Source organism: Amedibacillus sp. YH-ame10, assembly GCF_053848885.1.
In genome coordinates, this window is sequence record NZ_JBSPFA010000007.1 from 1 (window position 1) to 108,181 (window position 108,181).

105 protein-coding genes and 1 pseudogene are annotated in these 108,181 nt (G+C 34.5%); 30 read left to right on the plus strand and 76 right to left on the minus strand.

Translation table 11 applies throughout. The features are described 5' to 3' along the window. Nucleotides 1-678 (minus strand): annotated as a pseudogene (locus ACWG42_RS04030) (ISNCY family transposase); the annotation flags it as partial. Between the two features lie 197 nt (nt 679-875). On the opposite strand from ACWG42_RS04030, the gene hflX reads away from it, so the two are divergent. Beyond that, nucleotides 876-2,129, plus strand: a complete 1,254-nt coding sequence (gene hflX / locus ACWG42_RS04035; RefSeq protein WP_455790234.1) for a GTPase HflX — start codon at nt 876-878, stop codon at nt 2,127-2,129. Nucleotides 2,130-2,185: 56 nt separating this feature from the next. On the opposite strand, the gene ACWG42_RS04040 is transcribed toward hflX, so the two are convergent. The 5 genes from ACWG42_RS04040 to ACWG42_RS04060 all read right to left on the minus strand — a co-directional run bounded on the left by ACWG42_RS04040 (nt 2,186) and on the right by ACWG42_RS04060 (nt 6,060). After that, the gene (locus ACWG42_RS04040; protein ID WP_455790235.1) at nt 2,186-2,794 is read right to left on the minus strand and encodes a hypothetical protein; all 609 of its coding nucleotides are present in this window, start codon (nt 2,792-2,794) and stop codon (nt 2,186-2,188) included. After that, on the minus strand, nt 2,791-3,282 hold the full coding sequence (locus ACWG42_RS04045; RefSeq protein WP_455790237.1) for a hypothetical protein: 492 nt from the start codon (nt 3,280-3,282) through the stop codon (nt 2,791-2,793). Before ACWG42_RS04045 ends, ACWG42_RS04040 begins: the two co-directional genes overlap by 4 nt. A gap of 23 nt (nt 3,283-3,305) precedes the next feature. Then, nucleotides 3,306-3,788: a hypothetical protein gene (locus tag ACWG42_RS04050; protein ID WP_455790239.1), complete on the minus strand. Its 483-nt coding sequence runs from the start codon at nt 3,786-3,788 to the stop codon at nt 3,306-3,308. Between the two features lie 64 nt (nt 3,789-3,852). Beyond that, nucleotides 3,853-4,521, minus strand: a complete 669-nt coding sequence (locus tag ACWG42_RS04055) for a suppressor of fused domain protein (RefSeq protein WP_455790241.1) — start codon at nt 4,519-4,521, stop codon at nt 3,853-3,855. A 15-nt stretch (nt 4,522-4,536) separates the two neighbouring features. Then, the gene (locus tag ACWG42_RS04060) at nt 4,537-6,060 is read right to left on the minus strand and encodes an NAD(P)H-hydrate dehydratase (protein WP_455790243.1); all 1,524 of its coding nucleotides are present in this window, start codon (nt 6,058-6,060) and stop codon (nt 4,537-4,539) included. 180 nt (nt 6,061-6,240) lie between these two features. Between ACWG42_RS04060 and coaBC the strand changes: the two genes are divergently transcribed. The 3 genes from coaBC (at nt 6,241) to ACWG42_RS04075 (ending at nt 9,029) form a co-directional block, all read left to right on the plus strand. Next, on the plus strand, nt 6,241-7,452 hold the full coding sequence (coaBC, locus tag ACWG42_RS04065) for a bifunctional phosphopantothenoylcysteine decarboxylase/phosphopantothenate--cysteine ligase CoaBC (protein ID WP_455790244.1): 1,212 nt from the start codon (nt 6,241-6,243) through the stop codon (nt 7,450-7,452). Beyond that, nucleotides 7,446-8,231 (plus strand): type III pantothenate kinase, encoded by a 786-nt coding sequence (locus tag ACWG42_RS04070; RefSeq protein ID WP_455790246.1) that lies wholly within the window; start codon nt 7,446-7,448, stop codon nt 8,229-8,231. The genes coaBC and ACWG42_RS04070 overlap by 7 nt, the downstream gene beginning before the upstream one ends. Nucleotides 8,232-8,342: 111 nt before the next feature. Next, nucleotides 8,343-9,029 carry a hypothetical protein gene (locus ACWG42_RS04075; RefSeq protein ID WP_455790247.1) on the plus strand — a complete coding sequence of 229 codons (687 nt, stop codon included), beginning with the start codon at nt 8,343-8,345 and terminating at the stop codon, nt 9,027-9,029. A gap of 25 nt (nt 9,030-9,054) precedes the next feature. On the opposite strand, the gene ACWG42_RS04080 is transcribed toward ACWG42_RS04075, so the two are convergent. The 4 genes from ACWG42_RS04080 to ACWG42_RS04095 all read right to left on the minus strand — a co-directional run bounded on the left by ACWG42_RS04080 (nt 9,055) and on the right by ACWG42_RS04095 (nt 11,605). Next, nucleotides 9,055-9,921 (minus strand): YitT family protein, encoded by an 867-nt coding sequence (locus ACWG42_RS04080; protein ID WP_455790248.1) that lies wholly within the window; start codon nt 9,919-9,921, stop codon nt 9,055-9,057. Between the two features lie 75 nt (nt 9,922-9,996). After that, nucleotides 9,997-10,638: a polymer-forming cytoskeletal protein gene (locus ACWG42_RS04085; protein WP_455790250.1), complete on the minus strand. Its 642-nt coding sequence runs from the start codon at nt 10,636-10,638 to the stop codon at nt 9,997-9,999. Continuing rightward, nucleotides 10,607-10,972, minus strand: a complete 366-nt coding sequence (locus ACWG42_RS04090) for a LiaF transmembrane domain-containing protein (RefSeq protein ID WP_455790252.1) — start codon at nt 10,970-10,972, stop codon at nt 10,607-10,609. Before ACWG42_RS04090 ends, ACWG42_RS04085 begins: the two co-directional genes overlap by 32 nt. Before the next feature lie 12 nt (nt 10,973-10,984). Further along, on the minus strand, nt 10,985-11,605 hold the full coding sequence (locus tag ACWG42_RS04095) for a DUF4004 family protein (protein ID WP_455790254.1): 621 nt from the start codon (nt 11,603-11,605) through the stop codon (nt 10,985-10,987). A 227-nt stretch (nt 11,606-11,832) separates the two neighbouring features. Here ACWG42_RS04095 and ACWG42_RS04100 point away from each other — a divergent pair, with 227 nt between their 5' ends. Genes ACWG42_RS04100 through ACWG42_RS04110 form a run of 3 tightly spaced genes read left to right on the plus strand, consistent with a single transcriptional unit; the run spans nt 11,833 to nt 16,650 of the window. Beyond that, nucleotides 11,833-12,426, plus strand: a complete 594-nt coding sequence (locus ACWG42_RS04100; protein ID WP_455790256.1) for a TetR/AcrR family transcriptional regulator — start codon at nt 11,833-11,835, stop codon at nt 12,424-12,426. After that, complete coding sequence (locus tag ACWG42_RS04105) at nt 12,416-15,355, plus strand: acyl-CoA dehydratase activase-related protein (RefSeq protein WP_455790258.1); 2,940 nt, start codon at nt 12,416-12,418, stop codon at nt 15,353-15,355. The genes ACWG42_RS04100 and ACWG42_RS04105 overlap by 11 nt, the downstream gene beginning before the upstream one ends. Beyond that, complete coding sequence (locus ACWG42_RS04110) at nt 15,352-16,650, plus strand: 2-hydroxyglutaryl-CoA dehydratase (RefSeq protein ID WP_455790259.1); 1,299 nt, start codon at nt 15,352-15,354, stop codon at nt 16,648-16,650. Before ACWG42_RS04105 ends, ACWG42_RS04110 begins: the two co-directional genes overlap by 4 nt. A 53-nt stretch (nt 16,651-16,703) precedes the next feature. On the opposite strand, the gene ACWG42_RS04115 is transcribed toward ACWG42_RS04110, so the two are convergent. Further along, nucleotides 16,704-17,579: a helix-turn-helix domain-containing protein gene (locus ACWG42_RS04115; RefSeq protein WP_455790261.1), complete on the minus strand. Its 876-nt coding sequence runs from the start codon at nt 17,577-17,579 to the stop codon at nt 16,704-16,706. 460 nt (nt 17,580-18,039) lie between these two features. Here ACWG42_RS04115 and ACWG42_RS04120 point away from each other — a divergent pair, with 460 nt between their 5' ends. After that, entirely contained in the window at nt 18,040-19,236 is a 1,197-nt protein-coding gene (locus ACWG42_RS04120; protein ID WP_455790263.1) for an MFS transporter, read from the plus strand. Between the two features lie 37 nt (nt 19,237-19,273). On the opposite strand, the gene ACWG42_RS04125 is transcribed toward ACWG42_RS04120, so the two are convergent. Then, nucleotides 19,274-19,942: a uracil-DNA glycosylase gene (locus ACWG42_RS04125; RefSeq protein ID WP_455790265.1), complete on the minus strand. Its 669-nt coding sequence runs from the start codon at nt 19,940-19,942 to the stop codon at nt 19,274-19,276. Between the two features lie 100 nt (nt 19,943-20,042). Here ACWG42_RS04125 and ACWG42_RS04130 point away from each other — a divergent pair, with 100 nt between their 5' ends. Further along, entirely contained in the window at nt 20,043-20,327 is a 285-nt protein-coding gene (locus tag ACWG42_RS04130; protein ID WP_455790266.1) for a hypothetical protein, read from the plus strand. Nucleotides 20,328-20,349: 22 nt separating this feature from the next. On the opposite strand, the gene ACWG42_RS04135 is transcribed toward ACWG42_RS04130, so the two are convergent. From ACWG42_RS04135 to ACWG42_RS04150, 4 genes are all read right to left on the minus strand, one after another. Then, nucleotides 20,350-22,104 carry an ABC-F family ATP-binding cassette domain-containing protein gene (locus ACWG42_RS04135; RefSeq protein ID WP_455790268.1) on the minus strand — a complete coding sequence of 585 codons (1,755 nt, stop codon included), beginning with the start codon at nt 22,102-22,104 and terminating at the stop codon, nt 20,350-20,352. Between the two features lie 58 nt (nt 22,105-22,162). Beyond that, nucleotides 22,163-23,497 (minus strand): RsmF rRNA methyltransferase first C-terminal domain-containing protein, encoded by a 1,335-nt coding sequence (locus ACWG42_RS04140; RefSeq protein ID WP_455790270.1) that lies wholly within the window; start codon nt 23,495-23,497, stop codon nt 22,163-22,165. A gap of 21 nt (nt 23,498-23,518) precedes the next feature. Further along, the gene (locus ACWG42_RS04145; protein WP_455790271.1) at nt 23,519-25,966 is read right to left on the minus strand and encodes a hypothetical protein; all 2,448 of its coding nucleotides are present in this window, start codon (nt 25,964-25,966) and stop codon (nt 23,519-23,521) included. Nucleotides 25,967-26,205: 239 nt separating this feature from the next. Continuing rightward, on the minus strand, nt 26,206-26,919 hold the full coding sequence (locus ACWG42_RS04150; protein WP_455790272.1) for a TMEM164 family acyltransferase: 714 nt from the start codon (nt 26,917-26,919) through the stop codon (nt 26,206-26,208). A gap of 167 nt (nt 26,920-27,086) precedes the next feature. On the opposite strand from ACWG42_RS04150, the gene ACWG42_RS04155 reads away from it, so the two are divergent. After that, a complete protein-coding gene (locus tag ACWG42_RS04155) occupies nt 27,087-27,365 on the plus strand; it encodes a hypothetical protein (RefSeq protein ID WP_455790273.1) in 279 nt (92 codons plus the stop codon). On the opposite strand, the gene ACWG42_RS04160 is transcribed toward ACWG42_RS04155, so the two are convergent. The 5 genes from ACWG42_RS04160 to ACWG42_RS04180 form a co-directional block, all read right to left on the minus strand. Continuing rightward, complete coding sequence (locus ACWG42_RS04160; RefSeq protein ID WP_455790274.1) at nt 27,362-28,135, minus strand: ABC transporter permease; 774 nt, start codon at nt 28,133-28,135, stop codon at nt 27,362-27,364. The genes ACWG42_RS04155 and ACWG42_RS04160 overlap by 4 nt on opposite strands. Then, the gene (locus tag ACWG42_RS04165) at nt 28,132-28,755 is read right to left on the minus strand and encodes an ABC transporter ATP-binding protein (protein ID WP_455790276.1); all 624 of its coding nucleotides are present in this window, start codon (nt 28,753-28,755) and stop codon (nt 28,132-28,134) included. Before ACWG42_RS04165 ends, ACWG42_RS04160 begins: the two co-directional genes overlap by 4 nt. Before the next feature lie 64 nt (nt 28,756-28,819). Then, the gene (locus ACWG42_RS04170; protein ID WP_455790277.1) at nt 28,820-29,374 is read right to left on the minus strand and encodes a DUF1836 domain-containing protein; all 555 of its coding nucleotides are present in this window, start codon (nt 29,372-29,374) and stop codon (nt 28,820-28,822) included. A gap of 104 nt (nt 29,375-29,478) precedes the next feature. Further along, entirely contained in the window at nt 29,479-30,102 is a 624-nt protein-coding gene (locus ACWG42_RS04175) for an ECF transporter S component (protein ID WP_455790278.1), read from the minus strand. A gap of 191 nt (nt 30,103-30,293) precedes the next feature. After that, nucleotides 30,294-31,259 carry a P1 family peptidase gene (locus ACWG42_RS04180; RefSeq protein WP_455790279.1) on the minus strand — a complete coding sequence of 322 codons (966 nt, stop codon included), beginning with the start codon at nt 31,257-31,259 and terminating at the stop codon, nt 30,294-30,296. Nucleotides 31,260-31,368: 109 nt separating this feature from the next. Between ACWG42_RS04180 and ACWG42_RS04185 the strand changes: the two genes are divergently transcribed. Then, nucleotides 31,369-32,169: a hypothetical protein gene (locus tag ACWG42_RS04185; RefSeq protein WP_455790281.1), complete on the plus strand. Its 801-nt coding sequence runs from the start codon at nt 31,369-31,371 to the stop codon at nt 32,167-32,169. A gap of 47 nt (nt 32,170-32,216) precedes the next feature. Here the strand turns inward: ACWG42_RS04185 and ACWG42_RS04190 are convergent, their stop codons facing one another. The 4 genes from ACWG42_RS04190 to ACWG42_RS04205 form a co-directional block, all read right to left on the minus strand. Further along, the gene (locus ACWG42_RS04190) at nt 32,217-35,735 is read right to left on the minus strand and encodes a diguanylate cyclase domain-containing protein (RefSeq protein ID WP_455790282.1); all 3,519 of its coding nucleotides are present in this window, start codon (nt 35,733-35,735) and stop codon (nt 32,217-32,219) included. A gap of 164 nt (nt 35,736-35,899) precedes the next feature. Then, nucleotides 35,900-37,276, minus strand: a complete 1,377-nt coding sequence (gene zwf, locus ACWG42_RS04195) for a glucose-6-phosphate dehydrogenase (RefSeq protein ID WP_455790284.1) — start codon at nt 37,274-37,276, stop codon at nt 35,900-35,902. After that, complete coding sequence (gndA, locus tag ACWG42_RS04200; protein WP_455790285.1) at nt 37,269-38,684, minus strand: NADP-dependent phosphogluconate dehydrogenase; 1,416 nt, start codon at nt 38,682-38,684, stop codon at nt 37,269-37,271. Before gndA ends, zwf begins: the two co-directional genes overlap by 8 nt. Then, nucleotides 38,671-39,654: a beta-propeller fold lactonase family protein gene (locus ACWG42_RS04205; protein ID WP_455790287.1), complete on the minus strand. Its 984-nt coding sequence runs from the start codon at nt 39,652-39,654 to the stop codon at nt 38,671-38,673. The genes gndA and ACWG42_RS04205 overlap by 14 nt, the downstream gene beginning before the upstream one ends. Before the next feature lie 328 nt (nt 39,655-39,982). Here ACWG42_RS04205 and ACWG42_RS04210 point away from each other — a divergent pair, with 328 nt between their 5' ends. The 3 genes from ACWG42_RS04210 to ACWG42_RS04220 all read left to right on the plus strand — a co-directional run bounded on the left by ACWG42_RS04210 (nt 39,983) and on the right by ACWG42_RS04220 (nt 42,125). Next, entirely contained in the window at nt 39,983-40,594 is a 612-nt protein-coding gene (locus tag ACWG42_RS04210) for an LPXTG cell wall anchor domain-containing protein (RefSeq protein ID WP_455790289.1), read from the plus strand. A gap of 129 nt (nt 40,595-40,723) precedes the next feature. Then, nucleotides 40,724-41,269 carry a class D sortase gene (locus tag ACWG42_RS04215; RefSeq protein ID WP_455790290.1) on the plus strand — a complete coding sequence of 182 codons (546 nt, stop codon included), beginning with the start codon at nt 40,724-40,726 and terminating at the stop codon, nt 41,267-41,269. 70 nt (nt 41,270-41,339) lie between these two features. After that, nucleotides 41,340-42,125: a hypothetical protein gene (locus tag ACWG42_RS04220; RefSeq protein ID WP_455790292.1), complete on the plus strand. Its 786-nt coding sequence runs from the start codon at nt 41,340-41,342 to the stop codon at nt 42,123-42,125. A 20-nt stretch (nt 42,126-42,145) separates the two neighbouring features. On the opposite strand, the gene ACWG42_RS04225 is transcribed toward ACWG42_RS04220, so the two are convergent. The 8 genes from ACWG42_RS04225 to speD all read right to left on the minus strand — a co-directional run bounded on the left by ACWG42_RS04225 (nt 42,146) and on the right by speD (nt 51,536). Continuing rightward, the gene (locus ACWG42_RS04225; RefSeq protein ID WP_455790294.1) at nt 42,146-44,236 is read right to left on the minus strand and encodes an elongation factor G; all 2,091 of its coding nucleotides are present in this window, start codon (nt 44,234-44,236) and stop codon (nt 42,146-42,148) included. Between the two features lie 12 nt (nt 44,237-44,248). Continuing rightward, a complete protein-coding gene (locus ACWG42_RS04230; RefSeq protein WP_455790296.1) occupies nt 44,249-44,920 on the minus strand; it encodes an ankyrin repeat domain-containing protein in 672 nt (223 codons plus the stop codon). 371 nt (nt 44,921-45,291) lie between these two features. Beyond that, entirely contained in the window at nt 45,292-46,443 is a 1,152-nt protein-coding gene (nspC, locus tag ACWG42_RS04235; RefSeq protein ID WP_455790298.1) for a carboxynorspermidine decarboxylase, read from the minus strand. Next, nucleotides 46,397-47,614, minus strand: coding sequence for a saccharopine dehydrogenase C-terminal domain-containing protein (locus ACWG42_RS04240; RefSeq protein ID WP_455790299.1), 1,218 nt, complete (start codon nt 47,612-47,614; stop codon nt 46,397-46,399). The genes nspC and ACWG42_RS04240 overlap by 47 nt, the downstream gene beginning before the upstream one ends. Continuing rightward, nucleotides 47,607-48,467 carry an agmatinase gene (speB, locus tag ACWG42_RS04245; protein ID WP_455790301.1) on the minus strand — a complete coding sequence of 287 codons (861 nt, stop codon included), beginning with the start codon at nt 48,465-48,467 and terminating at the stop codon, nt 47,607-47,609. Before speB ends, ACWG42_RS04240 begins: the two co-directional genes overlap by 8 nt. After that, nucleotides 48,467-49,312 (minus strand): polyamine aminopropyltransferase, encoded by an 846-nt coding sequence (gene speE / locus ACWG42_RS04250; RefSeq protein WP_455790303.1) that lies wholly within the window; start codon nt 49,310-49,312, stop codon nt 48,467-48,469. The genes speB and speE overlap by 1 nt, the downstream gene beginning before the upstream one ends. After that, nucleotides 49,309-50,754, minus strand: a complete 1,446-nt coding sequence (locus tag ACWG42_RS04255) for an aminotransferase class I/II-fold pyridoxal phosphate-dependent enzyme (RefSeq protein ID WP_455790305.1) — start codon at nt 50,752-50,754, stop codon at nt 49,309-49,311. The genes speE and ACWG42_RS04255 overlap by 4 nt, the downstream gene beginning before the upstream one ends. Beyond that, on the minus strand, nt 50,754-51,536 hold the full coding sequence (gene speD / locus ACWG42_RS04260) for an adenosylmethionine decarboxylase (RefSeq protein ID WP_455790306.1): 783 nt from the start codon (nt 51,534-51,536) through the stop codon (nt 50,754-50,756). The genes ACWG42_RS04255 and speD overlap by 1 nt, the downstream gene beginning before the upstream one ends. 582 nt (nt 51,537-52,118) lie before the next feature. Here speD and ACWG42_RS04265 point away from each other — a divergent pair. From ACWG42_RS04265 to ytvI, 3 genes are read left to right on the plus strand one after another with little or no spacing between them, the layout of a single operon-like run. Continuing rightward, a complete protein-coding gene (locus ACWG42_RS04265) occupies nt 52,119-52,754 on the plus strand; it encodes an HAD family hydrolase (protein ID WP_455790308.1) in 636 nt (211 codons plus the stop codon). Nucleotides 52,755-52,789: 35 nt separating this feature from the next. Next, entirely contained in the window at nt 52,790-53,332 is a 543-nt protein-coding gene (locus ACWG42_RS04270; RefSeq protein ID WP_455790309.1) for a CDP-alcohol phosphatidyltransferase family protein, read from the plus strand. Nucleotides 53,333-53,351: 19 nt separating this feature from the next. Beyond that, on the plus strand, nt 53,352-54,407 hold the full coding sequence (gene ytvI / locus ACWG42_RS04275) for a sporulation integral membrane protein YtvI (protein WP_455790311.1): 1,056 nt from the start codon (nt 53,352-53,354) through the stop codon (nt 54,405-54,407). Nucleotides 54,408-54,434: 27 nt separating this feature from the next. Here the strand turns inward: ytvI and ACWG42_RS04280 are convergent, their stop codons facing one another. From ACWG42_RS04280 to ACWG42_RS04290, 3 genes are all read right to left on the minus strand, one after another. Beyond that, the gene (locus tag ACWG42_RS04280; RefSeq protein WP_455790313.1) at nt 54,435-54,998 is read right to left on the minus strand and encodes a helix-turn-helix transcriptional regulator; all 564 of its coding nucleotides are present in this window, start codon (nt 54,996-54,998) and stop codon (nt 54,435-54,437) included. Between the two features lie 169 nt (nt 54,999-55,167). Beyond that, nucleotides 55,168-55,692 carry a PepSY domain-containing protein gene (locus ACWG42_RS04285; RefSeq protein ID WP_455790314.1) on the minus strand — a complete coding sequence of 175 codons (525 nt, stop codon included), beginning with the start codon at nt 55,690-55,692 and terminating at the stop codon, nt 55,168-55,170. 18 nt (nt 55,693-55,710) lie between these two features. Beyond that, nucleotides 55,711-56,343: a flavin reductase gene (locus ACWG42_RS04290; protein ID WP_455790316.1), complete on the minus strand. Its 633-nt coding sequence runs from the start codon at nt 56,341-56,343 to the stop codon at nt 55,711-55,713. A 151-nt stretch (nt 56,344-56,494) separates the two neighbouring features. On the opposite strand from ACWG42_RS04290, the gene ACWG42_RS04295 reads away from it, so the two are divergent. Beyond that, nucleotides 56,495-56,995 carry a nitroreductase family protein gene (locus ACWG42_RS04295; protein ID WP_455790317.1) on the plus strand — a complete coding sequence of 167 codons (501 nt, stop codon included), beginning with the start codon at nt 56,495-56,497 and terminating at the stop codon, nt 56,993-56,995. Between the two features lie 12 nt (nt 56,996-57,007). Here the strand turns inward: ACWG42_RS04295 and ACWG42_RS04300 are convergent, their stop codons facing one another. The 7 genes from ACWG42_RS04300 to ACWG42_RS04330 form a co-directional block, all read right to left on the minus strand. Continuing rightward, on the minus strand, nt 57,008-57,964 hold the full coding sequence (locus ACWG42_RS04300) for an L-lactate dehydrogenase (RefSeq protein WP_455790319.1): 957 nt from the start codon (nt 57,962-57,964) through the stop codon (nt 57,008-57,010). Between the two features lie 178 nt (nt 57,965-58,142). Next, on the minus strand, nt 58,143-59,084 hold the full coding sequence (locus ACWG42_RS04305; RefSeq protein ID WP_455790320.1) for an Rpn family recombination-promoting nuclease/putative transposase: 942 nt from the start codon (nt 59,082-59,084) through the stop codon (nt 58,143-58,145). A gap of 134 nt (nt 59,085-59,218) precedes the next feature. Next, on the minus strand, nt 59,219-60,004 hold the full coding sequence (locus tag ACWG42_RS04310; protein ID WP_455790321.1) for an ABC transporter permease subunit: 786 nt from the start codon (nt 60,002-60,004) through the stop codon (nt 59,219-59,221). After that, nucleotides 59,997-60,896 carry an ABC transporter ATP-binding protein gene (locus ACWG42_RS04315; protein ID WP_455790322.1) on the minus strand — a complete coding sequence of 300 codons (900 nt, stop codon included), beginning with the start codon at nt 60,894-60,896 and terminating at the stop codon, nt 59,997-59,999. Before ACWG42_RS04315 ends, ACWG42_RS04310 begins: the two co-directional genes overlap by 8 nt. Nucleotides 60,897-60,921: 25 nt before the next feature. After that, nucleotides 60,922-61,179, minus strand: a complete 258-nt coding sequence (locus ACWG42_RS04320; protein WP_455790323.1) for a TfoX/Sxy family protein — start codon at nt 61,177-61,179, stop codon at nt 60,922-60,924. Between the two features lie 179 nt (nt 61,180-61,358). Next, a complete protein-coding gene (locus ACWG42_RS04325; RefSeq protein ID WP_455790324.1) occupies nt 61,359-62,405 on the minus strand; it encodes a ribonucleotide-diphosphate reductase subunit beta in 1,047 nt (348 codons plus the stop codon). A gap of 11 nt (nt 62,406-62,416) precedes the next feature. Beyond that, nucleotides 62,417-64,933, minus strand: coding sequence for a ribonucleoside-diphosphate reductase subunit alpha (locus ACWG42_RS04330; RefSeq protein WP_455790325.1), 2,517 nt, complete (start codon nt 64,931-64,933; stop codon nt 62,417-62,419). A gap of 208 nt (nt 64,934-65,141) precedes the next feature. Here ACWG42_RS04330 and ACWG42_RS04335 point away from each other — a divergent pair, with 208 nt between their 5' ends. Next, nucleotides 65,142-66,083 (plus strand): Gfo/Idh/MocA family protein, encoded by a 942-nt coding sequence (locus ACWG42_RS04335; protein WP_455790327.1) that lies wholly within the window; start codon nt 65,142-65,144, stop codon nt 66,081-66,083. A 63-nt stretch (nt 66,084-66,146) separates the two neighbouring features. Here ACWG42_RS04335 and ACWG42_RS04340 read toward each other — a convergent pair whose 3' ends face one another. From ACWG42_RS04340 to ACWG42_RS04390, 11 genes are all read right to left on the minus strand, one after another. Then, a complete protein-coding gene (locus ACWG42_RS04340; RefSeq protein ID WP_455790329.1) occupies nt 66,147-66,386 on the minus strand; it encodes a hypothetical protein in 240 nt (79 codons plus the stop codon). 15 nt (nt 66,387-66,401) lie between these two features. Beyond that, nucleotides 66,402-66,758 carry a YkvA family protein gene (locus ACWG42_RS04345; RefSeq protein WP_455790331.1) on the minus strand — a complete coding sequence of 119 codons (357 nt, stop codon included), beginning with the start codon at nt 66,756-66,758 and terminating at the stop codon, nt 66,402-66,404. 66 nt (nt 66,759-66,824) lie between these two features. Further along, nucleotides 66,825-67,445 carry a hypothetical protein gene (locus ACWG42_RS04350; RefSeq protein ID WP_455790333.1) on the minus strand — a complete coding sequence of 207 codons (621 nt, stop codon included), beginning with the start codon at nt 67,443-67,445 and terminating at the stop codon, nt 66,825-66,827. Nucleotide 67,446: 1 nt separating this feature from the next. Further along, entirely contained in the window at nt 67,447-68,025 is a 579-nt protein-coding gene (locus tag ACWG42_RS04355; protein ID WP_455790335.1) for an HD domain-containing protein, read from the minus strand. A gap of 27 nt (nt 68,026-68,052) precedes the next feature. Beyond that, complete coding sequence (locus ACWG42_RS04360) at nt 68,053-68,613, minus strand: YdeI/OmpD-associated family protein (protein ID WP_455790337.1); 561 nt, start codon at nt 68,611-68,613, stop codon at nt 68,053-68,055. 28 nt (nt 68,614-68,641) lie between these two features. Then, nucleotides 68,642-69,187, minus strand: coding sequence for a membrane lipoprotein lipid attachment site-containing protein (locus tag ACWG42_RS04365; RefSeq protein WP_455790339.1), 546 nt, complete (start codon nt 69,185-69,187; stop codon nt 68,642-68,644). A gap of 63 nt (nt 69,188-69,250) precedes the next feature. Continuing rightward, the gene (locus ACWG42_RS04370) at nt 69,251-69,709 is read right to left on the minus strand and encodes an N-acetyltransferase family protein (protein ID WP_455790341.1); all 459 of its coding nucleotides are present in this window, start codon (nt 69,707-69,709) and stop codon (nt 69,251-69,253) included. Between the two features lie 32 nt (nt 69,710-69,741). Beyond that, nucleotides 69,742-70,110 (minus strand): TIGR04076 family protein, encoded by a 369-nt coding sequence (locus tag ACWG42_RS04375; RefSeq protein WP_455790343.1) that lies wholly within the window; start codon nt 70,108-70,110, stop codon nt 69,742-69,744. 118 nt (nt 70,111-70,228) lie between these two features. Next, nucleotides 70,229-70,870 (minus strand): hypothetical protein, encoded by a 642-nt coding sequence (locus tag ACWG42_RS04380; RefSeq protein ID WP_455790344.1) that lies wholly within the window; start codon nt 70,868-70,870, stop codon nt 70,229-70,231. Nucleotides 70,871-70,944: 74 nt separating this feature from the next. Next, nucleotides 70,945-73,578: a heavy metal translocating P-type ATPase gene (locus tag ACWG42_RS04385; protein WP_455790346.1), complete on the minus strand. Its 2,634-nt coding sequence runs from the start codon at nt 73,576-73,578 to the stop codon at nt 70,945-70,947. Between the two features lie 9 nt (nt 73,579-73,587). Then, on the minus strand, nt 73,588-73,851 hold the full coding sequence (locus tag ACWG42_RS04390; RefSeq protein WP_455790348.1) for a metal-sensing transcriptional repressor: 264 nt from the start codon (nt 73,849-73,851) through the stop codon (nt 73,588-73,590). Nucleotides 73,852-74,047: 196 nt separating this feature from the next. On the opposite strand from ACWG42_RS04390, the gene ACWG42_RS04395 reads away from it, so the two are divergent. Beyond that, complete coding sequence (locus ACWG42_RS04395; RefSeq protein ID WP_455790350.1) at nt 74,048-76,867, plus strand: glucosaminidase domain-containing protein; 2,820 nt, start codon at nt 74,048-74,050, stop codon at nt 76,865-76,867. A gap of 50 nt (nt 76,868-76,917) precedes the next feature. Then, entirely contained in the window at nt 76,918-78,675 is a 1,758-nt protein-coding gene (pepF, locus tag ACWG42_RS04400; RefSeq protein WP_455790352.1) for an oligoendopeptidase F, read from the plus strand. An 88-nt stretch (nt 78,676-78,763) separates the two neighbouring features. Here pepF and ACWG42_RS04405 read toward each other — a convergent pair whose 3' ends face one another. Continuing rightward, nucleotides 78,764-80,209 carry a leucine-rich repeat domain-containing protein gene (locus ACWG42_RS04405; RefSeq protein ID WP_455790353.1) on the minus strand — a complete coding sequence of 482 codons (1,446 nt, stop codon included), beginning with the start codon at nt 80,207-80,209 and terminating at the stop codon, nt 78,764-78,766. Between the two features lie 283 nt (nt 80,210-80,492). Here ACWG42_RS04405 and ACWG42_RS04410 point away from each other — a divergent pair, with 283 nt between their 5' ends. From ACWG42_RS04410 to ACWG42_RS04425, 4 genes are all read left to right on the plus strand, one after another. Then, nucleotides 80,493-80,693, plus strand: coding sequence for a cold-shock protein (locus tag ACWG42_RS04410; RefSeq protein WP_455790355.1), 201 nt, complete (start codon nt 80,493-80,495; stop codon nt 80,691-80,693). A 260-nt stretch (nt 80,694-80,953) separates the two neighbouring features. Beyond that, nucleotides 80,954-81,601 (plus strand): hypothetical protein, encoded by a 648-nt coding sequence (locus ACWG42_RS04415; RefSeq protein WP_455790356.1) that lies wholly within the window; start codon nt 80,954-80,956, stop codon nt 81,599-81,601. 241 nt (nt 81,602-81,842) lie between these two features. Beyond that, nucleotides 81,843-82,328 carry an IS200/IS605 family accessory protein TnpB-related protein gene (locus ACWG42_RS04420; protein ID WP_455790358.1) on the plus strand — a complete coding sequence of 162 codons (486 nt, stop codon included), beginning with the start codon at nt 81,843-81,845 and terminating at the stop codon, nt 82,326-82,328. Between the two features lie 296 nt (nt 82,329-82,624). Then, on the plus strand, nt 82,625-83,110 hold the full coding sequence (locus ACWG42_RS04425) for an HD domain-containing protein (RefSeq protein WP_455790359.1): 486 nt from the start codon (nt 82,625-82,627) through the stop codon (nt 83,108-83,110). Nucleotides 83,111-83,123: 13 nt separating this feature from the next. Here ACWG42_RS04425 and ACWG42_RS04430 read toward each other — a convergent pair whose 3' ends face one another. The 11 genes from ACWG42_RS04430 to ACWG42_RS04480 all read right to left on the minus strand — a co-directional run bounded on the left by ACWG42_RS04430 (nt 83,124) and on the right by ACWG42_RS04480 (nt 93,894). Beyond that, nucleotides 83,124-83,327, minus strand: coding sequence for a YwbE family protein (locus tag ACWG42_RS04430; RefSeq protein WP_455790360.1), 204 nt, complete (start codon nt 83,325-83,327; stop codon nt 83,124-83,126). A gap of 18 nt (nt 83,328-83,345) precedes the next feature. Beyond that, a complete protein-coding gene (locus ACWG42_RS04435) occupies nt 83,346-84,707 on the minus strand; it encodes a DEAD/DEAH box helicase (protein WP_455790361.1) in 1,362 nt (453 codons plus the stop codon). Between the two features lie 188 nt (nt 84,708-84,895). Beyond that, the gene (locus ACWG42_RS04440) at nt 84,896-85,549 is read right to left on the minus strand and encodes an SAM-dependent methyltransferase (protein ID WP_455790362.1); all 654 of its coding nucleotides are present in this window, start codon (nt 85,547-85,549) and stop codon (nt 84,896-84,898) included. A 150-nt stretch (nt 85,550-85,699) separates the two neighbouring features. Next, complete coding sequence (locus ACWG42_RS04445) at nt 85,700-86,443, minus strand: copper homeostasis protein CutC (RefSeq protein WP_455790364.1); 744 nt, start codon at nt 86,441-86,443, stop codon at nt 85,700-85,702. A 12-nt stretch (nt 86,444-86,455) separates the two neighbouring features. Continuing rightward, nucleotides 86,456-87,877, minus strand: a complete 1,422-nt coding sequence (locus ACWG42_RS04450) for an aspartate ammonia-lyase (protein ID WP_455790366.1) — start codon at nt 87,875-87,877, stop codon at nt 86,456-86,458. 15 nt (nt 87,878-87,892) lie between these two features. Then, a complete protein-coding gene (locus ACWG42_RS04455; RefSeq protein ID WP_455790367.1) occupies nt 87,893-89,002 on the minus strand; it encodes a Sapep family Mn(2+)-dependent dipeptidase in 1,110 nt (369 codons plus the stop codon). 1 nt (nt 89,003) lies between these two features. Continuing rightward, a complete protein-coding gene (locus tag ACWG42_RS04460) occupies nt 89,004-89,960 on the minus strand; it encodes a N(4)-(beta-N-acetylglucosaminyl)-L-asparaginase (protein ID WP_455790369.1) in 957 nt (318 codons plus the stop codon). A gap of 475 nt (nt 89,961-90,435) precedes the next feature. Then, nucleotides 90,436-91,662 (minus strand): helix-turn-helix domain-containing protein, encoded by a 1,227-nt coding sequence (locus ACWG42_RS04465; RefSeq protein WP_455790371.1) that lies wholly within the window; start codon nt 91,660-91,662, stop codon nt 90,436-90,438. Between the two features lie 588 nt (nt 91,663-92,250). After that, a complete protein-coding gene (locus ACWG42_RS04470) occupies nt 92,251-92,874 on the minus strand; it encodes an ATP-binding cassette domain-containing protein (protein WP_455790373.1) in 624 nt (207 codons plus the stop codon). Between the two features lie 14 nt (nt 92,875-92,888). Next, nucleotides 92,889-93,404 (minus strand): hypothetical protein, encoded by a 516-nt coding sequence (locus ACWG42_RS04475; RefSeq protein ID WP_455790375.1) that lies wholly within the window; start codon nt 93,402-93,404, stop codon nt 92,889-92,891. Next, on the minus strand, nt 93,397-93,894 hold the full coding sequence (locus tag ACWG42_RS04480; RefSeq protein WP_455790376.1) for a hypothetical protein: 498 nt from the start codon (nt 93,892-93,894) through the stop codon (nt 93,397-93,399). Before ACWG42_RS04480 ends, ACWG42_RS04475 begins: the two co-directional genes overlap by 8 nt. Nucleotides 93,895-94,472: 578 nt before the next feature. On the opposite strand from ACWG42_RS04480, the gene ACWG42_RS04485 reads away from it, so the two are divergent. Further along, nucleotides 94,473-94,883 (plus strand): hypothetical protein, encoded by a 411-nt coding sequence (locus ACWG42_RS04485; protein ID WP_455790377.1) that lies wholly within the window; start codon nt 94,473-94,475, stop codon nt 94,881-94,883. A 60-nt stretch (nt 94,884-94,943) separates the two neighbouring features. Here ACWG42_RS04485 and ACWG42_RS04490 read toward each other — a convergent pair whose 3' ends face one another. The 9 genes from ACWG42_RS04490 to ACWG42_RS04530 all read right to left on the minus strand — a co-directional run bounded on the left by ACWG42_RS04490 (nt 94,944) and on the right by ACWG42_RS04530 (nt 102,309). Beyond that, a complete protein-coding gene (locus tag ACWG42_RS04490) occupies nt 94,944-96,038 on the minus strand; it encodes a DUF871 domain-containing protein (protein WP_455790378.1) in 1,095 nt (364 codons plus the stop codon). Nucleotides 96,039-96,152: 114 nt separating this feature from the next. Continuing rightward, nucleotides 96,153-96,674, minus strand: a complete 522-nt coding sequence (locus tag ACWG42_RS04495) for a GrdB-related putative oxidoreductase (RefSeq protein ID WP_455790380.1) — start codon at nt 96,672-96,674, stop codon at nt 96,153-96,155. Between the two features lie 23 nt (nt 96,675-96,697). After that, nucleotides 96,698-98,080, minus strand: a complete 1,383-nt coding sequence (locus ACWG42_RS04500) for a PTS sugar transporter subunit IIC (protein ID WP_455790381.1) — start codon at nt 98,078-98,080, stop codon at nt 96,698-96,700. Nucleotides 98,081-98,107: 27 nt separating this feature from the next. Continuing rightward, nucleotides 98,108-98,443, minus strand: a complete 336-nt coding sequence (locus ACWG42_RS04505; protein WP_455790382.1) for a PTS sugar transporter subunit IIB — start codon at nt 98,441-98,443, stop codon at nt 98,108-98,110. An 83-nt stretch (nt 98,444-98,526) separates the two neighbouring features. Further along, nucleotides 98,527-98,856: a PTS lactose/cellobiose transporter subunit IIA gene (locus ACWG42_RS04510; RefSeq protein WP_455790384.1), complete on the minus strand. Its 330-nt coding sequence runs from the start codon at nt 98,854-98,856 to the stop codon at nt 98,527-98,529. A gap of 92 nt (nt 98,857-98,948) precedes the next feature. Further along, nucleotides 98,949-99,572: an RDD family protein gene (locus tag ACWG42_RS04515; protein ID WP_455790386.1), complete on the minus strand. Its 624-nt coding sequence runs from the start codon at nt 99,570-99,572 to the stop codon at nt 98,949-98,951. A gap of 12 nt (nt 99,573-99,584) precedes the next feature. Further along, complete coding sequence (locus tag ACWG42_RS04520; protein ID WP_455790388.1) at nt 99,585-101,504, minus strand: BglG family transcription antiterminator; 1,920 nt, start codon at nt 101,502-101,504, stop codon at nt 99,585-99,587. 137 nt (nt 101,505-101,641) lie between these two features. Next, complete coding sequence (locus ACWG42_RS04525) at nt 101,642-101,962, minus strand: PTS sugar transporter subunit IIB (protein WP_455790390.1); 321 nt, start codon at nt 101,960-101,962, stop codon at nt 101,642-101,644. Nucleotides 101,963-101,979: 17 nt separating this feature from the next. Continuing rightward, complete coding sequence (locus ACWG42_RS04530; RefSeq protein WP_455790391.1) at nt 101,980-102,309, minus strand: PTS lactose/cellobiose transporter subunit IIA; 330 nt, start codon at nt 102,307-102,309, stop codon at nt 101,980-101,982. Nucleotides 102,310-102,516: 207 nt separating this feature from the next. Here ACWG42_RS04530 and ACWG42_RS04535 point away from each other — a divergent pair, with 207 nt between their 5' ends. The 4 genes from ACWG42_RS04535 (at nt 102,517) to ACWG42_RS04550 (ending at nt 107,502) form a co-directional block, all read left to right on the plus strand. Beyond that, nucleotides 102,517-104,280 carry a M3 family oligoendopeptidase gene (locus ACWG42_RS04535; protein ID WP_455790393.1) on the plus strand — a complete coding sequence of 588 codons (1,764 nt, stop codon included), beginning with the start codon at nt 102,517-102,519 and terminating at the stop codon, nt 104,278-104,280. A 1-nt stretch (nt 104,281) separates the two neighbouring features. Next, on the plus strand, nt 104,282-105,211 hold the full coding sequence (locus ACWG42_RS04540) for a dipeptidase (RefSeq protein WP_455790395.1): 930 nt from the start codon (nt 104,282-104,284) through the stop codon (nt 105,209-105,211). Nucleotides 105,212-105,215: 4 nt separating this feature from the next. Next, nucleotides 105,216-106,679 carry a M81 family metallopeptidase gene (locus ACWG42_RS04545; protein WP_455790397.1) on the plus strand — a complete coding sequence of 488 codons (1,464 nt, stop codon included), beginning with the start codon at nt 105,216-105,218 and terminating at the stop codon, nt 106,677-106,679. 250 nt (nt 106,680-106,929) lie between these two features. Further along, entirely contained in the window at nt 106,930-107,502 is a 573-nt protein-coding gene (locus ACWG42_RS04550) for a DUF3800 domain-containing protein (RefSeq protein WP_455790398.1), read from the plus strand. A gap of 94 nt (nt 107,503-107,596) precedes the next feature. Here the strand turns inward: ACWG42_RS04550 and ACWG42_RS04555 are convergent. After that, a partial coding sequence (locus ACWG42_RS04555; RefSeq protein WP_455790399.1) for a UPF0236 family transposase-like protein occupies nt 107,597-108,181 on the minus strand: 585 nt, incomplete at its 5' end.

Genomic DNA, 108,181 nt, shown 5'->3' on the forward strand with positions numbered 1-108,181 from the left:
CCTATGAAAGACATGGTAATACCCGTTTAATGTCTCTTGTGTATCAAAATAGGCTCCTACAACCGTTCCTGTTGAATCATCAACAGCTAAATGCAAATGCCATACTTCATTAGGGATCCAATGAAATGATGACGCATCCATTTGAATCATTTCACCCATGTATTTGGATCTTGATCTAGTAGGATGAGCATCTTTAGAATCAATCACAGCTATCGCTTCTTTTATTTCGTTTTTAACTTTCTCTGACTTGGTTACATCTAATTTTGTTTTTAATAATTTTTTCATAAATTTCTTAGTTTTTCTTTTGGCTTTAGGTGAAATGATACCTTCATCCCTTAGCCATCTATTAAGAGTTGTATCACTTATTTTATGACCAAGTTCTTCATTAACTATTTCGCAGAAGTGAGTAAAATTAGCATCACCATAGCCGTCGATATATAAATCGATAATTCTTTGCCTGATAGAGTTGTGGATTGTAGTCGAAGGATTTTTACCTCTATTACCATGTAGGAAACCTGCTTTACCTTCCAGTTTGTATTTTGTCAGTAATCGATTAACTGTACGTATAGTACATTTCAACTTGATAGCAACAGCTTTCTTATTCCCATTTGTATCTGATAAGTTTTTTATAATCTCATATTTATATTCTTCATTCATTCTTAATTCAACCTTTCTCATAATGACCTCCCTTAAGGAGATATTATATACTTTTATTAAATTACATTGGGACATTTTCAATATTGATACATTGAGACATTATCATTTTCGAATGAGATTTACATTTTCACACATGATTTATTTCTCTTCTGTTCTCCTTCATTTTCCTATATAATTAAGAAAGAACTTGCCATAATAAGAAAGTAAGGATGTGTCTTATGGAAAAAATTATTGTTGTATTTGCCGATTATGAAATTAAGGAAGAAGAAACAAATGAATTTTTGGAACTCGTAGCAGCTTGTGATATGGAAGTTGATGCGACTTTTACACAGCTTTTAAAACAGATTCATTTAAGAACTTTAATAGGAAAAGGAAAATGTGAAGAAATACTTGAATATTTACAAGAACATGAAATTAACATTGTACTTTTCCATAGAAACTTAAGCCCGATGCAAATACGAAATTTAGAAGAATATTGGAATGTAACCGTTATGGATCGTAGTGACTTGATTCTAGGAATATTCTCTAGACGTGCAATGTCTCCAACTGCTCGATTACAAATTGAAAGTGCACAATTAAAAAAACAACTGCCTAGGTTAGTCGGTGCAAACACTCAACTTGGTAGACAAAGTGCAAGTGGTAAAAACAAAGGTGCTGGAGAAAAACAATTAGAACTTGATCGAAGAAGAATCAAATCACGTATAGCACAAACTACACGTGATTTAAAAGAGTTGAAAGCACAACGAGGGACACAACGTAAAGCACGGCAGAAATCTCAACTTCCTTTGGTTTCCCTTGTTGGTTATACAAACGCTGGGAAATCGACAATTATGAATGCCTTGCTTTCTTATACGAGTCAAGATGATGAAAAAAAAGTATTAGAAAAAGATATGCTGTTTGCAACTTTAGATACTTCCATTCGTAGAATTGACCTTCCTCATGGGCGTTCCTTTTTGATAAGTGATACGGTAGGATTCGTTCGTGATTTACCACATGAACTTATTGAAGCCTTCCATTCTACATTAGAAGAGGTTACCTTTGCGGATTTACTTTTACAGATTGTTGATGTTTCGAGTGAGGATGTGACAAAGCAAATGGAAGTTACCAAAGCTACACTTGAGCGCATCCATGCTAGTAGCATAGAAATGATTACGGTATACAATCAATGCGATAAAGTAGATATTGCGTACCCATATGCAGATGAACACTCAGTTCACATCAGTGCGAAAGATGATAAAAGCATTGAAATACTAATAGAGACTATCTGCCATCATATCTTCCCTCAAACAACAAAAGTCTCCTTATGTATCCCCTACGAAAAAAGTGGTATGTATTCTCACCTACAAGAAAATGCATATATTATAAATAGAGAAGATCAAGAAGATGGCATGCATATTGAAGTGGAACTTGATGAAACCCTTCTTAAAACATATGAAAATTATGTCTTTCATCCTAATGAAAGAGAGTCCTAAATTCGACTCTCTTTTTCTCATATTTGATGTAGAATACTTCCTCATTCAATAATCGATTATAATTTTCTCTTAATATCTTTTGGTTTTAATCCATTTGATCGTATTTGTTTTTTCCAGTTATAATGCGCTGCCATCTTGTAAAGGAACTTTGGGAAATTAGGTTCCACATATTGATCTATTACGGATTGTTTTTCACATATGTGTTTCGTTAGTTCTTGCATCGCTTTTCCTAAGTTTTTTTCTGGTCCATGTCCTAGTGGTGCGAAACGAACCATTTCGCCCCCACCAACACCAATCGCATATCCTTTTTGAAACCCACATGTTTTACACCAGTTCCATACCATAGAGATTGCCACATGATTTTGTTTAGCTTCATAAAATCCATTGTTCACAATCGCATATACTTTTAGTTTTGTATTGTGTATACCTGTACTTTTTATAACATTCAACAGATCGATGAGGGATGCTGGCATAGAATCCACATAAAGTGGGAAAGCAAGCACAAGGACATCGAGCTCTTTTAAACAATCACACAGTGAAGGTAAGGTTGCTTTTGTAAATATGGTAGCGTCTTGATGTTGAAGAGATTTAGAAAGTTCTTCTAATAGGTAATAAGAAGTACTATTCTTACAACGAGGACTTCCATTCAATAATGCAATTTTCATAAAAGCACCTCGTATACATCATTTACATCGTTATAAAAATGAACATGATGCTCTCTTGTATTCAAATTTAATGCATTCGCATCCACTAACTGTTTCGCAACTTCTTTTTCATCCTGTTCACACGGTCCATAAAAATACACATGCATAGCAAATTGTTTATCATAGCGCATTTGATGATGTGTTTCTTTATGGAATGTTCGAAAGTATGGCAATAAATAACCGATAGAACGATCAAGTACTGCTTTTATGTTTCTGGAATATCCGCCATATGTAATTGGTGAAATAATGATAAGCTTATCGATGGAGGATAGTTCTTTCGTAAAGTCGTTACAACGATCCTTAATACAACAGCTTCCTGGAGTTTTTATCCAACAAGAAAAACATCCAACACAATCCTTTACCGTTGGCAGTGCATGAAATAGTAAACTTTCTTGTTTCATCATTGGAAAGACATCCTCTCCAATATCATATAATATCATTTGTTTCATGTAATGAGTTCCTCTCGTCGTGACTACCTTTTTGTTTTGTCACCTTGTTCTTCATGAATATACATCCATTCTTGTACTTGTTTTATCGCTTTTTTTCGATCTTTATATATAAGAGGAGCCATGGACTCACTATATGTACGAGTCCCCCCTTCTAAGGCTTCTAATAATATATTGCACAATTGTGGTTTATAGCGTGCTATATGAACCGCATGTTGTATGCACGTTCTTGATGTAATAGCTTTTTCATCTTCCATGTGCGTAATATAGGCACCAATATATCGATCTACATAATTCCTTGTATCCCACTTTGCATGGAGGGCTAGTAATATAATCCCTCTTGTTCGAACATAAGAGTTTTCATGTTCCATCATTTCATAGAAGGTTTCCATATAAGCATACGCAAGATTGGATTGTTCCACTACCTGTAATAATCGTTTCAAAGATGCATATGCACTGTTTGCGTCTTTATTGTATAAATTTGCAATATCCTTTTCGATAGAATCCATATCTCATCACTCCTATCTTATGTATACATATGCTAGATATGAAAAGTTCTTCTTATATTAGTTCTTAGAGAATAGACTTGCGATGATAATTGGTGATATCACTTCCAAGTCTTTCAAACAATTCTTTTACTGTGATTTCTTTATTTTTAACTGCAGTAATTTCTTCGTTTGTTACACCGATGAATTGTATGAAATCAACACGACCAAAAGGTGTATCGATACCTTCTACCTCTTGATCAGGCACACTTATAAAGCCAGTGATATTGGATTTCATCTCACTATCAATGCCCTGTGTTTGCCCTGTATACAGATATTCATAAGGTTGAAATAGTTCCCCGTTTTGAAAAGTAACTCTCGCAATGGATTGTAAAATACCACAAATACAACGGATTTCTCCTTCTTCATCGCTATACGTATCTTTCTTTAACTTGAATGTAAATTCCATACCATATCCACTATATTCTAAGTTCTCACTCTCTTTTTCATAAAGTTCGCTTAACCCAAACGTAACGAAGTGCCAATACTCTTTTGATTCATAAATACTAATACCATCTAGTGGATCTTTTCCACCCAAACGCCATTTGATTAAAGTAGCATAATGCTTGGGATTTATTTGTTCTGGATATGTTTTAAGGAATGCTTTCTCGATAGCGTCCCAACCGACATGTGATTCCTCTTTTTGTTCTTCTACAACTTCACTTTGTTTCTTTTTTAATTTATCCAATAATCCCATATAGGTTTCCTTTCTTTATCGTATCGATTGATAAACACTTGATAATTCATCTATTAAATCAGATGGTAAAATACTATTTCCATCTTCCCGTTTCAACAATTCATCTGCACATTTTGCATGTACATATACGCCACAGGCACAAGCAGGAAGTGCTTGTTTCGATTGGGCAAAAAGACCCGCAATGATGCCACATAAGACATCTCCACTTCCACCTTTTGCCAAACTATGATTTCCTGCCGTATTTACATAAAGTTCTTTTCCATCACTGATATAGGTGTATTGATCCTTTAATGCTACTACCGCATGGTATTCATTGGCAAATTGTTTCACAATGGTGAATGGATCTTTTACAATATCTTGTACGACCAAGTTTGTTAAGTAGCTCATCTCTTTGGGATGTGGCGTTAAGATCGTTGGTGCACTTCTTTGTTTGAGTAAATCTAAATGTTTTGCACATTCATAGATAGCATCTCCATCTATTACACATGGTAGTTCTTGTTGTAGAACATAGGAAACTAAGGATTCTACATTCTTTCCTCTTCCCATACCATTTCCTATCACAATCATATCATAATCCTGTATACATTCTTTTAATCTATCAATGGCATTAGGCGCAAAGAATCCATCGTTGGATGGTACAGATACAAGCATACATTCTTCTATTTTCTGTGATAAAACAGGAACAATAACATCTGGAAGAAATAATGTCAATATGCCAACGCCACTTCGTAACATACTTTTTGCACACAAAGTCAATGCTCCATGCATGGAAACACTTCCCCCAATTAACAATACTTTTCCATAACTACCTTTATGAGAATGAGCTTTACGTATTGGTAACATTTCTTTTGCTAGGCTATCCTCCAAAATGGAATAGGTTGTGATTTTTTGTAAAGCTTGTGAAGGTATCCCAATCGATTTAATATACATAGTACCACAATGTTGAGAACCAGGATAAATAAATTGACCAAGTGTTGCGCATGCAAAGGTAATGGTTGTGGTTGCTTTTATTGCACACCCCATCACTTCACCTGTATCTGAATGAATACCACTTGGAATATCTACTGATAACACAGCAACTCCACTTTCTGTAATTGCTTGTATCATCGTGGCATCCTTACCTTGGATTGGACGCGAAAGACCCGTTCCATATAGGGCATCTACAATTAAATCTTGACGAGCTAGTAAAGAACATAGGTGCTCTATTTCCATTTCTTTTTCTATCGTATTCCCTGTTTCTCTCCAACGTTGGGCATACACCATTGCGTCTTGTGACAAGGATGTTTCTTCTACATTGCATAACACACGTATATGAGCATAGCCATCTTCTTGTAATATGCTTGCTAAAGCAAATCCATCTCCTCCGTTATTCCCAGGTCCACATACAATACAAATACAATCTTCCTTATGATAGTTTTCATCAATATATGTTTTTAAAGTACATGCTGCTTGTTTCATCAATTGTAAAGACGGAATAAGATAGTCTGAAATAGCAATTTGATCTAATGCACGCATATCCTTCGTAGACACAATAAACATACTCATTCCTCATTTCTATATTCTTATTATAATACGCTTTTCATGATTTTGAAAAAGAAGTTTTTTCATCGTAATTTATTTGCTTGTGAAATATTTAACATTTTCTTTTCTTCAACTTGTCAAGGCAGTACAGTTGCGTTATAATAAGATAGCTAAAAGCATTCCTTATGGGAGGTTATTATGAAAAAAACAATTGTATTGGGAGTCAGTGGTGGAATCGCCGCTTTCAAAGCTGCACAGTTGACCAGTGATTTAATCAAAAAGGGGTATGATGTTGAAGTCATAATGACGCAGAATGCAACTGAGTTCATTTCCCCATTAACATTTGAATCTCTTACCAAACATAATGTTATGGTTTCTACCTTTGAAAAGGTAGCAGATCGTAGCGTAAAACATATATCCATTGCACAACGTGCAGATCTCTTTGTCATTGTACCAGCGAGTGCGAATGTCATTGCGAAAGTTGTTCATGGAATAGCGGATGATATGTTAACAACAACTTTTCTAGCTGCTTCTTGTAAGAAAATGATTTGCCCTGCAATGAATACCAATATGTATGAAAATCCGGTTACGCAAAGTAATCTAGCAGCCTGCTTATCTTTAGGATATGAGTTAATCGAACCTGCTACTGGTTTGTTAGCGTGTGGAGATGTTGGCAAAGGAAAACTAGCGGATCTTGAAAACATTATGGAACATATTGAACATGCCTTAGATACAAGTGATATTTTACAAGGAAAACGTGTTCTAGTAACGGCCGGTCCTACACAAGAAGCATTGGATCCTGTGCGTTTTATTTCCAATCATTCCTCTGGAAAGATGGGGTATGAAATTGCGCGTGCCGCAAGAAATATGGGAGCGGAAGTAACGCTTATTTCTGGACCTTGTAATTTACAACCTCCCCTTGATATCAATGTAATACATATTAAAAGTGCGATGGATATGATGGAAGCCGTACAAGATTTATATGCGACTCAAGACTTTATCATCAAAGCTGCAGCGGTTGGTGATTATCGTGCCCAAAGCATCGCAGATAATAAAATAAAAAAACAAGGCGATACCTTAAACATCGAATTTATAAAAAATCCTGATATCCTTGCCTACCTTGGAGAACATAAAAAAAATCATCAACTGTTATGTGGGTTTGCGATGGAAACACAAGATTTATTACAAAACGCCAAAGCAAAATTAGAAAAGAAACATTGCGATATGATCATTGCGAACAATCTATTAGTAGAAGGAGCTGGTTTCCAGCATGATACCAATGTAGTGACGATGATTGAAAAAGAAAAACATACAGACTTTACACGTATGAGTAAATATGACATTGGAGTAGCTATATTGCACCGTCTATTAGAAATTCACAATGAGAAAGAAGGAAAAGGTTCATGCTAGTTGTTATCGATATAGGAAATACAAATATAACGGTTGGTATTTATAAAGAAGATCGTTTGATAGGAAACTATCGTTTGACTACAAAATTGAAGAGAACAAGTGATGAATATGGATTTATGATTATGAACTTCTTATCTGCTTCAAAAGTAGAAATAAAAGATATTCAAGATGTCATTATTAGTAGTGTTGTCCCTATGATCATGCACTCTTTTATCAATAGTATTCGTAAATATATGAACAAAGAACCAATCATTGTAGGACCTGGTATCAAAACTGGTATTTCTGTAAATGCAGAAAATCCAAAAGCAGTAGGATCTGATCGAATCGTAGATGCTGCTGGTGCTTATCATGAATATGGTGGTCCTTGTCTTGTTGTAGATTTTGGAACAGCAACTACCTATGACTACGTAGATGAACGTGGAAACTTTGAATTTGGTGTCATTACGTTAGGACTAGAAACAAGTGCGCAAGCCATGTGGACACAAGCCGCAAAACTTCCTGAAATTGAAATCAAGAAACCAAAATCCATTTTGAATAAAACAACAACTACAAGTATGCAAGCTGGGCTTATCTATGGTTATATTGGACAAAGTGAATACATCATTAAGAAATTCAAAGAGGCTATTGGAAGTAATATGAAAGTTATTGCGACTGGAGGTCTTGGAAAGATTATTTATAAGAACACGGATGAAATTGATGTATATGATCGTGATTTGACATTTAAAGGATTAAAATGTATTTATGAGAAGTATACTGCAGATAAAGTAAATCGTAAGTAATAAAGGCATGAACACTCATGTCTTTTTCTTCATGCTTTGATGCTCAAAGCTATAAAAACATTGTGAAATTTGTTATAATCTATAATATAGATAAAGAAAGGGGCTGGGAGTATGCGAAAAATTTGGAAAGAATTGATTAGTATTTTATGTTTTATTAGTATTTATGGAATTTTGATATATGAACACGAAAAACATATGGGGAATGTTGTCGTGAAAGAGATTCCATATATATTAATACTTTTATTCTCTGTTGTGGTTATTTTATGGAGTATTGATAAAATGAAGGTGTACCAACAGAAATCTAAATTGAATCGAAAAATGCAAGATTTATGTGATCAATATGATTTTGAATACGATGAAAATGAACATACGTTAAGCAACTGTGAAAGTTTATTGGATCAATTCAATCAACAACTAAAACAAGATGAATTAAATTTGGATACCTTTGAATATCGTTATCGAAAAATTGCGGATATTACTGGATTGATTATCTTTGAGTATAACTTTGCAAATGATACGATTTGTGATTCATTGAATTGGCATGCAGTTGGAAATGCCCACCAATTTGTTGAAGAATCAATTCAACATGAAATTGTACATCCTGAGGATGCAGAGCTCTTTCGCAATTACTTTACCAATCCACCTATTGTTGGTGCGATTAGTGAAATCCATATTCGATTACGTACAAAGAATGATCCTACCTACTACATAACGGATATACGTGGAATTGTATTAGAAGGACTTAATGGAGAAGCAGAGAAGATTATAGGAAGTCGAATTCAAAGAGGAAAAGCATAAAAAAATACAGCTAAACTGTATTTTTTTATAACCTCTTTTCAAAGTTACCACTAATACTCATACCTTCATTAAAGATAATAAACGCATTAGGATCAATTGATAAGATAATTTTTTTCAATTGTGATACTTCATATTTATTGATGACAGTCATCAATACAAAGGTATCCGTTTTGGTATAGGCACCAGCGCCTTTCCAATAGGTAACCCCTCTTCTTGTCTCTTTCAAAATAGATTCTTGAACTTTATCATTCTTTGTAAAGATCATTGCGGTCATATTGATGTTTTGATAATGAATCTTATCCACCATCATATACATACATGCCGTATAGATAATAGAATATATAGCAGTGGATATAGTAAATAATAATGCACAACACACATAAATCAAAGCATTTACAACAATGGATAATTTCCCAACAGAGAAATTCGATTTCTTAGCGAAGTATACACCAAGGATATCCAATCCTCCTCCACTTCCCCCACTTCTAAGTGCCAACCCAATACCAAAACCACCAATCAATCCACCAATTAAACAAGCTGCTAGTACATCATCAATAATAGGTTTAGATGGAATCATCACGACAGTGAATGCAAGTGTTTGAGCAAGTACACATAATAACGTCTTTATAAAGAAACGTCTTGAGATACTACGATATGCCATAATAAAGAGCGGTACATTCATCGCAAAGTTAATAATACCCGCAATATCAAAACCACCAAAATCTAAATGCGCATATTGAGATAAAACAGAACGAATGATTTGCGCAATACCAATCACTCCTCCTGTATATAAATTAAGAGGTACAATAAATAGGTTTACACCAGCTGCAAATATAAATCCTCCAAAAATTACGTACGCATACTTTATATATTCTTCATTCTTTGTATTCATAAATATTCTCCCTGTATTAAACGCTAAAATTATAACATAAAAGTCGACCAGTGCAAGCACTCATCGACTTTCTTTTTATTTCCCTTGTTGGATACAATCCCCTTCAATATGTTTGATTCTACAAGTACTATCATAGCGTAAGGTTCCATTACAATAAATAGTATCTACAACACAGTGGCTACTCAAGACAATGTCTGTTGCGCTAATAGAATGACATGTTAAATTCTGTGCAGTTAGCTTACTACATTCAATGTTGTTCGCACGATTCATTTTTTCAAACAACTTATTATGTCCAAAATGAAAGAGGCCTCTAACTCCCATATACCCATAGTCTATTGTAATCTCATCACCGAATAAATCATTGATACTTGCACATCCTTCAATGATTACTCGATCAGCATTCACTTCTCCACTATTTTTCAACATTCCTTCTACACGAATTTCATTCGCATAGATTTTACGATCTTCTGTTCTCAACATACCTTCGATGTTAAGTTGTTTTACGCGTATATCCCCTTTTACTTTGAACATACCTTCGATATTTAAAAGACCACCCTTTAAATTTTGATCCGCATTACACGTACCTTCTATTTCCATAGTTTCAAATTCTACATTCCCTCTGATTTTCCCAACACCCTCTACTTTTATACGACCATAACTTCCTTCACTGATCGTCCCTAATCCCTCAATCTTTATATCCATCTGCTGTGTAGTCATACCATTTCACTCTCTTTCTAAATAATAAGCGTATTCCAATACATATACATCCGATTGCCACGAAAATCGGAAAACTCAATTTATAATCAATCCATCCATTCGCATTTGCTAAGAAGTAACATCCAAATAATAACATACCCATATTTGCGATATAGAATCCATAATCAATTATACCGATAATCGCAGGTATGATCAAAAACATAGTCCACCAACCTGGAAAGAAAATTGTAAACTCCCACCATTTCATTTGGTCTCCCAAATATCCAACACCGATTCCAATAAAGATCAAACCAATCAATATTTGTTTGGTGCGAAAACTTAAACGTCCTATCATTCTTTTATCCTCCTAAAATGTACTTTGATACTTTAGCTTGATAGCGCTACTGATATCTTGTAAACTTATTTCTTTCATTACTTGTATACGTTTATCCAAGAACTGTGTATTTTTATCTTGTACGAGTATCATATAGTAGTCTTCCTTCACTTTGATAAGCAATAAGGTATAATCAATACTGTTCAATCCTTGTAAATTCATTGTCATATACGTTATTAAATCTTTAATCGTTGTTTCATCCAATGTATATTCTTCCACACATTTGCTATAGGCAACCATTAAAATCACTTCACTATAACTAAATTCATCTTTTTGTAAACTATCCATGAATCCAGCGACAACTTGATCATCCAATTCTTTGATTTGTTCTAATGCCTCTTCATCGAATGTTTCACTACTGTGTGTAGGATTTAACATCTTCGATAATTCATCTAACGAGTATACATCTTTCAATTGTTGAATCATTTCAATTCTCTTTAAAATCTCTTCCCTAGGAAAATATGTTTCCTGTCCTGTGTAGGAAGAACGTTTTTCAAACCATTCCTCTGGAATCAAACCTTCGCGTTTCCAACGATATAGTTGTCCATAAGAGATTTTCGTTTCTTCCAATAAATCTTTCTTTGATATCTCCATAAGTCACCTTCTAACGTAACAATGTTTTGTTACACTCATATATTAGCATAACATTGTTACATTGTAAATAGATTTGTATAATTTTTTTATTTTATACGAAACCGTTTTCACTTATCGGATAATAAAAGCATTCGAAAAAAGCTAGGTAAAAATTACCACAAAGTTATTGACCGGTGGTCATTTTAGGTTTAAACTAATACAATGTAATGATTAAGGAGGTACTTTTTATGGAGACACTAGATAAATCCGCACGTATCCAACAAGCTGCGATTGCCCTCTTCAAGGAACAAGGCGTAGAGTCTACTTCTGTTAATGAAATCGTAAAAAGAGCCAATGTTGCAAAAGGAACATTCTATTTGTATTACAAAGATAAGAGTGCTTTGATTTCGCAAATTCTAACGAAACAACATGGGACCTTAATCAATGAGATAGTCAATAGATCGTATGAGAAATCAAAGAAACAAGGATCTTGTTGGAAACAAACCTTTGTAGAAGAATTGATTCAAAATCATCGTTGTAACCCTTTATTATTAAAGACCATTCAAAAAAATATGCCCTACATATTAGATACAGAAGAACATAGAAGTATTGTCTTTAAAGAAGTAGAACGCCTTGAAGAATTCTTGAGTCTGTGGAAACGTGAAGGTGAAGAAGATCGTATGACATTGAATCGTATGATGTTGTTAATGGAAATTGTAAGTGTTATTTGTTACAATGCCCTATCCTTTGATCACCCAGATATATTAGAAAATTTATTACCTGAAGTAAAACGTGTAGCAAAATGCATTATGGATAGTGAGGTGGATATTCGTGAGTTATAAATTAGGAATTGATGTTGGATCTACAACATTAAAAGCTGTGGTCTTAAATGATCATGATGATATCATATACAAAAGCTATGAGCGTCATAAATCCAAAGTAAGAGAAATGAGTGTTACAAAGATTCAAGAGTTAAGAGAGTTACTTGAAGGACAAGAAATCACCTTAGCTATTACAGGGAGTGCTGGATTGGGTATCGCAAATGATGCCAACTTCCCTTTTGTACAAGAAGTGTTTGCTAGTGCACAAGCTGTAAAGAAATATTATCCACAAACTGATGTCGTAATTGAACTAGGTGGAGAAGATGCCAAAATCATCTTTTTAAGAGGTGCTTTAGAAGAACGTATGAATTCTACTTGTGCTGGTGGAACAGGAGCGTTTATCGACCAGATGGCTACCTTGTTGAATGTTGATTTAGAAACTATGGATACACTATCTTTACAACATACAACCTTGTATCCAATTGCTTCTCGTTGTGGAGTATTTGCGAAAAGTGATGTACAACCCTTAATCAATCAAGGGTGTGAAAAAAGTAATTTAGCCGCAAGTATTTTTCAAGCCGTAGTGGATCAAAGCATTGCGGGTTTGGCCCAAGGACGTAACATTGAAGGAAATGTTTTATTTTTAGGTGGACCCCTTCATTTTATGAAGGGACTACAAGAGCGTTTCATGGAAACTTTACATCTAGATGATACACAAGCAAACTTTCCTGAATTATCCCCTTATTTCGTTGCTTTAGGAAGTGCTGTGTATGCAGGAAGTGAATCCAAGACATACCGTTATGATGAAATTTTAAAACGTATGCAAGAAATGTCTGTTAAGAAAGTAGAAACTGCTGGATTACCTACCCTATTTGAAAACGATGAAGAATACCTTGATTTTATAAATCGCCATCATCATGCGAAAGTAAAAAAAGCAGATATTCATACCTATATAGGAAATGCTTATCTTGGAATTGATGCAGGAAGTACAACTACAAAGCTTGTTTTGATTGATGAAGATTGTAAAATTTTATATGAAAGTTATACAAGCAACCAAGGAAATCCTGTAGATGTTATAAAACAAGAACTCTTAAACATCTATGAACAAATAGAAGATCGTATCAAGATTACACAAAGTGCTGTGACTGGATATGGAGAAGAACTAATCAAACGTGCTTTTCATTTAGATATCGGTATCGTGGAAACCATTGCACACTATACGGCTGCTAAACATTTTAATCCAAATGTTGATTTCATTATCGATATCGGTGGACAAGATATGAAGTGCTTTCGAATCAAAGATAATTCCATCGATGATATTTTACTAAACGAAGCTTGTTCGAGTGGTTGTGGAAGTTTCATTGAAACCTTTGCGAAAAGCATGGGGCATGATATTCAAGCTTTTGCACAAATGGGGCTTATGGGAAAACACCCTGTTGATTTAGGAACACGTTGTACTGTATTTATGAATTCTTCTGTAAAACAAGCACAGAAAAATGGTGCTTCTATGGAAGATATATCCGCTGGTCTATGCATGAGTGTCGTAAAGAACGCCCTATATAAAGTCATCCGCGCCAAGAGTGCAGATGATATTGGAAAAGAAATTGTTGTACAAGGTGGAACGTTCCTAAATGATACTGTACTACGAAGTTTTGAGATTGAATTAGGTAGACAAGTGATACGTCCTAGCATTGCCCATTTAATGGGAGCTTATGGAGCTGCCTTACTTGCGAAAGAAAAACACAAAGAAACAAGTACAATCCTTTCTCATGAAGACATCAAAAACTTTACACACACTTCCAAAGCCATTCATTGTGGTTTGTGTACCAATCGTTGTAATTTAACAGTGAACACGTTCTATGATGGTTCTAAACACATTGCAGGAAATAAGTGTGAACGTCCAATTACAGGAAAAGGAAACAGTGAAAAGCTTCCAAACTTATATGAATTTAAATATGAAGAGCTTATGAAATTAAAAGGCTATCCTGGAGTTCGTGGAAAGATTGGCATCCCGATGGTACTCAATATGTATGACAACTTACCATTCTGGCATTCTTTCTTTACCAATCTTGGATATGAAGTCGTATTAAGTGATCGCTCAAGTAAGGCCTTATATGCTATGGGACAACACACGATATCTTCCGATACCATTTGTTATCCTGCAAAACTAGTACATGGACATATCCAATCCCTAATCAATAAAGGTATCTCTACAATCTTCTATCCTTGTATGAGTTATAACGTAAACGAAGGTATGGGTGATAATCACTATAATTGCCCTGTCGTTGCCTATTATCCAGAAGTAATCGAAGGAAATATGGATTTACAAACTACAAACTTCCTATATCCATATGTATACATGGACGATAAATCCACATTTGATAAAAAACTGTTTGCTTACTTCCAACAAAAACAAATGGGAATATCCTATCAAGAAGTACGTGCAGCTAGCACCCACGCCTATCTTGCCTATGATGCATATAAAGATAAAGTAAAAGAAGAAGGAAAACGTGCTATGCAGTATGCAAAAGAGCATGGTAGAGATATGATTCTATTAGCAGGAAGACCTTACCATATTGATCCACAAGTCAATCATGGAATTCATCGCTTATTAAGTGATCTTGGATGTGTTATCCTAAGTGAAGATTGTATCGAAAAACAACCAACCATGCCAAAACTACATACGTTGAATCAATGGACCTTCCACTCTCGCATGTATAACGCAGCACAATTTGTCACAACCCAAGAGAATATGGAACTCATTCAACTCGTTAGCTTTGGGTGTGGAATTGATTCCATTACATCAGATGAAGTCAAAGATTTATTAAGAGACAACAACAAATTATATACCCAAATAAAAATAGATGAAGTAGATAATTTAGGAGCTGTAAAGATCCGTTGTCGTTCCCTATTAGCCGCAATGGATGAAAGGAAGGGTGATGAAAAATGAATCGTGTAGAATTTACAAAAGAAATGAAAAAAACACATACTATTTTGGTTCCCATGATGTTACCTATTCATTTTGCATTCCTACAAAACATCTTACAAAAAGATGGTTATAAAGTAGAAATACTAAAAACAGAAGGACAACAAATCATTGATGAAGGTTTAAAAAATGTTCATAATGATACATGTTACCCTGCTTTATTGGTCATTGGTCAAATGATTGATGCGCTAAAAAGTGGAGCATATGATGTGGATCATGTAGCCCTTGCAATTACACAAACAGGTGGAGGATGCCGTGCATCAAATTACATCCACCTTCTTCGTAAAGCATTGATACAAGCTGGCTTTGCACACGTGCCAGTTATCTCCGTTAACTTTTCCAATCTAGAAAAGAACAGTGGATTTAAACTAACTCCAAAAATTTTATTACGCATCATATATGCCTTTTTATATTCTGATATGTTGATGTGGATTAAAAACCAATGTAAACCTTATGAGGTTATCAAAGGAAGTGCAGATGCGCTTGTTACAACATGGGTGGAAACAATCACTGCGCAATTTGATACCTTTCAGTTTCTGCGTTTGAAGAAAAATTATAGAGAAATGCTTCATGATTTCGCTTCCATTGAACGTAGTACAAAACCAAAGATTCAAGTTGGCATTGTTGGTGAAATCTATATGAAATACGCTCCACTTGGAAATGGAGACTTAGAAGATTTCCTTATCAAAGAAGGATGTGAACCTGTCCTTTCTGGAGTCATGGATTTTGCATTATACTGTTTAGAAAATTCCTGCATTGACCATGAATACTACAACCACCATAAATGGAGTCATATGTTCATACGATTAGCAAATACGTATATTCAACATTTACAAAGTTCTGCCAATATCACCATCAAAGAACAAGGAGTTTTTCGTGAACCAGATACCTTCAAAGAAGTCATTGCTTGTAGTGAAGGTATTATAAATCGTGGAAATAAGATGGGAGAAGGTTGGCTATTAACAAGTGAAATGGTTGCGCTTATCAAACAAGGAATCAATAATATTGTATGTTGTCAACCATTTGGCTGTCTACCGAATCATATTGTCGCTAAAGGAATGACAAGAAAACTAAAAACAATTTATCCAAATGCAAACATCGTTGCGGTTGATTATGATCCAAGCGCCACCAAGGTGAATCAAGAAAACCGTTTAAAGCTTATGTTATCTAACGCACGTTTGAATGAACAATTTTATGGAAGTGATGAAGTAAACCTAGAACATGATAATGCACATGCGTATGCATATGAATCAAGATAAAACAAAACAGACACCATTTCGATTATGAGATGGTGTCTATTTCTTTTCTTAATTTATTCCTCTTTTGATAATACAATACTTGCAATACCACATAACAACCCAGCAATTGGGAAGACTAGCCAAGAACGATCCCAACTATCCCCCATAAAACTCCATGTAAGATACACAATCACTGCGCCAATCATAATGCACCCACACCATTTTCCAACCTTGCTTTCCCTCTTTGCCTTCGCAAGTTCTTCTTCACTTTTAGGAATGGTATCTGTAAACTTTGACTTCATCATACCGAAGTATACAAAGTTCACAACCGCAATATCAATCATGAACATCCAAACCCCATTTGCGATATTTTCTGCTATCATTAAATCCAACAGTATTTGAACAGCAAAGGATATTAAGATAATACCAACCCCTACAACCATAGAGATGCGATACTTACGCTCATTTTCTTCAATCTCTTCTTCTGTATAAATATTCTGTGGCTTCTTTGGATATTTTTTTTGGAAAGCATCGGATTGCATACCATAATAAATAAACACCAATACCCCAATCGCAACACATACAAAGAAAGTAATTCCTAATATATCTTCCTGTTCACCTACAAAATATGGTTCTAAAAATGCCCCAGACACAATCCCCAACAATACCATGAAAACTCCAAAAGAGATTGCCTTTGCCATACGATTACAATGCAAATCATACTTTTGTATGCCTACCATATATCTCTCTCGCACATCCCCTTTTAATAACTCATCCAAACTTGTACGAAACAAATCACATAAAGCCATCAGTTTATCCAATTCTGGATACCCACTTCCATTCTCCCACTTGCTAACAGCTTGTCTAGATACGTTTAGTTTATCCGCTAACTCTTCTTGTGAATAGCCATTCTGTTTTCTTAATTCTTTTAAATTTTCCTCAAATTTCATCTTTTTCACCTCACCAATATCGTACCTATTTTACCCTTTAATCACTACCAACCTACGTTTGCACTTATGTAATTTTATGTCAACTTTGCGTTGCATATGCCTTATTTATCGCTGTATGCACTATATTTTATCATATTTTTAATAGTTCTAACAGATTGACTTCAATTTTCCAATATGATAGGATTGTTTTGTAATAAAAGGAGATTTTGATTATGAATACCATCATCCTTGATAAAATGAGAAGACGAAGCTGCTCTATGCATTTGGTAACGATGAAACATTGTATAGAGCAAAATAGATTCTAACTTCATCGAAACGAGCATACTTCATCCTATTATAGTAGGATATCTTTTTGCTTGTTTTGTGTAGGATGTTTCTTTTAGGCTGTGTACAGTGTGTACTACAGCTTTTATTTTGTATTATAAATACGTCAACTTATATTTGAAAGGAACTATATATTATGAATACAACCCATTGGAAATCTTCCATTATTAAATTTTTAAGTGCTCAAACTATATCCCTTTTTGGATCTTCCATTGTACAATATGCAATTGTTTGGCACATCACTCTAACCACATCCTCAGGTACAATGCTTATGCTATCCACCTTATGTGGGTTTCTACCTCAGATAGTAATATCTTTATTTGCTGGTGTTTGGATTGATACGTATAATCGAAAAACATTGATACAATTATCAGATAGTATCATTGCCCTATCTACTCTTTTATTGGCTCTACTTTTCTTAGCAGGATATCAAAACATGTATCTATTACTCACTGTACTTATGATACGCTCTGCGGGTACTGGAATACAAACACCTGCAGTAAATGCATTTATTCCTCAAATCGTTCCCCAGGAACACCTCATGAGAGTTCAAGGAATACAATCTACACTCTCTTCTATGATGATGTTTCTATCTCCTGCTATTGCGGGTGCCATTCTTTCTGTAACCTCATTAGAAGTCACCTTACTCATTGATGTGGTTACTGCGTGTATTGCGGTAGGGATCACCATCACAATCAAATACACACCCTACAAAAAACAAACGGAAACAAAGAATACGTATATCGAAGATATCAAGAATGGCTTCTTATATCTAAAAACAAATCGTTTCATAAAAAGATTACTTCTTTTTCAAATCATCATTTTAATCCTGATTAGTCCCTCTGCCTTTTTAACACCACTTATGGTAAGTAGAAGCTTTGGTAGTGAATTGTGGAGATTAACCGCAAGTGAAATGACATATAGTTTAGGAATGATTTTAGGAGGTGTTTTGATAGCCTCTTGGGGTGGTTTTAAACAAAAACTAAAAACAACCCTTCTTGCGGGAGGTATGTATGGAGCTTTCATGATTGGATTAGGTGGTTCTAGCATCTTTCTAATGTACCTTGTATGCAATACCCTCATTGGAATAACATCCCCTTGCTATAACGCACCGATTAGTGTAACAATACAACAGGAAGTCGAACCCCAAATGCAAGGAAGAATCTTTTCCTTTATGCAAATTGCGACCTCTTGTGCACTTCCCTTTGGTATGATGATATTTGGTCCTTTAGGTGATCAAATATCCATTCCTCTTATTCTAATTGTAACAGGAAGCATGGTTGTTTTACTATCCATATGTGCATGGAAGTTTCAATATTTAACACAACACTGAAAGAATGACTGGTTAGCGTACTGCATAACCAGTCATTTTATTCTATTTGCCAATCTATTACCTTATTTCCATGATCCTTCAAAAAAGCATTTGCTTTTGAGAAATGACGACATCCAAAGAACCCATACTCTACACTATAAGGACTAGGATGTGAAGACATTAATATTAGGTGATTCTTATTCGTAATCAAATCTGCTTTCGCTTTTGCTTGTTTTCCCCATAACATAAAAACAATAGGGTCTTTTCGCTCATTCAATTTTCGAATGATTTCATCCGTTAGTATTTCCCATCCCTTGCCGGCATGCGAATTCGCAACACCCCTTCGCACCGTTAGAACCGTATTGAGTAAAAGTACGCCTTCCTTTGCCCATTTAATCAATTCCCCATGCCTTGGAATATTACACCCTACATCATGCTGTAACTCCTGATAAATATTAAGCAAAGAAGGTGGAATAGACACATCCTTCTTTACAGAAAAGCACAAGCCATGAGCTTGCCCTTCTCCATGATATGGATCTTGTCCTAAGATAACTACTTTTACATCTTGAAACGCAGTATACTTTAAAGCATTAAAAATATCATACATATTTGGATAGATGCTTTGTGTCTTATATTCATAAGCTAGAAAATTTCGCAACTTCAAATAATACTCTTTTTGAAATTCATCTTTTAATATGATGTCCCAATCATTTCCAATCTGTACCATAAGCATCCTCCCTTTTTACTTTCTTTCATCATATCACAAACTTATTTTTTTCCCTACAAAAAATAATCCATGTTATACTTTCTTTATTATGAGGTGAATTATGAAAAAACTATTACTACGATACACTTTCATGCTAATACTATGTACTGTGTTCTTTTGTACAGGTTGTACAAAACAAGCCATTAGCCAAGACAAAGCTCTAAGACTCCTTCAAGAGCATTTGAATTTAAAGGAATCAGACAGCTTAAGTTATTATATTACTGACAATGATGAAGCCTATTTCATTAAAATTGTGATAAAAGATTATCGTGCACTTGGAGGAAGTGGTAGTGCTGGAACATATCATATATGGAAAAAGAGCGGTAAAGTACAAGAAGATATATGAAAAAAATGGTCTCCACCATTTTTTAAGATTGCCCCTTTGCGAGTTCTATTTCTTGTTTCTTTTCAGTCAAAAACATCCATCTTTCCATCATTTCTTCCAATGATTCTTCAAGCTGTATCCGTTGTTCACTAAGATTTTGTAACCTCACAAAATCATCTCCACATTGTGCCATCTCTACATCGATTTCATCGATGTTTTGTTGTACTTTCTCGATATTGCTTTCCATATGTTCCAATTCTTGTTTTTCTTTTGTTGACATACGAACACTTATATTACTACGTGGTTTTTCTTCTTTCTTTACAGTCGTTGTGTTTGATTGATCCAACTCAATGTACGTACTATATCCACCGATGAACTGTTTAATATTTCCTCCTTGAAACACAAAGAGTTTATCACAAATACGATCCAAGAAATAACGATCATGGGAAACCACAATGATAGCTCCATTAAAGTCATCCAAGTAATCTTCTAAGATTTGTAATGTCGCAATATCTAAATCATTAGTAGGTTCATCTAAGAATAAGATATTAGGAGCTTGCATTAGAACCTTTAATAAATAAAGTCTTCTTCTTTCTCCTCCAGATAATCTTCCGATAGGAGTATATTGCATTTTCTTTGGGAAAAGAAATCGTTCTAACATTTGAGAAGCGCTATAAGTTCCCTCTGCAGTTTTCACTTCATTGCTCGTATCACGAATATAATCAATCACATTCTCAGACATATCCATGTCTTCATGTCCTTGTTTAAAATATGCTAAACGCACGGTTTCTCCATGTACCACTTCCCCTTCATCGGGTTGTAGTTCTTTGGAAAGAATGTGTAACAAAGTGCTTTTTCCACACCCATTCACACCCAATATTCCTATACGATCATTTCGAGTCATCTGATACGAAAAGTCATGGAATAAGGTACGTTCACCATAACATTTACTAACTCCTTCTATTTCGATTGTTTTCTTTCCTAATCTAGAAGTAATGGTATCCAGTGTTACATTCTTTTGATCTTGTATCTTTCCCATATCATTCAGTTTATGGAAGCGATCAATACGCTCTTTACTCTTTGTACCTCTTGCCTGTACACCCGCTCTCATCCAAGCCAATTCTTTACGTAAAATATTCTGACGTTTCTTTTCACTTGATAAAGCCATTTCTTCTCGTTGTGCCTTTAATTCAAGAAAGGTTGAATAGTTGGCTTCATAGGTATATAGTTTCGTTTGATCAATTTCTACAATCTTATCGCATATACGTTCTAAGAAGTATCGATCATGCGTTACCATCAACAATGCACGATTTGATTTTATCAAATATTTCTCTAACCATTCAATCATCTCATTATCTAGATGATTGGTTGGCTCATCTAAGATGAGCAAATCACACGGATTCAATAAAGCCCTTGCCAAAGCAACGCGTTTCTTTTGTCCGCCTGACAATTCTTCAATCTTAGCTTCCATTGTTTGCATACCCAATTTATTTAAGATTGCCTTTGCCTCAAATTCTTGTATCTCTTTATCTAATACTAAAATTTGATGTAAGATATCTAATCCTTTTTCAAATACAGGAGCTTGAGGAAGATATGAAATACGAAGACCATTCTTTTTGATAATCGTACCAGTTTCATATGTTTCTTCACCCGCTATAATTCTTAGCAAGGTTGTTTTTCCAGTACCATTGACTCCAATCAGCGCTATTTTATCATGATCTTCAATCGCAAGATCGATATCATCTACAATGCATTTTACATTCTGATGCTTTGTTATGTGTTCCATTGATATTAACATGTATTCATCCTCGATTTCTGTGTTCTATTTTATCATAGCGGACAAGAAAGAAAAAGAATTAGATTCCTTTTACTCTCATACCCTTTGGATATTTATTCTTTAATACTACACCATCACCCTTTGCATAAGCAATCGGATGGTGTTTCCAAGTCAAACAAGTATATCCTTTATACCCAGGAACTTGTAGCAAGTTTCCTTTTACGTAAGATAAACATTCTTCTTCTGACATATCATACACATTTTGATAGGCTTCTTCATAAACAGAAGAAGTATAAAAGTGTTGATGTGGTTCTATGCGGTTTTTTACTAATTCTCCCACTAGAGTACCTTGTCTAAGGATTTTTGTTTTCTTCAAAAGAACAAAGGGACTTTGTTTGATATACAATTTATCCCGTAATTGTATTTGATATGGAGGAATGTTGGTAAGTTGTGTTTGTAGGAATTCTTTTACATATGGTGGAAGAATGTCGTTGGAGGCAACTTGTAATTTTGTGGATTCACTTTTGCCTTTCTTTTTTAGTTTGGCAACAAAATGACCTTCCCCTTTATCCATTGGTAAGATTCGAATCAATTTTTTTGTGTCTAAATCTTCATATGCTAACCCTGATCTTCCAAAGGAAACCTCTGGATCTATAAGTTGCATATCTGGATAGTTCTTTAAAAACTGTGCAATGACTTCTTCATTTTCTTCCATTGCATAGGTACAAGTGGAGTACACCAAAATGCCATCTTCCTTGAGTGCCATATATGCACTATCTAAAATATGTAACTGACGCATGGCACATGCATGCACATGTTCAACGCTCCAATCTTCCATCGCTTTACTATGTTTTTTGAACATGCCTTCACCACTACATGGTGCATCTACCAAAACACGATCAAAACAGCCTTTCATCTCTTTACACAATACCTCAGGATGAGCATTGGTAATCATGCATTCGCTAAATCCTAGGCGTTCCATATTACTCAACAATATCTGCGCTCTTTTTGGTTCAATTTCATTACTTACTAAGAATCCACTATGATTTAATAGAGTCGCAATTTGTGTGCTCTTCCCACCAGGGGCAGCACACAAGTCCAATACCCAATCTCCTTTTTGGACATTCAATACTTCCACAGCAGAGCTTGCGCTAGGTTCTTGTAAGTAACAAAGACCCGCAAGGTGTGCTGGATGATTTCCAAGCGCACGTGTATTCGATGGTATATAGAACGATTGCGCACAGATTGAAGAGGGAGATAGTTCACATACATCCAACGATTGAAAATCTTCAATGCTTATTTTGGATGTATTTACTCGCAACCCTCGATATACTTCTTTATCAAGACTTTGTACATAGGCTTCATATTCCTCATGCAAATATTCTTTCATTCTGTTTAAAAATTGTTCCTTCATACCATTTCCTCTTTCCAATCACTATTCCACATCCATAAATTCCTCTTCAATTACATTGCTTTTCTTAATCGTTCTATGAAATGCTAATTTTAACACCATGACAACTACCAACAACAATAACAGAGGTAAAGCTAACGCATACAAAATCGTTGAGGATGCCGCCAACGACAAATATATAATCAAAATAAAGGTACCTAATGCTAAGGTTCCACATAACCATCCAAACAATGCTCGCATCCATAAGATGGAAGTGAAATATTGAATCATCATTTTCTTAAGAGTTGATTTTCTCTCTCCAAAAAGATAATAAATCGTACATTCATTGCGCATAAACCCAATGCTTGATTTTAATAAGAACACAAAAATACCTATGAAGACAAGAAGTGATATTCCTCCCATAGCAAACAACAATGCATCTAAATTCTTTAAGTCCACAACGAAGAATTTTAACAATGTTGAGTTATACAAGAATGCATTATACGATGGTTCCTTATTCAAATAAGAGAGTGCTTTTTTCATCGTTGTTTCATCATCCGTATGGAAAAACACTTCTTTGACATACACGTTATCACTATCGTATGATTCGATTGCTTTAGGATTCACATAGGCAGTTCCCATTTGGCGATTATTCGCATATTCCTCTACATAATCATAACTCACTGGAATTACAAAGCCCTTGATTTTTTTATTAACACTCATAATATTGGTGCTAATGGGATTATTGTTTACTGTGTATGCTTGCATATTTATCTTTTTTCCGATCCATTCATTCGCAAAGGTTTGAAATCCTTGTACCTTCTCTTCAAATGTTACATTCTCCTGGGAGAGTAAGTATAAATATTGACTGCGATATCCCATATCTAAAGCCATATCAAAATCCAATATAACTTCATCTTCACCAACATCATGATTATTTACAACTTCCTTACCATCATAATAATACATATCATGTTCCACGGTTAGGATATGTTGAAATTCACTTAATTCACGATTACCATAAATCAAACGCTTATATGATTTTTGAAATACCTGATCTTGAAGGATACGATAATTGGAAATGAATCCCTTTTTCACATAAAAACTATCTTGCATCATAGTTCCTGTTTCTATCTCTCCATTATATCCTTTCATATCCAATTCCATATTCATATTATCTTCATGTTGTGAAGGAAATATGCCTGTGATATCCATTGTATTGCCATACCAAGAAACGCTATATTGTAACATCTCTTCCATTTGTTCTTCACTATTTTGGAAAGATGTTCCTAGATAATCTTTTAATATGGTATACGCTTGTGAAGAGGATAAGGCAATCTCGTTATAGTTTTCTGGATAACGACCTACAATTTTCTTTAACCCAATATCGGAGGGACTATCTGCCTCTATGATGGTATACTCATCTAAAATATTTTTAACACTTGTATCAATGGTGGTACCATAGGCAAAAAACATAGATGCTTTAGGATCCACTGGATAATAGCCAAGAACCAATTGATCTCCTAATTTTTCTTTTAAGACTGATATATCGTCTTGATTCAAAGTCGCATAAAAATTATTCTTTATAATATTATCGTTGGATTTTGCGACTTTTTCCACTGCCACAATACTAGAACCTTTTTCTTTCATTAGTCGTGTTTGAATATCAATGATATTTAATGTAGTAGAAAAGATTGCGGTAGAAAGACAAATAAAAGCTACAATTCCCAACACGGATACACAACGAAGTTTCCAACGAATAAAGGTATGCATACGTTCTTGTAAATCTGTAATATTTGAACGGGTTAATTGAAATATATCCCGATTATGATTGATTTGTATAAAATCCTCTTCCTTAGCAATAGAATCAGAAAGAATATAACCATGTTCTATTTCTATAATACGATTACTAAAAGGATAACAACGCTGATCTCCAATCACAATGACAAGCATTTGACTTCTTACTTCTTCAAGTAATGGATAAAAGGATTCTAATTCCTGAGATGACAAAGGACAACTCTGTGTATCAAACACCAACATCATAGGTTGTCGAAGAACACATCGAAGCAACACCATTTTCCATTGTTCTTTGGTTGTTAAATCTTCCGCAAGGATATTTTGTTTATCATACAGTCCCCAGTTTATAAGTTCTTGTTCCATCTTATCACTAGGATATTCTAACCCCATTGTTACATTATAATAAACACTTTTGTCTTTTAATATTTGAAAATTATGAAAGAGTGAACTTACAAAAGTGGAGCGATAAACACTTCTTTCTTCTTCACTGAAGGTTTGCATAGATTGATTGTTATAGTGAAGTGTACCTCCTTCAGGTTGTTGAATGCCAGATAATACTTGTGCCAATGCATGGTGCAAGGAAGTTGAGTCTGTATGGATACATACGATACCTTGATTTGGTAGCGAAAAAGACGCACCTTTCAACAGCATACGTTGTTTTTCATCCTGAATGTACAAACCTTCTACCTTAAGCATAGCAACACTCCTTACCATAAGGCTAATCTTAATGATTATCTTTGTCAATCCAATCTACGTGATCGTAAGAAAGATGTTAGAAATCTACTTGCTTATTTTATCATGTTTCCAAGTGTTGTAGAAGATAAACCCTATCAAAGCTATATATTTTTCATTCTTGTATGAGAAAGTTCTATATGGATTATTTGTATAAGATCGAACAAAATCGTTTACTCAACAAAAAAAGCTTTTCTAATACCCTATGTGGATACTCGATAAAGCTTTCGGAGTATAAAAAGTACGATAAACTGTAATAGCACTAACACAATTAAGACAACGGGTAGAAATAATACAATTCCTGTCACTTTGTATAAAGCATAAATAAAACTGATTTTCGGAGGAGCACCAATAAACATAAATTGGGTTTTTAAGCCAATATTTACAAAGAATGCAATGGTAAACATACTACATATAAGAATTGTATTCTTTTTTAAATGTACGTAGGATAAAAGTTTTTGATCCTTTAATTGTATAAGCGCAAATAAAACAAAGGAGCCATGTAAACAATAGAAATTGATTACTCTATAAGAGAATGCAGGATATAAACCTGAAATATTCGCAGGATATAACATCGCAACACACCCCGCTATCAAACCGACCACACCACCAAAAAAGCGTAAGGATTCCTTATGTGTGAATACCGCAAGTGCATTCATGTATGCGCATAAAGAACACAATTCAAGTGGTAAAATCTGAATCCATATATCATGGGTGCAATTTAACACTAACCATATTGTATATATTGCTTCCTCAATCAAAAAATAACATGCCATATACGTTAAGAATTTATGCTTTTTCTCGTCATTTTGATGATTATAAAAGCGATATAAAAAAACTATTATGGCTACAACCAATCCTAAATATAGAACATGATAAAGTGAGAATGATAAAAATGCATTCTTCAATTCCTTCATGTTTTCGTAAAATGTAAAAAAATCCTTCATGCCATCACCACAATTAGTTTACCATATTTTTACATAATATGCTTTTTATTTCTTGAACTCTATATTTTGATATAACTTGAGCTATGTCCTTTTAATCTGTTATAATTAGACAAGCATTAGGAAAAAGAGGTATCTTTATGAGAATTGATCATATCAGAATGGATGAAATCACATATAAAAAGCAAGAGTATTCTCCTGCTTTGTTGGAAAGTTTAAAACGGATTGGATTGAATTTTCCAATTCGTGTACGAATGCGCCAAGATGGCTATGAATGCAGTGATGGTAACAAACGTTTATCTGCGATTGAAGATATCTTAAATCAAGATCCTGACTGTCCTCGTTTTCAAACTATCAATGTCATCATAGAGGAGTATGCTCGTACTGCTGCCCCTCATAGCTTACATAATCATCACTAAATCTCTATTTGTTCATCCTTATTAAACATCGTTTTATGTCCATAATATAAGGAACAAAACACGGATAAACAAACAACTGTACATATCGCAATCATAATTGCAATTTGATATAGAATGGCTGTTGTAGGAAGTGTTCCTGATAGTATTTGACCAGTCATCATACCTGGTAAAGAAACAATCCCCATACCAATCATAGAATTAAGTGTAGGTAAAAGTGCAGTTTCTAAGGCTTGTGCGACAAAAGGTTGCATAATTGCTTGAGGTCTTGCGCCAAAATTCAATAAAGTTTCCACTTGTTTTGTATTTGCCTTTAGCGACTCGCTAAAGGTTTTTAAACCTAAATTTAGACCTGTCATGACATTACCGAAGATCATTCCACTCAATGGGATTGCATATTGAGGATCCCATAAATTTTCTTGTATAATACAAGTAATAAAAAATATGACAACACCCAATCCTGAACATGCCAAAGATAGTGCAATAATAATTTTAAAACGCTTGTTCAATTGTGGATTTCTTGATAGTACGCGATGTATCGCGAACCCTACCATCACCACAATGTATAAAAATGTAAATATAGGATGATCGTGTTCGAATATATACATCAAAACAAAACCCGCAAGCATCAACTGTATAGTCATGCGTATACTACCCAACAGTAACAATTTACTTTGTTGGATTTTACACTTCTTCATAATACATAACACGATAAGCAATAAGGCATAAATTAAGAAGAAGTTTGCGATATTGATCTGCGCTGCCGTTCTCATTTACATGCCCTCAATTCTATATGATTTTGCGCAAAGGTTTTGATTAAGGACGCATCATGACTGATTACCACCAATGTCATGTTATGTTCTTGTACGTAGTGTACAATATTGTGCATGACTTCTCTTGATAACTCTGCTTGTAAAGCAGAAGTAGGTTCATCCAACAATAATACCTTTGGATTTAAACTTAAGGCAATGCTTTGAAATACACGTTGACGTTCTCCTCCAGACATCGTATCACAACAGGTGTCTAAGGTTCCTTTGAAACAACAAATCGCTAAGTATTTCTTGATTTCTTCTTCCATAGGACATTCACTTTCATGATAGTCGTGGAATCGTTTAAAGTTATCTACAATCGTACCTGAAAATAAGTACGGTACTTGAGAAACCATAAGTACATCTCTTCTCAACTGTATCTTGTCCATAGTATGTAAGTTTTTATCACGATAATAAATATCTCCACTGCTTTGTTTCACTGTCGCATTCAACAATTTAAATAACGTTGTCTTTCCACAACCACTATCTCCACTTATAAAAGTTATTTCATGTTCTTGAATGCGTACATCTGGATATTCGATTTGACCAGCGAACTTCACTTGTTGCGTTCGTAAAATTTCCATTTCTCTTCTCCTAAAAATACGAACTCATGATATCATCACAAGAACGTATATACAAGGTTTACTTTTATTTCTCTTCTTTTTGGTGGTAACAATTTTGTAAATGCACCATTTTTTCCGCAACCAATTTTCCCGCAAATGACATGGTAGCCATTTTAATTGCCGTATTTTGTAATGTGATTCCCTCTAACATAAGAGTTCCTTCTCCATTTTTCAAATGTATCGCCACTGCTTTTATCGCTGCTTCTTGTTCCTCACAAAACAAATTAAAAGCTTCCTTCAATCCATTGATATTGGATTGATATTCGATACCTTCTTTTACTTCTGTGATCGTCAATACTTGTTTTAATAAGGTAATCGCAATCAAATACGCAAGATGTATTTTATTATAACGTTTCTTTTCTGCTTTTGGTATCAGCTTTAACTTAACGTAATTATTGATCATAGCACTCGTTAAAATCGTATCTTCTTTATCATCAAATAAGCTATGTACATATCCTTCTATCAACGTGATTACCTGATCTAGATACAAATCAAAGCTTGGTAATTCTTCCCATCGTGGTAAATGAAATTCAAGGAGTGTATCACTCCATATCTCAAGATCCTTCTTTAAACTCGTCATGTTCTCAACTTCTTTCGGTTTCTAATATTAGTATATAATATTATGAAGATTACCTCAAGGAAATTCACACATACAACAAGTACAAAAAAAGACTGCGAACAGTCTTATTGTTTATATTTTTTCATGAATGGTTTCAATGCATTGCAAACAAGTAAAGCAGATAAAGCCCCTAGTATTGCTTCGGCAATTCCATTAGTAGTAACAACTCCCAATAATACACCTACTAAAGCCGTGTAAGAAATCCCTACCGCTTGTGCATAGGGTGCCCCAAAGAACACATAGATTCCTAATAATACAAGCACCGTATTGGTAATTGCGCCTGTTAATGCTCCTGCTACTACACTTACATGATCGTTAACTTTTTTCTTTTGTAATATTTCAAACATCCATCCTGCTAGAAAGCCTAATAGAATTCTAGGGACAAATGCGATTAATAAGCTTGTCCAATTTCCACTCATAGTTCCAACGGTTATAAATGGTGAGAATACAAAGGATGTAATTCCAGGACGTAATGTTGCGTTAATAACACTGGTTAATCCAAATACAAAACCAAGTTGTGCTCCAGCTTTCTTACCAAATAAGATTGCCGCAATGATGACGGGAATGTGCATCGTTGTTAAACTCAATGGTCCAATTGCTAGATAGCCAAGTGGTGTTACCACCAATACTACCTGTATGGCTAAAAAAAGTGCCATAAAAGACATGTACTGCGTTTTCTTTGTTTTCATTTTTCCTCCACTATCGCTCACTTAGGATGCGATGTCTTTCTTGGTGTCTACCGTAAGCGTCCCGTTTTTATAAGCGTCGTTCGATCACTTCAAAACATCTTCTTCTTACTTGGACGGTATTATTATATTACAGTTTTTTCCTAATGAATATATTTTTTGAGTAAAAAAACAAAGTAAGCGATTTCATTCGCTTACTCATGTAAATCTTGATACGATAATAATCCATACGCTCCCGTTGTTTCTTTTACTGCACGATTAACAGCCTTTGCCATTACATCACATGCCATCACACCAATTGCATCAAGATTTGCCTCTACTTCTCCTGTACTAACTACAAAGATAGTATCTCCATCACTCATCGTATGTACAGGATGAATCGAACGTGCATATCCATTATGCGCAATTCCAGCAATCTTTGTACATTGTGCTTTATTAAGTATGGCATTTGTCACGATTACACCTATGGTAGTATTGGTATTTGTGATAGATGCCATTTGTTCAATTTGTGCATAAATAACTTCTTCTGCAGGGAGAATCTGTTTATTAGTTGTGTCATAAATCCCAGCCAATTGTTCATTACTTTGATAATCCACAACATTACCACATGCATTTACCGCAACAAGTGCTGCAACTTGTACATTTCCAACTTGTATTCCACAACTGCCTTGTCCACTTTTCATCGCATGATCAAATCCCATGACTTTTCCAACACTTGCACCAGTTCCTGCTCCATAATTTCCTTCTTGTACAATGTTTTGTTCACTATTCACACAAGCTTGATACCCCATAGCTTTATCGGGGCGACACTTTGGATCTCCTACAGAAAGATCGAATAAAGACGCTCCACATACAATAGGAATATATGCTACTTTCATATCAAACCCACATTTATGCTCCTCTAAATATTGCATAGCACCACTTGCCGCATCTAACCCAAAAGCACTTCCTCCAGACAACATCACCGCATGGATCTTCTCTACCATATTAATAGGATTCAATAGATCCGTTTCTCTTGTTGCCGGACCGCCCCCTCTTACATCCACACCTGCAACAGCACCATCTTTACATAACACAACACTGCAGCCACTTCCCCCAATGCTATCTTGCGCTTGTCCAATCTGTATTCCCTTTATATCTGTAATCTTTATATCTTTCACAACGATCACCTCTTCTCTTATTGTATCGTAAACAATACACAAAATACAGAGAAAACGTACCAGGACATACAAATCTGTTATACTATACATACACAGGAGGAATACATATATGCTAGAAGAAAAAGCAACCAATCCAAATCGTTTCCTTGGCATACTAATTGGTGGGTGGTGTATCCTTTGTATGGTTGGATTTATAGGAGGTATCCTATCTTTATTTCCTGGGGATAAAATGGGAGAACATGGGTATCGAATGGTCATTAGTTTGGCAGTTATCTTATTTTCTGTATGCGCATTGATACTTCCTTTTTTATGCTTTATCACCATTATGGACTTCCCTTTTTTTAACAAAAACAAGAAACTTAGTAAGCGTAATAAGAAAAAACAAAGACAATGGTTATTTCGTGTACTACTACATTGCATTGTACATATAATCGTGTTTTATTTAGCACTTTTTGGACTAGCATTCATAGTGATGGAGGAAAGAAGTGCATTTACAGTATTACTGGGTATTTGTATTTGGGTAGGAATTTTCTTCCTAATGCGTAAGTTTTATACATATTGTCGTACTCATAAAGTAAAGATAGCTGACTGCTACAGCATACTTATGTTAGGCGCTTGGATTCTCACGTTGGCACTTGGATGGGGAGGGATTTATAATTCCTATCGCGCAATTATGGATTCTCAATATTTGAAACATCCTAGAGAACTTACACTTACATCCTATAAAATATATAGAGGAAATTCTTTCCGTTCTAAATTTTATTATAATTTAGATGGAATTGATACAAATGGTAATGAAGTTTCCTTCAAACTTGATTATGAACCTGCGCACCCTTTTGTAGAGAACAAACCTAAACTAATTCGTGTGTATTATTTACCATACACGAACGTTGTCATGTATATAAAATAGTGAAAAAGAATGGAAAACGCACATCTGTGCTATCCATTCCTTTTTTACTATGCATTGAAGGTTTTATTGCGAAATACAAATACATCCAACAACATAACAACATTACGCAAAGCTTCCATTTCTGCTTGATCTGGAATATGTTGACACTTATAATTATCGAATCCTATAAAGGCAGTCATTACACCATCCTTTTTCAAAGCATACTGTATGAATGACTTTAAGTTAATATCCTTTACAGCCTCATATAATTCAGTGTCTAAATCCTTCATATCGCTCATCATAAAGACACCACTTTCATCATAAAAGCTTTCAAAGTATCCTTGTGTTGAAAAATGTAACTTTTGGAAGTTATCTTTTTGTGCTGGTATACCAATTTCACACCATTCAAACGTATTTACCCAATCATCGTGTTCTTTATCATGTTCAAATACATATCCTCTACTATAACCAAATTGTCTAGAAAGTAATTCTAAAACTGCATTGATGACCTTTTCCGGTTCTTTCGCTTCATATAATATACGTAATACAAACTCTCCTATATTCTCTGATAGTTGTTTACCATAATTAGAGTCGATGTTTCTTGGATGCAATTGAGAACCAATTTGTGGAAGTTCTTCACGGAAAGCACAATAGGTATCCTTTCCACCATTCTTCGCAGAGTATAATGCAATATCTGCGTTTTTATATAATGTTTCAAAATCCTCTCCATCGTTTGGCGCAAATGCAATTCCAATAGAACCCGATACCTTATAGTTCTTTGCCCCTGTATAAGAAGACTTAAACATTTGGCAAATAGAAGCTGCCTTATCCAATGCTTCTTGCACAACACCTAGTTTTCGTAGATATACAATAAATTCATCTCCACCTACACGACCGATGATATCATCTTTTCTAAACAATTCTTTTAGATGACCCGAAACTTCAGATAACACTGCATCTCCAAAGGCATGCCCTAAACTATCATTGATTCGTTTAAAATCATCCAAATCAATAATCATTAAAGCACACAAACCGTCTTCTTGTTTCATCAAGGAATCTTTAATCATATTCTCTGTTGTAATCTTATTATAGACTCCTGTCAATAAATCAATTTGTGCTTGTTCCTTTAAATAAAGTTCTAATTTTTTTGCCTCATCTATATCTTTGATATATCCGATTACTAATACATGATCACTTTCTTCATCTTTTAAAATATAAACTGAACAATGTACCCAACCAAGATTATGCTCTCCTCCCAATACACGTTGATATTCGAAGTCAATCTTTGTCACACCTTTTTCATAAGCATCTGATATAGAGTCCCATGTAATATGTTGACGTACCAATTCTTGATCAGCGCTATAAACCAAATGTTTCAACATCAGTTCTACAATGGTATCAAAATCATCCGTTGGTTTAGGTGAGTATGCTTTTACGAGTGCCTCATGTCCTCTAAGAAATTTTCTCGACGTCAAATCCGCTTCATAATACAAAGCAGCGTCTTCTGTTGTAATCTTACGATATTGTGCTTCTCGCTTATAATTTTGTAGGGCTTTCTTTTCATCATTAATATCGTGTAAAATACCAATTGCACGCACCGCATTTCCATTGCCATCAAAAATCGTTGTAAAGGTGATGCGCACCCATAAATCGCGATCATCTTTTGCATGTGTTAATACTTCATAGCTTGATTTATCAACGCCTTTATGTAACTCATCAAACATATTCGCAAATTCTTCTACACTCTCTTGTGCAATAATACCTGATTTTACAATATTTTCCTTCGGATGTTCGACCATCGTAGGTACTCCATAAACGTCCATAACTCTATCACTATGCATCATGATATCTTTTTCGAGATCATAATCGATGATAATATCTTCTGTATTTTCAAGCGCAATACGATAACGCTGTTCATTGATTAAGGTTTCTAATTCTGCTTTTTTTCGTTCATCAATGTTCACAATTAACCAGATACCCACAGGTTGATTTTGTAGCTTCGTCGTTTTCCCACGCACAGAAATCCAAATCTTATCTTTTTTATCATTTTGTAGCATATGTTCTAAACGAACCACTCCATCTTCTTGTAGTTGTTTGAATATGGAACTTTCTACACTTGATGCTTCTTCGTTTAACAACCACTTTGTCGCAGGTTGTCCTATAACTTCATTTTCTTGTGCACCAATCAAATCCAAATATCCTTGATTACATTGAATAACAGGGAACCCCTCTTCAAGTGTCGTGGTTAAGATTCCACACATTAGATTTTCGGAAATAGCTTCAAGTTCTAACGTTCGTTCTTCTAAAGCATTTTGTATGTCCATGAGTTCAGTGATATCCTGCATGACTTCGATATATCCGTATGCTTTTTGGTATTTATCTAATAAGAAAGTTGAGGATACTTGATACTTACGTTCTCCAACATTCATAAAGCTTTCACTCTGTCCAGCAAGTAGACGCTTAATTACGCAATTCTCTGTATTACATATACTTGTATGCAAGTTCTTACATGGTTGATGTAACAATTCCTCTTTTGTCTTTTGAAATACTTCACAAGCCGCTTGGTTAACTTGACGTATGGTTTTATCCTTTCCAATCACAAACATTGGCATTGGTAAATTCCCTAAAATCCTCTCCATACTCTCATAGGCATTTTGAAGTTGTTGTTTGCTTTTTCGATTCTGTCTTAAGATAATCAATAATAAAATTACGAACACAATTCCTACCGTTATCATAAGTATAATTGCCATAAAATTGATACGATTAGTCAAAGCAGTTATCGAAGATGCTGGTACTGCAGACATGATATACCAATCCCCTACCTGTGAAGGCATACAGAAAACAACACGTTCCTTATTATCTAATGTGTAACGCATAAGAAAGTTTTCCTTTGTCCGCATGGATTCTCGCATTTTTTCTAATGAAAATCCTTCTTTGAAATCTGCATCTTTCAACACTTCAAATGCATTATTTCCGTGATATAAATCTTGTAAAGTATCCGTTTCATATAAAAATTCGCCATGAATATTCACAACACTGAAATAATTATCTTCTCCAAATGTATTTGTATTCATAACATCGATTACAGATTCTGATTTATAAATACCACGTATTGCGCCAACGATTTCACCTTTTTCATAAATAGGTACCGTAATTCCAACACTATTTTCATCATATAAGCTAGAAACTTGAAGTTCTCCCGTTGTAATAATCGTTTGAATCGCTTCATCCGCAACAAATGCAACGCTGGCATTATCACTCAAAATTTTTCCATCTTTGGAATATATGACAAGATGATCGAAGTTCGTTAGTTCACGACTCCTTTTCAATAAATTTATTAACTTTTCTTCATCTTCCCTATCTTGTTTTTGTAGTTCTATCCAACGTGCAATTCCTTTTAATAGCTTACCGTCATTTTTCACAAGCGTTGTCATACTCTTGGAATTGTTCACAGATGTTTGTTGGATAAAGTTCTCCATTGCATGATTGCTAAGTTCATTGATATAACTAGAGAACACGTAAAAGGAACTACTCATGATAAGTAGTAAAATAACTACACCGATTACCCCCTTACTTATTCTCTTCATAAGAGTCCTCCAATTGTATATGGATAGAATGATGGATGCTGCATATCATCTTTCTATTGTAGAATTTAAATTTTATTATAGATTCGTTCTAGCACGCATCTCTTTCTTTTATTATACCGCAAAGTTATGAGGATTGTAAAAAAAACATGCCATTTTGACATGTTTTATCTCAAATCAAGAAGTTTATCTGCAGATTTTGGTCCTTCACTTAATTCTTCATACGTATATAAAGGAAGTTGTTCTTCTTTATACCGTTGTTTCAACTGCTCTACATAATTCCAACTAGTTTCAATCTGATCCCATTTTGAAAACCAAGAAGCATCTTCCTGTATCGCCGCCAACAACAATCGTTCATATGCTTCTGGTGTATTGATGCGATTGGTATCAGAACAATTTTGACAGAAATCCATTTGTGTGAGTTCTATATCATCACTATCTCCTGGTTTCTTAATATTGAATTGAAAGTATACACCTTCCGTAGGTTGAATCTTAATAGTTAATACGTTGGCATATGCATCCTTATGAATTCTTTTAAAGGTAATGGCCACTTCCATTTCTCTTCGATTTAATTTCTTTCCAGTTCGAATGATAAAAGGAACATTTTCCCAACGAGCATTATCTATAAATAAACGTAGAGCCGCATATGTTTCCGTCATCGAACCATTGGCTACACGATCTTCTCTTTGATAATTAAAGTATTGACCAAGAACCATGCTTTCTTTTAAATCTAATTGTTCCACTGGTCGAAGTGCTTGAAGTACTTCTAATTGTTTCTTATGCATATCTTCTTTAAAAAACGCATCTGGTTGTTCCATAGCTACAATACTTAGTAACTGAAACAAATGATTTTGTACCATATCTTTTAAAGCTCCACTTTGATCATAATAATCCCCTCTAGTTTCCACACCAACCATTTCAAATGCATGAATATCCACTTGTTCAATATATTGTGCATTCCATGCATCCTGAAAAATAGGATTCATAAAACGAATGATTTGCATATTACGCACCATTTCTTTTCCTAAATAATGATCAATATGAAAGATATGCTCCTTTTCAAAGAAGTTTTCTAGATTACGATTTAATTCACGTGCAGACTCTAAATTTTCACCAAACGGTTTTTCTATAATAACTTTACCATCTTTTGCATGTTCTACATGATGTAATCCTTTCGCAATTTTCTCAAAAAAGTTTGGGGACACTGCAAAATAGAAAATATGATTTTGTAATCCTTGTTTTTGATATAGTTCATTTAAGGTAAGATACGCATCTTCCTTCGTAAAATCCATCTGATGATATTGAATTTGTGACATGAAACGAGCAAACATATCCTCACGATAAGGTAAACGTGCAAATTGTTGTACCCAAGCTTTTGCCTCCTCACTATACGTGCTATGATCATAAGCTCTTCTTCCAATAATGACAACATGTGCGCTTTCATCTAGCTTTTCATCTGCGAATAAGTTATATAAGGCTGGCAACAGTTTACGAAAGGTTAAATCTCCAGTTCCTCCAAAAATTGTAAAGGTAACATTATGCATGGTGTTTCCCCCATTCGTGATGGAAAGATCCCTCTCTATCCACTCGCTTGAACGTATGTGCGCCAAAATAATCACGTTGCGCTTGTATTAAATTTGCCCCCACATGCGCACTAGCTAACATATCCAAATACGTGATTGCACTACTTAAAGAAGGAATTGGAAGACCTTGTAGAATTGCATTTGCACACAAACTACGAAGGCTATTCTTATCTTGTTGAATGTACTTAGAGAAATATGCATGAAACAACAAATGGGATAATGTTGGTTCTTCCTTATAAGCATTCATAATTTCTTCTAAAAAGCTTGCGCGAATGATACATCCTGCACGAAAGATAGATGCAATTTCATCAAAAGATAATTTCCAATGATAATATTCAGCCGCATGTTTCAACAAATCAAACCCTTGTGCATACGCAATAATTTTAGCGGCATACATCCCTTCTTCAACTTGTTTTATCAATGCTTCTTTATTTACATTTCCATCCTTCATAGAAGTCGCAAATAAAGTATGTGCTTTCTCTTTGTTCTCATCATTTGACATTACCCTTGCCAAATAGGAAGAGGTAATCATAGACACATCGACACCTAAATGCATGGCTTCTTCACTTGTCCATTTCCCAGTTCCTTTTTGACTTGATGCATCTTGAATCAAATCAATAAGATGAATATGTGTATCTTCCTCTATTTCTTCAAAGATATTTGCCGTAATTTCGATCAAGAAACTATTCAATCTTCCTTCATTATACCCTTTAAATATACGAGCTAATTCTCTATTACTAAAATGTCCAATATGCTTCAATATCAAATATGCTTCACTTATAATCTGCATATCCGCATACTCGATTCCATTGTGAACCATCTTTACATAATGACCCGCACCATTCTCTCCTATATATGCACAACAATCCTTTCCATCTTCACTCTTCGCACTGATACGTTCTAAGATAGGACGAATAAGTTGATATGCTTCTTGGTCTCCGCCAGGCATGATACTAGGCCCAAAGCGAGCTCCTTCTTCTCCTCCAGATACGCCTATTCCAAAGAACAAAATACCTTTTTCTTTCAAATAACGCTCTCTTCTAATCGTATCTTGAAAATAGGAATTTCCGCCATCCATAATGATGTCTCCTTCTACTAAGAAAGGAAGTAATTGTTCGATAATGCTATCCACTGTATCTCCGGCCTTTACCATCAACATAAGTTTTCTAGGTGAACTTAAAGAATCTACCAATTCTTTTATGGTTTCATACCCTCGAAAATTTTTGTTAGGTTCTTCCTGTAGTAATCGTTTCGTAACTTCATAAGAACGATTGTATCCACCTACATGAAATCCATGATCTGCCATATTGAGCGCAAGGCTTCTTCCCATGACAGCTAATCCAATAATTCCTATATCATTTTTTTGCATGTTCTTTCCCTCCACTTTCAAATACAATTGCCACACCTTCTGGGATATCACCCAAACGATCTACAAACGTTAATATTCCACTCACTGTATTTCTATGAAACGCAGTTACATCATTGGTATTACGATTCACACAAAATACATATGCGTCATCCTTTGAAATATTCATATCTCGAGGATGATCTCCTCCACAATCTACGGATTGTACAACACTCCACTTTACGATATCAATTACACAGAGCTTGTTGATTTCTCGTAGCGATACATATAAAAATCTCTCATCCTGACTCATGCGTATCGCCGCAGCAGATGCATGTTGTTCTTTATCTAACATACATAAACTCTTTACGATTCGATCATGATCCTTTAGGTTTATTGAAAACACTTCACAACTAAGTTCACTCAACAAATAAAGCGTTCCTTCATCTTGACTAAGCACTCCATGTCGCGGACCTGTTCCCTCTTTAAATTCTATGCTTCTTTTCAGTTCTAAAGAAGTTCGTTCATATACCAAAATATTGTCCAGTAAACAATTGGGCACAATCACTTCATCCTGTGTCAACAACACTTGATGTGTACCAGCTTTCTCTTGGATGAAAATCACTTTATCTAAGGTGATTTCATTTGTACCTTTATGATAACGTACGACTATACCATCATGATAATTCGCAGTATAAATATAATGCTCATCTTGGGTGATGTAACAAGCAACATGGGTTTCTGTACCATTACAATGCATAAGATTTTTTTTATTTGTCATCACACAAGGTTTATCTAAATTGCATGGAAATGCTAATGTTTCATAATCATAAGACACATATTTCGCCTCTTTAACCTGTAAATATAAATCATGATGTACAAATTTTCCACTACTTGTATCAAAAGAGAATTCATAAATTCCCTTATCACTATAGGTTCCAATAAATCCATGAATATTCTTCATACATGCCACCACTTTCTTTTGTTGTATCATACACTTGTTTGCCTCATCTAACAACTGAATTGCTCACATACTGTTAGTATACTCTTCTTTCAAAAGAACCTACACTTTTCTTGTTCTTTTTCAAAGTTCAAATAAAATACAACATGTTAATGCCTAATACAAATCTAGTAATTTCTACATCAAATCACAAAAAAAGGTCCAAACGCTCCTATTTTTCACATATTTATGTGATACGTTTATGATAAATAATGTAAATTAGCTAGAATTATGGCTTGATTATAACAAGTAAATATTATATCATTAAGATATAGTAAAAAAATATATACTATATTCATAAGGAAGAAAGAAGAGGGAAATTATGAAAAAGTTATTAGGACTTGCCGCTGGAGTGGCATTGGCATTGGCTTGTGTGGCTACACCTATTCAAGCTGCGGCTGGAGGAGCAATCAATCCAGATGAACAAAGATTATTGGATTATGTAAAAACTGGAGTTACAATTGATGGAGAAACACTTGCTTATCCTGTAGGATCTGAAGAATATGAAATGTTGTATGATATTTTATCTGCAAACGGTGTAGAGCTTACAGCAACTGATGTAAATACTGTCAGAGATTCTGCAAAAGCGACTGTTACATATTTATCAGGTATTGATGGTATCCCAACTGTTGATCAATTAATGGAGCTTATTGATTTAGCAAATCCAGGATTAGATGTATTAGGAATCAAAGCAACTTATGATGCTACTGACGACATCTTATACATTTTAACAGCAGATGGCGACTATATCAGTTCTGTAGGTGATGTATTAGGAAGTGGAATTGAAGGAATAGCACCTGGACCAGGTGGCGACAAAAAATTAGAAAACACAGGTGAAAACTTCACAAGTACATATGCTCTTATTGGAGGACTTGCTGTTGTTTTAGCTGGAGCAGGAATTTATACTTTCAGAAAAAAAGAATCTTTAAACTAATTAATGACGAACAAAGTTAAAAAAATAATGGCATACATTTGTCTGCCATTATTTTTTCTTATTATTGGGTATATGATACTATTCCTGCTCATACAACCATATATTCGTCCAATATCCTCTATTTATTCTATGTTTTCAAAAAATCAAACTCCTGATTTTTCAAATGAAATTAAAAACTTATATGATGCGAATGCACAACTTCCTACTAGTGGTGAAATTGATGCATCCACCATTCGAAAAGTAAACATAAAAGAGCAGTATGGGAACATATCTATCCCTGCCGTTTCCATAGATGTGCCATTAATATATGGTGCTACGGATGAATGTTTGTACATTGGTGCTGGTCAACGTGTACAATCCGCAATGATTGGCTATGGTAAACCAACCATGATTGGTGGACATACAATTCCGTTCTTTAAAAACTTAGGGAATATTAAAGAAAATGATGAAATTACCGTGCGTACTTTTTATGGAATCTTTACATACCGTGTAACGCATTCTCGTGTCATACAAGCAACAGATTCTAGTGCTTATGACCTTTCTCAAAACAACGAACAATTGATTCTATTCACATGCTATCCTCTTGATGGTGTGGGTGAAAAAGAACAAAGATTGTTAGTATATGCAGATAAAGTATCTGGTCCAATAGTGGTAGGTGACGCAAATGAAAAGTAAAACTATATTAGGCTGTATATTTTCATTTTTCTTATCCTTCGCTTTATTTCTTTTCGTTTATATATTTTGTATGCAAGTAACTATTCAAAAATCATCATACTTGCTTTCTGTATTAGATCAAGTGAATTATTATGAGAAGATTGCAAATGAATTTAACAAAGATCTGATGGAAGGAGCTGGAGCAGCAGGTTTTGAACCCTCCATTTATGAAAAGTTTGTAAGTGAAAAAGAAGCAAAAAACATTTCTAAAGCGTATATTCTTGAATATTTTGATAAAGGTAATGCAAAGATTTCTAGTGATGATTTCCGTTCGAAATTAATAACCCATTTGAAACAAAGTGCCATCAAACAAAATATTGAAATTGATGAATCTGACCCGGCCTTTTTAAATTATGTTAATAAAATTGTAAATTCTTATGGACGTTTCTTTGCCTTCCCATTTCTTCAATATGCGGTTATGGCAATTGACTTGCTAGATAAAATCACACCTATACTATTTCCTGTGTGTATTGTGTTTATGGTATCTTCCTACTTCTTTTTAGTCAAATTGAAACTACAACGTGAACAATTTGTACAATTTGTTGTAAGTTCTTTGATAGGAGGAGGATTGATGTGTGTTGTGATTCCTAGCGTTATACACTTGATCAAACTAATCGAACGGGTGTCCTTATCACCTCAATGTTTCTATGATTTCTTTAATCGTTATATATATGGATATCTAGATTTAGTACTTTTATCCGGATGTGCATTGATCATTCTTGCTGTATTGGTCTATCTCATACATTTAAAAAAAGCAAAAGGTTTAAAACAAGTTAAATCAAATGAAAAGCAAGCAACAATAGATAATCATCTATGAGTTACTTGCTTTTTTAATCCTTACTCCTCTTCTTCTAATTCTTTTTTATGTTGTGCAACAATTCCATCTGTAATATTTTGAGGCACACTATCATAACGTTCAAATTCTTGCATATAAGAACCACGACCTTGTGTCATAGCACGTAATTCAATTGGATACTTCTGGATTTCTGCTAATGGTACTTGTGCATTGATAATCTGATAGCCATCTACCATATCCATACCCATAATAGCACCTCTACGTTTATTGAAGTCACCAATAATTGTACCTGTAAAATCATCTGGCACACGAACAGTAACATTCATGATCGGTTCTAAAAGAATCGGTTTGGCATCTACCATACCCGCTTTATATGATAAACGAGCAGCTAATTTAAATGCCATTTCACTAGAGTCTACATCATGATATTTACCATCCATTAAGGTAGCCTTTACATTCACAACTCGATATCCTGCTAAAACACCATGGTGCATACATTCGCGTAAACCTACTTCTACTGCAGGGAAATATTGACGTGGTACTGCACCTCCAAATACTTTTTCTTCAAATACCATTTCTTCTACATCTGGATTTGGCGCAAACTCTACAAATACATGCCCAAATTGTCCATGTCCACCAGATTGTTTCTTATGACGCCCTTCCGCAATCACTGTCTTACGGATTGTTTCGTGATAAGGCACTTTTGGAGTTTCAAGACGTACTTCTACTTTATATTTCGTACGAAGTTTAGCTAAAATAACTTCAATATGTTGATCACCAACTCCATATAAAATCGTTTGTTTTGTTTCAGGATGATTCTCTAATCGTAATGTTGGATCTTCTTCACACATTCTAGCAAGTGCGTTACTCATTTTATCTTCATCATTCTTAGAATTAGGGAATACTGCCATACCAAGCATTGGTGTAGAGAATGGAACTGGCTCTACCATATAGTGCTTTGTTTTTTCACATAGAACATCATTGGTCTGTGTATACTGCAATTTCACGATTGCACCAATATCTCCTGTAAACAATTTACCAACGGCTGTTTGATGCTTTCCTTTGATAATAAAGATACTAGATATTTTTTCTGTTTTCTCTTTATTTGTATTATAAACAACAGAATCACTGCTCATAACACCTGCTAATATTTTTACATAGGATATGCGTCCCACAAATGGATCCACAACTGTTTTGAACACTTGTGCACATAAATTTTCTTTCTCGTTTGTTTCCAAGATAACATCTTCATTCTTTTCAACGTCACGAACGCTAACACTTCCACTTTCTCCATACGTTGGGAAATATTTAATAATCAAATCCATCAAACGTTCAATACCAATCGTATGCGTGGCACTTCCAGAAAATACTGGACGAATGTCTCCACTACGCACACCCAAACGTACTCCTCTTGTTAATTCAGCTTCACTAAACTCTTCACCACTGAAGAATTTTTCCATCAATTCATCGTCACCCATCGCAACAGCTTCTGCGATTTGATCTTTATAATCCTTCACCATTGCTTCCATATCTGCTGGAACTGGCTGTGCTTTTTCAGGATCTGCTAATGGACCTTCATAATACCAAGCTTTATCTCTAAGGATATTAACGGATCCAATAACTTTACCATTTTCAACAATTGGTACTTCAAAAGGAATTACACTTTTTCCAAAGGTATTACGTAGTGTATTGTATGCCGTATCAAAAGAGGCATTATCTTCATCTAATTTATTCACAAAGAAAATGGTAGGTGTATTATGTTTTTGCGCATTTTCCCATGCTGTTTGTGTTCCAGGTTGAATCGCATCTTTCGCATCCACAACAATTAATGCACTATCACCAACTGCAATACCCTCTTCAACTCCTCGAATAAAATCGATATATCCAGGCGTATCTAAGAAGTTAATTTTACAATCTTTCCATTCGATTGGTACTAAGGTTGCATAAACAGAAATCCCTCTTCTTATTTCTTCTGCATCATAATCAATAAGGGAACTTCCCTCACTCGTAACACCAAAGCGATCACTTGCTTTTGTATAGTACAACATGGATTCTAAAACTGCTGTTTTACCAACACCACTATGACCTAGGACAACTACATTGCGCACTTCATGACTCAAATAGTCTCTCATATGGGTGTCCTCCTATTTCAAAATTGGCTTCAATTGAGCCAAGCATTCATTTCTTACATAGTGAATTGCTTTGTTACCTTCTTTATCCATTAAATCCTTATCTGCACCATTCGCAAGCAATTCTTCTACTAATGAAAAATAGCCTCCATAAGCAGCACGCATCAATGCGTTACATCCATTATTATCACATAAGTTTACATCAGCACCACGTTTGATTAACATTTGAATCACGTCTTTTTTAAACGCAACACAAGCCTCCATCAAAGCACTTCTTCCCACTTCATCTTGTGCATTAATTTCTGCACCAGCATCTAATAATACTTCAACACAACGATCATGTCCTAAAAACGCTGCACGCATCAAAGAAGTTCTTCCACGATCATCTGCTTTATTTACATCTGCACCAGCTTCAATCAACTTCTTACAAATTGTTTTATTTCCTTTTTTCGCAGCACCCATAATTGCTGTCTTTCCTTTGTTATCTTCAATGTTCACGTCCGCACCATTGTCAAGCAATACCCTCACGATATCTTTATAATCGCGTTTCGCCGCACGCATCAAGCCAGTTCTTCCGTCTCCATTTTGATAATTGATGTCACAATTCTTCGCAATCTCTGCGCATACAGTCGCAAAATCACCATTTGCACATGCATCCCAAAAAGCCTTGTTTAATGTCTGATCCATTTTAAATTCCTCCTTATATTATATAGAATCAAAACTTGAAAAAAAACGGACGCAAAGCAGTTACGCTCTACATCCATTCAAAAACCATACACAAGCCCCAGTACATCTTCTACTGGTACGTCGCGAAGCGCTCTTTCATCCTGATATACAATGTTTCTATCCATGTGAATCACGCTCCTTTTTCTTGTTTATAAGTATATTGTATCCTATTTAGATAATTTTGCAAGCGATTTCATAGAACTTTTTATCTTTTTACAAAATGAAAATTTTTCACTACATTTTATACATCATTTCTACGATATTCTACTAACATTTTATGCGCTCCTTACAAAACAAGACCTTAAAATTTTAGTTATAATAAAGGACGCTCATCACAAGCGTCCTTTAAAATCTTCATAACCAAATTCCTTTAAACAAATAAGTTCTCCTTCTTTTGTATATAGATAAATCCAAGGCAAGGGCATCCCATTAAAGGTATTATTCTTCACCATGGTGTACATCGCCATATCTTGAAATAGGATACAATCTTTATTATTCAGAGGTACTTCGAAGGAGTATTCTCCGATTACATCTCCTGCTAGACATGTATTTCCCGCAAGGATATAGGAGTGTTTTTTATCATTGGGAGTGCTAGCGCCGACCACAAGTGGTCGATAGGGCATCTCTAATACATCCGGCATATGACATGCCGCTGAGGTATCTAGAATCGCTATCTTTTTATCATTTTCAATAATATCAAGTACGCTACTTACAAGATAGCCTGCATCAATTGCGACAGCTTCTCCTGGTTCCAAATACACTTCTACATCATAGGTGGCTTGCATGTGTTGGATTAGTTTCTTTAGTTTATGGACATCATATCCTTGTTTACTGATATGATGTCCTCCCCCCATATTTAACCACTTTACATGGTGTAAAAGTTCATGGAAATCGCGTTCAATTACGTGTAGGGTGCGCTCTAAAGTATCTGCACCTTGTTCGCACATCGTATGGAAGTGAAGTCCTTCAATGCCTTCTATATTCACATGTTGTAATTGTTCTTTGCGAATTCCCATACGAGAATTCGGTGCACAAGGATTGTATAAGTCCACTTCAATTTCGGAATATTGTGGATTGATACGTAAGCCGCAAGATACCTTATTTATGGCTTTATGCTTCCATTTTTCCCATTGTGCAACTGAATTAAATACCACATGATCACTGACTTCAAGGATCTCATCCATTTCCTCATCTTTATAAGCTGGGGAAAATGTGTGTACTTCTTTTTTCATTTCTTCTTTACCAAGTTTTGCCTCATATAAGCCACTACTCGTTACTCCATCCAAATACTCTCCTATTAAAGGAAAGACTTGATACGTAGAGAACGCTTTACTTGCTAATAGAATATGAGCACCTGTTGTATCTATGACATCTTTTAGAATTTCAAGATTATGAAGGAGGGCTTTTTCATCTAGGACATAGGCAGGGGTGTGAATTTTATCCTGCCACATATTCATCAACCAACGTTGGATTATGTTGCACATTCCAAGGCAATCCACATTTCATGAGTGCTTCCATAAACGGATCTGGATTGAATTCTTCTACATTGTAGACTCCTGCTTTTTTCCATTTTCCTTGTAGGATCATAGTAGCCCCAATCATTGCGGGTACTCCTGTTGTATAGGAGATGGCTTGTGAACCAACTTCTTTATAGCATTCTTGATGGTCACATACATTATAGATATATAAAGAGTGTTCTTTGCCATCTTTTATTCCTTGGAAAATACAACCGATATTGGTCTTACCAACAGTACGAGGTCCAAGAAAAGCTGGATCTGGTAATACCGCTTTTAAAAATTGAAGAGGAACAATTTCTTTTCCTTCGTACATAATTGGTTCAATAGAAGTCATTCCTACATTTTCTAAACACTTTAGATGTGTTAAATAACTTTGACCAAATGTCATAAAGAAACGAATACGTTTAATACCTTTGATGTTGTTACCAAGGGATTCTAATTCTTCATGATGTAGTAAGTACATATCTTTTTTTCCTACCATATCAAAGTCATATTCTCTTTTGATTTCCATTGGTTCTGTTTCTATCCATTTTCCTTCTTGCCAATAACTTCCCTTTGCGCTTACTTCGCGAATGTTAATTTCGGGATTGAAATTTGTCGCAAATGGATACCCATGATCCCCTCCATTGCAATCTAAGATATCGATATAATGAATTTCATCAAAGTAATGTTTTTGTGCATAGGCACTAAAGACACCTGTAACACCTGGATCAAATCCACAGCCAAGAAGTGCTGTTAATCCTGCTTTTTCAAAGCGTTCACGATACGCCCATTGCCAGCTATATTCAAATTTTGCAGTATCTAAAGGTTCAAAATTTGCAGTATCCATATAATCGACACCGTACTCTAAACAAGCATCCATAATCGTTAAATCTTGATAAGGAAGTGCTACATTGATTACCAATTGAGGTTGTACTTCCTTCATTAACGCAACCAATTCATCCACGTGATCCGCATCTACTTGTGCGCATGTTAGGATAGGTGTTGTCTTTGTTTCAACGGCTGCCTTAATTGCATCGCATTTTGATTTTGTACGAGACGCAATACAAATCTCTGTAAATACCTCTGGGTGTTGTGCACACTTGTGTACGACTACGCTGGCAACCCCACCAGCACCTATAATTAAAACTTTACTCATTTTCTTTTCCTCCAATGATCAATAACAATTCTCTTAGTATTTTATTTGCACATGTGGTGGATACACCACTTGCATCGTAGACTGGTGATAATTCACATACATCGAATCCAACGATAGAGAGATCTTTCAAAGATAACAGCCCATCTAGTAGTTCTTGGAATGTGAGTCCACCAGGTTCTGGTGTACCTGTTCCACAAAAGATGGATGGGTCTAAAACATCCAAATCTAGTGTGATATATACAGGAACATCTTTTAAAGAAGCACATACTTCTTTCATATCATGTAAATGAAAGGGATGAAAATCACAATGTTTTTCTCCGAATTGAAATTCGTCTTTATCTCCAGAACGAATACCAAATTGATGAATGCGTTGACTTTCCATAAGTTCACTTATTCTTCGCACCACACAAGCATGGGATAGTTTTTCACCCAAATAATCATCACGAAGATCACAATGCGCATCCAAATGGATGACATGTACATCAGGATATTTCTTTATGATAGAACGCATGACTCCTAAACTTACCAAATGTTCTCCTCCAATCATGCAAGGAATTTTATCATCCTGTAGGATTTGATAAGACATCTTTTCAATGAGGGACAAGGTTGCCTCTACATTTCCAAATGGGATATCTAAATCACCAGCATCAAAGATAGCACAATCTGTTAAATCCTTCTTTTGATATGGGGAGTATGTTTCTATACCATAAAATTCTTGGCGCATCGTAGTACTTGCCATGCGTGTACCTGGACGATACGATGTTGTCGCATCCATTCCCGCTCCAAAGATTACGATATCCGCTTCTTCATAGGGAACTTCTTGTTCCAAAAAACCAACAATTCTTTTTCTCATTACGCTTCCTCCAACATGATTTCTACATACCGAGGTAGTGCAAAACAACCTCGATGTAATTTGGTTGTATAGTACTCACAAACAATACCTAGCTTTTCCCACTCTTCTATACCATCAAATGGGGTACAGTGTTTGGACGCAAATCCAAACATCCAATGTCCACTTGGATACGTTGGTATATAGGCCTGATAAGCAAGGGCAATGGGAAATCGACTTTTAATACAACGAAAGGCTCTCTTCATCGCTTGGGCGTCATCTTGATAATAGGGACTTTCCATCTGATTGATTAAGATGCCTTGTTCCTTTAACGCATTGAAACAGTTCCCGTAAAATTCTTTTGTGAATAAGCCTTCTCCTGGACCGAATGGATCTGTGGAATCCACAATGATAAGATCGTACATATTTTCTACATTTCGCACAAAGCGTAAGCCATCTTCAAAGTATAGATGGACTCGTGGATCATCAAAGCTACTTGCTAAGGATGGAAAATATTCTTTACTAATGCGTACAACATCTTGATCGATTTCTACTACATCCATTTGTTCTACATATGGATACGCACATAAACGCTTGATGGTTCCTCCATCTCCTGCTCCTATGATTAATATTTTTTTGATGTTGGGGTTTGATGCCATTGCCACATGAGTAATCATTTCATGATATATAAATTCATCTTTTTCTGTTAACATAATTACACCATCCAATGTAAGTACTCTTCCGAATTCATATGTGTCGAACACATCGATTTGTTGAAAGGGACTTTGAAAGGAATGTAGTTGTTGTTTTAAACGCATAGAAAACTTTATGTTTTTGGTGTGATATTCACTGTACCATAAATCTGTCATTGTAACTTCACCACCTTTATATGTTTGACTTCACTATCTTGGGTTCCTGTTAGGGAACATCCTTTTCTTCGAGCATATTCAATATGCGCAATCAATTCTTCACTAATACATTCTCCTGGTGCAATCAACGGAATTCCTGGAGGATAACACATGATAAACTCTGCACTGATGCGACTTACACTCTCTTGTAGGCGTAAGGTTTCGCATTCGCTATAAAATGCTTTCTGTGGCATCATTTCTACGCAGGGTTCAACATATTCATTCATTGGTAATGCTTTCCCATAACGTCCATGTAAACGTGAAATTTCTTTTAAGGCAGAAATTAAACGCTCTACTTCCATCATGCGATCTCCCACAGAAATAATGGCTAACATATTGCCAATATCTCCAAACTCGATTTGAATTTGAAAATCATCTCGTAAAATATCATAGACTTCTTTTCCTGCCAATCCTATTCCTCGTGTATGCACACAAAGTTTGGTAGGGTCTACATCATAGATGTCATCTCCATTAATCAGTTCTCTACTAAAGGCAACATATTCTTCCATCTTTCCAATTTCTTCTCGTGCATAATCTGCGAGTTCTACTACTTTTTGGTATACCTTTTTTCCTTCCATTACAAGAAAGTGGCGTGTGATATCCAATGAAGCCATTAACAGATAAGATGCACTTGTAGTTTGGGTTAGATTTAAGATTTGTCGAACATAACCTTCCTCCATAGATGGTCCAATCAACAATAAACTGCTTTGGGTAAGAGAACCCCCTGTTTTATGGGTGGAGACTGCAGCCATATCCGCACCTGCATCCATCGCATGAATTGGCATATTTTCTCCAAAGTAGAAATGAGTTCCATGAGCTTCATCTACCAGCACTTTCATACCTGCCTCATGTGCCATTTCTACAATTGTTTTTAGATCTGAACAAATTCCATAATATGTTGGATTGTTAACTAAGATGGCTTTGGCATCTGAATGTTGTACAATTGCTTCTTTTATATCGTTTAGCTTCATGCCCAAAGAGATTCCCAATCCTTCATGTATGCCTGGATTGATATAAATGGGATAGATTCCTTGTAAAATCAATGCGTTCATAGCACTTCGATGCACATTACGAGGCATGATAATTTTATCGCCTGGCCGACAAGTTGATAGAATCATAGCCTGTACTGCACTGGAAGTACCATTCACCATAAAGAAGGCATGGGCAGCGTGAAAGGCTTGCGCACATAATTCTTGGGCTTCTTTGATGACACTGATGGGATGGCATAGATTATCTAAACACTTCATGGAATTGACATCCAGTGAAAGACAATCCTCTCCTAAGAATTTCTTTAAATCTGGATTTCCCTTCCCTTGTTTATGCCCTGGTACATCAAAGGAAACAATGCGTTCCTTACGATATTCACATAGGGCTTCATAAAGTGGGATACGTGATTGATTCATTAGGAACTCCCCTTATGCGTTGGATAAATATTTTGTCCATGAAAGATTTCAATCATCTCTCTTCTAAGTTCATCACTAATGCTTAATCGTCTTGTAGGAGATAGTTCATAAGAATCGACTTTAAATAAATAATTTTGTAAATGTATATCTTTGATTAACATTTGGGTATGAAAGATATTGGATTGGTACACATTGACATCCACTGCATCATAACGTCGTAGTGTATCTTTATCCACGAAGTCTTGAATGGACGTAATATCATGATCAAGAAAACATTTCGTACCATCTACTTCTCTTGTAAAACCACGCACTCGATAATCGATACTGATGATATCCGAATCAAAACTTCCAATAAGAAAGTTTAAAACTTTGAGTGGTGTAATCTCTCCACAAGTAGACACATCGATATCTACACGAAAGGTAACAACTTTATTATCTGGATGATACTCAGGATAGGTGTGTACAGTCACATGACTTTTGTTTAAGTGTGCAACGACGCTACTTCCCTCTTGTGCAATCATGCCTTCCTCAGAAATCAACAAGGTAACACTTGCGCCCTGTGGTTCATAGTCCTGTTTGGCAATATTTAACACCTTCGCACCGATCATTTCTGTTACTTCGCATAGAATGTTGGTTAAACGATCAGAATTATATTGTTCATCAATATAAGCAATATAATCCATCTGTTCTCGTTTACTGTTTGCATAACATACATCATAAATGTTGAAACTTAAAGATTTGGTTAGGTTATTAAACCCATATAAACGTATTTTCTCTTGCATCATAATCCCTCCACAAAAAAATACAGGCATATGCAAAGGCATTACCTGTATCATTGGACTTAAAAAATCATGTGCTCTTGAAAAAAAGCATATCATTCCATTCCTGGCTGATTGACAAGCAAATGCATGTGCATAAGTATCAACAAGTTTACACCTGTCTAAAATCGGCTTTTGACCTGGCTGTCCGTCTGGCCTTTCGAAAAAATGGTCAAAAATAAGAAATCTTTTTCTTATCGAGTGGTTTTTACCCACTCTCCAAAATTAGTGTGAAGTATGAAATAATATCTTTTTATCACGAGGTTATTATAAATGATTTTTTCATCATGTCAACAAAAAGTTTTATAAAGCACTCTAAGAAGTTTAATATATTAAACTTTACTTTCTTATATATGTGTACTGCTTTTCCTATTATAAATAATTTTTAATAATCATAAAAAAGCTATAATTCTTACTTTATATCTTCTCATAACAAAGATATTTCATACCGTTTTTTTGCATATTTAATCCTAAGAAAGTTTGACATCATTTTCCATACGCGTTACAATATGAGAAATATGGTTTTTTAGAAAGTATGGTGGCACAATGGACAAAAAAGGAATTTTATTTGATATGGATGGAACCCTCATTAATACCTATGAAAGTATCAATTTCAAACAGGCATTAGGAGAGTTAAAAACAGTACAAAAAACACTCATTTTAAAGGTTCTAAAATCGCGTGTAAAAAGCTTTGCGGATTTAGAACGCAAAATTATGATGGAGATAGAAGACCCAAAAGAAGGCGAAGAAATCATCGCTCGTATTTCTCAGTTTTTATTGGAACATTATGACAATGCGCCATTAAAAAAAGATGCCCTTAATTTTCTTGAATACCTGAAGAATAAAGGCTATATCATCTGTCTTTGTACCAATAATGCAACTGAGGTTGTACAACATATTTTAGAAGAAAAAAACATCGCAAGTTACTTTGATTTTGTGGTTACATCCCAACAAGTCACAAAGGCTAAGCCTGATCCTCAGATGTATCTAGAAGCGATGAAAAACATTCATTTAACACCAGCAGAATGTTGCGTGTTTGAAGATACAGAAAGTGGTGTAGAGGCTGCTAGAAATGCAGGTATTACAGATATCTTTGTGGTGCAAGACAAAGATAAGAAAAAGTTTTCTTCCTGTATTACCATTCGTGATTTTTCTGAAAAATGTCTATATGAGTTATTATAATCCTTCACATATCATAGAAAGGTTGGTGAACGTCTATGGAACGAAATTATAAAATCTTTACCATTCCAAATATATTAACGTTTTTACGTATATTGATGATCCCCTTCTTCATATACTCTTATATGAATGGAGATCACCTCATGAGTGCAGGATGGATGTTCGCAAGTGGACTTACTGACTTTCTTGATGGATATATTGCCCGGCATTATCATCAAGTAAGCGAACTAGGAAAAACATTAGATCCTATTGCGGATAAATTAACCCAATTAGCAATTATCTTTGTACTAGTATTCACTGTTTCCTATATGTGGATTTTATTTGCTTTATTCTTGATTAAAGAAGCTAGTATGCTAATTTGTTGGTTACGTCTTCAGGCAAAAGGAAAATACTTTAATGGAGCATTATGGTTTGGGAAAATATCTACTGCAGTTTTCTATGTTTCTATGTTTTTGATGATTGCCTTTCCTATTGAAAAGACCATATATGCGACAATTTTAATGCTTATAACAGGATTCTTCCTGTCTTTATCCTTCCTAATGTACATGAAAACCTATCTCTCTATGTTACGTGATCTCTAGAAGATAAGGAGGTTTTCAAATGGATACAGAAAAACAAAGAAGTTTTATCATTCACTTTCTGTATTATAGTCTACTGATACTAACCATTTTTGTTTTTTTTCGTTATATTATCTATGCGATTATGCCTTTCCTTATTGGATTTATAATCGCTTTTCTTTTACGCCCTCTCATTGTAAAACTATCCAAACATGGTCATGAACGCTTTTTCTCATTGGTTGTCATTCTCTTATTCTATATGATTCTTGCGCTTACATTATCGTGGCTTTTAATGAAAGGGTTCTTTTATATCCGACAGTGGATGACTACCCTTCCTCAACTGTATGAACAATACATGGAACCTTATCTTCATACCTCTCTTGTATCCACACAGAACACCTGGAAAAACATTGATGGAAACACTGCACAAATCTTCACAGCAATTGCGCAAAGCCTACAAAATTCCCTATCCTCTTTTATTATGAACATATCCAAGTCTATTTTAAATAGTTTAACTTCCATTATGACCTCTATTCCGAAAATCGCCGTTTCTTTCTTCTTTGCAATTCTTTCCTCTTTCTTTTTTAATTCCGATTACACTAATATGTTAAAGTTTTTAAAACGCATCCTTCCTATAAAAGTTCAATCCACGCTACTAGAAACTCAACAATTTCTACGTACTACATGTTGGCAGTTAAGCATTGCATATTGTAAACTCATGGCTATCACCTTTGTACAATTATGCGTCGGATTATATGTTCTTGGAGTTGATCATATTCTTTGGATTGCGATTGGTACAACTTTATTTGATATCGTGCCAATTCTTGGAACAGGTGGAATTATGATTCCTTGGTCCATTATTATGTATCTAAATAGCCAACCAAAACTAGCCCTTGGTTTAATTATTCTACAACTCATCATTGCCTTAACTCGCAATATATTAGAACCAAAAATCATCGGTAAACAATTAGGATTACACCCCTTAATCATGTTGATATGCATGTATTTAGGGATCAAATTATTCGGTGTTTTAGGTCTTATTACGCTTCCTTTACTTGTGCTAATTTTTACAAATAAAAACCGTCTACAATCTTCCTAGACGGGTACTTATATATCCAATAATCAACTAATCGCAACTTCCATTGTGTTCATCAAAATACTGTTCTACAAAGGAGATAAGCTTCATTCCATCTTTAAAGTCCTTACTTTTTATAATATTTGCGATATAATCATCTCCAGATTGATTCACGATGCGGTGTTCCTCATCCATATCCACTTGATAGGAATACGTATTGTTATTGATAGAACAACTCATGTACGCAGATGTGGTAAGGGTTTGTTTTGTGCTTTTTGGACCAATGGAAAATAAGAAGATACTAATACAATTGATGAAGATACACACAACTATTAAAACTCCTATAAATTTCAAGATTTTAATTACTATTCCAGCAAGTTTTTCTGTATTACTTACCTTTTCTACAATCACATCACGTATGTCATTTCCAACAAGTTCATCCAGGCTGATATGAAATAGTTGTGATAGTTCCTTTGCCTGTGCAAGATCGGGTGATGTAATGTTATTTTCCCAATTCGAAATTGTTTGTCGACTTACATTCAATTTTTCTGCCATATCTTCTTGAGAATAATGTGCATTTTTTCGAAGCTTTAAAAGTTTTTCTCCTATACTCATATTGACTACCTCCATATGTCCTTATTGTAAATGTAGTGATGAATTTACGCTATCAAAATCGTTTGTAAGTTTCGCAAATTTAGTTAACATTATACAGATTAAATGAAAAAAGACAATAAAAAGAGGAAAAACAGTAATTCTGTAGTTCCTCTTATTACATATAACATTATCAATCTTGATCAATTTCAGATTCGATAATTCTCTTCGAATCTTTTTCAATTTCACATTGAAATTCTTTCGTACCTACATAGAATTTTATATCATATGTAGCTACGCCATGATCACTATCATTTTCAACTCTTACATTTTGAATATCTGCTTTCGCAATTGAAAAGTGATCCGCTGCAAGTTGAACATAGGTCCATTGTTCTTCACTGATGGATTGCATAGTGGCGCTACTGTTCACATCTGTCTTCGTTTGTTTACGTTGTTTGGATTCTTTACTTATGATTTTACCATTTCCCGCATGAATATCATATTCATATGACATCGTATCGCTTTGAAACTCAAAGGTATACTCATTGTCATCTTTATCAAATGCTTGTTTGTTAAAGTTTACTTCATTTGCATTAACACCAGCATCTTTCAGTGCAACGTCCATCGCCTCTTGTTTACTGATAGGTTCTGCTTTACTACATGCAAATAAAGTAGTCATCGCAAGTATCGATAGTAATACCATTCGCATAGTTTTCATATACATCCTCCTTCGAAATTAAACGATTTTTTCAAATACGGAAGCGTCCTGATGACAGATTGGACAAATGAAATCGGCAGGTAGTGGATCACCTTCATAAATATATCCACAAACACTACACTTCCATCCAACTTTTTTCTCAGGGGTTGTTTCTTGATAACTTGGAGCGTTCTTTGGAGTAAGACCATTTTTTACTTGATGATAATACGCATATGTCATTACTTCTTCATTGCTGAGTATTTCTGCTTCTTCTAACTCACCTACAAATAAAATATGAGTGTCTAAATCTAAACTACCACTAACTTTTACACTAACGCGTGCCGCTACATGTTCTGTTAAATATGGAACGCCTGCTTCATCACGTAAAAATGCTAATTGATCAAATTTTTGAGTATCACGACTCGTGTGAAATCCAAATGTTCCTATGACTTCCATGTCTACACCTTGAGTCAATACAACTGCACTAAATCGTCCAGACTCCTGTATCACTTTTGCTGTATCATTATTTTTATTTAATGCGATAGATAAACGATTAGGTGAATTGGTCACTTGAGCAAGTGTATTCGCAACACAACCTGCATCATGTCCATTATGTGAACTACTAACGATATACAAACCATAACTCAACTTAAACAAAGCTTTTTCATCCATAATACTCCTCCTTTTTAAGAATAGTTCTTATTTACACATTCATTATGCACCTTTTTCTATTGTATGTCTATAAAGATGCTCTATTCATCTATTTTATTGGTAATGTTATGTTGATATGAAAAGTGTTATACTATGGGAAAGGAGTGATTTTATGTTAAAAGAAATATATGAGCGACAAAGTATTCGAAAATATAGCAAGCAAGAAGTAGAAGAGGAAAAATTATTAGAAGTGTTACGTGCTGGTATGAATGCCCCAACTGCTAGAAATGCGCAGAGTTGGAGATTTATGGTGGTACATAATCGTAAAGCATTACAAGATATGGTTGACTTACAACCTTATATGGCCTTCATGAAAGATGCACCATGTGCCATTTTAGTTATGGGAGATATACAAACTACAACCGATCAAGGGTACTTATATTTAGATGGAGCTGCCGCCATTCAAAACATGTTGATAGAAGCAGTTCATCAAGGTCTTTCTACTTGTTGGTGTGGCATTGCGCCATTACAAGATCGCATCAAACTTTTCCAAGAATACTATAAATTGGAGGAAAATCTTGTTCCTATTGCACTTGTTGCGATTGGGTATGGTGATGAGACAAAAGAAAAAGTGGATCGCTTTGATCCACAAAAAATATCATATTTCAAATAGTGCACAATTGCACTATTTTTTTAATAATGGGTCGATTGTATTCTTATTGATATCTTTTAATACTTTACAGCTATTATCAAATTTTGCTTGATCTACATCATTTAATTCTAATTTTATAATTTCTCGAATTCCTTTGCGATTGATAACTGCTGGAACACCGATATATAAATCTTCTTGTCCATACTCCCCATTTTGATATGCAGAGACTGTCAAAATGACATTTTCATCATTGAAGATAGCTTGAACCAAACGATTCAAAGATAGCCCGATTCCATAATACGTAGATTTTTTACGTTTCACAATTTCATACCCTGCTTGTTGAACTTGTGTATAAATGTCGTGAAGATCACACAGATTTTTTCCTTTTTCATCTAACAATTCCAAAAGATTTTTACATCCCACATAACTTTGTGTCCAAGGTACGAAGCTGCTATCTCCATGTTCTCCCATAATATATGCATGAATATTGCTAGTACTAACGTCTAAATATTCACCCATCATATAACGTAAACGTGCGGTATCTAAAAGTGTCCCTGATCCTATGATACGCTCTTTTGGTAAACCAGATACTTGTTGTGCAACATAAGTCATACCATCCACTGGATTGCTCGCAATCACAATGATACCATCAAACCCTGACGCCATAATTTGTTCTGTTACGCTTTTTATAATAACTGTATCACGTGCAGTTAAATCTAAACGAGTTTCATCTGGACGTTGTGTAACACCTGCTGTAATTACGACGATACCTGCATCACTACATTCTTCATAACCTCCAGCTTTAATACTTAGTTTTCCATGTGCATAAGGAAGTCCATGTTGTAAATCCATTGCCTCACCAATTGCTTTTTCACTGTCCACATCGATCAAAACCAATTCATCAATACCACCTGTATTTAAAAAACTGTAGGCCATACTCATACCAACAAATCCTGTACCTACTAGTACTACTTTTCTTTTTTCATTCATACCTTAACCTCCTCTTCTTAGTCTGTATATCATTTTACAAGATATACCTACTCTTATACATGTTGAGTATAGCATATGCAGTCTAAAAAGAAAAAGATAATGACTTCCACATTTCTTTGCAAAAAGTGACCAAAAAAAAGACAAGATCGAGTCTTGTCTATATATCAATACATAATAATTATATAGCGCTTTGTATTTCTTCAAATGTTTGTGCGTTCATTAATAATTGTGACACTTGTTGTAGTTGTTCTATGGTTAAGGTTGATAACCATGAAGATGCATCTACATTAAACTTAGTTTGGATGAGTTGATTCAAAAGCTTATTATAACCTTCTACTTTTCCTATTTCCTCTCCTATTTTTAGTCCTTTTTCCTCTCCTATTTTTATTCCTTCATCATAGTATCCTTGTTGAATAGCTTTTTGTTGTGCTTCTGCCATCTGGATTTGTTCTGCGAGTGTCCATATTTGTTCATTATCGCTCATTCGTTCATGTTTTTCCATAAGCTTTCTCACCACGCTTTCCTTTGTCTTTATTATATCATCGTCTTCATTGTTTTTAAAGAGATAACACATTTGTTCGAAAGCTGTTAATTCCTCCGTCTTTTTTTTCTTTACAATGTCGTTTATCACTGGTAAATGTATGTACGTTCTATGTATTAAGGCATGTGTACTTTCTTCCTTTCCTTCTTCATTTCTCATTTGATACTTCATAATCAGTTTCCCTTTATCTTCAGAATAGTTATCCATAAAGATAATTTGATACACTGGTTTCAAATCTAAATAATCCTCTCCTTCTTTTAGTTGTTTCTCTAACATCTTTGCGCCATAATACTCAAATCGATTCGTTAGATTTGTAAGTAATCCTTCAACTTGCATCTCCATGTCATATTCATTTCCATGGATGTCTTTTACGTGCACATCCAATATGATTTTCTTACCTGCAAGTGCTTCTGGATCCATTTCAGGGTTTACCACAATACTATCTACTGGGTCAATCCCTGTAATCTCCTTAATCATAAAGTGACGAATCATTTTGGAATCTTCATCTTGTGAAGATAGGGCGAATTTGAAGAACACATCATTTTTATAGCTCACTTTTGTTACATCTTTTGTAGCCATATATATCATCTCCTTTTTTGTTCTTACACTTTACCTATACGAGATGAATTTTAAAATTCCTAAAAAATCAACAAACTTTATACTTAATTCTCAATACTTAACATATTGGATAGAAAAAAGGACTGCTATGCAGTCTAAAGTGGTAAATCTTTTTTTTGAAAAGCAATAATTCCAATCGAGTAAAGACATATTCCAATACCAATCATATACATAAATGAATTCATATATCCACTTCCCTCAATTATTTTTTGTGTATCAAACAAGGTATTTAAAGTAAAATACTTCAACATATTCAAATCATCTGATAGCTTGATAAATAAAGAAATAACAAAAAATGCAATCGGAATACCCGCGCCAAGCGTTAAGGAACCCTTAGAAGTATTGAATATGCATGAACAACAAAAACAAATAGAGCTGATGACAAAATGATACAGAAAACATCCCATATTCATCATTAGAAAAGTGTCTGTATCTAATGCGCCTTTTTGAAATATATCCGCAGCTAGATAACCAATGAATGATGCAGTTCCCCACATTACCATTAGAGATATAACAAAGTAAAAAGCTGATGTAAGCGTAATTTTTCTACGCGTCAATGGCGTCGATAACAAACAAGCCATACTGCCACGATCAACTTTCTCTGCAATCAAACGATTTCCTACCATAATCGAATATACCATTGGAAATACAATAGCCATTAATGCATAAAAGGAATTCGACATAAAACTTATAAGTGTGCCATTATTACCAAAGATATGACCTAACGCCGTACCCTTCGTCACAACCTTTAAATCTTCCACTGTGCTTGGTGTAAACACATAGCACATAACAACCAAAAATACACATAATATAAAAGTAAACGCACATAAAAACTTGAGATTGGATTTTATGGTTTGTCTTAATAGAGGAAAACTAATCATGATGTTCACCTCCATAAAACTGCATGAAATAATCTTCTAAATTGTGTTTTATTTCTTTTAAATATTTCAAATGAAAAGCAGATAAGGTACGTAATAATTCATTGATGCTCGCATCGTTTACATGTACAATCATTTGCAGTTTATCTTGTAGAACATCAGTTTTTTCGAATGGAAGCTCACACATCAACGCAAATTCTTCTTGTTTGAAGAACTCTATCTTATATGATTTCTTTCGACTATGACGTAATTCATCCGCATTTTTTTCTTCTATGATCCTTCCATCTTTGATAATACCAACTCTTGTACAAGTCCTTTCTACCTCATCAAACATATGAGAAGACATCAAAATTGTAGTGCCTTTCTTTTTTTCTTGTTCAATAAGTTCTACAAATCGATTTTGCATTAATGGATCCAATCCGCTCGTTGGTTCATCTAGAATTAACAAGGATGGTTCATGCATAAATGCAGTCACAATCCCTACTTTCTGTTTCATTCCTTTTGACATACGTTTCAAGGAAACACTTGTATCAAGTTCAAACAGTTGGATAATTTCATCTGCACGATTCATAGATTTCATATGACGAAGTTTCGCAATCATTTTAATATATGCACTTGCCTTCATATCATTTGGAAAGGCTATTTCTCCTGGCAAGTATCCTACACTATTTTGTATTTCTTTTTGTTTACTCCAACAATTCTTACGTCGTATGGTAACACTTCCTTGATCTGCTTTGATAAATCCCATAAGATGTCGTATAGTAGTTGTTTTTCCTGCACCATTAGGTCCTAGGTATCCATATACTTCTCCCTTATGAATCTGCATAGAAATATTAAAGATTCCCTTACCGTGTCCGTAATCTTTTGTAACATGATCTAGCTTAATGACACTCATACACAACCCTCCAAACTTCTAACAGTTATTTCTTATGCTCATTATAAAATTCTTTTAACTCGTCTTTTATATTTTGAGGTAAATCTTTTTTCTTAATTCCTTGTATCGCCGCCTCTAAAGAATATAAACGATGAATACAAGCACTCTCATCAATTTGTTGAATCTTAAGCCATGCTTGCTTAGCGCCTACATCTTTTAAGTCTTCTCCTGACAAAATACCTACCTCATACAATTGATCTACAATAAATGGTCCTAAATTTGGCAAACTCCTTAATTCACTCATAACGTCCTCCTTTGTGTTATCTTATAAAGTATATGAATAGTATAGCACAAAATAGTTTAGAATCTAAAAAGCTTATGTTATGAGTTGTATTTTATAAGTAGTATTTATAAAGCAATACAAAAATGGGTGTAAAAAGAAGTTGCCATGGCAACTTCCTAATAGTTACATAAATAAATCTCTTATAAATCATCCACAAGGGCACTAGACTTCGCATATGCACTAGAACGTGCTTCAAAGAAGTCTGTTTTGATAAGATTGGCATTGGCATACATAGAAACCCATTCCATAGATTTTGGTTCATTTTCAAATCCTTCATATAAAACACCAAATCCTAAAGAGGTGCTTCTTAGATTTCCCAGGTAATGTATATAATCGGAAATCATCTCCATAGTAAGTCCTTCCATATCATTCCCTAAAACATATTCACCCCACTTGATTTCCTCTTCAACACCTTGACGTAACATATCTTTATAAGTCTCGATTAATTCATCACGAAATAGTCTAGGCTCTTCTTTTTGTAGTTCTAAAATCATTGAGCGAAATAACCAAAGATGAGTATTTTCATCACGGTTGATATAACGTATTTCTTGGACAGATCCAGGCATTTTCCCCATTCTTCCAAGGTTATAAAAGAACATAAATCCAGAATAGAAATAAATTCCCTCTAAGATATAATTCGCCATAATTGTTTTCATAAGATGTTCACCATCTCGGTGTTCTTGAAAATCATTATATAAATCTCCAATAAACTTATTACGTTTTAGTAAGTGTTCATCATCTTTCCATTGATATAAAATATCGTTTCTTTCTTGAGGTGAACAAATGGAATCTAACATGTAGCTGTAACTTTGTGAATGCACAGCCTCTTGAAAAGCTTGTATCGTTAAACATAGATTCACTTCATTCGCTGTAATATAATCTCCTACATTGGGAAGATTGGCTGTCTGTATGGAATCCAAAAAGATAAGAAAAGATAACGTTTTATCATAAGCGCTTTTCTCTTTCGAGGATAGCTTTCGATAATCCTTTACATCCTGGTTTAAGTTGATTTCTTCTGGAATCCAGAAATTGTTCATTGCTTGACGATACCAATCAGAAACCCACGTATATTTCATATTATTAAAATCATTTAGATTGGTTGTGTTTCCATTGATCATCATTCGTTTATTTACTTCTATATCTCCAAGTTCATTAAACAAGGGTTTCTTCCTTAATTGTTCTTTCATAGGTTCTCCTTCTAGGATGCACATGATTCGCATTCTTCTACTTCTAGTGATTTACTTCGTACATAATATATTGTCTTTACTCCATATTCCCATGCATGAATATACAATGTGAGCACTTGGCGTAATGTAAACTCATTGGTGATATATAGGTTTAGGGATTGTGCTTGATCAATATGACGTTGACGAATACCTGCAGCCTTTACAATCCATTCTTGATCAATGAGATGTGCATTCTTATATAACCAAAATGTTTGCGCATCTAAATCAGGCGCAACACGAGCAATCATACTTCCCTTTTTCTCTTCTAAATAATATTTGTTCATGATCGGGTCAACACCCGCAGTTGTCCCAGCAATAATAGAAGTTGAACTTGTTGGCGCAACTGCCATTAAGTACGCATTACGCATTCCTTGTTCATGCACTCTTTCTTTTAAGTCTAACCACTGTGCACTATCATATCCACGTTTTTCAAAGTAGTTTCCATTTTCCCAATCACTTCCTGAAAATACGCTATAACTTCCTTTTTCTTTTGCTAGAAGACTGCTTGCTTCAATTGTAAAGTAATTGATCTTTTCAAACAATTGATCTACAAAGTGAAGATGTTCTTCACTTTCAAAACGTAAATTTTGTTTTACTAGCATATGGTGATATCCACTCACGCCTAATCCTATAGGACGATATTTACGATTCGTAATCTTCGCATATTCAAGTGGATAATAATTTAAATCGATAACATTATCTAAAGCTCTTACCACAACACGTATTACATGTTGAAGTTCCTCTTCATTCGACACATCGATATTTCCAAGGGTCAAGGAAGCCAAATTACATACAACGAATTCTCCTGCTTTGCTTTTCTCCACAATGATGGTTTCCCCTTGTACTTCTACAACTTCTTTTTCCAAAAGTTCAAACGGTTTCATGTTTTGTGCGATTTCTGTACACAGATTACTACAATAGATCATTCCTTCGTGTCCATTTGGATTCATACGGTTCACATGATCACGATGAAAGGTAAATGGAGTACCTGTTTCTACTGCGGACTTCAAAATCAATCTTACGATATCTTTTAAACTCATTTCTCGTTTGGAAATACGACTGTCTTGTACACATTCAAAATATTTTTCTTCCCACTCTTCACCATAACTATCTTCCAAGTGGTATCCTTTTATCTTCGCAATTTCATGAGGGCACATAAAATACCATGAGGCATTGATATCTTCTTTTACCATTTTCCAAAATAAATCTGGATAACAAACAGCTGGGAAAACATCATGTGCTTTCATACGATCATCACCATTGTTTGTGCGCAGATTTAAAAACTCTGGTAAATCTTTATGCCATGCATCTAGATACACTGCAACTGCCCCTTGACGAACGCCTAATTGATCAACCGCTGTGGCAGTATCATTCACAAGTTTAATCCAACGTATAACGCCTCCTGCAGCTCCCTCAAAGCCTCGAATATCACTACCATTCGCACGAACCTTTCCAAAATATAGACCCATTCCTCCTCCATACTTCGAAACTTGCGCAAAGTTTTCTATACTCTTATAAATATTCATTAAAGTATCATCTACCGTATCAATAAAACAAGAAGATAACTGATGATATGGTTTACGAGCGTTTGACATGGTAGGTGTAGCCATAGTCACTTTTAAAGTACTCAAAATGTCATAGATTTCTTTTGCCCATTTCACACGATCTTTTTCAGGTAATGCTAAATGCATCGCAATCCCCATAAACATTTCTTGTGGCGTTTCTAAAATTTCATGTTGATGTGTCGTAATCAAATAACGCTTCAAGATTAAATCAAGTCCACTAAAGGTAAACAGATAATCTCTTTCATCTTTGACATATCGTCCCAATTCTTCAATCTCGCCCTCTTGATAAGCATTGGTAATATATTCCCCATAATATCCTTCTTTTGTTAGGTATTGTAACTTTTCTAAGAATGAATGGATGGCATGGTGTTGCATACGTGCATCAATCTCATTATGAATTTGATACGATAAAAAACAAGAGGCGATGTATTCCCACTTAGGGGCTTCTTTACGAATCAATTCTACACAAGCTTTAATTAACATTGATAAACGTTCTTCTCCGTTCATATCATCCTTTAAAAATGTTTGTAGTTTCATCAACAAGTCTTTCATAGAATATGCATCTTCAGGATATTCTTTTTGTACGCGTAAAAGGATTGGTAAAATTCCATCATCCTTCACAGCTTTTACAAACTCCTGTAATATCCCTCTATTCTCACTACGTTTTTGACGATATAAAATATAACTCTTTGCCTCTTTATAATACTGATGTGACATCAGTGTCTCTTCTACTTTATCTTGAATACGCTCTACACCAACATGCTCTACATCAGCCATTACAATCGTGCTTATTTCTTTTGTGATTGCATCTAATGTAGATTCTTCAATGGATGTAGATGTACTAAAAAAAGCTCTTCTAATCGCTTCCTTTATCTTACCTTCATCAAAATTTTGAATAGAACCATCTCGTTTTATTATTTCCATATGCATACCTTCCTTATGTTAACTAGTATATAGAGAAATGTTATTTTTACGCAACTCTTTTGCCCAATCTCCAAAATTAAAAAATATACCCTTTTAAACACATTGAAACCAATACCCGCCTTCTAAAATAATGCCCTGCAATTTCTTTGGTTATCATCATTTCAAAGGAAGGAAATTCATGGTAAAATACACCTAAGAGGTGAATACTATGAACTTACGTTATGGCATTATAACTTGCGCTACAATCACAGATCGCTTCATGCATGCGGTTTTAGAATATGGAGATACATTAGTTGCGATTGCCTCAAGAAGTCTTGAGAAAGCACAAGAGAAAGCACAAGCATATGGTATCAAAGCCTATGGTAGTTATGAAGAATTATATAAAGATGAACATATTGATGTTGTTTATATCGCCAGCAACAACGCAACACATGTACAAGAGATAAAACAAGCACTTCATCATGGATTGCATGTGATTTGTGAAAAACCCATTGCCTTATCCAAAGAACAAGCAAATGAAGTGTTTGAACTTGCGAAAGAAAAGGGCTTGTTTCTCATGGAAGCGCAGAAAAGTGTCTTCCTTCCTGTCATGCAAGAAATCAAACAACACATACAAGCACAAACATTTGGACACCTTCATCAAGTAGAAATGAGTTGTTCCTTTCCAAATACTTCTTCCCCTTGGATGCATGATCCCACACAGGGTGGTGTAGTGTATGGAAGTGCAAATTATACTCTTGAACTATTAGATTATGTATTAGAACCAAAAACCACTACAATACAAGCAAGTGGATTGTTTGAAAGCACACAAACATGTGAGCGTGTAAGTATGAACATCGTGATGGATGATACCTTAATCAATAGTCGTATTTCTATGAATGGAGATACCTTACATCATGCAATTTTTTATTTTGACCAAGGTTATATACATGTGCCTTCTTATTGGAAAGCAAGAGAGTATACCATACACACACAACAACAAACAACTACCATCCAACACCCTGTGGATTATGAAATGATTTACGAGGTAGCACATATTCATGAATGTATAGAAAAAGGACTTTTAGAAAGTCCTATCATGAGCGCAAAACGTAGTATTACCTGTTGTACATTAGTTGATGAAATTAACATCCAAATTAGAAAATCATAATCCTTATAAACAAATGTCAAACATAAGAAAGCCATCGTAAAGGTGGCTTTCTTATGAAATATATTAACAAGAATGCTTCTTTTTCCCTAAGTCTTTACAAAAATCCTTTGTCTTGCAATATGGACATTCCAATTGGAACTCATCAAACGCATGAATTTCAAAGATGATTTTTGTCCATCTTGGATGGAATTCTTTATGACAGTGTCTACATAAAAAAGTATGTTTACAAAGTCTCTTCCCTTTTAGTATCCCTACAAGAATAAGCAAAAGTATAATGATGAAACAAATTCGTAATCCTTCCATTTCCTCCACCTTCCTTTAACGCATGATGAAATAAATAACACTCAACCAAATGGCTAGAATTGGAATCGCAAAATACCATTTTTTTGGTTTCCCATTTTTCCACATTCCTTTCGCTTCTTCACGGAATTCCTCAAACAAATCTTTTGGAATCCACTTCAAGGTCCATAGGATCAAAGCTGGTAGGATAATAATATCATCAAAATACCCAAGAAAGGGAATAAAGTCTGGGATGATATCAATGGGAGATAGTGCATATGCCACTGTAACTGCCGCAAAGATTTTTGCGATACGAGGTGTCTTATTACTTTTTAAGCATAGAAACAGAGCTGGAATATCAACTTTTAACTGTTTAGCTCTTTCTTTTATATTCATATAAGTTCCTCTTACATTAGACTCGCTATATTTTATTTGTATCCATACATATACTTATTGTGTAGTTTATTGTACCGCAAAATCAAGTTGTACAAGTTTCTTTCCATTGGGTAGAGGTTGATGAGTTTCTTTTATGAAGTCGTATCCGATTGCTTGTAATGCTTCTATCAAAGGAAGTTCCTCCATTTGATGATGAATTTTATTAAGATTATCAAATGCACGTAGATATGGAGAATCTGATATCCAACCATCTTCTTCATTCATTTGTATAATACAGGATACAACCTGTGGTTGTACTTGTTGCACCACCTTCTGGAAAGCTTCATATCCAATATATTCAATCAATAAATTCGCAATCAGTAACTCTGCTTGAGGAAGTGTATTCGCTTCTTTCAAGAGGTCTACTGCTAGACAACATAGTACATCTTTGAGATGCACATATCTGCTCTCTACTTCTTTCAAATAGGCTTTGTTAATATCCACTCCATACACTTTGGTATACTGTTGTGGATTGATGTGTATAAGACCATTTCCACCCGCAATACCAAGAATCATGACAGAGTGAACGAGGTATGCAGAGAATTGCCCCTTCATCATTTCATTCATGGTTTGTAGCTGGAAAACAGAATCCAACTTCATATGATTTTCATAATCTGAAAGTGGTATTTCTTCCCAAGGATTCTTCATACTATTCTCCCTTATTTCTAGTTCCTTCTTCTATCTTTTGTATGGTATCTTCTCGTATGACTTCTCTAAGAGCTGTTAGATAGCTTGAAAAGGAAACTTTATCATTTGCGTATGTTTTGTTTAATTCATATTCATGTGGAATCCACGTTGATAAGTCCGATGCATTGTGTTGAATTACGGCCTCTAACCCATCGATTGCTTTATAGATTTTTGCTTCTATAGTCACTTGTTGTTCCATTTCTTCATAAAGTGAAATCATTTCTTTACTATAGTCACCTGGAAGTGAATGTACCCACGCATATAGTTTTTCTTTCTCTATTTCTTCATGCTTCTCTGTCTTTTCAAACGTAGGAATATCTCCTGTAAATGCTTCACCTAAATCATGAAGAATGCACATGACCATTACTTTATTCATATCTACTTCTGGAAATTCATCCTTCATAAAGTATGCCATTAAAGACATCATCCAACTATGTTCCGCAACGCTCTCACGTCTTCCCTTAGATGTATAACAATGTCTTGTAGTATCTTTTAATCGTTCACTAATTTGTACGATATCTAATAAATCTCTTGGTTTCATTATGGGTTCCTCTCTTTCCTAAAACTTTCACATTGGTTTTAAATTTTTATTCAATCTCTCCACAATCCAAGAGAAACGTTTTTGTTTTCCTTCTGCAGTTTTCGCATCTTTATATGCTTTCGCATAAGTTTTCTTTACGGAAGGAGACATCGCTATAAAATTGGTATATGCTGGCTCTATACCCTGTAGTTCACTCAGAAGTAAGTCAATATCCTCATTCTCTATTACAATGGTATGATTCACATCCCATTGACCATTTTCTTTTGCTTCTTGTATTTTAACTCTACCAAAATCACTCATACTTCCATTCTTTTCAAGCTCCATAACAAGTTTCTTATTCTTCTCAGACCATTTACTATTTTTTCTACGCAAAGAAAAGTATTTTACATAACCTGTTTCATCTAAGCTTTTCATTTGTCCATCAATCCAACCAAAACAAAGTGCTTCTTCCAATGCTTCACTTGCTTTTAACGTTGAAGATTTCTTAGCTTTATCAAAGTATAACCATACTCCTTCACTAGATAAACAATGTTCCATTAACCAATCACGAAACTCTTTACGAGTTTCAAACTTCCTATAATCGTTCATACATACCCTTCCTTTTCCTATCCATGCATTATGAATAACTTAAAGTTTGTATATCGAATGTTTCTTCTTTTGGTAAACGCAATACCCAAAGTGTAACCTCTACCTTCTTCGATAAATAATCAAAGGTAAATGATTTTTGTTTGAGCTCTTTAACTTGATAAGAAATTTTGGAAATCGTTCCATCTAGGATACCACATACATACTTATAATCTGTAGTTTTATCTTCACTATAATGGAACACGTCACCACTTATAAGTGCCTCATACCAAATTCTTTTCCCATCGCTTTCTTTATATGTCAAAGACACATGATGTTCATGGGTAGAAGAAGATAGGAAGCCTTTCTCATCACGATATCGTTGATCCAACAACAAAGCTTCGCTGCCTTCTTTTGTCTTTGCGATACTTAATCCAATTTGAGCATCATCAAACTCAATATAACCTAAGATATCTTCAATCGAAGTATAGGTATCTGTGTTTTCTAAATAATCATCCATAAATTCCATATACGATACATCCATACTGCATCCTGTTAACATTAGCAAACTACATAATATACATAGAATTTTTTTCATTTGATAGACCTTCCTTTATCTATTATGTATTCTAGTCTAAATTCTTAAAATATTGCGTACCCTTTAAAAACTTTTTGTTCGCTTTAGTTGGACTAGATATTCACTTGTATCTTCTTCCAACTTCTTTTCTTTCGTTACGTGAAATCCGTGTCTTTTATAAAAAGATATAGCTCTTATATTCTTTTCTAGTGCCCATAATTGATTGGCACTTAATTCATCTATCGCATATGTGATCAATTGAGCTCCATATCTTTTACCTTGAAAAAAAGGATCCACATAGAGTTTGCATAGTTCTCTATCCTGCATTTGTAAAAAGCCTCTAATGATTCCATCATCCAGTACATATAAGTTTTCCAATATGTCTTCTTTGGTAAAGTAGTTATCTACCAAAGGTATTACTTGTAATTCATCAAAGGAAAAAGATTCATCTTGAAATATAGGAAAATAATTCATTCTATTATTGAAGACAAATATTTCTGCGATTCTACATACATCTTCTTTGTTTGCTTTTCTAATACTCATGAGCGAACTCCTCTCTGTACTTATGTTCTATATTATTGTTGTTCGTTTGTTATTGGTGAAAAGAATTTTCCTTTATAGAAGTTTTCATTATCTAGTTTTGTTGCGGTTAATCGAAACATCACACAGCCATCTGGACAAACAAAAACTTTGCTGTATTTACTATCACCACCAATATTTTCTAGATCTCCACCACTTCTTACCGCTTCCATAATCGGATACAATATCATCATCACTTTTGAACAAATTCCTTGCCCATCTTTATTGACTGGACAACCAAAACCACATGTGTAGGTATCTCCAATTTCTTCACCATTCCTACAATATCGTTCTGTACTATCGCCTTGTAAAAACCCAATCACTTCTATTTTAAATTCATATTCTTCATCATACCATTTTTTCATATATACCCCTCACTATCTTTCATTATGGTAATTATACTGCATACTAACACTTAGGTAAATGCTATCATAAAACAAAAAAAGAATCTGCTCTATCCTATACAAGAAAGAGCGGATTCCTTTATTTTAAGATACTTCTGATTTTAAGTTCATAAGGTGTATTTTTCAATAACCCTTGTGCTTCTCTAAGATATTCTTTCATCTTCTTTTTCTGATCACCATTACCATATTGAAGACCTAACATATACAAGAACATTCCACGATTTGGACCAGTGCATTCAGGATCTTTTAAAGCTTCTTCCATTTCATCAATGTATGCAACTGATTTCTCAAGACATACATCATACATAACTTGGCTTTCTTTAAAATAATCTTCTCCGAATTTACGGATTCTTTCTAATAATGTTTTTGCTTTTCTTTTGTTCTCATCTTCAAGATAATAGTAGAAACATTTCATTACGATATCAATTTCTTGTTGTTTGTTCATACGCATGTTTAACATCAAGTCAAATTGTTCTTCTACTTTCTCTTTTTCTCCCTGCATAACCAAACCATTCATACGCATGTATTCACGATTAAATGCTGGAAAGTAAAATTTACAAACAGTAGAATCAATCATTTTGAAATAATCTTCGAAATCTGCTTTCTTTAAATCTTCTAAAAGTCGTTTCATCATTTTATTCTTGATAATTTTGGATGTTAACGCACAAACAACCGTTGAAACTACAACAACAATAATGATGATAATAGTTGAACTATCCATAATGCACCTCATTTTTTTCTAACATTCTTATTGTACTATACTTCGTTTTATTTTTCATCTAAATTCGTACATTTTTAACGAAATTTCTTTAAACGAAGGGCATTGGATACAACACTTACAGAAGATAATGCCATGGCAGCTCCTGCAAATACAGGAGATAATAATGGACCTCCAAATATATGCAGGATACCCGCTGCAATAGGAATACCTAAAACATTGTAGAAAAATGCCCAAAATAGGTTTTGATGAATGTTACGAATAACTGCTTTTGATAAACGTATCGCAGTTTCTACACCAGCAACATCATCTTTCATCAATACAATATCAGCACTCTCGATTGCCACATCACTTCCACTACCAATCGCAATCCCTACTTCACTTTGACTTAGCGCAACCGCATCATTAATTCCATCTCCAACCATCGCAACTTTATGACCTAAAGCTTGAAGTTTTTTTATCTCTTCACCCTTTTGATCTGGTAACACCTGCGCAATAACTTGATCAATTCCTGCTTGTTTCGCAATCGCTTCCGCTGCAATCTTATGATCTCCTGTAATCATATACACCTGTTTTCCACTTTGTTTTAAGCGTGTCATAACTTGTGCAACATTATCTTTTATACGATCGGCAATCGCAAGGATACCAATCACTTCTTGAGCATAACTTACCCATACAACACTTTTTCCATCTTTTAAATAGGCTATTTCATGTTCTTCAAATGCCTTGGTATCAAGATTGTTTTCTTCCATATATCTACGACTTCCTACCATAAGCTGTTTTCCTTGATAAGTAGCAAATAAACCTCTTCCATTTAAAGTTTGAATATCTTCTATTTGTGAATACTCAATATTTTCTTCTTCCACCTTGTGCAAAATTGCTTGTGCTAATGGATGTTTACTTCCTTGTTCTAGAAGAGCCGCATAACGCAAAACCTCTTCTTCACTTTGTAATGTAAAGATATCTGTTACAACTGGTTTTCCAATGGTAATCGTTCCTGTTTTATCAAATACGACTACATCGACACTGCTCGCTACTTCTAAAGCTTCTCCACTTTTCATAAAGATACCTGATTGCGCTGCTTTTCCACTTCCCACCATAATCGCAGTTGGAGTCGCAAGACCCAAAGCGCATGGACAGGCAATCACCATAACACTTACAAATACACTTAATGAGAATGCAAAGTCTTTTGTGGCGATATACCATGCCACAAAGGCAAGAAAGGCAATTCCCATAACAGTAGGTACAAAATATAAAGAAATACGATCTGCAATACGAGCAATTGGTGCTTTCTTTGCCTGTGCATCTTCTACAAGGGCAATGATCTTAGAAAGTGTTGTTTCTTCTTGCGTTGTTGTACACTCCATAAGAAGTCTTCCATCGATGTTTATCGTTCCTTGAATCAGCGTATCATTAACGTTCTTTTTCACTGGCATACTTTCCCCTGTTAACATACTTTCATCTACATTCGAACTTCCTTCTACTAGAATTCCATCCACAGGAATATGTTCTCCAGGTTTTACAACAAATACATCATGTACAACGACTTCATCAATCGATATTTCAATCTCTTTTCCATCTCTATATAACGTTGCGGTATTTGGACGTAACTGTAACAACGCCGAGATAGCACTCGTACTTTTCTTCTTTGAAAGTTCTTCTAAATGCTTTCCAAATTGTACCAGCGCAACGACAACACCCGCCGATTCAAAATATAACGCATGTACAGCATGTACATCTCCTTGTAAAATCATAACCAAAGAATACAAGGAATATAGATAAGCACTTCCAGTTCCCAAGGCAACCAAAGTGTCCATGTTGGGAGCTTTATGAAACAGAGCCTTCATTCCACGTACAAAGAAATGATTTCCCGAAATTAGAATAAGCGTCGCAAGAACGAATTGAATTCCTGCAAAATTAAGTGGATGCGTCTTATAATGAATGATATCTGGCAAAGGAAGTTCGATACTTCCCAACATATGCGACATTCCTATATACAATAAGACAGCCGCAATTGCTAAGGTTATATAAATACGTAAAGATTCATAACTTTTACGTTCGATTACTTCTTTTTGTTCTAGTTTAATTTCTCCATGATAACCACTTCGCTCTATCGCTTCTACTATCTCGCGTTGCTTGATTCGTTTTTTATCATAGCGAACACTTGCTTGATTTAAGAGAGGATCTACTTGTGCTTGCTCAATTCCATCTAGACTTTGTAGTGCTTTTTCAATAGTGATGGCACAAGTGGCACACGTCATACCTTGAATGGATATACGAACATCTTCAAAGGCTTCTTGATCCAACAAGGTAAATCCTGCTTTATCTAGAGCTTGTTTCCAGTTTTCAAACTGGTAATCATCGTACGTAATATTCACAGTATGCACTAAAAGATTGACACTTGCCTCCACAACTTCTTCACGTTTCTTTAAAATGCGTTCAATACTAGAAGCACATGAGGCACACATCATACCCTCTACTTGAAACGTTTGACTCTTTCTTTCACTTGCACATTCCATTTGAAATCCAGCCTTTTCAACAGCTTGTATTGCCTGTTCTTCATCATACTCATTCGTTGTTTGTATGTGCACTTCTTCTTTTAATAAGTTGACACTAGCTTCCTCAATAAAGGGAAGCTTCTTTAAAACTCTTTCTACACTTGCGGCACACGCTGCACAGTGCATTCCTTTTATGTTATATTTTCTCTTCATAATTTACCTCTATTTCATTAGGATTGCTAAGATATCCTCAATTTCCTTCATTTTTTCATCAGCATCTTTTTCTACTATCGCTCGTTTCACACAAGAATTCAAATGTCCATTTAATATATGCAAGTTTGCCTTTTTCAATAAGGATGTAGAAGCCGATATTTGATTGGATATATCAATACAGTATCGTCCATCTTCAATCATCTTTATGATGCCTTCAATTTGACCTTTTGCTGTTTTTAAATTTGCTAAAGCTTTTGCTCTTTCATCTTTCATAAATGCCTCCCCCCTGGGGTGTCAGGGTACGTTCCTATTGTATAAGATTGTTTCTCGTATGTCAATTCAAACACTCTCACTTAAAAACTAAAAAATCAAGGATGTAAAAATTCCTTACAAAATACAAAAGGTTCTTGAAATTACATGATGTTTTTTACAAAGTACGTTATAATAAATACATCGTGGAGGTACTATCATGAGGAAAAAAATAATTACATCTTTATTATGCTTTGCTATGTTCTTCTTATCCATTACTACGCTTACTGCCAAAAGCGACACTTTAAGTGCAGATGGAAAGTTCCATATCGTTAGTGTGGATAAAAAAGGAAATTATGAAATCGTAAATACTTTTGATAGCTATGCAGAAGCAAAAGTTTCGCATACGCTACTCAATACCAAATATAACAATCTAGGAATTACTTATGGCGATTCCTTCCTCTATGTGGATCAAGGTGTAGTTTCCTTCGATAGCAGTGCAAGCTGTGATGTGAATACAGAATATACCTTAGACAGCGGTGGGGATAGCGGATATTTAAATGGCTGTTATGGAAATGATGCAGCTTTCTTAGAATATAATGTAGCAACCAACAAAGTGAAATTTAAAATCTCTGGTGTCGTTGGATGGGCAAATGCGGCTGATGTTACGATTTACCCTTATGAAAAAATACCTAGTGTTTCTTCTTTTGTGGTAAAAGATGAGGTGCTTTATCATCGATTAAAATCTAGTGCCTTATCCAAAACATATGCAAACTCTATCTCCCTATCTAGTGCCCCTTCCTATCTAAAAGAAGAAACAACCTATTATAGTTATGATACACATTATTTTTACACTTCTTATAAAACTATGATGCAGGATTATCGAAACAATACGTATAAAAATGCGGTGAACGAATCACAACCATACTATAATTATTATCAATATATGGATCATCGTTCTTCTTCCTCTTACACCCCAAAACAATTAGAATCCTATCTGAAAGATGCTTTGGGTTTTAATCAGACAATTACTGATTTTTATGACAAAGATAATTATATCCATGATATTTTGACACAATCTCTACTCTTTCAAGGAAGTGATGCATTCTTCCAATATCAAAACCAATTTGGTTCTAATGCGCTCATGATGTTATCCTTATCCTTAAATGAAAGTGCTATAGGAAGAAGCTATATCGCTTACAACAAGAATAACTTATTTGGACATGCAGCTTATGATTCCAGTGCAGAAGAAAGTGCTTCTCGCTATGCAAGTGTAGGCGCAAGCGTATACTCTCATGCTCTGCATTATATTTCAAAGTCTTACTTAAACCCACAAGCGTTCCAGTTCCACGGAGGATACTTCGGAAATAAAGCTGGTGGTATGAACGTATCCTATGCTTCCGATCCTTATTGGGGTGAAAAAGCAGCACAGTACTATTATCAAATCGATGCAGCATTAGGCTCTAAAGATCTCGATCAATACGCGATTGGAATTAGCCAACAAAAAGAAGTTTCAGTATATACAAAGGCTGAGAAAAAAGCAGATACTCTGTATACCATTCCAAAGGGATACGATGGTTCCTTTATCTTATTAGAAAAAGTTAAGAATAAGAGTGGTACATGGTATCGTGTACAAAGTGATGTTGCCTTAAACAAAAATAAAGAAGTATTAGAAGATGGAACTTATCCATACAAATATAGCTATGGGTTTGTGAAAGCATCTGATATTGATGTTGTACGCAATCAAAAGAAAGTCGATGCTAAAAACTATGTGACCCTTACCTTTGATGCAGTAGATGGAACATTCTATCCAGATAGTTCAATACTTACTATGCAAATTGAAAATGGAATGACACCTGTTATAGGTGATCCTGTTAAGACAGGCTATTTATTCAATGGTTGGGATATCGCCTTAGAACCAGCAACGAACAACCTTACATATAAAGCAACCTATAAAAAAGTAAAGAGTATGCAATTGATTGAAAAACCTGCGGTTACTTATAATGTTGGAGATACATTGAACATAAAAGGTGGTAAGGTTCGTATTGATTTTGAAGATGGAAAAACCAAAGAATTTGATTTGACTACGGATATGGTAAGTGGATTTGATAATGCAAATGAAGGAAAACAAAATATTCAAGTTCAAGTTGGTGGAAATATCACCCATTATGAAATTGAAGTTACAAAATCCAATGATGAACAAAAACAAGTATTACTGGAACGTGCAGCCTATATTATAAAGACCTATAGTGGAAAAACAGGACTTACACAAGAGGCAATGGAGGAACTTATACGTTTCCGTGAAGATATCTCCAAAGTAAAAACATCAATTCTAACACGTGATCAAATTCGTGTAATTGATCGTATATTACAAGAAAATTTATCTCCACGCTACAGTGTTATTATACAAGACGACCTCTTTGATTTACAAACATCTGGTCTTGCGCTTGCTTTACAAGGAGAACAAGGGTTCTTACATAAGATTATGCCTAAAACAATTAAGATTGAACTAGATGAAGGTATCAAGGATGAACAAGAAGAATTAGTCAAGAAAATCGCGAATGCGAATGGTATGGAAATCGCATCTATGTTTACCATTGATGGAACCGATGATTTCTCTTCCTTGAAGCCAAAATCAGATATGGTATACTCTCTTAAAAAACCTAAAAAAGATAAAGATAATCGAAGTTATCGTGTCTATTATATCGATGGAGAAGATGTCTACCAGCTCCCTTCCTCACAAAGTGCATCTAGAATTCTATTTACAAGTGATAAGTTAGGAAGTTTTGCGTTGGTATATCAAAATGTGGATAGTGTATCTCAAGATCAAGATTTTAGCGAAGTTAATACGATTGCGCATAATGGAAAGAATTATATCATGAGCTACATTATACTACCGATTGCGATTGGTATTATCCTCATTATTGGAGGTATCCTTTATTTGTGGTATCGAAAAAAACATAAGAAAACACATAAAAGAATCCATCCAAAAGAAGTACAACAACAGCCAATTCAAGAAGAAGAAAGAAATCACGAATAACTTGTGATTTCTTTTCATTTCCTATACAATACTATATACGAGGTGATAACATGAACAGAAATGAAATAGAAACAGAATTAACATGGGATTTAACCAGTTTGTTTAAAGATCAAAACGCTTTTGACGAACAATATGAAGAAGCCCAACAGCTTCTTACTAAGTTGAAGTCTTATAAAACACATATTGCTGATAGTAAAGAAACCTTTATAGCATTTATGGAAGATGACGAAACTTTCTCTCGTTATTTAGATAATTTATATTCTTATGCAAAAATGATGACGGATGTAGAACCATCTAGTGAACAAGGACAAGAAAACTTATCAAAAGCTGCTATGTTGTACCAAAAGACCATTGTAGCTACGAACTTTGTATCTTTGGAAATCATTGCACATAAAGAAGAAATTGAAGCCTTCTTAAAAGATGAGGACTGTAAAGATTTCATCTATCCTATGCAAGAAATATTCCGCACTATTCCGCATCGTTTAGACGATGAAAAAGAAGCTATGCTTGCACAAGTAAGCGAACTACAACGTATCCCTGGAGAAACCTATGATAGCTTGCGTTTAGAGTATCCTAGTGTTGTTGTGAATGGAAAAGAAGAGTTCTTAAATGATGGAACATACTTTCAATTCTTAACAAATAAAGATGCCTCCATACGTAAACAAGCCTTCGAAAACTACTTTGGAGAATATAAACGTTACCAAAATACATTCATGAATTTACTAACTGGAAATGCAAAAGCACAAGTCTTTGAAGCTCGCACACGCCATTATGGAAGTGCATTAGAAGCAAGTTTATTTGGAGATGGTGCAGATACTACCTTATTCTATAAAGTATTAGATATGGCAAATGTGAAACATAAAAAACCGCTTCATGAATACTTTGCTTTTCGTAAACAAGTATTAAACCTTGAAGAACAACACCCATATGACATCTACCTTCCGTTAGTAAAGAATGTAGAAAAATCATATTCCATCGATGAAAGCTTTGAAATCCTTGCTAAAGCACTTGCGCCTCTTGGCGAAGAATATATTTCTTTACTTCATAAAGCAAGAGAAGAGCGTTGGATTGATTTCCTTCCTTGTACTGGAAAAATTGGTGGTGCGTATTCTGGAGGAAGTCATGATTCCAAGCCGTTTATTTTGGCAAACTTTAACGAAGATTATGAATCCTTAAGTACCTTAGCACACGAATTAGGACATTCTATGCATTCCTATTTTTCACGTCGTGCGAACCGTCCATTATTGAGTGGATACAAAATCTTTGTAGCTGAAGTCGCTTCGACTGTAAATGAAATATTATTAAATAAGTATTTGTTGGCTACAAGTGATGATAAAGATTACAAAGCAACGTTACTCAACAATCTATTAACGCAATTAGTTGGTACACTATATCGTCAACCTATGTATGCGAAATTTGAATGCAAGTTACATGAAATGATTGAACATGAAGAAGCAATTTCTTCTCAAACACTTACACAAATATATTATGACTTAAATGTTGATTATTTTGGAGATAGTGTGGAAGTGGATGAATTACAACGTTATGGTTGCTACTACATCCCTCATTTCTATTACAACTTCTACGTATATAAATATACATTAGGTATGTCTGTAGCATTAAGCTTTGTGAAAAAGATATTAGCTGGAGATACAAAAGACTATTTAAACTTCTTAAGCAAAGGTGGTAGTGAAGCCCCTATTGATGAATTGATACATGCAGGTGTAGATCCTAGAGAAGATGGGGTTTATGATGATGCATTTACTTTCTTCAAGGAAACACTAGATGAATTAAAGACAATTCTATAACAAACAAAAGAGGCAAAAATTGCCTCTTTTGTTATCCTGTGACCGTTTAAAACTATGTTATGAAAATGATACAGTGATTCCCTTATCATTAAAAAGAAAACTTATCGTAATACTCCATATTCTCTAGTGGTGTAATATCTTCTATAGGATTATCATCCAGTCTCAATTCATAAAGGTTTTTAAGCTTTGTAAGAGGTGTTACATCACTTACGTAATTCGCCTTCAAGGTAATAGAACTTAAGTACTGACAGCTCTCTAGAGGGCTTAGATCCATAACACCGTTATGATCCAAACGAAGAGATGTAAGATTGATCAAACCCTTCAAGGGAGATACATCCGTAATCACATTATCATAGAGATCAATACTACTCAATTTTACAAGATCTTTTAAAGGTGTAATGTCTCGAATATCGTTGTGTGATAAACCAACACATTCTAAATTCTTCATTCCCTGCATACAAGTAATATCTTTAATATCATTATCCCCTACATCTAATGTTGTCATATCCACGCAACCATTTAATTCATCGATATCGGTAATGTGATTGTTATACACATTGATTTCTACTAACTTCTTCGCATTGTTCAAGAAATCAATATCCTTCAAATAACAACTACTTGCTTTAAAGTAACGTAAATTTTTCATATTTTGAAGTACCTCTGTATGAATCAAACGATTCTCAGAAACATCCAGCTTCTCCAACTTCGTAGAAGATTCCAATACTCGTAAATCACATAACCCACTTTGTGTAGCACGCAGTTCTTTCAAGTTTTTCAAATACTTCAAAAAGCTATAGTCCTTAATATTATCAAATGATATTTCTAATACTTCTAAATTCTCAAATTCTTTTAAGATGCTAAGGTCAGTTAAGTATTGGTTATTGGTTAAATTTAAAGAACGCAGTGTTTTCTTCATATATTGAAGTGGTGATAAATCAGAGAATAGATTTGTAGATAAATCTAGAACTTCAATATATTTTAAATACGTAAGATCACTTATGTCGTACAACCACATCTTGTTCATGTGAACTTCTTTTAAATTCCCTAACATTCCAAGAATACTTAATGGAAATGGTCCATTTTCAATCCCTACATGTAGTTTCTCTAATTTCTTCACATTTTCCAAATACGATAAATTATCCACTTTACTACGTTCTAAATTCAATTCCTTTAAATTGATCATTGCCGCAAGGGCGCTAACATCCATCGTATACAAATTATTACGTGATATATCCAAACGTTGTAGTTGTCGAAATTCTCTTAATGCCTGAATATCACGCAGCATATTTTTAGATAGGTTCAAATATTCAATCTCTCTTAAATCTTTAATAGGATCTAAGTCTTCGATGGCATTCCCACAAAGATCTAAATAATTCAAATTCACCGCATGCTGTAGTCCCTTCAAAGAGATAATTCCCATGGATCTCGCCGATAACATGGTGAGCTTTTCCATATCCGCTATCGTAATATCTTCAGGTTTCATTTGTAGGGTTCTTGCGATTGCTTCACGCAAGGCTTCATCCTTTATCAACATATATATCCCTCCAGTTTATACACTTGTTTTATTAGTTCTATTATACCCCAAAACACAGGAATCTGAAACTGCTTTCAAAAGAAAATAAAAAACACAGACTTTACAGCGATTTTGATTGACAATAGTTTGGTTACATGGTATGGTTTAAAAGTAATAAAAAGCAATAACTATGATTTCACAGATTGAAATTGTATTTATGTGGCTCAATGTACAATGATTCAGTTTGTGATTCTTTTATACACTTGAGTGCTTCTTATTCAACATGTTTAAGGAGGTACTAAAAATGAGTACAGGTAAAGTAAAATGGTTTAATGCAGAAAAAGGATTTGGATTCATCACTACTGATGAAGGAAAAGATGTATTCGTACACTATTCAAGCATCAACATCGATGGTTTCAAAACTTTAGAAGAAGGACAAGCAGTTAACTTCGATATCGTAGATAGCGATCGTGGACAGCAAGCTTCTAACGTAACTGTAGCTTAATTCCATCATAAGCCGAAGAAGGTTCAGCAATGCTGAACCTTTTTTTTAATAGGAAATTTCTATTTGTAGACAAACTACAAAATTTTTAAAAATCTGCATTATGAAATAGAAAGCTAGATAGTTGTTAGATTCCATTATTTATTTTACGAAAATATAGGAGGAACAAGGTATATTTTAAGGAGAGCATCAAAATATATCATATATAGAATTGCATCTTATTTGTACTATGTTATACTATGAAAAAGACAAGGATGGTGCTCATGAAAACAGTGACGATGTCACAAAGGTTCTACTATCAAGAACTTGAAAAAAACGTTAGAGAATGTGTTCGACAGGACATTGAAACGTATGCGTCAATGCTTCATAAAGCTTATCGTATGTTATATGATATCTACTTTTATAATGCACCAAAACCACAAAACATGTGCAAAGATTTAAAACAACAATATCATACCAGTGATTATCTTCCTCTTTCTGCTATAAATGAGGCAAGAGGTATTTTGAAGTCAACGATTGAATGTAATAAACGACAACAATTATCCTCATTAAAAAGGATTCAACGTGTAGAGAAGAAAATGAAGAAAATCACAACTAAGATAAATCTTATACAAGAACATTTAAGTGTATATATAGAAATAAGTAAACAACATAAAACAACAGAGTTAGACTATCTCATGGAAATCGAAGAGAAGGCAAATTTGAAAAGCCTTATGCATCAGAAATCCATGCTTTGTTTTCGACTTCATAGAGAACGATTTCATCTTAAAGGTCTAAAAAAGCGCGTAAAACAAGTAGGTTTTGGTGGTAGAAAAAGAATGAAAAAACAATTCGCAATGTGCAAGCAACATGAAGAATGGAAAAAAGAGTTTCAACAAGCACGAATGAACCGTATGGTGATACCCCGGTAGACGTCAAGGAAAGTATGGGAATAATATCTTTAAATATCATATTGATGAAAATACCTTAGTATATAGAAGTATACAAAAGGACATCGTATTACCGATCGAGTTTCATTACGATAAAGAAGAACTCGTTCGAGCAGTGAAGATGAAACATAATACATCAGGAAAAGCGATAGCTTATGAAATATGAGATTATGGAGAATATTTTATTATCAAAGCAATCGTAGAACTTGTTGAAAAAAAGCTTGTGAAACAAACCTGTTATGGAACCATTGGGATTGATTTGAATATTGATCATATGGCGGTATGTGAAACAGATGATAAGGGAAATGTCGTTAACACAAAAATATATCGCTTTGATTTAAGTAAAAAGACAAGCAATCAAAGAAAGGCAATTTTACAACAAAGTATCAAGAAATGTTTTGATGATGTAAAAGCAAGACGAAAACCAATCATCATAGAAGAGTTAGATTTTGAACAAAAGAAGATGGAACAACTTTATAAAAAGAAGAAGTATAATGCAATGTTATCAACATTTGCATATGCGCAAATCAAAGAATATATCATAAGAAGATTTTATAGAGGAGGAATAGAAGTCATTTGTGTTGATCCAAGAAACACTAGTCAAATAGGAAAAGAAAAATATAGGAAAGCAAAGGGGATGAGTATCCATATGAGTGCAAGTTATGTAATTGCGCGAAGAGGTATGGGATATAAAGACACAGTAACATAAGAAGATTATGATGTAACCATATTATGATGATGATTACTAGAAGATAGTTACATTGTGATATGGATGAAATTACATAATGATCAAAAAAGTCCATTATGAGGAAAACAGCGAACCACTTTGTATGTGTGAGCATACGAAGAAGGCTATTCATAATCATAATGGATTAATGAGGGAGCAAGAAATCCACTCATGTTGGAAGATGCAAATCTTTTCAATGATTCATTTATGAATCACTTTCTTGTCGCCTATACAATTCATTCACATGGTGTTAGAATATAGGAAAGGGGGGATCAGCCATGGATCGCTTAGAAATTATTCGCGGAATTGTCGATCAATATATCGCCAGTATACAAGATGAATCAACGAAAAAGTTTGCCTATATTCATACGTATGGGGTTTCTCAAAGTTGTGCAATGCTTGCAATACGAAGACATGCAAATGTAGAATTGGCTTGTATTGCGGGAATGTTACATGATATTGCTCGCTATGCAGAAAATCATCCACATGTAGGTCATGCCAAACGAAGTGCTATCCTATCGAAACAGATTCTAGAAGAATTGGCTATTTTCACAGAAAGTGAAATACAAATTCTAACTAATGCCATTTTCCAACATTCAGATAAGATGTTAAGAGATGGTGGAGAAATCAGTGAGATATTGAAGGATGGAGATGTCTTACAGCATTACTTGTACAATGTTAACATTGAATTATCCCCAAAGGATAAATTCCGTTTGTTTTATTTATTAGAAGAGATACACTGCGATACAAACAATACTTTATAACAAAAAAAAGTGATCACTGATCACTTTTTTCTATCTCCATAACACGCCCCACAATACCACCTTCCAACATAACTTTGATGCCTCTTGGATGGTTGCTAGAATTTGTTAGAATTCTAGCGACAACACCCTGTGTAAGCTTTCCACTACGTTGGTCTTGCTTTTGTACGACCTGTACGCTAGCACCTATTTGTATTTGACTACGATTTGTTATACTCATCGTTATTCTCCTTATATATTATTTACCACGAACGCCTTGCTTTGGCTTTCTTTGTGTATTCCCTTTTGCTTTATTAGCAAAGGGTTTGGGCGTCCCTTTACGCTTATCTTTTTTCGCATATGCATCTGGTTTACCCTTTTTTGGATACTTCGTCTTTTTAGGAGTATCTTTTCCAGCTTCCTTACGAGTACTCTGTTTCGCTCTTGGTGTACTACTTTTTGATGAGCGTTGTTTCTTTTTAGGACTTGGTGTAGTAATCATCATAGGATATCCATGATCACGATCCACTGGAATATTGATACGAATAAGTTTTTGAATATTCTTAACCAATTCTACTTCATCGATATCCGCAAAAGAAATTGAAGTACCTTCATTACCAGCTCTACCTGTTCTTCCTATACGGTGTACATACGCTTCTGCTTCTTGTGGAATATCATAGTTGAATACATGACTCAATTCATTCACATCAATACCACGCGCCGCTATATCCGTCGCGACTAAGACTCTGCTCTCTTTATTTTTAAAATTCGATAACGCAATTTGTCGTGCATTTTGTGATTTATTTCCATGAATAATTCCTGTATCTATATTCTGTTCTAATAAAAACTTTCCTAAACGATTGGCATTGCTCTTGGTTCTCGTAAATATCAATGCACTTTCTACTTTTTCTTTCTTAAGCAAATCCAACAATAAGAATTTCTTATTCACCTTATCTACATAGTACAATGACTGCTTAATGTTATCTACAGTGGATGATGGAGGCGTTACTTCAATGGTAATTGGATCATGTAATAATGTTTGTGTTAAAGCTTTGATTTCTTTTGGCATCGTTGCACTAAAAAACAAGGTTTGTTTTTTAGCTGGAAGACTAGCAATAATGCGCTTCACATCAAATAGAAACCCCATATCTAACATACGATCCGCTTCATCTAGAATAAAGATTTCCACTTGATTGATACGTATAATTTTCTGTTTCATTAAATCCAACAAACGTCCTGGTGTCGCAATCAAAATATCAACACCTCGTTTAATTGCTTCTTCTTGAGGGCGTTGAGAAACACCTCCAAAAATTACTGTGCTTTTGATATTGGTATGTCTTGCATAGGCATGAATGTTTTCTTGTATTTGAATCGCCAATTCTCTGGTAGGAGTTAAGATTAAACTTCTTATCTTATTTGGCTCATGTTTGTGCAATCGTTGAATGGTAGGAATGGAAAATGCTGCAGTCTTCCCTGTTCCAGTTTGTGCACATCCTAAAATATCTTTTCCCAACAATGCATGAGGGATTGCTTTTTCTTGAATTGGAGTTGGCGTTGTATATCCTTGTTCTTCTACTGCTTTTAAAATTGCTTCGTTAATTTCTAATGTATTAAATTTCATAAGTTTCCTTTTCTATAAGCCCAAAAAAGCGACACTATTAAGCATCGCTTTCTTGCTACTTGTTTATGTCTAACATACAGTGTACCATAGATTGTCTAAAAAACCTAGTATTACTAATGTTTTCTGCAATTCCCATAGTATAACACCCTTATACTTTACAATTCATGATACCTCATAAGTATGAATTTCTATTCACAGATTGCTGGTACAAACAGCGTTGTTAAGTTATCCAATACGAAATCTTGATCGATTTCATATAAAGGCATCCATGAAAGAGATTCCTCTGAAGTTCCTGCTCCACGTACGACGCACACCCTATGCTCATCAGGGTACGCTTCCATTAAATCCATCTTCACTTCTGATGCGCTCATTTGATCATATACTTGAGGAACAATTAGATTCATAGATGGATTTAAACTATCTATGCGCATCGCTTGTGCATCCATCATCATAAATCCATCAATAGGATCTATATGAAGAGTGGCAAACATCGCATCTAGAAAACTTTGACCTCCTATGATTTTCACATCCACTTCTTGCATCAATACCTTTACGGCATATTCCGCAACACATGGATGTCCTGGAACTGCATATATAATATCTTTTGTTTTACTGGCATTTTTAAGCGTCGATATAATTTCTTCATACACTTCTTCAAAGGTATCGTATTTTTCATATACATCATCAAAGCTTGTATAAGGAATATGCTCTTCTTCGAAAAATGACATCATAGGATGATGATCAGTACGTAAATAAATCGGATAAGGCTTCTTTAAAAACTTCGCAACACCAATTGGTAACTGATCGACATCTCCAGCACCTAAACCCACAATATATAACATAATTACCTCTTTCTTAAGATATGATTTCTTAGTATTCTATACTGTATAGTATACTATAAAACAAACGTTTTCGTATACTTTTCTAGTGTTTCTTATGTGCATATAAAAAGTACACGCATTGTGTACTTTTTCATAGACTCTAAACTATACTTATTGTATACTTTTTAATAAATTCTCAACACTTTGTTTACTTACGACTTCATAATCACTTTCATGACCCGCAGGACCATAACAGTAATTCACACGTTCTCCACAAGTTGTTTCATCTTTGAACCAATCTTTACAAGAAGAGTGGATTTGTTCAACACCAGTATAAGCAATCAATTCTTTTGCGTTACTAGCATTTACTCCACATCCTGCTAGGATTTCAATTTGTCCTTTGAAGCGTGCTTGTAATTTTTTTAATACATCTTTTCCTTCACTTACATTAGGATAAGTTCCACTTGTAAGTACACGGTCTACTCCTAAATCAATAAGTGTTTGCATTGCTTTGTATGGATCACTCACGCAATCAAATGCACGATGATACACAACTTCTTTGCCTTTTGCTTTGGCTAAATCAATCAAACATTTACTTTGTTCAACATCGATATTTCCTTGCGCATCTAAGCATCCAAATACAATCCCATCTGCTCCATGTTCCAACATATCTTTGCATTCTTCAACCATAACTTCAAAATCTTCCTTGATATAATGAAAACCCGCACCTCTTGGTCGTATCATTGTAATAACGGATAGATCCGTGTGTTGTTTTACCAAACGTAATGTTGCGACACTTGGTGTTAATCCACCCATATGCAATGCACTATTCAATTCAATACGTTTTGCCCCACCTGCTTGCGCCTGTAAAGCATCATAATAACTTCCGCAACAAATCTCTACTTGTATATCCATGATGATATCCTCCTATTTACGGACATTGTAATGCATTCCAGGAATCCCTGCACTTGTCATTTCATCAATGTCCAATACTTGTTCTAGTTTTTCTTCGCTCATCAAATCATGTTCTAAGATAAGCTCTTTTAATTTCCGATTTTCTAGCAATGCTTGTTTTGCCATTTTTGATGCATTTGCATATCCAATATGTGGAGCCAATGCAGTCGCTGTTCCTAATGAGTTCTCCATAACTTCACGACAATGTTCCTTATTCGCAATGATTCCTACAATCGCATTGTCTCTTAATGTATAACATGCATTTGTTAGTAAATCTACCGATTGAAATAAATTATAGAAGAGCACTGGTTCAAATACATTTAATTCCATTTGTCCCGCTTCTGCAGCTTTGGTAATGGTTGTATCGTTACCAAACACTTGGAAACAAACCTGATTACATACCTCTGGTATTACAGGATTTACTTTTCCTGGCATAATAGAACTACCTGGTTGACGTGCTGGTAATAAGATTTCACTTAATCCTGTTTTTGGTCCAGAAGCCATTAAACGGATATCGTTACACATTTTGGATAGATTTACTGATAATGTTTTTAATGAACCATGAGCAAATACAAATGGGTCTACATTTCTTGTACCATCGACCAAGTCTCTTGCACTTGTAATATCCATTTGTGTAATTTCTTTTAAATAACGCACACATATTTTCTTATAACGTTCATCCGCATTGATTCCTGTACCTACAGCAGTTGCTCCCATATTCACAGATTTCAAATCTGAAAAGGATATTTTAATTCTTCTAATATCTCGAACAATACTCGTCGCAAACGCATGAAATTCTTGTCCCATACGAATTGGAACGGCATCTTGTAAATGCGTTCTACCGAGTTTAATGACATCATTAAACTCAATACTTTTATCCAATAGGGACTCTTGTAAAATCATCAATTCTTCCAACAGATGTTCTACTAAGAATAAAGCAGTAATCTTACCAGCTGTAGGAAAGACATCGTTTGTAGACTGTCCAAAGTTCACGTGATCATTTGGGTGTATGAAATCATAAATTCCAATTTCCTTGCCTGCTAATTGTGCTGCACGATTAGCAATGACCTCATTAGCATTCATATTGGTACTTGTTCCAGCACCGCCTTGAATGACATCGGTAATAAACCATTCATCTAGTTTTCCCTCAATCACCTCATCACAAGCCATGACAATGTATTTCAAACGTTCATCATCTAAATGTCCACATTCATGATTGGCAAGTGCACAAGCCTTCTTTATCATTCCTAAAGAATGTATCATTTGTGGATGTGTTTTGATCATTGTGATAGGGAAGTTCTTTGTAGCACGTACGGTTTGTACACCATATAAGGCTTTTTTTGGTACGGCGATTTCTCCCAGTGAATCACGTTCTATTCTGTATTCGTTCTCCATAGTTTTCTCCAACTTCTATTTTGCTAAGTTATATAAGCTTAACGCATATATTTTCGCGTTCATAATAATATCTTTGATATCCATCCATTCATCTGGATTGTGTCCAATTCCCTTTTGTCCTGGGAAACTTGGACCAAATGGTACAATGTTTGGCATTGCTTTTGCATAAGTACCTCCTGTTGTAGTAACAGGTGTTCCATCCATTCCACTAACTTCTTCATAGGCTGCTTGTAATGCTTGTACCATAAAACAATCTTTTTCAAAGCGAACAGGATCATAGTTATGAATCAATTCTAATGTACAATGTTCACCCATTTTCGATTGTATTTGTGCTTGTATTTCTTCAAGTGTACAACAAGCAGGATAGCTTAATGTAAACTTGAATTCCACTTCTTCTAGATGACTTTGCAAGTGATACCCTCGCATCTGCATTTCTCCGTATTCTTCATCGTGATAATCAATACCTAAACGATTGCCATTTGGTGCGCTTTCTAGGAAATAGGTTGTTACCACAGAGAAGAATTCACCTAAGTATTCTTTGGTCGCACTTATACGAAAATTAGCACGTCCTCTTTCTCCATATACCACAGGATACTTACAATCTGGTGTCCATCCCATGATAGGTGGCTTTTCTTTTTTAAGATAGTACGTTAAATCTTCAAAACCACTTTCTTCATCCGTACCAAACATGATACGAATCTGTTTTGACAACGGTAGTTGTAATCGTTTCAAAGCATAGAGTGCATATAAACAACTCATAATAGGCCCTTTGTTATCTAGTATCCCACGTGAATAAATACGTCCATGTTCATCTGTATATCCACTAAATGGTGGATGTGTCCAACCAACACCTACTTCGACTACATCCAAGTGTCCCATAACTCCAACGTAGTCTTCACTTTCCCCATATTTTGCATATCCCACATAGTTGTCTACGTTCTCTGTTTCAAAACCAAGTCTTTGAGAAATCTCTAACGCTTTATCTAACGCTTCTTTGATTCCTTTTCCAAATGGTGCATCTACACATGGTTCACTTTTTACACTGTCAATTTTTACAACTTCTAATATTCCTTGTATCATCTCTTCAGAAATTTTATCAATTTCTGCTAGTATCTGCTCTTTCATATTACTTCTCGCTAAGTGGTGCCATTCTTGTCTTCATGTAGTTATCTAACCATTCTTTGCTAGCTTCTTCATGTATACATTTTCCATTTACATTCTTTGTTAAATAAACAATTGGTTTTTGTGTTTGTGTTGCGACTGCGAAAGAGAATCCTTCAATGTTTGTAGATACACCCCATTCTCCTTTGTTGTTCATCGCAATCAACGATAAATCTCCTGCCTTACCACGACGTCTTGTTAATTCTTCATCCAATTGAGCAACCGCAATATCACAAGCCTCTTGTGGATGTTTCCCTTCTTTCATCAAGCGCACGATTTCATAGGAGATACATCCTTTCATTAGATCTTCTCCTAAACCAGTAGCACTTGCTCCACCAACCAAACTATCCACATAGAATCCAGAACCAGAAATTGGAGAATCTCCAACTCTACCCTTCTTCTTCATAAACAATCCTGATGTTGAAGTCGCCGCTGTCATATCACCATGATTATCTAAACATACCATACCTACTGTATCATGTCCACTATATGGTTTAATCTCTAATTCTTGCACTTCTTTTACACGATTTTTGTAGTGAATCTTCGCACGATCACTCAACATGTTCTTACGCTCAAAACCTTCTTTATGTGCAAATTTCTCTGCGCCCTCACCAACCAATAAGTTATTTACTTTTTCTTTACTTAAACGGCGTGCAATACTAATTGGATTTGCGAAATCTTTGATTGCCGCAACAGCTCCTATATCAAGTGTTGTCCCATCCATATATGCCGCATCTAATTCTACTTCCATTTCTTCATTTGGAAGTCCACCATATCCTACGGATTTATAATATGGGAAATCTTCTACCTCTTTGATTGCGACTTCGATTGCATCTCCGCTGATACCATCGTTTTCAAGCATTTCACCAGCTTTGCTAATTCCTTCTACTGCCATTCTCCAAGTTGCTATAATACCCCACATAATCATTCTCCTCTCGCTTTATTTTCAGCTTTTATTCCCCTCTATTATAATACCATTTTAACACTTCTTTACTAAGTTCACTTCCTAAAACTTAGGAAACTCATTTTAATCTTTTACAAAGTTCATAAATCATGGAAATAAACATATATTTTCTTACTATTTTACTTTATATGTAAAAGAAAATGCACCTCTTATATCGATGTAAGGGGTGCATTTTCGCATTATTCTATAAACCCAAAAATATGTTCTGGATGTTTTTCCATATGATAGTACCTTTTATCAATGAAGCGATTAAACTCATTCCCTACCTCTAGGAAATGAGTTTAAAAGTTTGCTATTTCCTCTCATCCTACTCTTTTTACAAACTATCGTATAAAAAATTATATTTATTACAAAATGAAATATATATATATTTATAAAAAACTATGTCTAATGAATGTTTAATTTCTATAGTTACAGTTTTGTATGATGGACTTTACAAGCATAAAACGTCCATTTTCATGAGCAAATACTTGTTTGCGTACTTATATTTCCCTCTAGACGTATAAAAGTCTATGATTTCATCAATAACAAATATCTTGCGTTCAATCTTTTCGTTATCTTTCAATGATTGCAGATTATTCAAGAGTATTTCAATATAATCTTCATCATTAGTATTATGATGGAAATTTGACCATAATATGTCTATTTGTTGCTTAAGGATTTCATCATTCATCTCATATTTAATAGTTTCATAATAATCACAAAAATCAGTTTCATTAGAAAGTTGATAGTATGAATACAATTTTTTGAATTTGGAATCATCATTTAATTGCACTAAAGAGTCATAAATATGTAATGCTTCTCTATAATCTTTCATATCAACACTTATTTGTGCGATTTGGCTCTTAATAAAAATAGATATTTCTTCTGTAACTTGAGAATTAAATAATAACTCATTCAATAATTCTCTAGCTTTTTCATACTCTTTGCCTTGTCTAAAAATAATTGCTTCCTGCACTATTGAATACATTAATCTATTAAAATTCTTTTCTTCATAAAAGCACCGATTTGCTTTATGAATATTAGTATATGCAAGAATCAATCTATGCTCAAGTGTTAATGTTATTGCATATTGATAATGTGTTATTCCTGAAATCTTTTCAAACCGACCTAATTTCAATGCTTTGCATAAATATTTATCACTTGCGATTGTATTCCCTTTGTTTCTATAGTAAATACCAAGATATGTATAAAGCACATTCTTATCAAATTGATTATAAATGTCAACGTTCTCTTGCAACGTTCTTACTATCTGTTCCAAATCGCTTGTGATGTTTCTGCTTATAAAGTATACAAACTTGCCTAACCAATACCTTGGAGAAAAATCATAAGATAAAATAAGGCTTTCTTTTTCTAATAAATCGCTAAAAAGTCTATCACCTTCATCTTTTACATCATCCAAAATCGCTAAAATAAAATTATTTATTTTTTCGCGATATAATATACTCTTGTTTTTAAATTCTTGGTAATTCAATTTTAATTGTGTAAAAATAATGTCCAATGCATATTCCAATTTCTCCGATTTATGAATTTTGCCCTTCTCTATTAAACTAATATAAGAACGACTATACTTACATTTATATGCAAGTTGATTAACATTTAAATCCAGCATTTCTCTATGTAATTTAATAAAATTACCAATATATTCTAACTCATCCATATTTTCCACCCTATAAAAGCTCCCTTTTATTCTGCTGACGAAGCAATTCTATACTATATTCATAATATTTCAAAATAAATATATAGTCCGTTACTATGCACTTGCTTCAATCAGAATTAAAAAATTGTATACAATATAAATCTGCTAAGAAGCATGATAATGATTCCAATTACATAATTGTACTTTTTAAATTTGTCAAAAAGGAATATGGGAATCATCAAGATGCAAATTATGAAATTAATAACAATATCTAGTAAGTCAATCATTTGATAAAGAACATAATCAACAACTATGTTCATAATTACCATCACAACAATGGATAAAACCATCTTTTTTATCATGTATATGATGTATTTTTTCTTTCCAATTCGATTGATTATAAAAGAATTAACTTGTAAGTACCTTACTAAAAAATTACTTAGTAAGAAAAGATAGAATGCGATATTTATGATAATTATCAACAAATAGAACATTCTTTCACTTGCTCTATACTTTAGAATTAAATATAGAGTTGGATTAAAATCTATATAAAGTGATATTGTGAAACTAAATATAACTATTAGCAAAATAGATTGAAATAAATAATTTCTAAATATACTCTTCATCTTTTACTAACTTTCCGTTCTTAAGCTCATATCTACAATCAAATTCAAGCCCATTTAACTCGTCATGAGCAGCAATAATAACACACTTTTTTTCTCTTTTTGCATCTTGAACAAGTTTATAGAACTGTTCAATACTATCTTGATCTAATCCTCTAGTAGGTTCATCAAGTAAGATTAAATTTTGATTTTCCATAAATGCTTGAATAATTCCAACCTTCTGCCTCATGCCGACTGAATATTTTGCTATTTTTGTTTTGTTATGAAAATCTAAATGAAATGCCTTACACATAGCATTTATCTTATCTTCATTATAGTTCCCTTTAAAATCTGCTAAAAATTTAAGATTTACCTTTATGGATTCATTCTCTAAAAAGCCTGGATTTTCAATAAGCGCGCCTATCTCAGCATCATTATCAAATGTAATTTCACCTTTATCGGATTTTATGATATCACTTATAAGTTTAAATAACGTTGACTTACCACACCCATTCACACCATATACATAAATAAGTTCGCCATACGTTGCAGTGAAATTCAAATCATTTAAAACGCAATTCGAATAAAACTTTTTTGATAAACCTTTTATATTAATTATTTCTTTTTTCATAATTGATCTCCTCGTTAGTTAAAAAACTTATCTGCCCATGGAACTATAATTGCATATCGAAAAACAAAATTAATCATCAATGGAAGTATTATGTATAATATATTTCGCTTACACCCTATTTGCATTAAGATAATCACTTCTTCAATTATATAGACAATCGTATTCAATATAATAAAAGTGATTATAAGACTTTCATATCCTCTTGGAACCTCAAAAAACATTAAAGCACTTCCATATAACAAAGTACAAAAAACTAGTAAGCTTAAAATAGATAACTGAACATTCAATTTATAATATTTCTCTATTTTAACTCTTTGTATAATATTCGTTGAGATACCTTCCATAAGACATGTTCTAGAATATGCATATATGATATACGCAACATTCAATACAGTGGTAATATAGTTTGAAGATATAAACAATCCTACCATATTATCAATACCATAAGTTGCGATTGGTGTTAATGCAAATAACACAAGCAATATAAGAATGCGACTTAAAGTAAAATAATTCTTTAGTACTTTAATCATAAGTATATTCTCTCTTATTGGCTATATGGAGTACTATAATGGTAATCACCAAATAAAAGAAACAAGGAAGAATAAAAGAAAGGTATGCCGAATTGAATAGTAAATGTCCGTTTAATAATTGTATTCCTGGATTCAGTAGATTTGGCAAAAACAAAAGACTACCAACATCCAATAGATATTCTAAGTTCAATTTTCTATATAATGTTACAAAAATTATCGCAGGAATTGCTGTCAATAAAACAGAGAATATCACACCAAAACCTCTTATTACATAAATATTCTTTATAAATTTACAAATTGCGAACAACAAATTTGAAAAAACTGTAAAACCAAGAGATGTTGCAGTAATATAGATGATAAGATTCAACAGATAATCATGTGAGAAAACATTTGCATAATTGCTATAGTTAGTTTTTTCAACTAAGGATAAATCAAATGGTGCTATGAATATATATACAAGTATCAAAAGAACGATTTGAATTAGCAACATGTATAGAAAAGAAACAATAGAGTTTATGATAATATTAGAGTTATTGTATTTTCTATACCCTATCCTTGTTTTACACACATACGAAAACTTTGTATCCTTATAGGAGGTTGTATCCGCCGTATGTAGGTTTGTAAGAGCTATATAAAAAATGAAAGGCAACCATATTGTTAGTGAAGTAGTTTGCATATAATAAAAGCATTCTATCGAAAAGGTTGATGTAAACAACTCATTTGTTTCCTTTAAATAACTTGACATCTCAAAATAGCCTTCTGCATTAGAAATATAAAAGAAAGCTAGTACGGTTAATATAATTGAAATTATTAAAAAAATTATTTTGTCTTTTCTAATGTTTTTGAAATAAGAAACAATCATAATTAAATCCCCCTTTTTTTTATTATATCAAGCATCTTATGTAAAGTAAATCACAAATATGTGAAACATTTACTAAAAAAAAGCTAATGAAACACATAATTTCACTGATTTTATTCTCTTGTTTCATCACATATTTTACATATATTTTTTATTTAATATGGTACCATTGAATCAGAAAGGTGCTTAATATAAGCAAAGGTAATATTATGAAGAAAAAATTATTTGGTATGCTTTTTGTTCTTGCTTTTATGTTTGGTATCACCGATACACTTATGGCAAGATCATGGACAACAGGAGTGCAATTCATTAACATCCCAGGTGGAGGAAGTACAAAAACCAATTATAACAAGCCAAATGCAAAGACATCGTCTGATAGCTCAGCTTCCATTTATTGTACAAGAAGAACAGCAGCTCTATCAAATGATGCGAGATTGGTTAATTCTGAAGGAGCTGGAAGATCAAGTTGGATTGGGATAAATGAATTTAAACTTGTTCATCCAGGCACCTCTGCAGTTAATGGGTATTATACATATGCTTCAGTTCGTAGTCATTCCATTGAATGGGGAAACAATAATGATGTTGTATTGGACTTCTCTGCTGACTATATCAGTAAATAATATTCATTAATGCCGCACAAGGATATTTCATCATAAAATAAAAAACGCGTAACGCGTTTTTTATTTTATGATACCAAACATATGTTCTGGATGTTTTTCCATTTCTTCTAGAATCATGTGCTCATCTTCACAAATATGAGCAACTAAGTTTCGTTCTCCATCATTTTCAATATCCATCAAAATAATTTCCACTTCTCCACGATAATGCATTAAGTTATCGTTGACTACAACGACATCTCCACGATGAAACATCTTTTGTTCACAAGAGCGTGCAGGAATAGGTTCTTCTTTAAAGAAGAAACGTGGCAATGAGCTACGAATATAATAATCACTAGCATCTTGACGACCAGTATGTGGATAATTGAATAATGCTTTTCTCTCAATCTCACTAATTCCTTCTTCAAGTTGGATCTTAATGGTTGTCTTACTTAAATCTACATTCGACATTGCTTTCAATTCATCTTCACTAGCATATGTGTTCCCAATTAAAATATCATCGATCAATTCACAAGCCAACATATGACGTACTTGAACATCAATCGGTTTTTTACGGTGAACTTCAACCGTTGGTAAACCTGCGGATACAGGCCAAGGCCCAAATGTATTTGCTTCATTGCTAGATACAAAGGCTGCAGTACGTAAGCCTAAACTCTTCCATTTTTCATTTAACTTCATAAACAATTTCCAACTGATACCGCTGTATCGTTCTGGATAAAAGTTATGACAAACAATCACATTATGCGGATCTGCCCCATGTTTCAATAAGTAATCAAGAGTAGAATCAGCGCTTCCGTTAAATTCTATCTTTATTTGATATTCATTGTGTGTAATAGCACGATCTAAGAAATCATCGAAATGTCCATCCAAGCGAATGATATCTACTTGCATATCATGGAACACTTTCAAATCCAAAGGGGTCGCTCCTAAATGTTTGAATACTTCTGGATTGGTATCGACAGCTACTTCAAACCCTAATGCATGTGCACGCTTCATAAAATCTGAAAACTCTTCTATGATTTCTTCTTTTGATTTTTTAACTGATAATAAACAAGTAAAGATTCTAGTAAAACCATATTTGGCGGCTACTTCCATATAGGCTTGATCTTTTTCTGCTGTGGAATGCTCTGGGTATAAACTAATTCCTAACTTATGCATACAATGCCCTCCTAGTTGATACCTTTATTATACGCAAAAAAATAGAGAAACTTCTATACTTTATTTCCTAATGTTAGGAATATAGAAAACGAGATGGATGACCATCTCGCTCTCTTAAAAACAAATTTCTTGTTGTAATGTACTTGTATCTTGTTTTTCATGCATTGCTTTTGCTAGCGTACACATGTTTTTTAATGCTTCATTCAATCCTGTGCCACCTTTTTTTGGTGTCTTCACAATACATATTTGATTTTTGTATTCCGCAATGGTCTGCTCATTTTCCTCGCTCATTGCCGCAAAAGCAGAAACATTTGTTTGTGTCTGAATGGACAATGCAACATGGGCAGCCATACTTGCATACTCTGCATAATTAAAGGCAGGTCCACACATGACTACATCTGGTTGAAGTTTGTTGATCATCGCCACTAATTTTCGAGTAACTTCTTCTGTATCTGCCATGTATGTTCCATTTCCACAGTATAGACAAGCAACTACATGTCCATCAACCGCTTTTAGAAAGGGTTCCATCATAACAGCAGGACCAACAGGTTCTTTTTTTGCCGCAAGTGGGATCATGCGATCATCCTTCGTACCTGCTCCAGCCTGAATCTGATCATAAATCATAATTATTTTCATATAGGACCTCCCGTTTGTTCTATCTATAGATCATCGAATGATAAATCATCTAAGCTAATATCATCTTCTCCATGAGCAACTGCATTTTCTTCATCTCTTAAATACTGTTTATCCATTATCTTAATAAATGGCATGTAGATAAGAACTCCTAGAACAAGTAATCCTGCCTGCAACAATGCACCTACCCAGTTGGTTGCTAAGAACCCAGAGATAATTGGAGGAGTTGTCCAAGGAATGTTAATACCATTACATAATGGAACTAAGCCAGTATTCATCGCAACATAAGAAATCACAATATTTACGGTTGGAACTAACATAAATGGAATGATGATTGTTGGATTTAATACGATTGGTAAACCAAATACAATTGGTTCATTGATACCAAAGATACCTGGTACAATTGCAAGTTTTCCTAACTCTGTAATACGTTTTGATTTACAGAAGAATAACATTGCAATCAATAATGATAAGGTAGATCCACATCCACCAAATGTCGCAAATAAATCTTGGAATTGTTGACAGATAATATGTGGAATTTCTTTTCCAGCTTTATAAGCTTCAATGTTAGCTAAACTTAAGGTTTGAAGAATTGGATTGAATACTGCCCCAACTACGGAACCACCATTTACTCCAAAGAACCAGAATAGGTGTAAGAAGATATATGCAATTACCATCGCACCTAGCGTATCTCCTAATCCCAATAAAGGAGTCTGTAAGAATGTAAAGATAAAGGTAAATGCATCTGTACTACATGCCGCAAATCCTAAATTGATTAAAAAGAATATACTCATAACTACAGCTGCAGGAATTAAAGCCGCAAAAGATTGTACAACTGTTGGAGGAACTCCAGCAGGCATACGAATGATCCAACCCTTACGTTCTACCCAAGCATAGATATGAACAGCTGAGAATGCACAAGCAATACCAATGAAGATACCCTTTGCGCCAATCCATCCAGTACTGATACCACCTACTGTAGCTTGCATACCTTCCGCAACAACTTCCGCACCGTTTGCATCGAATAATGCACGTACACTTCCAGTTAATTCATAAGGCATCAATAAATACCAAGCCATTAAAGTTACAGCCGCCCCAAAGATTGGTGTAGTTTTAATTTGTTTGGCAAAGGAATATCCAATACCCATAGTAGCGAATACTGCCATGATCGTAAATGTTGCGTCTGCTGGTTTACCAACCAATGCAGATAGTGTAGTAGTTCCGATTTTTGTTGCTTCTAACCATTCTGTCCATGCTGGAATTGGAAAGTTCCCAATCAACAGGAAGATAGAACCAACAATAAGCAATGGCGTTGAAACTAAGAAACCATCACGTACCGCAATCAGATACTTGTTTCTTCCGATAGCTTCTGCTAACGGCATTAAGACTTTTTCTAATTTTGAAAACATGTTTTTCTCCTTCTTTCTTTTTTAATTCTAGTGATTTCCATTTGCTAATTGATTCTTAATCATAAGAATCGCAGTAGTCAAAACCTTTTCTCCATTCATCATACCGTATGCCTCTGTATCAATCACGCCAATGGGAATTCCCTGTTCACCATATTGTGAAATGACTTCTTCATACATGTATTTTGATTGAGGTCCTAACAAGATACAGTCAGGATGATCGAAATAGATAATATCACTCATCTGATTTAGTGGATACGCATTCACCTCGATAGGAAGGCTCCTTTGATCCGCTGCGGATTGCATACTACTCGCTAGCATACTAGTAGACATTCCAGCACTACAGAACAAATAAATTTTCTTCATACAATCACTCCTTTACCATACATTCAAATTATAAACAGAATCACAAATGCTTTTTTTGAAGCGTTTTCCTAAATCTAGGAAACTTACAATGAAGCCTTTTCCAAGGCACTTATACGCTTATAAGTATCGATCATTTCCACCGCAATAATTTTGAAGGCTTCTGCACTCATGAGTTGATCTTCTGCATGCACCAACAGTAAGGAAGTTGTAACTGGTGTTCCCCCTGCTTCTTGTTGAATCAATCCTGCATGGGCACTATGCCCCTTATTAAAGAATTCTTCGCCGCTTTTAATCATTTCATTTGCTGCCTCAAAGTTTCCTTTTTTTGCTTCCTGTATAGCTTCAATATATGTACTTCTTGCCATACCCACGTTTGAAATAATCTGAAAGCACTGCAATTCTAATCCTTCCATAATAATCCTCCTTTTCCTATCGTTAGCATTATAGCCCGACTAATTTCCTATTGTTTACAATTGCTTCCCTATTTCTAGGAAAGTATTCTCCATTAAATACGTTCATCCTCACGTTGCTCGACAACGTGTTCAATCACCTTTGTTTTTGCTATATAATCATGCAACATACGATGGCTTTCCATTTTCATAACTAAAAAGGCACTAAAGATTCCAAGTCCAACACCAATAAATTTCGTAATTGTTAAGATATTGATATTTGTCGCAAGTGTTAATACGGAATAAATAATCCCGCTTACACTATAAAGTGCGCCTTCCAATAGAATGATGCCAAAAACTTGACGAATCAGCAATTGTTTTAATGTCACCTCATGGTCATTAAGTCCAACAATTTTAAAGTTCATTGCTCTCTTCCCTGGTGTTTGTCCCGGAAATACCTTCCATGGAATGTATACATAGTAGAACAAAGCAAATAGAATCGATAATGCACCTGCTATGTATGCTTCTGTATTTCCAATTTGTCCTGCAATATATAATACATTCGCATCCCCCATAGTTTCTACATTCTTTGTCCAATACATCCACAACATACACATTGGCAACATCGTACAAAGACTACCTAAAAACCAATCTATAATATATGCCATAAATCGTCTACTATTGGATACAGAACACGCACTGTGATCAAAAATTGTATATATTCTAAAAAATAAACTCATAATTTCTCTCCTTTAAGATTCATCGAGAATCCGTTTGATAAATTCTTCATGATTTCGTGTTTCTAATAAAGCCGCAAATTTACTTGAATTACTTACTACCGAACTCAACCAATCAAAGAATACGCGTAACAACTTACGATTTTCATCTTCAATTGCCAACAATATGACAAGTTGTACATCAAATTCTCCCCACTTGATTGGATTCTTCAAAATCGCAACAGATAAAGCAGAATGATTGGATGCCACATTCAATGCATGAGGAATGGCAAAGCCATACGTAAAGGATGTCGAAGACATACTTTCTCTTAACAACACGCTTTCCTTAAACTCTACAGGCGCATATCCTTCTTCTTCCAACTCATCACACATAAAACGAATCATTTCCTGTGGATCTTCTATCGTAGAATCTACGTAGAAGAATTGTGGTTTGATTAAGTGTACAATCATATCTTCAAAATCTTTTTTGCTCTTTATTTTATCCATATCGTTCAAAGCTCTAAAAATTTTACTCTCATCATCGAAGTTCACAAACAAAGATATTTGTACCGTATGGATATCTAAATTGTGTTGTAGTGGAAGGGTTGTTAGTATCAAATCAGGTTGTAATGTCTCCACTTGTCCCTCTTCAAAGAAACTCATATGCTCCACAATATCTAAACGTTCAGAGAAACGATTTTCTACCTTTTGAGCACATAATTTACTTAGCGCTTGATCATCTGGATAAATCATGAGTACTCGATATTTACCAGATAAAGAAGTTCGATCATAAGCAGTTCCCAAATGAAGAGCCATAAACCCAATTTCATTTTCATCAATGACCAAATTCATCTTTTCTTCTAAATACTTTCCTGCCTTAATACCCATTTCAAATACAAGGGGATATTTCTTCTTGATTTCTTGTAGGTATACATTGTTTACTTCCACATGCTTTAATTGGCGTTCAATTAAGGATTGCATATGCATTTGTAAACCAACTCGCAAATCTGCATCTTTACGAAAATCAATATCAAAGAAACGATTGATTTCTTCCAGTAAGCCGTCCACGATGTCATTCACTCGATAATCTACATTATCAATCTTGATTTGATCTCCCGTGTACTCACTGCTTCTTTTTCCCAATAGCAATAATGCTAATCTCACAATTTCATCTTCCGCTAATTCAATACGGATTTTTCCAGCCGTTTTACGAAAGAATTCTTCCGCTATCAAGTACTCTACACTCTTCTTTAATTCTGGTGTATTACGTTCTGTATCTATGATATTGTGATGAATGATTCGCTCTATCGCAATTCCAATATGCATCATTAACATAGGCATTGCCATTTCACGTATATGGAAATTATATTTTTTGATGGTATCTTCTAAAATCTCTTTTACTTCCAATAAATCAAATTCTTTATATAGCGAAGCTAATTTATTCATATTTAAGAAGTTCCCTTTTGTTTCTGCCGCTAAGAGTTCTTTATACAACCTACGTTTACTGGATTCACTCCCTTCTAATCGAAGGTAGTTCTTGCTTCGAATGAGTTGTAAATCCTCATATGGTTCCATCATCTTCTTAATGCGTTTGATATCGTTATAAATGGAATATCCAGAAACATATACGAGGTTTTGTAAATCAATGATATTTAATTCATTTCGTTGGAAGAGCAATTCTTGTATGATGTATACACAACGCTCTTGAGGAGTCTGAGGGATTGCCTCTTGTATTTCAATATCCAAAGTACGAAATACATTTTGATTCAAATGATAGCCATAACGAAGATGACTTTCAATCAGTTCTGAAGCATAGGTATGATTAATGGTGTCAATATCAGAACGAATGGTTCGATCACTTACATTTAAAAGCTTACTAAGTTCTTTTCCTGTGATCCATGTGTTCATATCATTCATCATAGCAATGATTTTTTCCTGACGTTTATGTAATCCCATTGCAGCACCTTCTTCCAAACCTATTATAAAATAAAAGATTTCCTTTGTATTGAATCCAATTTCCTAGCAGTTAGGAAATAGCCAAAAAGACAAAAGAAAAGGTGCTAATGCACCTTCCCTATAGATGAATGATCACCTTATTTTTTAAATGTTTTAATCAATTTAATTGCTGTTTTAAGTACTTTTTCACCGTTCATCATACCATAATCTGCAGCATCAATAACAGCTACTGGAACTTCCTCTCCAAAGCGTTTGTTTGTTTCTTCAAACAAATACTTTACTTGAGGTCCGAGTAAGATGCAATCTGGATGTAATTGTTCTACGATATCACCAATCTTTGAATGAGAATATGCTTTTACTTCTAAAGGAAGATCATGAGCATTTGCTACATTCTGCATTTCTTGTGCTAACATACTCGTAGACATACCAGCGCTACAAAATAAATAAATTTTCTTCATACGTTTCTCCTTTCTCTTTATTTCAGCTTATTTTCAAGAGCCGTAATTCTCTCATAGCTTTGAATCAATTCACTCGCAATAATTTTAAAACCTTCTGCACTCATCAATTGATCTTCTGCATGAACCAAAAGCAAACAAGTTTCAACCTTTTCACCGCTTGCTTCTTGTTGAATCATTTTCGCATGAGCTTCGTGTCCTTGAAGGAAACTTTTTTCCCCTTCTTCAATCATTTCTCTAGCTTTTTCAAAATTTGCTTTCTTTGCTTCCTGTATTGCTTCTATATAGCTGGAGCGAGCCATTCCAACAGCTGAGATTATCTGAAAGCATTGCAATTCCAAACCTTCCATTACTCATACCCTCCTCTTAAGTGATCTTTATCACGCACCTTTATTATACTAGTCATCAAAAGAAAATACTTTTAACACAGTTTCCTAATGATTAGGAAATTGATTATGAAGCATTGCGCATACTTCCTAAGTCGTTAGGAAAGTCATCTACCATCCTTTTTCAAACCCATTCCCTTATAATATAAATATAAGAAAGAAGGTCTAACAATGAACACATATGAATGGTCTTTAGATGCTTTATATAAAGGATACGAGGACCCTAAATTTAAAGAAGATATGAAACAACTCCATGCACTACATGATGAACTGGAAACATTTACCACTACACTTAACACACAAAGCGTTGCTCAAACAATCAAACAAAGCATTGCTCTTCTGGAGAAAGAATGCGACTTATCGTATCGTTTGCGTATGTATACAGTTCTACGTCAATCCGTAGATACAAGCGATACTTCTACACTTGGTTATTTAAATATGATCAATTCTAGAATTTCTTCCTTTTCCATGTATCGTTCTCAAATAAAAGAGTACTTAGCACACATTGATAACATAGATTGCTACATTGAACAAGATGATACTTTAAAAGAATATAGCTTTATGCTTCATGCGCTTAAAGACAAAGCATCCCATGCCCTTAGCAAAGAAGAAGAGGGACTTTTAGCAAGTGTTTCACAAACAAGCGTAAAAGCATTCAGTGATATGTATTATCATTTAACATCCAATGTTACTACAGAGTGTCTTGGTAAAACAATGACCTTAACACAAGTAAAAAACCTATGTCATTCCACTCGTAAACAAGAGCGTAAAGAAGCCTTTATCTGTGAGATGAAAGCATATGAATCCATCAAAGAACCCTTGGCTTTTTCTGTAAACAACATCAAGCGTCACCAACTTATGGAAGCGCGCTTACAAGGATATCAAGATCCTTTAGATAAAATGCTTCAAGATTCATTTATGAAAAAAGAAACCCTTGATGCAATGTATGCTGCAGTGGATAAATACTTACCGAAATTCCATGAATACCTACGTACGAAAGCAAGTATGTTAGGGTATGAGAATGGTCTTCCTTGGTATGATATTTACGCAACTATTGGAGAGAGTACAATGAGTTTCTCTATGGAAGATTGTGAACGTTATATTTTAAAACATTTCAAAACATTCTCAAGTGATTTATATGATATGACAAAACGTGCAATGGATGAACATTGGATGGACTACCCATCCCATGCCGGTAAACAAAGTGGTGCGTTCTGTGAAAATCTAGCTTGGATCAAACAGAGTAGAATCATTACCAATTATGGAGATACATTAAGCGATGTCATTACGGTGGCTCATGAATTGGGTCATGCTTATCATGGAATGATGGTAGAAGATGAACGTCCACTAAATAGAGAATACTGTATGCCACTTGCGGAAACAGCCTCTACTTTTAATGAAAACATCATGTACAATGCCTTGATTCAAGATGCAGATGAAAAGAATAAGTTATTCTTGATTGATACACAACTATCCGCTCTTTGTCAAAATATATGTGATATTACAACACGTTATACCTTTGAGAAAGCTGTATTTGATCAATGTGAAAGTAAGTTTCTATTCGCATCTGATTTACAAGAATTGATGTTGGATGCAGAAAAGAAATGCTTTGGTAATGGCTTGGACCCAGAATGGTTACACCCATTCCGTTGGATCACAAAAGTTCATTACTATATACCAGATATTGCCTTCTATAACTTCCCATATACTTTTGGAGCATTGTTCTCTAGAGGATTGTATGCGATGTATGAACAAGAAAAAGAAGCCTTCCTTCCAAAATATCGCGCATTATTAAAAGCTTCTACTACCAATACAGTAGAAGATTGTGCACGCATTGCTGGTATTGATTTAAGTAAACCTGAATTCTGGGAAACTTCCTTAGCATCTATTACAAAACAAATGGATATGTTCTTAGAACTTGCGAAGGGACAATAACATGATAAAGTTCTTTAATTTACATGATGATATAGGTAGTGATATTTTTGAACATCGTATAGAACAACCCAATCGTCTAGACGATTATCATTATCCTAAAATGAAACAAGGTGGGATTGATACAACTGCAATTGTTTGTTGTTTCTCTTCTAGCGAAACATGGCAAGATATGATGGAGCAAGTCTTATATGTAAATGCATCCATAGAGCGAAGTAAACACTATTCCTTTGGTTACGATAAAGATATTCGTATCTTTATTGCACTGGAGGGAATGTGTGGAATACGTGATCAAGTAAGAGAAAAAATACAGTGGTTATATCAACATAATGTACGCATGGCATCTCTTTGTTGGAATGACCATAACGCACTTGCTTGTGGAGCAAAAAGTGGAAACATGCCACTTAGTGATTTGGGTATAGAATGTATTGAAGCAATGAATGAAGTACATATGGCAATCGATGTCAGTCATTGTTGTGAGTGGAACTTCTATGATATACAACGCATTTCTACAACACCGATCCTAGCAACCCACAGCAATGTAAAAGGATTGTTCAATCATTATCGAAATCTAAGCGATCCTCAAATTCAAGTTTTACAAGAACATGGTGGTATCCTAGGTGCTCTTCCTGTTCGTTGGTTTGTGACAAGAGATGAATCCAAACAAACGCTAAAAGAATTCATCAAAATCATAGATTATATAAAAGAACGCTTTGGAACCCAACTTATCGCATTGGGATTTGATTTCATGGATTATATGGATGATCCTACTTGTATGGTAAAAGGATTGGATAGTGTAGCACATATTCAAAACTTAGCAAATCAACTGTTAGAGCATGGCTATTCACAAGAGGAAGTAGAGACGATTTGCTTTGGAAATGCAAATCGCTATATGGAAAGTTACCTGATTTACGAAAACGAAGAAGGGAAATAAATATATGAAAGTACTATTTGGTTATTTTAGTTCAGAATCTAATGAACATTCTCGCAGTCTTATGACATTTGATAAATTTGTTTTTAAGTTTGGAGAAGAAGCAATTCAACATGTGTCTTGTCGTAACGTATTTGAAGATGCTGGAATTGAGTTAATTCCTAGTATTATAGCACGTGGACATCCTCATGGTCTTGTGACATATGATGCCTTTGAATTCATTCGCTCACGTTTACTTACGGAAGTAAAAGCACATATGCATGAAATAGATGGAATCTATTTATTCTTACATGGTGCAAGTAAAGTCATTGGACTTGAAGGAGGTTCAGCAGAACATGCCTTCTTAAGAGATATTCGAAAGATCATTGGCCCTCACATGCCTATCGCACTCGTGATGGATCCGCATGGAAACTTATCACAAGAACTCGTAGACAATGTGAACATTCTTCGATGTTATCGACACTCTCCACATACCGACGCACTAGAAACATTTGCATTTGTCGCAGAGAAGTTCGTGGATTTATTAAAGAACAGAAGAAATATGCACCCTGTTTATCGTAAAGTTCCAATTATTATTGGAGGAGAAAAAAGTGTTTCTCTTGATGAACCTATGCTATCCATCAACAAGATGTGTGATGACGCTGAAAAAGATGAACGCATTCTAAGCGCTTCTTTCCATATTGGATATTTACGTCATGATGGTGACAAGCTAGGATGTTCTGTAGTCGTTGTTCCACAACGTGAAAAATATCGTGCATATGCGGAAGAAGTTGCTGATCAAATACGTGCCTTTGCATATTCTAAACGTCACGAGTTTCATTACCATGGAAATACTGGTCTCCCTGAGGAAGTACTAAAGAAAGCTGTTGCTCATACTGGTGGCACAGTGTTTGTCACTGATTCTGGAGATAATGTTGGCTCTGGAGGAGATGGTTTTAATACCTTTATCCTACAACAGATTTTAAAATTAAAAGATACAAATAACAAACGTTATCTGATAAGTGGTATTGTCGATCATAATGCCTTCAAAGAACTCTATGGAAAAGAAGTCGGAGAACATGTTTCTCTGCATGTTGGTATGGATTTTAATGATCTATGTAAAGCAGTAGATGTAGAAGGGGTAATCATTGCCAAAGGCTTACCCGATGAAGGTTATGAACATAAAAAAGATATGGGAACTGCAATCACAGTGCAATTTGATCATGCGCCAGTCAGCGTTGTAATATTGAACGATGCAATTCAATTTTATGAACCACAACAATATGCTCGCTGTGGAATCACATTAGAAGATTATGATGTCGTTGTGGTTAAACAAGGATATATATCTGCTGAGTTTGATGCATATGGCGATTTATGTATGATGGCACTTACGCAAGGACCTACATACCAAAGAAGTGAACTATTAGAGTTCAAACAAATTTATCGTCCAATGTGGCCATATGATGACTATGAATTAGAGGATATGTTATAAAAAGTTGTGCAAATGCACAGCTTTTTTCATGAGATAACTTTTTATAACATTCTATTCAAAGGAATATGAAAGCTACATATAGCTTTGCGAAATCATTCAAATTTACAAGGTTAGAGCTCAATTCACTCTCTACTTAGGAGGGTCATTATGCATATAGGAAAAATCTCATAACAGGATAATGCATAAAAGGTAGAATTAGATACAAATCATACTTGAAATATTATATAATACATTTTAAAGAGGGATGATAATGATACTATATGTAGACGAAACAGAATGTGATGATTACTTTATCGTTGCAGGAATATTGACGGATTCTAAAGATAAGACGGATAAAATCTACAAGCAATTTAAAAAGAAGGTTAAGAATATTCCTTTATCTAAACGAGAGAAAGAAAAAATATTCATTGAGTTCAAATCTGTTTATTTGGATAATAAATATCAGAAAATAAAAATTCTAATGCTTAAGCAAATTAATCAATTAAACTATAAAATCATTTTTTCAATGTACAACAAGAATGGAAATAGGATGAATCAGGAAACAAAAGAAAAACAATATATCTTATTGCTCGATAATATAGTCTCAAAAACAAGCAAGGGTATTGATATTATTTTTGATTCCTTTAATAAAAATAATTTTGAACAAAAAATAATTGATACTATCAAACTTCGTAAGCATGTAATATCAATTAAAAAACAAGATTCACGCTTAGAAGCAGGTATACAATTCATTGATAAAATTTGCAGTGTTATACGTATGTATAAGACAAATGTAGAAAATGATTTTTATAAATTTATAGCAGATAACATTCTTGAAGTTTGACTTTTTTAATATGTTAGTGTCAAGTAAGTGTGGAATTATTACCATATAAAATTAAATCTTATATTGAAAGGTTGTGAGCGTAGCGAGCAGCCTTTCAATGTCTTGCCATGAATCCTTTTATATAATTTGATGTAGATGCTTTGCCTTGTCTTTGTGTATTATGTTCGAATATAGAAAAGTCCAAAGAATCCTTTATTATAATCTTGTCATTTTCTTTTTCATAATCAAGAGACTGGATATACAACTTGGATAAGTCTACGTTATTAACCTGATGTTCTCTGTTACTTACATATTTTGAAAGGTTTGATTTTCCATACCCTTTTGGCACACTTGTAAATGCTGAGGCTAAGTAATGAGAGATTGCGCTTTCCATACTACATCCCATAGAGATATTGAAGTGTGCGGATTGTATGGCTGTCCAGTTATTTGATATATACTGTGCCTCTTTACGGATACTTTCTTCACGATGTGGTGATTCGCTTATTAAGACCTCAATAAGTTTTCTAAATAACTTTTTATCATTATCAAGAACAATATACTCGAATAATTTATTTCCTATTTCTTTGTCTTTTTCGATTCTGGTTAAAGATTGATGTAAATGAAATTTGTCTAATGAGAAATCTGCTTTTGTGTTTTGTGTGCTCATAATATCTTTACCTGCTTTTATCCATGATGCTCC

What these genes read in the sequence shown, in the direction of transcription:
- ACWG42_RS04390 (WP_455790348.1), bottom strand. Translation starts at nt 73,851, where the DNA reads ATGAAAGATGAAAGAGCAAAAGCTTTAGCAAATTTAAAAACAGCAAAA.
- ACWG42_RS04425 (WP_455790359.1), top strand. Translation starts at nt 82,625, where the DNA reads ATGGATCGCTTAGAAATTATTCGCGGAATTGTCGATCAATATATCGCC.
- ACWG42_RS04165 (WP_455790276.1), bottom strand. Translation starts at nt 28,755, where the DNA reads ATGGAAATTTTACGAACGCAACAAGTGAAGTTCGCTGGTCAAATCGAA.
- pepF (WP_455790352.1), top strand. Translation starts at nt 76,918, where the DNA reads ATGAACAGAAATGAAATAGAAACAGAATTAACATGGGATTTAACCAGT.
- ACWG42_RS04495 (WP_455790380.1), bottom strand. Translation starts at nt 96,674, where the DNA reads ATGAAAATAATTATGATTTATGATCAGATTCAGGCTGGAGCAGGTACG.
- ACWG42_RS04120 (WP_455790263.1), top strand. Translation starts at nt 18,040, where the DNA reads ATGAATACAACCCATTGGAAATCTTCCATTATTAAATTTTTAAGTGCT.
- ACWG42_RS04280 (WP_455790313.1), bottom strand. Translation starts at nt 54,998, where the DNA reads ATGAGTATAGGAGAAAAACTTTTAAAGCTTCGAAAAAATGCACATTAT.
- ACWG42_RS04240 (WP_455790299.1), bottom strand. Translation starts at nt 47,614, where the DNA reads ATGAGTAAAGTTTTAATTATAGGTGCTGGTGGGGTTGCCAGCGTAGTC.
- ACWG42_RS04050 (WP_455790239.1), bottom strand. Translation starts at nt 3,788, where the DNA reads ATGGATTCTATCGAAAAGGATATTGCAAATTTATACAATAAAGACGCA.
- hflX (WP_455790234.1), top strand. Translation starts at nt 876, where the DNA reads ATGGAAAAAATTATTGTTGTATTTGCCGATTATGAAATTAAGGAAGAA.
- ACWG42_RS04355 (WP_455790335.1), bottom strand. Translation starts at nt 68,025, where the DNA reads ATGAAACCAAGAGATTTATTAGATATCGTACAAATTAGTGAACGATTA.
- ACWG42_RS04300 (WP_455790319.1), bottom strand. Translation starts at nt 57,964, where the DNA reads ATGAATGAAAAAAGAAAAGTAGTACTAGTAGGTACAGGATTTGTTGGT.
- ACWG42_RS04460 (WP_455790369.1), bottom strand. Translation starts at nt 89,960, where the DNA reads ATGTGGGGTATTATAGCAACTTGGAGAATGGCAGTAGAAGGAATTAGC.
- ACWG42_RS04055 (WP_455790241.1), bottom strand. Translation starts at nt 4,521, where the DNA reads ATGGGATTATTGGATAAATTAAAAAAGAAACAAAGTGAAGTTGTAGAA.
- ACWG42_RS04445 (WP_455790364.1), bottom strand. Translation starts at nt 86,443, where the DNA reads ATGGATATACAAGTAGAGATTTGTTGCGGAAGTTATTATGATGCTTTA.
- ACWG42_RS04215 (WP_455790290.1), top strand. Translation starts at nt 40,724, where the DNA reads ATGTTTTCAAAAAATCAAACTCCTGATTTTTCAAATGAAATTAAAAAC.
- ACWG42_RS04550 (WP_455790398.1), top strand. Translation starts at nt 106,930, where the DNA reads ATGATACTATATGTAGACGAAACAGAATGTGATGATTACTTTATCGTT.
- ACWG42_RS04135 (WP_455790268.1), bottom strand. Translation starts at nt 22,104, where the DNA reads ATGTTAATATCAATGGAACACATAACAAAGCATCAGAATGTAAAATGC.
- ACWG42_RS04095 (WP_455790254.1), bottom strand. Translation starts at nt 11,605, where the DNA reads ATGGAGATATCAAAGAAAGATTTATTGGAAGAAACGAAAATCTCTTAT.
- ACWG42_RS04225 (WP_455790294.1), bottom strand. Translation starts at nt 44,236, where the DNA reads ATGAGAGACTATTTGAGTCATGAAGTGCGCAATGTAGTTGTCCTAGGT.
- ACWG42_RS04100 (WP_455790256.1), top strand. Translation starts at nt 11,833, where the DNA reads ATGGAGACACTAGATAAATCCGCACGTATCCAACAAGCTGCGATTGCC.
- ACWG42_RS04530 (WP_455790391.1), bottom strand. Translation starts at nt 102,309, where the DNA reads ATGGAAGGTTTGGAATTGCAATGCTTTCAGATAATCTCAGCTGTTGGA.
- ACWG42_RS04130 (WP_455790266.1), top strand. Translation starts at nt 20,043, where the DNA reads ATGAAAAAACTATTACTACGATACACTTTCATGCTAATACTATGTACT.
- ACWG42_RS04140 (WP_455790270.1), bottom strand. Translation starts at nt 23,497, where the DNA reads ATGAAGGAACAATTTTTAAACAGAATGAAAGAATATTTGCATGAGGAA.
- speB (WP_455790301.1), bottom strand. Translation starts at nt 48,467, where the DNA reads ATGAGAAAAAGAATTGTTGGTTTTTTGGAACAAGAAGTTCCCTATGAA.
- nspC (WP_455790298.1), bottom strand. Translation starts at nt 46,443, where the DNA reads ATGTGCAACATAATCCAACGTTGGTTGATGAATATGTGGCAGGATAAA.
- ACWG42_RS04520 (WP_455790388.1), bottom strand. Translation starts at nt 101,504, where the DNA reads ATGGGATTACATAAACGTCAGGAAAAAATCATTGCTATGATGAATGAT.
- ACWG42_RS04205 (WP_455790287.1), bottom strand. Translation starts at nt 39,654, where the DNA reads ATGATACAACAAAAGAAAGTGGTGGCATGTATGAAGAATATTCATGGA.
- ACWG42_RS04380 (WP_455790344.1), bottom strand. Translation starts at nt 70,870, where the DNA reads ATGGATAGTTCAACTATTATCATCATTATTGTTGTTGTAGTTTCAACG.
- ACWG42_RS04110 (WP_455790259.1), top strand. Translation starts at nt 15,352, where the DNA reads ATGAATCGTGTAGAATTTACAAAAGAAATGAAAAAAACACATACTATT.
- ACWG42_RS04220 (WP_455790292.1), top strand. Translation starts at nt 41,340, where the DNA reads ATGCAAGTAACTATTCAAAAATCATCATACTTGCTTTCTGTATTAGAT.
- ACWG42_RS04125 (WP_455790265.1), bottom strand. Translation starts at nt 19,942, where the DNA reads ATGGTACAGATTGGAAATGATTGGGACATCATATTAAAAGATGAATTT.
- ACWG42_RS04395 (WP_455790350.1), top strand. Translation starts at nt 74,048, where the DNA reads ATGAGGAAAAAAATAATTACATCTTTATTATGCTTTGCTATGTTCTTC.
- ACWG42_RS04340 (WP_455790329.1), bottom strand. Translation starts at nt 66,386, where the DNA reads ATGGAAGGATTACGAATTTGTTTCATCATTATACTTTTGCTTATTCTT.
- ACWG42_RS04410 (WP_455790355.1), top strand. Translation starts at nt 80,493, where the DNA reads ATGAGTACAGGTAAAGTAAAATGGTTTAATGCAGAAAAAGGATTTGGA.
- ACWG42_RS04295 (WP_455790317.1), top strand. Translation starts at nt 56,495, where the DNA reads ATGTTAAAAGAAATATATGAGCGACAAAGTATTCGAAAATATAGCAAG.
- ACWG42_RS04370 (WP_455790341.1), bottom strand. Translation starts at nt 69,709, where the DNA reads ATGAGTATTAGAAAAGCAAACAAAGAAGATGTATGTAGAATCGCAGAA.
- ytvI (WP_455790311.1), top strand. Translation starts at nt 53,352, where the DNA reads ATGGATACAGAAAAACAAAGAAGTTTTATCATTCACTTTCTGTATTAT.
- ACWG42_RS04210 (WP_455790289.1), top strand. Translation starts at nt 39,983, where the DNA reads ATGAAAAAGTTATTAGGACTTGCCGCTGGAGTGGCATTGGCATTGGCT.
- ACWG42_RS04350 (WP_455790333.1), bottom strand. Translation starts at nt 67,445, where the DNA reads ATGAAGAATCCTTGGGAAGAAATACCACTTTCAGATTATGAAAATCAT.
- ACWG42_RS04405 (WP_455790353.1), bottom strand. Translation starts at nt 80,209, where the DNA reads ATGTTGATAAAGGATGAAGCCTTGCGTGAAGCAATCGCAAGAACCCTA.
- ACWG42_RS04150 (WP_455790272.1), bottom strand. Translation starts at nt 26,919, where the DNA reads ATGAAGGAATTGAAGAATGCATTTTTATCATTCTCACTTTATCATGTT.
- ACWG42_RS04345 (WP_455790331.1), bottom strand. Translation starts at nt 66,758, where the DNA reads ATGAATATAAAAGAAAGAGCTAAACAGTTAAAAGTTGATATTCCAGCT.
- ACWG42_RS04090 (WP_455790252.1), bottom strand. Translation starts at nt 10,972, where the DNA reads ATGATAGGACGTTTAAGTTTTCGCACCAAACAAATATTGATTGGTTTG.
- ACWG42_RS04325 (WP_455790324.1), bottom strand. Translation starts at nt 62,405, where the DNA reads ATGAAAGAACAATTAAGGAAGAAACCCTTGTTTAATGAACTTGGAGAT.
- ACWG42_RS04270 (WP_455790309.1), top strand. Translation starts at nt 52,790, where the DNA reads ATGGAACGAAATTATAAAATCTTTACCATTCCAAATATATTAACGTTT.
- ACWG42_RS04465 (WP_455790371.1), bottom strand. Translation starts at nt 91,662, where the DNA reads ATGGATGAGTTAGAATATATTGGTAATTTTATTAAATTACATAGAGAA.
- ACWG42_RS04525 (WP_455790390.1), bottom strand. Translation starts at nt 101,962, where the DNA reads ATGAAGAAAATTTATTTATTTTGTAGCGCTGGTATGTCTACGAGTATG.
- ACWG42_RS04290 (WP_455790316.1), bottom strand. Translation starts at nt 56,343, where the DNA reads ATGGATGAAAAAGCTTTGTTTAAGTTGAGTTATGGTTTGTATATCGTT.
- ACWG42_RS04540 (WP_455790395.1), top strand. Translation starts at nt 104,282, where the DNA reads ATGATAAAGTTCTTTAATTTACATGATGATATAGGTAGTGATATTTTT.
- ACWG42_RS04375 (WP_455790343.1), bottom strand. Translation starts at nt 70,110, where the DNA reads ATGAAAAAATGGTATGATGAAGAATATGAATTTAAAATAGAAGTGATT.
- ACWG42_RS04075 (WP_455790247.1), top strand. Translation starts at nt 8,343, where the DNA reads ATGCGAAAAATTTGGAAAGAATTGATTAGTATTTTATGTTTTATTAGT.
- coaBC (WP_455790244.1), top strand. Translation starts at nt 6,241, where the DNA reads ATGAAAAAAACAATTGTATTGGGAGTCAGTGGTGGAATCGCCGCTTTC.
- ACWG42_RS04085 (WP_455790250.1), bottom strand. Translation starts at nt 10,638, where the DNA reads ATGACTACACAGCAGATGGATATAAAGATTGAGGGATTAGGGACGATC.
- ACWG42_RS04255 (WP_455790305.1), bottom strand. Translation starts at nt 50,754, where the DNA reads ATGAATCAATCACGTATCCCACTTTATGAAGCCCTATGTGAATATCGT.
- ACWG42_RS04160 (WP_455790274.1), bottom strand. Translation starts at nt 28,135, where the DNA reads ATGAGAACGGCAGCGCAGATCAATATCGCAAACTTCTTCTTAATTTAT.
- ACWG42_RS04545 (WP_455790397.1), top strand. Translation starts at nt 105,216, where the DNA reads ATGAAAGTACTATTTGGTTATTTTAGTTCAGAATCTAATGAACATTCT.
- ACWG42_RS04485 (WP_455790377.1), top strand. Translation starts at nt 94,473, where the DNA reads ATGAAGAAAAAATTATTTGGTATGCTTTTTGTTCTTGCTTTTATGTTT.
- ACWG42_RS04430 (WP_455790360.1), bottom strand. Translation starts at nt 83,327, where the DNA reads ATGAGTATAACAAATCGTAGTCAAATACAAATAGGTGCTAGCGTACAG.
- ACWG42_RS04505 (WP_455790382.1), bottom strand. Translation starts at nt 98,443, where the DNA reads ATGAAGAAAATTTATTTGTTCTGTAGTGCTGGAATGTCTACTAGTATG.
- ACWG42_RS04285 (WP_455790314.1), bottom strand. Translation starts at nt 55,692, where the DNA reads ATGAAAACTATGCGAATGGTATTACTATCGATACTTGCGATGACTACT.
- ACWG42_RS04115 (WP_455790261.1), bottom strand. Translation starts at nt 17,579, where the DNA reads ATGAAATTTGAGGAAAATTTAAAAGAATTAAGAAAACAGAATGGCTAT.
- ACWG42_RS04335 (WP_455790327.1), top strand. Translation starts at nt 65,142, where the DNA reads ATGAACTTACGTTATGGCATTATAACTTGCGCTACAATCACAGATCGC.
- ACWG42_RS04455 (WP_455790367.1), bottom strand. Translation starts at nt 89,002, where the DNA reads ATGAAAGAGCAGATACTAGCAGAAATTGATAAAATTTCTGAAGAGATG.
- ACWG42_RS04330 (WP_455790325.1), bottom strand. Translation starts at nt 64,933, where the DNA reads ATGGAAATAATAAAACGAGATGGTTCTATTCAAAATTTTGATGAAGGT.
- ACWG42_RS04365 (WP_455790339.1), bottom strand. Translation starts at nt 69,187, where the DNA reads ATGAAAAAAATTCTATGTATATTATGTAGTTTGCTAATGTTAACAGGA.
- ACWG42_RS04535 (WP_455790393.1), top strand. Translation starts at nt 102,517, where the DNA reads ATGAACACATATGAATGGTCTTTAGATGCTTTATATAAAGGATACGAG.
- ACWG42_RS04480 (WP_455790376.1), bottom strand. Translation starts at nt 93,894, where the DNA reads ATGTTGCTAATTCAAATCGTTCTTTTGATACTTGTATATATATTCATA.
- ACWG42_RS04450 (WP_455790366.1), bottom strand. Translation starts at nt 87,877, where the DNA reads ATGGAGAACGAATACAGAATAGAACGTGATTCACTGGGAGAAATCGCC.
- ACWG42_RS04435 (WP_455790361.1), bottom strand. Translation starts at nt 84,707, where the DNA reads ATGAAATTTAATACATTAGAAATTAACGAAGCAATTTTAAAAGCAGTA.
- ACWG42_RS04385 (WP_455790346.1), bottom strand. Translation starts at nt 73,578, where the DNA reads ATGAAGAGAAAATATAACATAAAAGGAATGCACTGTGCAGCGTGTGCC.
- gndA (WP_455790285.1), bottom strand. Translation starts at nt 38,684, where the DNA reads ATGCAAAAAAATGATATAGGAATTATTGGATTAGCTGTCATGGGAAGA.
- ACWG42_RS04310 (WP_455790321.1), bottom strand. Translation starts at nt 60,004, where the DNA reads ATGATTAGTTTTCCTCTATTAAGACAAACCATAAAATCCAATCTCAAG.
- ACWG42_RS04470 (WP_455790373.1), bottom strand. Translation starts at nt 92,874, where the DNA reads ATGAAAAAAGAAATAATTAATATAAAAGGTTTATCAAAAAAGTTTTAT.
- ACWG42_RS04475 (WP_455790375.1), bottom strand. Translation starts at nt 93,404, where the DNA reads ATGATTAAAGTACTAAAGAATTATTTTACTTTAAGTCGCATTCTTATA.
- ACWG42_RS04265 (WP_455790308.1), top strand. Translation starts at nt 52,119, where the DNA reads ATGGACAAAAAAGGAATTTTATTTGATATGGATGGAACCCTCATTAAT.
- ACWG42_RS04360 (WP_455790337.1), bottom strand. Translation starts at nt 68,613, where the DNA reads ATGAACGATTATAGGAAGTTTGAAACTCGTAAAGAGTTTCGTGATTGG.
- ACWG42_RS04155 (WP_455790273.1), top strand. Translation starts at nt 27,087, where the DNA reads ATGAGAATTGATCATATCAGAATGGATGAAATCACATATAAAAAGCAA.
- ACWG42_RS04045 (WP_455790237.1), bottom strand. Translation starts at nt 3,282, where the DNA reads ATGAAACAAATGATATTATATGATATTGGAGAGGATGTCTTTCCAATG.
- zwf (WP_455790284.1), bottom strand. Translation starts at nt 37,276, where the DNA reads ATGCATAATGTTACCTTTACAATTTTTGGAGGAACTGGAGATTTAACC.
- ACWG42_RS04305 (WP_455790320.1), bottom strand. Translation starts at nt 59,084, where the DNA reads ATGGCTACAAAAGATGTAACAAAAGTGAGCTATAAAAATGATGTGTTC.
- ACWG42_RS04510 (WP_455790384.1), bottom strand. Translation starts at nt 98,856, where the DNA reads ATGGAAGGATTAGAATTGCAGTGCTTTCAGATTATTTCAAACGTGGGT.
- ACWG42_RS04145 (WP_455790271.1), bottom strand. Translation starts at nt 25,966, where the DNA reads ATGCTTAAGGTAGAAGGTTTGTACATTCAGGATGAAAAACAACGTATG.
- ACWG42_RS04315 (WP_455790322.1), bottom strand. Translation starts at nt 60,896, where the DNA reads ATGAGTGTCATTAAGCTAGATCATGTTACAAAAGATTACGGACACGGT.
- speE (WP_455790303.1), bottom strand. Translation starts at nt 49,312, where the DNA reads ATGACAGATTTATGGTACAGTGAATATCACACCAAAAACATAAAGTTT.
- ACWG42_RS04440 (WP_455790362.1), bottom strand. Translation starts at nt 85,549, where the DNA reads ATGTTATATATTGTGGGTTTAGGTGCTGGAGATGTCGATCAGTTACCA.
- ACWG42_RS04040 (WP_455790235.1), bottom strand. Translation starts at nt 2,794, where the DNA reads ATGAAAATTGCATTATTGAATGGAAGTCCTCGTTGTAAGAATAGTACT.
- speD (WP_455790306.1), bottom strand. Translation starts at nt 51,536, where the DNA reads ATGCAAGAGAAAATACGTTTATATGGGTTTAATAACCTAACCAAATCT.
- ACWG42_RS04080 (WP_455790248.1), bottom strand. Translation starts at nt 9,921, where the DNA reads ATGAATACAAAGAATGAAGAATATATAAAGTATGCGTACGTAATTTTT.
- ACWG42_RS04515 (WP_455790386.1), bottom strand. Translation starts at nt 99,572, where the DNA reads ATGAGTTTATTTTTTAGAATATATACAATTTTTGATCACAGTGCGTGT.
- ACWG42_RS04415 (WP_455790356.1), top strand. Translation starts at nt 80,954, where the DNA reads ATGAAAACAGTGACGATGTCACAAAGGTTCTACTATCAAGAACTTGAA.
- ACWG42_RS04500 (WP_455790381.1), bottom strand. Translation starts at nt 98,080, where the DNA reads ATGTTTTCAAAATTAGAAAAAGTCTTAATGCCGTTAGCAGAAGCTATC.
- ACWG42_RS04230 (WP_455790296.1), bottom strand. Translation starts at nt 44,920, where the DNA reads ATGGATCAGACATTAAACAAGGCTTTTTGGGATGCATGTGCAAATGGT.
- ACWG42_RS04320 (WP_455790323.1), bottom strand. Translation starts at nt 61,179, where the DNA reads ATGAGTGAATTAAGGAGTTTGCCAAATTTAGGACCATTTATTGTAGAT.
- ACWG42_RS04170 (WP_455790277.1), bottom strand. Translation starts at nt 29,374, where the DNA reads ATGACGAGTTTAAAGAAGGATCTTGAGATATGGAGTGATACACTCCTT.
- ACWG42_RS04490 (WP_455790378.1), bottom strand. Translation starts at nt 96,038, where the DNA reads ATGCATAAGTTAGGAATTAGTTTATACCCAGAGCATTCCACAGCAGAA.
- ACWG42_RS04060 (WP_455790243.1), bottom strand. Translation starts at nt 6,060, where the DNA reads ATGTTTATTGTGTCTACGAAGGATATGCGTGCATTAGATCAAATTGCT.
- ACWG42_RS04175 (WP_455790278.1), bottom strand. Translation starts at nt 30,102, where the DNA reads ATGAAAACAAAGAAAACGCAGTACATGTCTTTTATGGCACTTTTTTTA.
- ACWG42_RS04185 (WP_455790281.1), top strand. Translation starts at nt 31,369, where the DNA reads ATGCTAGAAGAAAAAGCAACCAATCCAAATCGTTTCCTTGGCATACTA.
- ACWG42_RS04190 (WP_455790282.1), bottom strand. Translation starts at nt 35,735, where the DNA reads ATGAAGAGAATAAGTAAGGGGGTAATCGGTGTAGTTATTTTACTACTT.
- ACWG42_RS04070 (WP_455790246.1), top strand. Translation starts at nt 7,446, where the DNA reads ATGCTAGTTGTTATCGATATAGGAAATACAAATATAACGGTTGGTATT.